The organism is Pseudomonas sp. PDM04 (assembly GCF_014851765.1).
GTDB lineage: Bacteria > Pseudomonadota > Gammaproteobacteria > Pseudomonadales > Pseudomonadaceae > Aquipseudomonas.
Genome location: NZ_JACVAI010000001.1, coordinates 805925 through 921267 on the forward strand (window position 1 = coordinate 805925; position 115343 = coordinate 921267).

The 115343-nt window shown below is 61.8% G+C and carries 96 protein-coding genes and 1 pseudogene (2 of these 97 running past the window's edge); 45 read left to right on the plus strand and 52 right to left on the minus strand.

The genetic code is table 11. The features are described 5' to 3' along the window. From IB249_RS03735 to IB249_RS03795, 13 genes are all read right to left on the minus strand, one after another. On the minus strand, positions 1 to 523 hold the 5' end (the start) of the coding sequence (locus IB249_RS03735; protein WP_192302155.1) for a class I SAM-dependent methyltransferase. It extends 704 nt beyond the left edge of the window; only the first 523 of its 1227 coding nucleotides appear in the window; the start codon lies at positions 521 to 523; the stop codon falls past the left edge of the window. Beyond that, positions 520 to 1080, minus strand: a complete 561-nt coding sequence (locus tag IB249_RS03740; protein WP_192302156.1) for a dTDP-4-dehydrorhamnose 3,5-epimerase family protein — start codon at positions 1078 to 1080, stop codon at positions 520 to 522. Before IB249_RS03740 ends, IB249_RS03735 begins: the two co-directional genes overlap by 4 nt. Then, positions 1077 to 2159 carry a CDP-glucose 4,6-dehydratase gene (rfbG, locus tag IB249_RS03745; protein WP_192302157.1) on the minus strand — a complete coding sequence of 361 codons (1083 nt, stop codon included), beginning with the start codon at positions 2157 to 2159 and terminating at the stop codon, positions 1077 to 1079. Before rfbG ends, IB249_RS03740 begins: the two co-directional genes overlap by 4 nt. After that, positions 2141 to 2914: a glucose-1-phosphate cytidylyltransferase gene (gene rfbF / locus IB249_RS03750; protein WP_192302158.1), complete on the minus strand. Its 774-nt coding sequence runs from the start codon at positions 2912 to 2914 to the stop codon at positions 2141 to 2143. Before rfbF ends, rfbG begins: the two co-directional genes overlap by 19 nt. Positions 2915 to 3219: 305 nt before the next feature. Then, a complete protein-coding gene (locus IB249_RS03755) occupies positions 3220 to 6792 on the minus strand; it encodes a glycosyltransferase (protein WP_192302159.1) in 3573 nt (1190 codons plus the stop codon). 93 nt (positions 6793 to 6885) lie between these two features. After that, positions 6886 to 8433: a flagellar hook-associated protein 3 gene (locus IB249_RS03760; RefSeq protein ID WP_192302160.1), complete on the minus strand. Its 1548-nt coding sequence runs from the start codon at positions 8431 to 8433 to the stop codon at positions 6886 to 6888. Positions 8434 to 8446: 13 nt separating this feature from the next. Next, positions 8447 to 10525 carry a flagellar hook-associated protein FlgK gene (gene flgK, locus IB249_RS03765; RefSeq protein ID WP_192302161.1) on the minus strand — a complete coding sequence of 693 codons (2079 nt, stop codon included), beginning with the start codon at positions 10523 to 10525 and terminating at the stop codon, positions 8447 to 8449. Between the two features lie 25 nt (positions 10526 to 10550). Beyond that, positions 10551 to 11846 carry a flagellar assembly peptidoglycan hydrolase FlgJ gene (gene flgJ, locus IB249_RS03770; RefSeq protein WP_192302162.1) on the minus strand — a complete coding sequence of 432 codons (1296 nt, stop codon included), beginning with the start codon at positions 11844 to 11846 and terminating at the stop codon, positions 10551 to 10553. Between the two features lie 11 nt (positions 11847 to 11857). Further along, the gene (locus IB249_RS03775) at positions 11858 to 12946 is read right to left on the minus strand and encodes a flagellar basal body P-ring protein FlgI (RefSeq protein WP_192302841.1); all 1089 of its coding nucleotides are present in this window, start codon (positions 12944 to 12946) and stop codon (positions 11858 to 11860) included. Between the two features lie 27 nt (positions 12947 to 12973). After that, the gene (flgH, locus tag IB249_RS03780) at positions 12974 to 13669 is read right to left on the minus strand and encodes a flagellar basal body L-ring protein FlgH (protein ID WP_192302163.1); all 696 of its coding nucleotides are present in this window, start codon (positions 13667 to 13669) and stop codon (positions 12974 to 12976) included. A gap of 52 nt (positions 13670 to 13721) precedes the next feature. After that, a complete protein-coding gene (flgG, locus tag IB249_RS03785) occupies positions 13722 to 14507 on the minus strand; it encodes a flagellar basal-body rod protein FlgG (protein WP_192302164.1) in 786 nt (261 codons plus the stop codon). A 45-nt stretch (positions 14508 to 14552) separates the two neighbouring features. After that, positions 14553 to 15293 carry a flagellar basal body rod protein FlgF gene (locus IB249_RS03790; RefSeq protein ID WP_192302165.1) on the minus strand — a complete coding sequence of 247 codons (741 nt, stop codon included), beginning with the start codon at positions 15291 to 15293 and terminating at the stop codon, positions 14553 to 14555. A 316-nt stretch (positions 15294 to 15609) separates the two neighbouring features. Continuing rightward, complete coding sequence (locus tag IB249_RS03795) at positions 15610 to 17169, minus strand: sigma-54-dependent transcriptional regulator (protein ID WP_192302166.1); 1560 nt, start codon at positions 17167 to 17169, stop codon at positions 15610 to 15612. 329 nt (positions 17170 to 17498) lie between these two features. On the opposite strand from IB249_RS03795, the gene phhA reads away from it, so the two are divergent. From phhA to IB249_RS03820, 6 genes are all read left to right on the plus strand, one after another. Further along, positions 17499 to 18284 carry a phenylalanine 4-monooxygenase gene (gene phhA, locus IB249_RS03800; protein WP_192302167.1) on the plus strand — a complete coding sequence of 262 codons (786 nt, stop codon included), beginning with the start codon at positions 17499 to 17501 and terminating at the stop codon, positions 18282 to 18284. A gap of 104 nt (positions 18285 to 18388) precedes the next feature. Continuing rightward, complete coding sequence (locus tag IB249_RS03805; protein ID WP_192302168.1) at positions 18389 to 18745, plus strand: 4a-hydroxytetrahydrobiopterin dehydratase; 357 nt, start codon at positions 18389 to 18391, stop codon at positions 18743 to 18745. Beyond that, a complete protein-coding gene (locus IB249_RS03810) occupies positions 18745 to 19938 on the plus strand; it encodes an amino acid aminotransferase (protein ID WP_192302169.1) in 1194 nt (397 codons plus the stop codon). Before IB249_RS03805 ends, IB249_RS03810 begins: the two co-directional genes overlap by 1 nt. Positions 19939 to 20202: 264 nt before the next feature. Then, complete coding sequence (locus IB249_RS29915; protein WP_263864711.1) at positions 20203 to 20334, plus strand: hypothetical protein; 132 nt, start codon at positions 20203 to 20205, stop codon at positions 20332 to 20334. A gap of 73 nt (positions 20335 to 20407) precedes the next feature. Continuing rightward, positions 20408 to 20590, plus strand: a complete 183-nt coding sequence (locus tag IB249_RS03815) for a hypothetical protein (RefSeq protein WP_192302170.1) — start codon at positions 20408 to 20410, stop codon at positions 20588 to 20590. Positions 20591 to 20693: 103 nt separating this feature from the next. Continuing rightward, positions 20694 to 21908, plus strand: a complete 1215-nt coding sequence (locus tag IB249_RS03820) for an MFS transporter (RefSeq protein ID WP_192302171.1) — start codon at positions 20694 to 20696, stop codon at positions 21906 to 21908. On the opposite strand, the gene arfB is transcribed toward IB249_RS03820, so the two are convergent. The 7 genes from arfB to IB249_RS03855 form a co-directional block, all read right to left on the minus strand. Continuing rightward, complete coding sequence (gene arfB, locus IB249_RS03825; protein ID WP_192302172.1) at positions 21905 to 22318, minus strand: alternative ribosome rescue aminoacyl-tRNA hydrolase ArfB; 414 nt, start codon at positions 22316 to 22318, stop codon at positions 21905 to 21907. The two genes, IB249_RS03820 and arfB, sit on opposite strands and share 4 nt — an antisense overlap. Positions 22319 to 22449: 131 nt before the next feature. After that, positions 22450 to 23865, minus strand: coding sequence for an amino acid permease (locus IB249_RS03830; RefSeq protein ID WP_192302173.1), 1416 nt, complete (start codon positions 23863 to 23865; stop codon positions 22450 to 22452). Positions 23866 to 24220: 355 nt separating this feature from the next. Beyond that, positions 24221 to 25432, minus strand: coding sequence for a 23S rRNA pseudouridine(2605) synthase RluB (gene rluB, locus IB249_RS03835; protein ID WP_192302174.1), 1212 nt, complete (start codon positions 25430 to 25432; stop codon positions 24221 to 24223). A 308-nt stretch (positions 25433 to 25740) separates the two neighbouring features. Beyond that, entirely contained in the window at positions 25741 to 26736 is a 996-nt protein-coding gene (scpB, locus tag IB249_RS03840) for an SMC-Scp complex subunit ScpB (RefSeq protein WP_192302175.1), read from the minus strand. Between the two features lie 11 nt (positions 26737 to 26747). Then, a complete protein-coding gene (locus tag IB249_RS03845; RefSeq protein ID WP_192302176.1) occupies positions 26748 to 27569 on the minus strand; it encodes a segregation and condensation protein A in 822 nt (273 codons plus the stop codon). Then, positions 27570 to 28199 (minus strand): L-threonylcarbamoyladenylate synthase, encoded by a 630-nt coding sequence (locus tag IB249_RS03850; protein WP_192302177.1) that lies wholly within the window; start codon positions 28197 to 28199, stop codon positions 27570 to 27572. Between the two features lie 13 nt (positions 28200 to 28212). Further along, positions 28213 to 29076 (minus strand): PHP domain-containing protein, encoded by an 864-nt coding sequence (locus tag IB249_RS03855; protein ID WP_192302178.1) that lies wholly within the window; start codon positions 29074 to 29076, stop codon positions 28213 to 28215. An 87-nt stretch (positions 29077 to 29163) separates the two neighbouring features. Here IB249_RS03855 and IB249_RS03860 point away from each other — a divergent pair, with 87 nt between their 5' ends. From IB249_RS03860 to IB249_RS03885, 6 genes are all read left to right on the plus strand, one after another. Beyond that, a complete protein-coding gene (locus IB249_RS03860) occupies positions 29164 to 29760 on the plus strand; it encodes a septation protein A (protein WP_192302179.1) in 597 nt (198 codons plus the stop codon). A gap of 1 nt (position 29761) precedes the next feature. After that, entirely contained in the window at positions 29762 to 30061 is a 300-nt protein-coding gene (locus IB249_RS03865) for a YciI family protein (protein WP_192302180.1), read from the plus strand. A gap of 110 nt (positions 30062 to 30171) precedes the next feature. Then, the gene (locus IB249_RS03870) at positions 30172 to 30585 is read left to right on the plus strand and encodes a translation initiation factor 2 (protein ID WP_192302181.1); all 414 of its coding nucleotides are present in this window, start codon (positions 30172 to 30174) and stop codon (positions 30583 to 30585) included. Between the two features lie 7 nt (positions 30586 to 30592). Next, positions 30593 to 31270: a response regulator transcription factor gene (locus tag IB249_RS03875; protein ID WP_192302182.1), complete on the plus strand. Its 678-nt coding sequence runs from the start codon at positions 30593 to 30595 to the stop codon at positions 31268 to 31270. Between the two features lie 189 nt (positions 31271 to 31459). After that, on the plus strand, positions 31460 to 31909 hold the full coding sequence (locus IB249_RS03880; protein ID WP_192302183.1) for a Spy/CpxP family protein refolding chaperone: 450 nt from the start codon (positions 31460 to 31462) through the stop codon (positions 31907 to 31909). A gap of 167 nt (positions 31910 to 32076) precedes the next feature. After that, positions 32077 to 33417 carry an ATP-binding protein gene (locus IB249_RS03885; protein ID WP_192302184.1) on the plus strand — a complete coding sequence of 447 codons (1341 nt, stop codon included), beginning with the start codon at positions 32077 to 32079 and terminating at the stop codon, positions 33415 to 33417. A gap of 48 nt (positions 33418 to 33465) precedes the next feature. Here IB249_RS03885 and IB249_RS03890 read toward each other — a convergent pair whose 3' ends face one another. After that, the gene (locus IB249_RS03890; protein ID WP_192302185.1) at positions 33466 to 34032 is read right to left on the minus strand and encodes an NAD(P)H nitroreductase; all 567 of its coding nucleotides are present in this window, start codon (positions 34030 to 34032) and stop codon (positions 33466 to 33468) included. A gap of 121 nt (positions 34033 to 34153) precedes the next feature. Between IB249_RS03890 and IB249_RS03895 the strand changes: the two genes are divergently transcribed. Then, a complete protein-coding gene (locus tag IB249_RS03895) occupies positions 34154 to 35608 on the plus strand; it encodes a TrkH family potassium uptake protein (protein WP_192302186.1) in 1455 nt (484 codons plus the stop codon). On the opposite strand, the gene IB249_RS03900 is transcribed toward IB249_RS03895, so the two are convergent. Then, positions 35565 to 36626 carry an AraC family transcriptional regulator gene (locus IB249_RS03900; RefSeq protein ID WP_225606808.1) on the minus strand — a complete coding sequence of 354 codons (1062 nt, stop codon included), beginning with the start codon at positions 36624 to 36626 and terminating at the stop codon, positions 35565 to 35567. The genes IB249_RS03895 and IB249_RS03900 overlap by 44 nt on opposite strands. Positions 36627 to 36786: 160 nt before the next feature. On the opposite strand from IB249_RS03900, the gene IB249_RS03905 reads away from it, so the two are divergent. Further along, the gene (locus tag IB249_RS03905; protein ID WP_192302187.1) at positions 36787 to 37098 is read left to right on the plus strand and encodes an Mpo1-like protein; all 312 of its coding nucleotides are present in this window, start codon (positions 36787 to 36789) and stop codon (positions 37096 to 37098) included. Positions 37099 to 37197: 99 nt separating this feature from the next. Next, positions 37198 to 37788 carry an HD domain-containing protein gene (locus IB249_RS03910; RefSeq protein WP_192302188.1) on the plus strand — a complete coding sequence of 197 codons (591 nt, stop codon included), beginning with the start codon at positions 37198 to 37200 and terminating at the stop codon, positions 37786 to 37788. 36 nt (positions 37789 to 37824) lie between these two features. On the opposite strand, the gene IB249_RS03915 is transcribed toward IB249_RS03910, so the two are convergent. Further along, positions 37825 to 38640, minus strand: a complete 816-nt coding sequence (locus IB249_RS03915; RefSeq protein ID WP_192302189.1) for a UDP-2,3-diacylglucosamine diphosphatase — start codon at positions 38638 to 38640, stop codon at positions 37825 to 37827. 135 nt (positions 38641 to 38775) lie between these two features. Between IB249_RS03915 and IB249_RS03920 the strand changes: the two genes are divergently transcribed. Together IB249_RS03920 and IB249_RS03925 are read left to right on the plus strand one after the other, a co-directional pair. Then, positions 38776 to 39534 (plus strand): helix-turn-helix transcriptional regulator, encoded by a 759-nt coding sequence (locus tag IB249_RS03920; RefSeq protein WP_192302190.1) that lies wholly within the window; start codon positions 38776 to 38778, stop codon positions 39532 to 39534. A 91-nt stretch (positions 39535 to 39625) separates the two neighbouring features. Then, complete coding sequence (locus IB249_RS03925; protein ID WP_192302191.1) at positions 39626 to 40519, plus strand: DMT family transporter; 894 nt, start codon at positions 39626 to 39628, stop codon at positions 40517 to 40519. Here the strand turns inward: IB249_RS03925 and IB249_RS03930 are convergent. The 4 genes from IB249_RS03930 to recQ form a co-directional block, all read right to left on the minus strand. After that, positions 40513 to 40800, minus strand: coding sequence for a SelT/SelW/SelH family protein (locus IB249_RS03930; RefSeq protein ID WP_192302192.1), 288 nt, complete (start codon positions 40798 to 40800; stop codon positions 40513 to 40515). The genes IB249_RS03925 and IB249_RS03930 overlap by 7 nt on opposite strands. A 45-nt stretch (positions 40801 to 40845) precedes the next feature. Next, entirely contained in the window at positions 40846 to 42603 is a 1758-nt protein-coding gene (locus IB249_RS03935; RefSeq protein ID WP_192302193.1) for a FimV/HubP family polar landmark protein, read from the minus strand. A 127-nt stretch (positions 42604 to 42730) separates the two neighbouring features. After that, a complete protein-coding gene (locus IB249_RS03940; RefSeq protein ID WP_192302194.1) occupies positions 42731 to 43165 on the minus strand; it encodes a MarR family transcriptional regulator in 435 nt (144 codons plus the stop codon). 129 nt (positions 43166 to 43294) lie between these two features. Next, positions 43295 to 45421 carry a DNA helicase RecQ gene (recQ, locus tag IB249_RS03945; RefSeq protein WP_192302195.1) on the minus strand — a complete coding sequence of 709 codons (2127 nt, stop codon included), beginning with the start codon at positions 45419 to 45421 and terminating at the stop codon, positions 43295 to 43297. 352 nt (positions 45422 to 45773) lie between these two features. Here recQ and IB249_RS03950 point away from each other — a divergent pair, with 352 nt between their 5' ends. The 3 genes from IB249_RS03950 to IB249_RS03960 all read left to right on the plus strand — a co-directional run bounded on the left by IB249_RS03950 (position 45774) and on the right by IB249_RS03960 (position 48118). Further along, on the plus strand, positions 45774 to 46361 hold the full coding sequence (locus tag IB249_RS03950) for a YecA family protein (protein WP_192302196.1): 588 nt from the start codon (positions 45774 to 45776) through the stop codon (positions 46359 to 46361). Between the two features lie 40 nt (positions 46362 to 46401). Continuing rightward, positions 46402 to 46767, plus strand: a complete 366-nt coding sequence (locus IB249_RS03955; protein ID WP_192302845.1) for a YbaN family protein — start codon at positions 46402 to 46404, stop codon at positions 46765 to 46767. Between the two features lie 154 nt (positions 46768 to 46921). Further along, entirely contained in the window at positions 46922 to 48118 is a 1197-nt protein-coding gene (locus IB249_RS03960) for a hypothetical protein (protein WP_192302197.1), read from the plus strand. A gap of 67 nt (positions 48119 to 48185) precedes the next feature. Here IB249_RS03960 and IB249_RS03965 read toward each other — a convergent pair whose 3' ends face one another. The 3 genes from IB249_RS03965 to IB249_RS03975 form a co-directional block, all read right to left on the minus strand. Beyond that, the gene (locus tag IB249_RS03965) at positions 48186 to 50465 is read right to left on the minus strand and encodes an autotransporter outer membrane beta-barrel domain-containing protein (protein ID WP_192302198.1); all 2280 of its coding nucleotides are present in this window, start codon (positions 50463 to 50465) and stop codon (positions 48186 to 48188) included. A 224-nt stretch (positions 50466 to 50689) separates the two neighbouring features. Further along, a complete protein-coding gene (locus IB249_RS03970; protein WP_192302199.1) occupies positions 50690 to 52675 on the minus strand; it encodes a hypothetical protein in 1986 nt (661 codons plus the stop codon). A gap of 236 nt (positions 52676 to 52911) precedes the next feature. After that, a complete protein-coding gene (locus tag IB249_RS03975; protein WP_192302200.1) occupies positions 52912 to 60786 on the minus strand; it encodes a retention module-containing protein in 7875 nt (2624 codons plus the stop codon). Positions 60787 to 61377: 591 nt separating this feature from the next. Here IB249_RS03975 and IB249_RS03980 point away from each other — a divergent pair. Genes IB249_RS03980 through IB249_RS03990 form a run of 3 tightly spaced genes read left to right on the plus strand, consistent with a single transcriptional unit; the run spans position 61378 to position 66279 of the window. Continuing rightward, positions 61378 to 62736, plus strand: coding sequence for a TolC family outer membrane protein (locus IB249_RS03980; RefSeq protein ID WP_192302201.1), 1359 nt, complete (start codon positions 61378 to 61380; stop codon positions 62734 to 62736). Positions 62737 to 62754: 18 nt separating this feature from the next. After that, positions 62755 to 64914: a type I secretion system permease/ATPase gene (locus IB249_RS03985; protein ID WP_192302202.1), complete on the plus strand. Its 2160-nt coding sequence runs from the start codon at positions 62755 to 62757 to the stop codon at positions 64912 to 64914. A 9-nt stretch (positions 64915 to 64923) separates the two neighbouring features. Next, the gene (locus IB249_RS03990; protein WP_192302203.1) at positions 64924 to 66279 is read left to right on the plus strand and encodes an HlyD family type I secretion periplasmic adaptor subunit; all 1356 of its coding nucleotides are present in this window, start codon (positions 64924 to 64926) and stop codon (positions 66277 to 66279) included. Between the two features lie 134 nt (positions 66280 to 66413). Here IB249_RS03990 and IB249_RS03995 read toward each other — a convergent pair whose 3' ends face one another. Both IB249_RS03995 and IB249_RS04000 read right to left on the minus strand, forming a co-directional pair. Continuing rightward, positions 66414 to 67010, minus strand: coding sequence for a tRNA-uridine aminocarboxypropyltransferase (locus tag IB249_RS03995; protein ID WP_192302204.1), 597 nt, complete (start codon positions 67008 to 67010; stop codon positions 66414 to 66416). A 13-nt stretch (positions 67011 to 67023) separates the two neighbouring features. Further along, positions 67024 to 67920 (minus strand): LysR family transcriptional regulator, encoded by an 897-nt coding sequence (locus tag IB249_RS04000; RefSeq protein ID WP_192302205.1) that lies wholly within the window; start codon positions 67918 to 67920, stop codon positions 67024 to 67026. 343 nt (positions 67921 to 68263) lie between these two features. Between IB249_RS04000 and speB the strand changes: the two genes are divergently transcribed. From speB to IB249_RS04030, 6 genes are all read left to right on the plus strand, one after another. Next, the gene (gene speB, locus IB249_RS04005) at positions 68264 to 69214 is read left to right on the plus strand and encodes an agmatinase (protein ID WP_056853080.1); all 951 of its coding nucleotides are present in this window, start codon (positions 68264 to 68266) and stop codon (positions 69212 to 69214) included. A gap of 9 nt (positions 69215 to 69223) precedes the next feature. After that, on the plus strand, positions 69224 to 69646 hold the full coding sequence (locus IB249_RS04010; RefSeq protein WP_192302206.1) for a YybH family protein: 423 nt from the start codon (positions 69224 to 69226) through the stop codon (positions 69644 to 69646). A gap of 54 nt (positions 69647 to 69700) precedes the next feature. Then, positions 69701 to 71212 (plus strand): purine-cytosine permease family protein, encoded by a 1512-nt coding sequence (locus IB249_RS04015; RefSeq protein ID WP_192302207.1) that lies wholly within the window; start codon positions 69701 to 69703, stop codon positions 71210 to 71212. A 138-nt stretch (positions 71213 to 71350) separates the two neighbouring features. Beyond that, complete coding sequence (locus IB249_RS04020; protein WP_192302208.1) at positions 71351 to 72730, plus strand: sodium:solute symporter; 1380 nt, start codon at positions 71351 to 71353, stop codon at positions 72728 to 72730. Positions 72731 to 72810: 80 nt separating this feature from the next. Further along, the gene (locus IB249_RS04025) at positions 72811 to 73536 is read left to right on the plus strand and encodes an MBL fold metallo-hydrolase (protein ID WP_192302209.1); all 726 of its coding nucleotides are present in this window, start codon (positions 72811 to 72813) and stop codon (positions 73534 to 73536) included. A gap of 52 nt (positions 73537 to 73588) precedes the next feature. Next, on the plus strand, positions 73589 to 73840 hold the full coding sequence (locus IB249_RS04030) for an acyl carrier protein (RefSeq protein ID WP_192302210.1): 252 nt from the start codon (positions 73589 to 73591) through the stop codon (positions 73838 to 73840). Positions 73841 to 73933: 93 nt separating this feature from the next. On the opposite strand, the gene IB249_RS29920 is transcribed toward IB249_RS04030, so the two are convergent. Together IB249_RS29920 and ptrR are read right to left on the minus strand one after the other, a co-directional pair. Next, entirely contained in the window at positions 73934 to 74062 is a 129-nt protein-coding gene (locus IB249_RS29920) for a PA1414 family protein (RefSeq protein WP_007914492.1), read from the minus strand. 139 nt (positions 74063 to 74201) lie between these two features. Beyond that, positions 74202 to 75095: a putrescine utilization regulator PtrR gene (gene ptrR, locus IB249_RS04035; RefSeq protein WP_192302211.1), complete on the minus strand. Its 894-nt coding sequence runs from the start codon at positions 75093 to 75095 to the stop codon at positions 74202 to 74204. A 103-nt stretch (positions 75096 to 75198) separates the two neighbouring features. Here ptrR and IB249_RS04040 point away from each other — a divergent pair, with 103 nt between their 5' ends. After that, positions 75199 to 76377, plus strand: coding sequence for an MFS transporter (locus IB249_RS04040; protein WP_192302212.1), 1179 nt, complete (start codon positions 75199 to 75201; stop codon positions 76375 to 76377). 45 nt (positions 76378 to 76422) lie between these two features. Here IB249_RS04040 and IB249_RS04045 read toward each other — a convergent pair whose 3' ends face one another. Next, positions 76423 to 77259 carry a S1 RNA-binding domain-containing protein gene (locus IB249_RS04045; protein ID WP_192302213.1) on the minus strand — a complete coding sequence of 279 codons (837 nt, stop codon included), beginning with the start codon at positions 77257 to 77259 and terminating at the stop codon, positions 76423 to 76425. A 356-nt stretch (positions 77260 to 77615) separates the two neighbouring features. Here IB249_RS04045 and IB249_RS04050 point away from each other — a divergent pair, with 356 nt between their 5' ends. The 3 genes from IB249_RS04050 to IB249_RS04060 all read left to right on the plus strand — a co-directional run bounded on the left by IB249_RS04050 (position 77616) and on the right by IB249_RS04060 (position 79640). Then, positions 77616 to 77795 carry a hypothetical protein gene (locus IB249_RS04050; RefSeq protein ID WP_192302214.1) on the plus strand — a complete coding sequence of 60 codons (180 nt, stop codon included), beginning with the start codon at positions 77616 to 77618 and terminating at the stop codon, positions 77793 to 77795. A 196-nt stretch (positions 77796 to 77991) separates the two neighbouring features. Then, positions 77992 to 78708 (plus strand): TorF family putative porin, encoded by a 717-nt coding sequence (locus tag IB249_RS04055; protein WP_192302215.1) that lies wholly within the window; start codon positions 77992 to 77994, stop codon positions 78706 to 78708. Between the two features lie 65 nt (positions 78709 to 78773). Then, positions 78774 to 79640 (plus strand): DUF6279 family lipoprotein, encoded by an 867-nt coding sequence (locus IB249_RS04060; RefSeq protein WP_192302216.1) that lies wholly within the window; start codon positions 78774 to 78776, stop codon positions 79638 to 79640. A gap of 127 nt (positions 79641 to 79767) precedes the next feature. On the opposite strand, the gene IB249_RS04065 is transcribed toward IB249_RS04060, so the two are convergent. Next, the gene (locus tag IB249_RS04065; RefSeq protein ID WP_192302847.1) at positions 79768 to 80157 is read right to left on the minus strand and encodes a transcriptional regulator; all 390 of its coding nucleotides are present in this window, start codon (positions 80155 to 80157) and stop codon (positions 79768 to 79770) included. Between the two features lie 177 nt (positions 80158 to 80334). On the opposite strand from IB249_RS04065, the gene IB249_RS04070 reads away from it, so the two are divergent. Both IB249_RS04070 and IB249_RS04075 read left to right on the plus strand, forming a co-directional pair. Next, positions 80335 to 81069 carry a DUF899 domain-containing protein gene (locus IB249_RS04070; protein WP_192302217.1) on the plus strand — a complete coding sequence of 245 codons (735 nt, stop codon included), beginning with the start codon at positions 80335 to 80337 and terminating at the stop codon, positions 81067 to 81069. Positions 81070 to 81146: 77 nt separating this feature from the next. Beyond that, positions 81147 to 81422: a hypothetical protein gene (locus IB249_RS04075; protein ID WP_192302218.1), complete on the plus strand. Its 276-nt coding sequence runs from the start codon at positions 81147 to 81149 to the stop codon at positions 81420 to 81422. Positions 81423 to 81493: 71 nt separating this feature from the next. Here the strand turns inward: IB249_RS04075 and IB249_RS04080 are convergent, their stop codons facing one another. Beyond that, on the minus strand, positions 81494 to 82840 hold the full coding sequence (locus IB249_RS04080) for a DEAD/DEAH box helicase (protein ID WP_192302219.1): 1347 nt from the start codon (positions 82838 to 82840) through the stop codon (positions 81494 to 81496). Between the two features lie 327 nt (positions 82841 to 83167). On the opposite strand from IB249_RS04080, the gene IB249_RS04085 reads away from it, so the two are divergent. Then, positions 83168 to 84328: an MBL fold metallo-hydrolase gene (locus tag IB249_RS04085; protein ID WP_192302220.1), complete on the plus strand. Its 1161-nt coding sequence runs from the start codon at positions 83168 to 83170 to the stop codon at positions 84326 to 84328. Then, positions 84325 to 85074, plus strand: a complete 750-nt coding sequence (locus IB249_RS04090; protein WP_192302221.1) for a class I SAM-dependent methyltransferase — start codon at positions 84325 to 84327, stop codon at positions 85072 to 85074. Before IB249_RS04085 ends, IB249_RS04090 begins: the two co-directional genes overlap by 4 nt. 96 nt (positions 85075 to 85170) lie before the next feature. Here IB249_RS04090 and IB249_RS04095 read toward each other — a convergent pair whose 3' ends face one another. From IB249_RS04095 to IB249_RS04110, 4 genes are all read right to left on the minus strand, one after another. Further along, positions 85171 to 86469, minus strand: a complete 1299-nt coding sequence (locus tag IB249_RS04095) for a mechanosensitive ion channel family protein (protein WP_192302222.1) — start codon at positions 86467 to 86469, stop codon at positions 85171 to 85173. Between the two features lie 140 nt (positions 86470 to 86609). Beyond that, positions 86610 to 87476, minus strand: a complete 867-nt coding sequence (locus IB249_RS04100; protein WP_192302223.1) for a carboxylate/amino acid/amine transporter — start codon at positions 87474 to 87476, stop codon at positions 86610 to 86612. Between the two features lie 335 nt (positions 87477 to 87811). Then, positions 87812 to 88411: an FMN-dependent NADH-azoreductase gene (locus IB249_RS04105; RefSeq protein WP_192302224.1), complete on the minus strand. Its 600-nt coding sequence runs from the start codon at positions 88409 to 88411 to the stop codon at positions 87812 to 87814. 162 nt (positions 88412 to 88573) lie between these two features. Further along, complete coding sequence (locus IB249_RS04110) at positions 88574 to 88888, minus strand: 3-phosphoglycerate kinase (protein ID WP_192302225.1); 315 nt, start codon at positions 88886 to 88888, stop codon at positions 88574 to 88576. 49 nt (positions 88889 to 88937) lie between these two features. Between IB249_RS04110 and IB249_RS04115 the strand changes: the two genes are divergently transcribed. From IB249_RS04115 to aqpZ, 5 genes and pseudogenes are all read left to right on the plus strand, one after another. Next, entirely contained in the window at positions 88938 to 89861 is a 924-nt protein-coding gene (locus IB249_RS04115) for a LysR family transcriptional regulator (protein WP_192302226.1), read from the plus strand. 14 nt (positions 89862 to 89875) lie between these two features. Then, positions 89876 to 90681, plus strand: a pseudogene (locus tag IB249_RS04120) (alpha/beta fold hydrolase). Positions 90682 to 90684: 3 nt separating this feature from the next. Further along, the gene (locus IB249_RS04125) at positions 90685 to 91242 is read left to right on the plus strand and encodes a peptidylprolyl isomerase (RefSeq protein ID WP_192302228.1); all 558 of its coding nucleotides are present in this window, start codon (positions 90685 to 90687) and stop codon (positions 91240 to 91242) included. Positions 91243 to 91331: 89 nt separating this feature from the next. After that, positions 91332 to 93164 (plus strand): ABC transporter ATP-binding protein, encoded by a 1833-nt coding sequence (locus tag IB249_RS04130; RefSeq protein WP_192302229.1) that lies wholly within the window; start codon positions 91332 to 91334, stop codon positions 93162 to 93164. A 290-nt stretch (positions 93165 to 93454) separates the two neighbouring features. Further along, positions 93455 to 94150 carry an aquaporin Z gene (gene aqpZ / locus IB249_RS04135; RefSeq protein WP_192302230.1) on the plus strand — a complete coding sequence of 232 codons (696 nt, stop codon included), beginning with the start codon at positions 93455 to 93457 and terminating at the stop codon, positions 94148 to 94150. Between the two features lie 23 nt (positions 94151 to 94173). Here aqpZ and IB249_RS04140 read toward each other — a convergent pair whose 3' ends face one another. Then, a complete protein-coding gene (locus tag IB249_RS04140; protein ID WP_192302231.1) occupies positions 94174 to 95298 on the minus strand; it encodes a GNAT family N-acetyltransferase in 1125 nt (374 codons plus the stop codon). 283 nt (positions 95299 to 95581) lie between these two features. Here IB249_RS04140 and IB249_RS04145 point away from each other — a divergent pair, with 283 nt between their 5' ends. Then, positions 95582 to 96898 (plus strand): putative porin, encoded by a 1317-nt coding sequence (locus tag IB249_RS04145; protein ID WP_192302232.1) that lies wholly within the window; start codon positions 95582 to 95584, stop codon positions 96896 to 96898. A 155-nt stretch (positions 96899 to 97053) separates the two neighbouring features. Here IB249_RS04145 and IB249_RS04150 read toward each other — a convergent pair whose 3' ends face one another. From IB249_RS04150 to aceK, 3 genes are all read right to left on the minus strand, one after another. Beyond that, positions 97054 to 98175, minus strand: a complete 1122-nt coding sequence (locus IB249_RS04150) for a beta-ketoacyl-ACP synthase III (RefSeq protein WP_192302233.1) — start codon at positions 98173 to 98175, stop codon at positions 97054 to 97056. A gap of 232 nt (positions 98176 to 98407) precedes the next feature. Next, positions 98408 to 102319, minus strand: coding sequence for an ATP-dependent RNA helicase HrpA (gene hrpA, locus IB249_RS04155; protein WP_192302234.1), 3912 nt, complete (start codon positions 102317 to 102319; stop codon positions 98408 to 98410). 177 nt (positions 102320 to 102496) lie between these two features. Next, a complete protein-coding gene (gene aceK, locus IB249_RS04160; protein ID WP_192302235.1) occupies positions 102497 to 104215 on the minus strand; it encodes a bifunctional isocitrate dehydrogenase kinase/phosphatase in 1719 nt (572 codons plus the stop codon). Between the two features lie 402 nt (positions 104216 to 104617). Between aceK and IB249_RS04165 the strand changes: the two genes are divergently transcribed. Together IB249_RS04165 and IB249_RS04170 are read left to right on the plus strand one after the other, a co-directional pair. Then, positions 104618 to 106243, plus strand: a complete 1626-nt coding sequence (locus tag IB249_RS04165; RefSeq protein WP_192302236.1) for a methyl-accepting chemotaxis protein — start codon at positions 104618 to 104620, stop codon at positions 106241 to 106243. A 72-nt stretch (positions 106244 to 106315) separates the two neighbouring features. Continuing rightward, entirely contained in the window at positions 106316 to 107209 is an 894-nt protein-coding gene (locus IB249_RS04170; protein ID WP_192302237.1) for a DMT family transporter, read from the plus strand. A 104-nt stretch (positions 107210 to 107313) separates the two neighbouring features. On the opposite strand, the gene IB249_RS04175 is transcribed toward IB249_RS04170, so the two are convergent. From IB249_RS04175 to IB249_RS04205, 7 genes are all read right to left on the minus strand, one after another. Next, complete coding sequence (locus IB249_RS04175) at positions 107314 to 108894, minus strand: aldehyde dehydrogenase (NADP(+)) (protein WP_192302238.1); 1581 nt, start codon at positions 108892 to 108894, stop codon at positions 107314 to 107316. 32 nt (positions 108895 to 108926) lie between these two features. After that, a complete protein-coding gene (gene araD1, locus IB249_RS04180; protein WP_192302239.1) occupies positions 108927 to 109922 on the minus strand; it encodes an AraD1 family protein in 996 nt (331 codons plus the stop codon). A gap of 50 nt (positions 109923 to 109972) precedes the next feature. Further along, on the minus strand, positions 109973 to 111148 hold the full coding sequence (locus IB249_RS04185) for an L-rhamnonate dehydratase (protein ID WP_192302240.1): 1176 nt from the start codon (positions 111146 to 111148) through the stop codon (positions 109973 to 109975). A gap of 33 nt (positions 111149 to 111181) precedes the next feature. Further along, entirely contained in the window at positions 111182 to 112507 is a 1326-nt protein-coding gene (locus tag IB249_RS04190) for an MFS transporter (protein ID WP_192302241.1), read from the minus strand. A 408-nt stretch (positions 112508 to 112915) separates the two neighbouring features. Next, complete coding sequence (locus tag IB249_RS04195; RefSeq protein ID WP_192302242.1) at positions 112916 to 113920, minus strand: 4-hydroxythreonine-4-phosphate dehydrogenase PdxA; 1005 nt, start codon at positions 113918 to 113920, stop codon at positions 112916 to 112918. Next, positions 113917 to 114873 carry an amidohydrolase family protein gene (locus IB249_RS04200; protein ID WP_192302243.1) on the minus strand — a complete coding sequence of 319 codons (957 nt, stop codon included), beginning with the start codon at positions 114871 to 114873 and terminating at the stop codon, positions 113917 to 113919. Before IB249_RS04200 ends, IB249_RS04195 begins: the two co-directional genes overlap by 4 nt. Continuing rightward, on the minus strand, positions 114866 to 115343 hold the 3' portion of the coding sequence (locus IB249_RS04205) for an MFS transporter (protein ID WP_192302244.1). The gene runs 863 nt beyond the window's last position; the window shows 478 of its 1341 coding nt (coding positions 864-1341); its start codon lies off the right edge, out of view — the gene reads right to left on this strand; the stop codon is at positions 114866 to 114868. Before IB249_RS04205 ends, IB249_RS04200 begins: the two co-directional genes overlap by 8 nt.

The window sequence follows — 115343 nt, forward strand, 5'->3', positions numbered from 1 at the left end:
GGACATGGGCCAGCACATTGTTGGCGGCCATCAGGTCGGCGGACCAGCCATCGTTGACCAACTGCGCAGCGGTCTCGCGGCCGAAGAACAGTTCACGGATCGCCAGGCCTTTTTTCCGCGCCGCCTGCGCGGTGCTGCGGGTGGGTTCGACCCCCAGGCAGGGGATCCCGTGCTCCGCCACGTATTGCAGCAGATAGCCGTCGTTGGCGGCGATTTCTACCACGCGGCTGCCGGCGTTCAGGTCGAAGCGCTCGACCATGTGCGCCACATAGCGCTCGGCATGGGCCAGCCAGGTACTGGAGAACGAACTGAAATAAGCGTACTCGGCGTCGAACAGGCTGTCAGCGCTGGTGTAATCCTCGGTCTGTACCAGCCAGCACTGCTGACACACCGCCACCTTCAGCGGCACCCATTGCTCGGACTGATCCATCTGATCGGCGCGCACATAGGCATTGGACGGTGGCGAGGTGCCCAGATCGATCAGCGGCAGGGCCAGCGGAGTCCCGCAACCACGGCAGTTCATAGACGCACTCCAGCAAAGTGTTGATCCAGCAAGGGATGGCTGGAGTCCCTTGCCGACAGATTATTGACAGGCAACGGCCAGGCGATGGCCAGTCGTGGATCGTTCACGCTCAAGCCGGCTTCATGCGCAGGGGTGTAATCGGCGCTGTGCAGGTAAAGCAGCTCGGCGTCATCGGTCAGGGTCTGGAAGCCGTGGGCGAACCCGGCCGGAATCAGCAGGCTGCGACCGTCACCGGCACGCAGGTGTTCGGCATGCCAGTGCAGGAAGGTGTCGGAGTCGGGACGCAAATCAACCGCCACGTCCCACACTTCGCCGCGCAGACACGTGATCAGCTTGGCTTCCGGTGCGTTGCCGTTCTGATAATGCAGACCGCGCACGCTGCCCCGCTCACGGGTTCGGGAGTGATTGATCTGGCGAATGTGGAAGGGCTGGCCGAAAGCGCCCAGGCTGCCTTCGCAGAACACCCGGGCGAAGTGTCCACGCTCATCCTCGAAACGTTTGTGCTGCACACTGAACAGTCCATCCAGGGGCAAGGCACTCAACAGGAATTCGCTCACAACACGCCTCGGTACAGGTTCAACTGACCCAGGGTCACGGCACGCATGTCGTCACCGTTTTGCCAGGCCATGTGCCAATCGAGGGTCTGGGTCAGGCACTGTTGCAACGACCAGCGCGGCTGCCAGGCCAGCAGTTGGCGGGCACGACTGCTGTCCAGGCGCAGCAGGCCGGCTTCGTGCAGATCACTGGGCTCGATGCGCAACCCGGGTGCTTGCGGCCAGCGGCTGGCGAGCAACTCCACCACTTCGCCCACGCTGCACATGTCGGCTTCGCTCGGGCCAAAGTTCCAGGCCCCGGCGTGCTGCGGGCCTTGCTCGAAGAGTCCCGCGGCCAGTTGCAGGTAACCGGCCAACGGCTCAAGCGCATGCTGCCAGGGGCGCACGGCGTGCGGGTAACGCAAGGTCACCGGTTGATCCGCCGACCAGGCCTTGAGCACATCGGGGATCAAGCGCTCCGGGGCGAAATCGCCGCCACCCAGCACATTGCCGGCACGCGCCGTCGCCAGTGCCAGGCCGTGCTCGGGGTATTTTTCGGCCGGGAAGAACGACGCCGCGTAGGACTGCGCCAGCAACTCGCAGCACGCCTTGCTGCTGCTGTAGGGATCGTGACCACCCAGGGCCTCGTTTTCACGGTAGGGCCACAGCCACTCCTGGTTGGCGTACACCTTGTCGGTGGTCACCAGCACGCAGGCACGCACGCCGCCGACCTGGCGGATCGCTTCAAGCAGGTTCAGGGTGCCCATGACATTGCTGGAGTACGTTCCCAGCGGATCACGATAGCCTTCGCGCACCAGAGGCTGGGCCGCCAGGTGCAGGACGATTTCCGGGCGAGCTTCGGCGATCAGCTCCAGCAAGGCACCGAGGTCTCGCAGGTCGCCGCGCTGATCGTTGATCCCTTCGTGAACCCGCGCCAGCTCGAATAGGTTCGGTTCGGTCGACGGATCGAGCGAGAAGCCGCTGACCTGCGCCCCCAGGCTTTGCAGCCACAGGGTCAGCCAGCTGCCTTTGAAACCGGTATGGCCGGTCAGCAGGACACGTTTGCCGCGCCAGAACTCCGGGCTCAATCCCACTGCTTCCACGGGGCCTCCCCGCTCTGCCACAACGCTTCGAGGTGATTCTTGTCACGCAGGGTGTCCATGGGCTGCCAGAAACCGTCGTGATGGAACGCCATCAAATCACCGCGTTCGGCGAGCTTGTCCAGCGGACCGGACTCCCATGAGGTTTCATCCCCCGAAATCAACGGCAGCACCTCGGGTGACAGGACAAAGAACCCACCATTGATCCAGCCACCATCGCCACGGGGTTTTTCGGTGAAGCCGAGCACCTGGTCGCCCTCGCAGTTCAATGCGCCGTAACGACCCGGCGGCTGCACCGCCGTGACGGTGGCCAGCTTGCCGTGCTGAAGGTGGAAATCCACCAGTGCGCCGATGTTCAGGTCCGAGACACCGTCACCGTAGGTAAAGCAGAAGGCCTGCTCGTCTTCGATGTATTGGCGAGCCCGGCGCAAACGGCCGCCGGTCATGGTTTCCTCACCGGTATCGACCAGCGTGACGCGCCACGGCTCACTGTAATTCTGGTGCACGTCCATGCGGTTGTTGCGCATGTCGAACGTCACGTCGGAGGTATGCAGGAAGTAGTTGGCGAAGAAGTCCTTGATGGCATAGCCCTTGTAGCCAAGGCAGATCACGAAGTCATGAATGCCGTGGGCGGAGTACTGTTTCATGATGTGCCAAAGAATTGGCTTGCCGCCGATCTCGATCATTGGCTTGGGCTTGAGGTGCGACTCTTCGCTGATCCGCGTACCGAGACCACCTGCCAGAATTACTGCCTTCATCGCTGTCCTCTTGCGCTTCGCACGGTAGAGCCACCCTCGCCAGGGCGCCATGCCGTCAGATACCCATCATTTGTCCGTAACCACGGGGTCCTTCACGCCTGGGGGTGAAGGATTTATGGCGATATACAGGTGACTTGCAGGAAGTGAGCCAATTGCCGGAAGCACAGCTGCGCAGCGAGGTCGCAGGACCGTGCGCGGATGGACGAGCGAGATCTGCAATCTGTGCAGAGGGAGGAGAATGCGGCCGTCGAGCGGGCCTGTGAGCGCGCTCGGACGGTTCGAAGGATGGCCTATGGAGACTGGCGTCAGTCCGGTAACCAGCCCCACATCCAGTGCTGGAGGTTATCGCCGCGCAGCATGAAATCGCGATGCACCGCTTCGCGCAATTCATCGCCCATGCGATAGCTGGCGTCAGGGTCGGCCAGGTGCATGCGGATCGCCTGCAACCATTCCTCGGTGCTGTTGCTGCGAACTTTGGTGCACGGCAGGAAACCCTCATAGGCACGGGTGTCGGTACAGATCACCGGATAACCGCAGGCCCCGTATTCCAGGAGTCGCAAGTTGCTCTTGCAGTCGTTGAAGATATGGAATTCCAGCGGCGCCAGTGCCAGGTCGAGGTTCAGGCTCGCCAGCTTGTAGGGATAACTGCGCAAGCCCGTGGTCCCATGGAACTCGTGGATATAAGGGCGCAAGGCTTCCGGACACATGCCGAAGAATACCCACTCCACCTCGTTGGCCAGCTCGCGAACCACGTCGGCAATGATTTCCAGGTCACCGGTATGACTGGTGCCGCCGCCCCAGCCGACCCGTGGTTTTGTGGACGTACGACGCTGACTGGTCAAGCCCGACCACGGGTCGGGTGGCAGCATGTTAGGCACGACGCGAATCTCGCGGTGCATAGGCGAAAGAACATCCGCCATCGCCTGGGTGGTCACCACCACGCGATCACACAAGGCAATGCCGTCACGCAGCATCTGCTCGGTGTTGACCGGCTTGTTGCGGGCGTGGCTGTTCTTTTTCGGCGTGCTGACAACGTAGTCATCCAGCTCGAAAATCCTCAGTGCATTCGAGTACTTCTTGATGCGCTGAATTTCGGCCGCCGAGTTCTCGTTGTAGCGACCCTGAAAAATGATGGTGTCGGGGGACAGCCGCTCGATCTCCACCGTCGACAGCGAGTCATAGGACACGCGCGCAATGACGCGACCTGCCGCTTCAAGCTCCGACAGCGGCGCCGTCACTCGATAGTGCCCGATGGCTGACTCGTTGACCGGCAATCCGAGTATCAAAGGCAGGTCGCGCTGGATGAACGGATTCCAGTTGTTGCGCAGCGAAGGCTCCAGACTGAAGCTGGCCATGCCGAGCGACAGAACGGGACTGTAGGCCGGATCACGCGAGATTTTCGGCAGCCACTTTTTGCAGAAGGTTTCATGCTCCAACTCCTGCGCCTGAACCTCGGCCGGCGACGCAACCGACGGAGGCTCTTCCCCCATCACCACCGTTGCAAACGGCGTCCAGACGACCAGATAACCGTCTTTATCCGCCCGCAGGCACAGATCGACACTGCTGAGCCCCAGGTTGAGCACACTCTCATCCAGCTGGCCCAGGCTGTCGAACACTTCCTTGCGCACCATCAGGCAATCACTGCTGACGGCGCTCCAGTTCTGGCTCACCTGCAGGCGCTGCATATAGCCTCGCGAGCTGGCATGCTCGCCGATAAACGGCGAAGTGGCGGACCCGGCCAACCCCAGAATCAAACCGGCAGAGACAATCGTACCGCCAGGGCTGAGCAATCGCGCACCGACGACACCGACTTCCATGCGTTGAGCGTGATTGAGCATTTCGTCGAGCCAGTCGCCGGAGCAAATCACGCTGCGCGGGCTCAGTGTCAACAGGTACTCGCCACGAGCCTGACTGGCGGCGAAATTGATGATGGCCGTCTCGCTATTCACAGCGCCGCAAGACAGCACCCGCAGCATGCTCACACCCATTTGCTTCATCGCGTCGAGCCAGTCGGCCATGGCCGGACCGCCTCGGCCTTCATCGACAATCAGGATTTCATATTCGGTATAAACCGTGTGTTCGATGAGACTTTCGGTGCAGCGCTGCAAAGCGGCCAGCGAGGTGCCCGCCGCAATGATGATCGAGACCAGAGGCCGCTGGCCGTGCAGGTAATCGATACGGTTGAGCAGCGGTAACGCTTCATGGCGAATGCGATGCTCCAGACCGATCCGTGTCAGGTGTGCACTGGTCAACGCTTCGCTGCCTTCGATCACCTCGGGCAACGACATCCAGTCGGCGAACGATTGGATCGATTCGACCTGAACCTCGGCAATGTGCTCGATGGTGTGCAACCCGGCTTCTTCCACCAGTCGCCAGAGCAGGTCGTGGGGGGCCAATTCACCGTGGGCCGGATCAAAACCACCCGCCGTCAAAAAGTGCTGACGCTGGAATGACAGGGTGCGCCCCACGTACGGATAAGAACGCATGAGATCCAGGTTGAAACCTGGCTTGAATACCGGGTCAATGGACTCACCCTTGACCAGCGCGCCCTCATCGCTATAGGCGCACAACATGCCAGGGGTACTGGCAATTCGCTCGGCCAGCACCAGCAGCGCCGACTCGCGCAGCGTGTCACCCGCGCGCAGCAGATAGAACCAGTCCGAGCCTTCCAGTTGCGGGACCACGGCATTGAGCTGCTGCGACCAGCTCGCCTCGAGCGGAAGTTGCAGAACGTTGTCGCGGGCATCGCATTCGGCGTTCGTCAGCACGACCACCGCTTGCGGTGCATACAGTTGCGCTTCGAGGCTGGCCAGGGTTTCCTTGAGCCCGTCGCTGTCCGATTCGGTGTCAATGATGATCGGCACCAGGTTGGGACGCGTGGCCCAGCGATTGATACGCTCGGGCAGGTGGCGCGTTTCCGCCGGATTGAATGCGCGTACCGACAACCACTCACGGTAGAACTCGGCATAGCTGTCGCTGGTGCCGCCCACCCGGCCATTGACCACCGTATTACGGCTGCCCAGCACGCGTACCACGCACAACTCCTCCCATTTGCGCGGCACTTCAGACGCCTTACCGAGGTCCACGAAGCGCACCCAACCCGATGCCGGCGCGGACTCGCCACCACGGGAGGTGAGCATTTGCGCCAGCCACTCCCACTCCTGCACAGCGGCCTGGACCATTGTCGAGGTTCTGCTGAGGCGCTCAGGGTACTGACGCTCGGTACTCAACAGAATGTTGAGCGACGCCAGGTTGCCCCGACGCAACAGGCACACGAACAAGGCGAAATCGAGCATCGCCACGAAGCCGCCACCATCCTGGATCAAGGCGGGCAACAGCTCGAGGACATCGGCGCGACGCATCAGCGTGGAGCTGAAGTTGCCGATGAAATTCTTCGGCGTGCTCTCGAAAATGGCCAGCATGTCATCGCCTTTGATCAGCGAATTGGCTGGCGCGAAAAGACAGTTATCAACGCGGGGCGGCAAGATGTAGTTGTTGGCATCGCTCAGCATCCGCAAGGCACACACCAGTGACACCTCGGGCTGATCGATCAGCACCTTGGCCTGCAACTCGATGCTGGGCACGAACAGGCGGTCATCGTCGCACAGGACCTTCAGCAACTCGCCTCGGGCCTCTTCGACACAGCGCATCAGGTTCTTTTGCAGGCCCAGGCGCTTGGGATTTCGCAGGTAACGAATGGGGCGCGCAGGGTCGGTGAACGATTCGACGATGTCGCGAATCTCATCGGAAGACGAATCGTCACAGATGACGATTTCGATGTTTTCATACGATTGAACGAGCGCGCTTTCCAGCGTCTGACTGAAGAAGCGCGGGTTGAAGGCGGGGATGACGATACTGACTAGAGGATGTTGATTCACGACGAAACTCTCGAGCGGCGAACCTCTGCCCTTTCAGGCAGAGGCTGCGAAACCGCTTAGGAAAAGACGGCTGGCGGCTCGACAGACACAGGCTCAGACTTTGTTGAACAAGCCCAGTTGAGCAATTTTGCTGAACGCCAGTTGCGAAGCTTGCAACATGGTTTGTTGCAGCGTCAGGCGGGTCATCACTTCGGCCGGGTCCGAATCACGGATCACCGATTGGGTCTGGGCGTTCGCCAGCACCAGCGCCTGGTTGGTGTCGCTCTGGGTATCCAGTGCCGAACCGCGACCACCGATCGAACTCAAACCGGCAGACACCTGGTCAAGACCGCTGGCAAGGTTGCCCAAGCCCGCCGTCATTGCAGCCTGTTGCTTCTGCACAGCCACCTCGTTACCGGTGACAGGCGTGTTCAGAGCGGTCTTCAACTGGCTCACGGTGTCCAGAATGTTCTGGGTCTCGTGGGTGTTGACCGACACATTGAACTGGTCGCCGTTTTGCAAAGGATTGGCCCCGGTGTCGTTCAGCGTGAACTCGACACCGGAGGCGGTCGCGGTATTGCCCACCATCGTACCGCTGGAGACCGGCCGGCTGTCGGCGGTGATCGGTGCGGCGTACAAGTCGAAGGTGGTGGCGCTGGTGAACTTCAGTACCGCCGAGCCACTCGGGAAGCTGGCATGGTAGGCGACCGGATCGGTAATCCGCGTGCCGGTCGTCTGCACCGTGCTCGGGTTGCCGGGACTACGGGAAACGTTGAACGAGTCCGGCTTGCCTTGCAGCGTGAAGGTACGGCCTGCCAACGGGGCAGCCGGATCGTTGAAGTTCAGGGCCAGGTCAACACCACGGAAGCTGATGCCCTGATTCTTGCCATTGGTGATAACGCCGCCCTGGGAGGCTTCACTGGTCACGTCGTTACCCAGGTTGTCGGTGATCAGCAATTGAGTTCCACTGACGAATGACACCTGATACGGCTCGCCGGAGCGGAACTTGCCGTTGTAAGTCACATTCGAGTTCACTTGCCCGTCGGACAGGGTCACCAGACCGTCATTCATCGAACCGGTAACCTGGGTGCGGGCGGTATTGATCGCCTGCTGGAACAGCTCCCAACCGGTGCTGTTGGTGGCCATCGACATGTTGTCGCCGACCGGCAGGTTCAGCGTCGACTGGTCGCCGTTGTAGGAGTAGGTGCCGTCAGAGTTGCGGCTGAACGGAGCGACATCACCCTTGGAGCCGGCAAAGATGTACTTGCCGTTTTCGTCCTTGGTGTTCATCAGGCTCAACAGCTGCTCTTCGATCTGGCCCAGTTCCGAGGCGTTGGCCTGACGGTCGGCGTCGGTGTAGCCCGCGTTGTTGGCACCAATGGCCAGTTCCTTGGCGCGTTGCAGCACGTTGGTGATGCTGTCCAGTACCGACTCGGCCTGACCCAGGGTCGCCTTGATGGTGTTGGTATTGGCCGCATACTGATCGAGCATGGAAGCCTGCTGACCCAATTGCAGCAGGCGCGAAGCACCGACCGGATCATCGGCGGCGGTGTTCACGCGCACGAGGCTGCTGGCCTCTTCGCTGCTCTTGACCACATTGGAAAAGTTCTTCTGATAGTTGGCAGCCGTGGTCTCGTAAAACTGGGCGGTAGAAATGCGCATGGACTACGACTCCTTAAAGGCTGTTGATCAGTGTGCTGAAGATTTCCTGCGCAGCCTTGATGATCTGCGAGGACGCGGTGTAGTACTGCTGATACTTGACCAGGTTGCCGGTCTCTTCATCGAGGTCGACACCCGACAGCGAGTCGCGTGCGCCCTTGGCGTTGGCCAGGATGGCTTCGGTGGCGGCGCTGTCGAGCTTGCCCTGGGCGGCCTTGGAACCTACACCTTCGACCAGCTTGCCATAGGCGTCGGTCAGGGAAATGCCCTTGCTGGCAGAACCGGTGTCCACGGTCTGCGCGGTTTGCAGGCCAGCCAGCGCCGTGCCATTGCGGTTGTCCAGCGTCCCCGGCTGACTGAGCGAAACGTTGATCGAAGCGCCCGACGTCGGCGAGCCGGCGACGGTCATTTCGAAGGTCGCGGTGTACTGGGTCGCTGGCGGCGGCGGGATCGGCGCGCCCGTGGCATCCTTGAGCGGGATGGTCAGGTTGAGCGTGTTGTTCTCGTTCGGCTTGATGGTGCCGCTGCTGATGACACCGCCATTGGCGTCCAGGAACTGGTAAGTCTGGCTGGTGCCGTCGGCAGACACGTCGCCAAACACCACTTTGGTCGGCGTGGAATACTTCAGGCCGTTCTGCATCGCTGTCGCGGTGGCCGTGTCGTAGATGTCGAACTTTGTGGTCAGGGTCGGCTGGCCGCTGGCCGGAATCGTCAGCGTGCCACTGTTGCCGGCGCCAATGGCCGCGCCCAGCGGTGCCGCGATGGCCAGGCGCTTGGAGTCGGTCATCTCGGTCTTGATGTTCGTCGCCGCGTTGCGGGTCGGGGTGATCTTGAAGGTGTCGCCGGCGGTCGCGGTGTTACCTGGAGCCGGCGTGCCACCCTTCAGGTTCAAGGAGAAACCGTCGATGACCGGAGGTGGCGTCGTCGTGGTGCTGAAGCTGCCCATCGGCGTGTTGTCCGGCAGACGCTGGACGGTGTAGTCGGTGGCGCTGGTGAAGGTCACCTTGTAATCGTTGATGGTCAGCTTGCCGGAGTCTTCGATGGTCACATCGAAATTGCCAGTGCCGGCATTGTTGCCGATGGTCGCGATGCTGCGCTGGGACACCTGTGCAGCACTGTTGATGCTGTTGAACAGGGTCGAACCGAAGTCACCGTTCTTGTCGATGCCCTGGGCCTGCAGGCTGTTCATCTGATCGGCGACGACCAGGGCCACGCGACCCAGTTCGTTCATGGCCGGGTCCAGCACGGTGCTGCGATAGCGCAGCAGACCACCGATCTCGCCACCGGTCATGATCGAGGTGATGTCGATGGTGCTCGAACCCCGATTGAGCTGAATCCCCAGACGACCCGGATCGTCCTTGCTCGGCACCATTTCCAGTTTGCTGGCGGTGTTGCCCATGACCAGCGGCTGGCCGCTGCCCAGGTAAATATCGAGGCTGCCTTCGCGCTCCACCACTTGCGCACCGGTAAAGGTCGACAGCTGGCGGACGGTTTCGTTACGGGCGTCGAGCAGCTCGTTCGGCATGCCGCCGGCACTGGAAATTTCCGAGATGCGCTGGTTCAACTGGGCCACGGTCGCGGCCAGCTTGTTGACCTGGTCGGCCATGTTCGTCAGGTTGCCGTTGATCGTGGCATTCTGCTGATTCAACTGCGTGGACATCGAGTTGAAGCGGTTGCTCAAGGCCTGGGCATCGCTGAGCAGCAACTGCCGGGACGCATCGTCGCCGGGCTTGGCATTGACGTTCTGCACCGAGGCAAAGAACTTGGTCAGGGCGCCGTTCAGGCCGGTGCCGCTGTCCGACAGCAGCTTGTCCAGCGGCGTCACCTGCCCCAGGTAGGCAGCCGAATCACTGTTGAGCGAGGTCGTGGTCTGCAACTGTGCATCGAGGTAGCTGTTGTATACCCGACGTACATCGGCCAGCGTGGTGCCGGTGCCGATCCATACGTTGCCGAACTGCTGCGAGGCCTTGGTGCCTTGCACAGTTTGCTGGCGTGAGTACCCGGCGGTGTCGACGTTGGCAATGTTATTGCCGGTTGTCATCAATGAGGATTGGCCAGCGGCCAGTCCCGACATCCCGATATTGAGCAAACTCATGGTTCAGACCTTAATCCTTGTGCCCTTATAAAGGCGTGGTGGAAACGCCCGCCGCAGCGTAGTTCTGGTAACTCGTCATCTGCTTGGCTATCTGCGAAATCTTGCTTGCGTAGTCGGGGTCGGTTGCGTAACCGGCCTTTTGCAACTCGCGTACAAACTGTTCTGGGTTATCGGCTGACTTCACGACTTCTTGATAGCGATTGTTGGTTTGCAGCAAAGTCACAAGGTCATGGAAACTGTCCTTGTAGGAGTCGTAGGAACGGAACTCGGCCGTCTCCTTGACCATCGCGCCGTTCCTGAATTCGCTGGTGATCGCCCGCGCCGAATTGCCCGTCCAGTTACTGCTGGCCTTGATGCCGAACAGGTTGTGGCTGCTGCTGCCATCCTGGGCGCGCATGACCGATTTGCCCCAGCCGGTTTCCAGCGCGGCCTGGGCCACGAGGTAACGCGGGTCGACCCCGATGCGAGCGGCTGCTTCCTTGGCCATCGGCAGCATGGTGTTGACGAATTCGTCGGCGGAACCGAAGGCTTTCTTTGCCGGTGCCAGCGGAATCTGCGCCATGGCACGACCGTGGATCTGCAGGCCACCGTTGGCGGCGGCTTGCGCATTCGCCAGCCAGTCGCCATTGAACAGCGGACCTGAACCGGTGAGCGTGGCGCGATCCGGCAGTTGCGTGTTTCCGGTCGCCGCCACCGATGCCGCGGCCGCTGTCGTCGCCGAAGGGACCAGGCCCGCCAGCAAACGATCGGCCAGCTTCGGTGGCAACGCCAGACGCCGCTGATTGATCAGCGCCATGTCATTGCGATGAGCGCCCTCGCCCGCCTGCGGCGCACGGACCGAACGCGAAGCCCACAACGGACGCTCGCCGTTGACCCGCGACAACGGCCCGTTGATCGCCAGCGTACCGGCGGCCACCGGTGTCTCCACCGCCGCTTTCGCTGCGGCCTGCTTGGCGGCCGACGCCGCTTCCGCTTCGCCCGGCGCCAATGGCTTGTTCTTCTGCATCTGGCGCATCAGTACGTCCGCCAGGCCGATACCGCCGCCTTCACGAGACATGGAAACAGCCAGTTGCTGGTCGTACATTTCCTGATATTGCTTGGCCGCTGGCGTGTTGAGCGGATTGCCCTCACCCAGCGTGTCGGTCGCCTTGCGCATGGACTTGAGCATTTCGCCCAGGAACAGCGACTCGAATTCCTGCGCCACCTTGCGCAGGTTGGCGTCACTGTTCTTGTCGCCGACCTTGAGCTGGTTCAGGCGATTGAGGTCGGAGTAGGAACCCGAATCGCTGCTGCTGACCAGACCACTCTTGTACATATCCATGGTCGCTGTCCTCAGATCACGATCAGGTCGGCTTGCAATGCGCCAGCCTGCTTCAGTGCTTCGAGGATGGCCATCAAGTCACCCGGCGCCGCGCCGACCTGGTTCACTGCACGCACGATCTCGTCGAGCGTGGTGCCCGGGCCAAACTTGAACATCGGCTTGGCTTCCTGCTGGGCGTTGACCCGCGAGCGCGGCACGACTGCGGTCTGGCCATTGGACAGCGGACCAGGCTGGCTGACGATCGGGTCTTCGGTGATGGTCACGGTCAGGCTGCCGTGGGTCACGGCGGCCGGGGAAACCTTGACGTTCTGGCCGATCACGATGGTGCCGGTGCGCGAGTTGATGATGACTTTCGCCACCGCCTGGCCCGGATCGATTTCGAGGTTTTCCAGAATCGACAGGTAGTCGACACGCTGGCTCGGATCCAGCGGCGCACTGACACGAATCGAACCGCCGTCGATGGCCTGGGCAACGCCCGGGCCGAGCATGTCGTTGATCTTGTCGACAATGCGCTTGGCCGTGGTGAAGTCCGAACGGTTGAGGTTCAGGGTCAGGCTGTTGCCCTGGTTGAAACCGCTCGGCACCGAGCGCTCAACCGATGCACCGCCAGGGATGCGACCGGCCGACGGAACGTTGACGGTGATCTTCGAGCCGTCGCGACCTTCGGCATCAAAACCGCCGACCACCAGGTTGCCCTGAGCGACCGCGTAGACGTTGCCGTCGATACCCTTGAGCGGCGTCAGCAACAAGGTGCCGCCACGCAGGCTCTTGGAGTTGCCGATCGAGGAAACCGTGATGTCCACCTGCTGACCGGGCTTGGCGAAGGCCGGCAGATCGGCGCTGACCGACACCGCCGCGACGTTCTTCAATTGCACGTTGCCCGACCCCGCCGGCACCTTGATGCCGAACTGCGAGAGCATGTTGTTGAAGGTTTGCAGGGTGAACGGCGTCTGGGTCGTCTGGTCGCCCGTACCGTTGAGCCCGACCACCAGGCCGTAGCCGATCAACTGGTTGGAACGCACGCCGGAGATGCTGGCGATATCCTTCAGGCGCTCGGCTTGAGCGCTGAAAGCGGAAGACAGCAACAGGGCGGCCACCATCAGGTGTTTAAGATTCAACGTAGCCACCTAGAAAGGGAACAGCGGGCTGAGGAAGAAACGGTCGAACCAGCCTGGCTGACTCGCATCGGCAAAGGCACCGGTCCCCGAATAGGTGATGCGCGCATCGGCCACGCGGGTCGACGACACCGTGTTGTCGGTGGCGATGTCATCGGCGCGAACCAGGCCGGCGATCCGCACCAGCTCATCGCCGGTATTGAGCGTCAGCCACTTCTCGCCACGCACGGCGATGATGCCATTGGGCAACACGTCCGCGACGGTGACGGTAATCGAGCCGGTCAGGCTGTTGCTCTGCCCGGATTTGCTGTCACCCTTGGTGGCGCGGTCGGCGCTGTAGCCGGCATTCAAACTCAGGTCGTTGCTGCCGATCGGGTTATTGGTGGTCAGGCTGGAGCCGAACAACGAGGTCAACCCCACGCTGGTATCACTGTTTTTGCCGATCTGCGAGTTGGCGTTCTTGCTGGCCTGGGTGCGCTCGTTCAGGGTGATGGTGATGATGTCACCGACCCGGAACGCCTTGCGGTCGCTGTACAGGTTCTGCTCGAAACCGGCCTGGTAGATCGAGCCATTATTCGCGGCGGCCGGCAACGGCGTACGCGGCAACACCGGGGCGTAGTAAGGATCATTGGGCTTGGGCGTTGGAGCGACGCACCCCGCCAACGCGGTGACCCCACTCAGTGCCAGGACAGATACAAAGCGATTCATGACCCTACCTCACGGTGTTGCAGGCGACCTCATGGCCGCCTCATAGACTTGATTACAGATTCTGCGTTACGAACGAGAGCATCTGGTCGGCAGTGGAAATCACCTTGGAGTTCATCTCGTAGGCACGCTGAGTGGTGATCATGTTGACCATCTCTTCAACGGTGCTGACGTTGGAGGTTTCCAGGGTGTTCTGCAGCGTGGTGCCGAAACCGGCCAGGCCAGGCGTGCCGACTTGTGGCGCGCCGCTGGCGGCGGTTTCCAGGAACAGGTTGTTCCCCACGGCTTGCAGGCCGGCCGGGTTGATGAAGTCGGCGGTCTGCAGGTTGCCGATCACCTGGGCGGCAGGGTTGCCGGCGACGGTGATGGACACGGTGCCGTCGCGACCGACGGTGAAGGTCTGGGCGTCGTTCGGGATCACGATGGCCGGCTCCAGGGCGAAGCCACTGGCGTTGACGATCTGGCCGTTGGAATCGAGGTGGAACGTGCCGTCACGGGTGTAGGACGTGGTGCCGTCCGGCTGCAGGATCTGGAAGAAACCGCGACCGTCGATGGCCATGTCCAGCGGCTGCTCGGTGGTTTGCAGGCTGCCGGCGTTGAAATTTTTCTGGGTGCCGACGATCCGCACACCGGTACCCAGTTGCAGACCCGACGGCAGTTCGCTGTCCTGGGTCGACTGGGCGCCTGGCTGGCGCTTGATCTGATACAGCAAGTCCTGGAACTCGGCGCGGTCACGTTTGAAACCCGTAGTCGAGACGTTCGCCAGGTTGTTGGAAATGGTGGTCAGGTTGGTGTCCTGGGCGGACAGACCTGTTTTGGCAACCCATAGAGCCGGAAGCATTCGATTCTCCTCGTGCGCCTGTTTTACGGCGCGACGTTCTGATAATTAGCTGATCTGCAAGACCCGAGCCATGGCCTGGTCGTCTTCTTTGGCGGTGTTCATCATCTTGACGTGCAGCTCGAACTGCTTGGCCAGCGCCAGCACCGAGGTCATTTCTTCCACGGCGTTGACGTTGCTCGACTCAAGGAACCCGGACACCAGCTTGACGTTGGCATCGGCTTGCGCCGGCTGCCCGTCCTTGGTGTGAATGGAGCCGTCCAGGCCCTTGGTCATGTTCTTGAAGTCCGGGTTGACCAGCTTGATGCGGTCGACCTCGGCCATCACCCGGGGGCCTTCGCCCATCGCACGAATGCTGACGGTGCCGTCCTCGCCGATCTCGACCTGCTGCTCCGGCGGCACGGAGATCGGCCCGCCGTTGCCCAGCACCGGCATGCCATTGCCGGCACGCAACACGCCCAGAGCATCGATGTTCAGGCTGCCGGTGCGCACGTAACTTTCACCGCCATCGGGGGTCTGCACGGCGAGCCAGCCATTGCCCTGCACCGCGACGTCGAGGTCGCGACCGGTCTGCACCAGCGAGCCTGGGGAGAAGTCGGTAGCCGGACGCTCGGACATGGCAAACGCACGCGCCGGAAAGCTGTCACCGAACACCGGCATCGAACGCGCCTGCTCCAGATCTCTCTGGAAACCATTGGTGGAGATGTTCGCCAGGTTGTTCGCATGAGCCTTCTGCGCCAGTGCATTCTGGCTGGCGCCGGTCATTGCCACATAAAGGTACTTGTCCACACTCTTTCCTCTGCATGCCGGACGTTTGCCGCCCACCGCTGTACTGCTGAGCCACAAGCAATTAGCAGACCAACTTTTTTCTGACGGCGCGAGGGCCGGCAAACAAAGGGGTTGAGGGGACTGGCGGGTTGAAAGCGGTTCGCGCTGGAGACGAAAAACCGGCGGTGTCATGCCGTTGGGTGGCAAGGCCTGGCCTCTTCGCGGACAAGCCCGCTCCCGCAGGCACTTGCGGTGGACACAGCGCCTGTCAACGGCGGTGGACCGGCGGGAACGCGCCTGCTCGCGATGAGGCCCGTACACCTGCCGCTGAGCTCCGCTAGGGCTCGACCTTCCCCACCCCATACTCGCGCAACTTGTTGGCAATGGTGGTGTGCGAAACCCCCAGCCGCCTGCCCAACTGCCGACTGCTCGGGTGTTCGGCATACAAGCGCTCCAGCACCGCTTTTTCGAAGCGCCCGACGATGGCGTCCAACCCGCCCTCGAGGGAGAAGTCGCCAAGGGGCTGACGCGCCCCGTAGTCCGGCAGGCGGATGTGCTCGACCTTGACCGTCCCGCCCTCGCACAACGAAACCGCCTGGAACAGCACGTTTTCCAGTTGCCGGACATTGCCCGGCCAGTGGTAATGACTGAGCCGTTCCATGGCCGCCGGCGCCAGTTTCGGCAGCGGACACCCGATCTGCCGACTGGCCTGGTCGAGGAAATGCTCGACCAGTGGCGGCAACCCGTCGAGGCACTCGCGCAGGGGCGGGATGTGCAACGACAGCACGTTCAAGCGGTGATACAGGTCCTGGCGAAATTCGCCACGGGCACACAGTTCCGACAGGTCGACCTGTGTCGCGCAGATCACCCGCACATCCAGGTAAACCTCTTCATCACTGCCGACACGACGGAAGCAGCCATCCTGCAGGAACCGCAGCAGTTTCACCTGCAGACGCGGGCTCATTTCCGCGACCCCATCGAGAAACAACGTACCGCCCGCCGTCAATTCCAGCAGACCGAGCTTGCCTTCCGCCCGCGCCCCTTCAAACGCGCCCGGCCCGTAGCCGAACAACTCGGTTTCGGCCATCGATTCCGGCAACCCTGCGCAATTGAGCGCCATCAACGGCGATTGTCCACGCGGACTGGCCAGGTGGCAGGCGCGCGCCAGCAACTCCTTACCGGTGCCGGTTTCACCCTCGATCAAAAGCGGCGCATCCAGCGGTGCCATGCGCCGAGCTTCACGCACCACCGCCGCCATCACCTTCGAACTCTGGAAGATGCTGTCGAACCCCCGCAACTCCTGCTTGCGCACGTTGTAGATGCGCTCGCCCACCCGATCAGCGCGGTGCAGCGTCAACACGGCACCGGCCATGGCTTCGCTGTCGTCATGCTCCGATTGCAGGGGCGCGATATCCGCCAGGAACACATCGCCCCTGACCTTGACCCGCAGCCCGTTGATCCGCGATTTGTTGGCGCGCACCAGCTCCGGCAAGTCGAAATCCTCGGCATAGCGCGACAACGGAATCCCCGGCACCTCGTCCACGCGCACCCCGAGCAATTGCGCCGCTGCGCGGTTGGCCGCGACGATCGAGCCGCCCATGTCGATCGACAGCACCGGGAACTCCAGCGCCCCCAGCAAGGCATTGAGTTCCATGTGCCGACGCTCGCTGGGCATCAGCCCGACACGCTTGACGCCGAACACACCGGCAATCGCTTCGAACTTCGCACGCAGCGCCTGAAACTGAAGATTCACCAGGTTCGGGCAGTGCAGGTAGATCGCGTTGCCGTGCTCGCCACCGACTTCACCGCGTGCGACGTTGATGCCGTACTCCACCAGCAGATTGAGGATGTCGCGCAGGATCCCGATGCGGTTCTGGCAGTGGACTTTGATACGCATATGGATGGCCTGCGGAGGATGGATGAAATGCCCAATCGGTGAGAGCGGGCTTGCGCGCTCCCACGAGGGACGCGCACGACGCGGACGCTCACAATTTTCTGCCAGTGCATGCAGATAACCGTAAAGATTATGTGACACCTGAACGACTTTTCAAACCGGCAGATCCTTACCTGACCATCACGTACGCTCAAACGTAACGAAAACTTTACGAAAACCGCAGAGTTTTCCTGCCGAAGAGGACACTCACCTGCTGCAATGGCGCAACGCTTGCGCTATTCCTGAGTCAATAGCCGCATAGAACAAGAACGAATCCCCAGCAGGAGAGCAGCATGAAGCAGACGCAATACGTGGCTCGCGAGCCCGATGCGCAAGGTTTTATCGACTACCCCGCCGAAGAACACGCGGTGTGGAATACGCTGATCACCCGCCAACTGAAAGTGATCGAGGGCCGTGCGTGCCAGGAATACCTGGATGGCATCGAAAAACTCGGTCTGCCCCACGATCGCATTCCGCAACTCGGTGAAATCAACAAGGTCCTCGGTGAAACCACCGGCTGGCAAGTGGCCCGCGTCCCTGCGCTGATTCCCTTCCAGACCTTTTTCGAATTGCTGGCCAGCAAGCAGTTCCCGGTGGCCACCTTCATTCGTACCCGTGAAGAACTGGACTACCTGCAAGAGCCGGACATTTTCCATGAGATCTTTGGCCACTGCCCGTTGCTGACCAACCCATGGTTTGCCGAATTCACCCACACCTACGGCAAACTTGGCCTGCAGGCGACCAAGGAAGAACGCGTGTACCTGGCGCGCCTGTACTGGATGACCATCGAGTTCGGCCTGATGGACACACCCCAAGGCCTGCGCATCTACGGCGGCGGCATCCTCTCCTCGCCCAGGGAAACCGTTTACTGCCTGTCGGACGAGCCCGAACACCAGGTCTTCGATCCGCTGGAATGCATGCGCACGCCTTACCGCATCGACATCCTGCAACCGCTTTACTTTGTCCTGCCCAACCTCAAGCGCCTGTTCGACCTCGCCCACGAAGACATCATGGGCATGGTCAGGCAGGGCATGCAGTTGGGCCTGCACGCGCCGAAATTTCCGCCGAAAGCTGCGTGATACGCCACTTTCAGTCACACGTGAACCTGTCCGGAACTGTCGCCATGGTTTAGCGTGGCGTCACTGACGGCAGATTTTCAATCATTCGAATTCAGGAACACATCATGTCCACTTTGAACCAAGCCCACTGCGAAGCCTGCCGCGCCGACGCTCCACAGGTCAGCGACGAAGAACTGCCGGCACTGATCAAGCAGATCCCCGACTGGAACATCGAAGTTCGCGACGGCATCATGCAGCTGGAAAAGGTCTACCTGTTCAAGAACTTCAAACACGCCCTGGTGTTCACCAACGCCGTCGGAGAAATTTCCGAGGCCGAAGGTCATCACCCGGGCCTGCTGACCGAATGGGGCAAGGTCACCGTGACCTGGTGGAGCCACTCCATCAAGGGCCTGCACCGCAACGATTTCATCATGGCGGCGCGCACCGACGACGTGGCCAAGGATGCCGAGGGACGTAAATAATGCATTTCGACGCCATTGGTCGAGTACCCGGCGACCCGATCCTGGGGCTGATGGAGGCCTACGCGCAGGACCCGAACCCGCGCAAGTTCGACCTTGGCGTCGGCGTCTACAAAGACGCCCATGGGCTGACGCCGATCCTGGCGTCGGTGAAACTCGCCGAGCAGCGCCTGGTGGATCGCCAGAACACCAAGACCTACATCGGCGGCCATGGCGAACCGGCATTCGGCAGGGCGATCAACGAACTGGTGCTGGGCGCCGACTCGTCGCTGATCGCCGAACAACGGGTCGGCGCCACCCAGACACCGGGCGGCACCGGCGCGTTGCGCCTCAGCGCGGACTTCATCGCCCAGTGCCTGCCCGGTCGCGGCGTGTGGCTGAGCAACCCGACCTGGCCGATTCACGAGACCATCTTCGCCACGGCCGGGGTCACGGTGAATCACTACCCCTATGTCGGCAGCGATAACCGTCTCGACGTGGAGGCGATGCTGGCGGTATTGAAGACAGCGCCCATCGGCGATGTGGTGTTGCTGCATGCCTGCTGCCATAACCCGACCGGCTTCGACCTCACCCACGAGGACTGGCGCCGTGTGCTGGAGGTGGTGCGCAGCCGCCAACTGGTGCCGCTGATCGACTTCGCCTATCAAGGCTTTGGCGATGGCCTGGAACAGGACGCCTGGTCGACCCGGCTGTTTGCCGCGCAGTTGCCGGAAGTGCTGATCACCAGTTCCTGCTCGAAGAACTTCGGACTGTACCGCGACCGCACCGGTGCATTGATCGTCTGCGCCAGTAACCCTGAAAAGCTGCTGGATATCCGCAGCCAACTGGCCAACATCGCCCGCAACCTGTGGTCGACGCCGCCGGACCATGGCGCAGCCGTGGTGGCGACGATCCTCGGCGACCCGGAACTCAAAAGCCTCTGGAGCGACGAAGTGGAGGCCATGCGCTTGCGCATCGCGCAATTGCGCAGCGGGCTGCTCGAAGCCCTTGAGCCGCACGGATTGCGAGACCGCTTTGCCCACATCGGCGTGCAACGCGGGATGTTTTCCTACACTGGATTGACGCCGGAGCAGGTCCGACAGCTGCGCGACCGTCACAGCGTGTACATGGTCGGCACTGGCCGGGCGAACGTGGCGGGGATCGACGCGACTCGCCTGGACTTGCTGGCCGAGGCGATTGCCGAAGTCTGCAAATAACCTTTGATCCTTCGTGGGAGCGAGCCTGCTCGCGAAAACGGAGTGTCAGTCGCAATGATTGCAACTGATACGCCGCTTTCGCGAGCAGGCTCGCTCCCACATAAACAGACTTTTCACAGACACAAACCTGTCTAGACAAGCCCATCCGTCGAAACAAACGGATATAAAAGTCTATTTGTCATTTCTCCTGCTGTATCCTGCCCAGGCTTTTTCAAAAGCGCGGATCTACCAGATCTATCAACAGACTTAGCGAGGAGCGCGACTATGCACGAGATTCCCAATCTCCCCTTCCCAAGCCTGCACGAACCTGAGCAGACGACCCCGCAACAAGCCGGCGCCCAACAGCCCGAGCCGAAAGAAGCCACTGACAGCCGAACAGCTGACAGCGAAGACTGAAACACCCGCCGTACAGACCGTGTGGAAAGCGCTAACATGCGCTTTCCACACTGCCTGAACCCTGAGCCCTCCCATGACCGATGAATTCGACGAACAGCAAGCGAGCGTTCTGATCGGCACCGCCGAAAAAATGATCGAGATCTGGAACCGCCTCTCCCCGGAAAAACAGGCTGCGTTGCTCGCCCGTTTCGGCAGCGAAGAAAATGCCCTGGCCGCACTGGTCACCACGCAACTGGTGGCACCCGCCAAGTCCTGACGCGTCCGTCCGGCAAATAGTTTTACTTTTCCACGCCTGATCGCCGCCCGCGCCGCTATCATAAGCAGCCTATCTATCCTGCTTTCCCGTGGACCTTTACCCCATGTCTGAAAACCAGCGCCCCCTGGCGGTCACGCTGCAAGTCGTCTCCATCGTCCTCTTCACCTTTATCGGCTACCTCAATATCGGCATCCCCCTGGCCGTGCTGCCGGGTTATGTCCACAGCGAACTGGGTTTCAGCGCGGTGATCGCGGGGCTGGTGATCAGTGTGCAATACCTCGCCACCCTGCTCAGCCGCCCCTATGCCGGGAAAATCATCGACAGCCAGGGCAGCAAGCTCGCGGTGATGTATGGCCTGGCCGGTTGCGGTTTGAGCGGTGTGTTCATGCTGATATCGGCCTGGACCCAGAGCCTGCCGATGCTCAGCCTGATCAGCCTGTTGATCGGCCGCCTGGTGCTCGGCAGCGCAGAAAGCCTGGTCGGTTCCGGTTCGATCGGCTGGGGCATCGGCCGGGTGGGCGCGGCCAACACGGCCAAGGTCATCTCCTGGAACGGCATCGCCAGTTACGGCGCCCTGGCCGTCGGTGCGCCGCTGGGGGTGTTTCTGGTCAGCCGGATGGGGTTGTGGAGCATGGGCGTGAGCATTGTGCTGCTGGCCATCCTCGGGCTGGCCCTGGCCTGGCCGAAAACCGCTGCGCCCATCGTGGCCGGCGAACGCTTGCCGTTCATGCATGTGCTGGGACGCGTGCTGCCCCACGGTTGCGGCCTGGCGTTGGGCTCGATCGGTTTCGGCACCATCGCCACCTTCATCACCCTGTATTACGCCACGCAACATTGGGATAACGCGGTGCTGTGCCTGAGCCTGTTCGGTGCCAGTTTCATCGGTGCGCGCCTGCTGTTCGGCAACCTGATCAACCGTCTTGGCGGTTTTCGCGTGGCGATTGCCTGCCTGTCGGTGGAAACCCTGGGTCTGTTGCTGTTGTGGCTGGCGCCGGATGCCCATTGGGCCCTGGCGGGGGCAGCGTTGAGCGGCTTCGGTTTTTCGCTGGTGTTCCCGGCGCTGGGCGTGGAGGCCGTCAACCTGGTGCCCGCTTCAAGTCGTGGTGCTGCGGTGGGTGCCTATTCGCTGTTCATCGATCTGTCGCTGGGCATCACTGGCCCGCTGGCCGGTGCGATTGCCGCCGGGTTCGGCTTCGCCTCGATCTTCCTGTTCGCCGCGCTCGCCGCGTTGAGCGGATTGATCCTCAGCGTCTACCTGTACCGGCAGGTTCCGAGGCAACTGGATGAAAAGTACCGCGAAGAACGATCGGCCCGCTAGAAGTCCACTTTGCCACGACCGGCCTTGATGCTGCCGCGCTTGCTCTTGGTTTCGAGCCGGCGCTTTTTCGAGCCGAGGGTCGGCTTGGTCGGGCGGCGTTTCTTTTCGACCTTGGTGGCACTGAGGATCAATTCGGCCAGCCGCTCCAGCGCATCGGCGCGGTTGGCTTCCTGCGTGCGGTATTGCTGGGCCTTGATGATCAACACGCCGTCACTGGTGATGCGACTGTCGCGCAAGGCCAGCAATCGCTCCTTGTAGAACTCGGGCAGGGACGAGGCCGGAATGTCGAAGCGCAGGTGCACGGCGCTGGAAACCTTGTTGACGTTCTGCCCACCCGCCCCCTGGGCGCGAATGGCCGTCAACTCGATCTCGCTATCCGGCAGGTGCACGTTGTTGGAAATCACCAGCATGGAAAAGCGTCCGTATTCAGAGCGGGCAGGATACCGCGAATGGATTGAAGCCCGCTCCCCCAAAGGTTTTGCATACGCTTGAAAATGACAAACCCGGCACGAAGCCGGGTTTGTTGTGACCGCGACGTTGATTACTTCGCTTCAGCCACACCCACGCGCTGCTGCGCACTGCGCTTGTTCTTGATCCAGTAGCACACCCACATGAAGACCACCCACACCGGGATCGCATACACGGAGATCCGGATGCCCGGGATCAGCAGCATCACGCCCAGGATGAACAGCACGAACGCCAGGCAGATGTAGTTGCCGTAGGGATACCACAGCGCCTTGAACAGCGGCGTCTGCCCGGTCTTGTCCATGTGCTGACGGAACTTGAAGTGCGAGAAGCTGATCATCGCCCAGTTGATCACCAGGGTCGCCACCACCAGCGACATCAGCAACTCCAGGGCGTTTTGCGGAATCAGGTAGTTCAGCAACACCGCGATCAGCGTCACCGCGGCCGACGCCAGGATCGAACGCACCGGCACACCGCGCTTGTCGATCTTCGCCAGGGCCTTGGGCGCATCACCCTGCTCGGCCATGCCCAGGAGCATACGGCTGTTGCAGTACGTGCCGCTGTTGTACACCGACAACGCTGCGGTGAGGACCACGAAATTGAGGATGTGCGCGGCGGTGTTGCTGCCGAGCATCGAGAACACCTGCACGAACGGGCTGCCGCTGTAGGAGTCGCCGGAAGCGTTGAGCGTGGTCAGCAAGGTGTCCCAGGGCGTCAGCGACAGCAGGATGACCAAGGCGCCGATGTAGAAAATCAGGATCCGGTAGATCACCTGGTTGATGGCCTTGGGGATCACGGTTCTCGGCTTGTCCGCCTCGGCTGCGGTGAAACCGAGCATTTCCAGGCCACCGAAGGAGAACATGATGATCGCCATGGCCATCACCAGGCCGCCAACGCCGTTGGGGAAAAATCCGCCGTGGGCCCACAGGTTGCTCACCGACGCTTGCGGACCGCCGTTACCGCTGACCAGCAGATAGCTGCCCAGGGCAATCATGCCGATGATCGCCACGACCTTGATGATGGCGAACCAGAACTCGGCTTCGCCGAAGATTTTGACGTTGGCCAGGTTGATCAGGTTGATCAGCACGAAAAATCCGGCCGCCGTGACCCAGGTCGGGATGTCCGGCGCCCAGTAATGAATGTATTTGCCGACAGCGGTCAGCTCCGACATGCCCACCAGGATGTACAGGATCCAGCAGTTCCAGCCCGACAGAAACCCGGCGAACCCACCCCAGTACTGGTGGGCAAAGTGGCTGAAGGAGCCGGCCACCGGTTCTTCGACGATCATTTCACCGAGCTGGCGCATGATCATGAACGCAATGAAACCACAGATGGCATAGCCGAGAATCATCGACGGGCCAGCGGATTTCAGTACGCCGGCCGAGCCGAGAAACAGGCCGGTACCGATCGCGCCACCGAGGGCGATCAGTTGAATATGACGATTTTTCAGGCCGCGTTTCAGCTCGCCTGAATGCGAGTTTTGTCCGCTCATGAAAAGGGTCCCACGTTCAGCGTATTTACAACGGTCATGCGTCACCTGTTTGTTTTTATCTGCGACGAAATCGAACCCGACACGCTTGTGACGTGGCGGAGTGAACAAAGCGGGTAGCCTTGAGGGTTGCGCAGCTGCGCAGGAGGTCACAGGTAAAACGGGGCGCATTGTACACGCCTGCCCCCTTGCCGCCAGACACCGTCTGATCAACGCAGTGTTGCGGGGATTGTCCGGGCCTGATTCCGAGTCAGCGATTGTTGGGGCCGCTATGCCCGCGCAAGGGGGCCCCGAGAACAAAAAACCCGCAAAAAAAACGCCAACCCGAAGGTTGGCGTTTTTCATGTGGCGCTGGCGATCACTCCGGCTTGCGACGGCCAAAGCCCGGACGCTGGCCCGAACCGGCCGGTCCGCCACGACGCTTGCCGGACGGCGCATCGCCGTCCACCAGCTTGATCCCCGGACGCTTAGGCGCCGGCTTGGCCGGGCGCCTGGTCTCGACCGGACGGTCGGCGACCGGCGTACCGCGAGCTTCGCCACGCTCGGTACGGCCATTGGCCGGACGTGGCGTACGAGGGCCACGTTCGCCTTCCTGACGCGCGACCGGCTTGCGACCCGCACGTTCGCCTTCCAGCTGTGGCTCGCGGCCGGCGCGCGGGGCGGCAGGCCCGTCCGCCGCCGGACGCAGGGTGCGCACGCGCTCGGTCCTGGCCATCGGCCGCGACGATTTACGCTGCATCCGCTCCAGCTTGTCCTTGCTCTTGGCGTTCAGTTGCGGCATCGCCACCGGCGTCAGGCCCACTTCGGCACTGAGGATGTCGACTTCGTACTGGCTCATTTCGCGCCAGCGGCCCATCGGCAGGTCGGAATTGAGGAACACCGGGCCGAAACGCACGCGCTTCAGGCGGCTGACCACCAGGCCCTGGGATTCCCACAGGCGACGCACTTCGCGGTTGCGACCTTCCATCACCACGCAGTGGTACCAGTGGTTGAACCCTTCGCCACCGGGTGCCTGCTGAATGTCGGTGAAACGCGCCGGACCGTCTTCGAGGACGACACCCGCCTTCAGGCGCTCGATCATTTCGTCATCGACTTCACCGCGCACACGCACGGCGTACTCACGGTCCATCTCGAAAGACGGGTGCATCAGGCGGTTGGCCAGTTCACCGTCGGTGGTGAACATCAGCAGGCCGGTGGTGTTGATGTCCAGGCGGCCGATGTTGATCCAGCGCCCTTCTTTCGGACGCGGCAGCTTGTCGAACACGGTCGGACGACCTTCCGGATCGACGCGGGTGCAGATCTCGCCATCGGGCTTGTTGTACATGATCACGCGGCGGACCGATTCGGCAGCCTCTTCGCGCTTGATCACCTTGCCATCGATGGTGATGGCGTCGTGCATATCGACACGTTGACCCAAGGTGGCATCTTTGCCATTGACCTTGATCCGGCCGTGGCTGATCCACGCCTCCACGTCACGGCGCGAGCCGACGCCGATACGGGCGAGGACTTTCTGCAGTTTTTCGCCTGCTGGGCCGATTGGCTGGTCGTCGTTCTGGTCGTTGATACTCATCTGGGCACCTCCCGGTGTGGTCTGTTCAGGCTGGGCCTGAAGTGTTGTAAACCTGTGGCCTGGGCGAAGGGATCGCCGAAGGGTCGCGAATCATACGCTCATGCAAGCGTTTGCGCATCAGAGAGTAGTTGATCCAGGCACGATCAATGGCTTTTCCGCTGGCCGGCAGCACTGAATCTGGATGATCCACTGCGGGAGCGAGCCTGCTCGCGATGACGGATGCTGATTCAACATTCCGGTGACTGCCTCACCGCTATCGCGAGCAGGCTCGCTCTCACACCGACTGTCGGTGATCCCGGAGCTTGTCGTCAGTCCTCGAACTCGCGGCGTTCGGCTTCGATGGCTTCGGCCAGCGCCAGTGCTTCGGCTTCCTCATCGCTGAGTTCAGGCTTGGGCTGCTCCAGGGCCGCGACGGCCGCCAGGAGTTTTTCCCGGGCCTCGGCAACGCCGAGAATATCGTCGTCCTGCTCCGGCTCGGGTTCGGATTCGGATTCGAGTTCGGATTCGGGCTCGACTTCAGCCTCAGGCTCGATCTGCACGCCGTCGGCTTGCGGCTGAACATCAGGCGAATCAGCTCCAGGCACCTCGCCATCGCGCAACACGTCGTCAAAATCGGTCTTGAGCCCCTCTTCCATGCTGTCCAGTTCCAGCAACAGCGTGTGGAAACTGGTTTCCTCCCGTGGCTCCTCCTGTTCGGCGCTGGCATCCGCCAGCGCCTGCAAGCCGGCGGGCACCGGTGCGTCATCGAAGTCGAGCACCGGGTCGGGTTCCAGCTCACGCAGGTCCGCGAGCGGCGGCAAGTCGTCGAGGTTTTTCAGGTTGAAGTGGTCGAGAAACGCCTTGGTCGTGGCAAACATCGCCGGTTTACCGGGCACGTCGCGGTAGCCGACGATGCGAATCCACTCACGCTCCAGCAGCGTCTTGACGATGTGGCTGTTGACCGCCACGCCCCGCACGTCTTCGATCTCGCCACGGGTGATGGGTTGGCGATAGGCGATCAAGGCCATGGTTTCGAGCATGGCGCGGGAGTAGCGCTGCGGCCGCTCTTCCCACAAGCGGCCCACCCAGGGCGAGAATTTTTCGCGAATCTGCAGGCGATAACCGGACGCCACTTCCTTCAATTCAAAGGCACGGCCGTCACAGGACTTGGCGAGCAGGGTCAGTGCCTTCTTGAACACGGGGGGCTCGGGCCGCTCGCCTTCTTCGAACAGTTCGAACAGGCGTTCAAGCGATTGCGGTTTTCCCGAGGCCAACAGAAAGGCTTCAAGCAGTGGCGCCAGCTCGCGGGGTTCAGTCAGGTTCATGATTCAACTCGTTATTCGGCTCGGGCTCGCACGTGGATCGCCGCGAACGGCTCATTCTGCACCAGCTCGACCAAAGATTCCTTGACCAGTTCAAGGATGGCCATAAAGGTCACCACCACCCCCAAACGTCCTTCTTCGGCGGTAAAAAGCTCGATAAAAGGCACGAAACCACCGCCCTTGAGGCGCTCCAGCACATCGCTCATGCGTTCGCGGGTGGACAGTGCCTCGCGGCTGACCTGATGGCTTTCGAACATATCGCCACGGCGCAGGACCTCGGCCATGGACATCAGCAATTCCTCCAGGCTGACGTCGGGCAGCAACTTGCGCGCCCGGGCCTCCGGAGCGTCGAGCTTGGGCACGACCACATCGCGGCCGACGCGACTCAGGCCGTCGATGCCTTCGGCGGCGTTCTTGAAGCGTTCGTATTCCTGCAGGCGGCGGATCAATTCGGCGCGCGGGTCGTCTTCTTCCTCTTCGACGGTTTCGGCCCGGGGCAACAGCATCCGCGATTTGATTTCGGCCAGCATCGCGGCCATGACCAGGTACTCGGCGGCCAGCTCCAGGCGCACCGACTGCATCAGCTCGACATACCCCATGTACTGGCGGGTGATTTCCGCCACCGGGATGTCGAGGATGTTGATGTTCTGCTTGCGGATCAGGTACAGCAGCAGGTCGAGCGGGCCTTCGAAGGCTTCGAGAAACACCTCGAGCGCATCCGGCGGGATGTACAGGTCCAGCGGCATTTCCAGGACCGCCTGGCCATAGACCATGGCGAAGGGCAGCTCCTGCTGGGCGCCGGCCTGACTGTCGACAACGGGTTCCACGGCGGACATCTAGGCCTCGGCCATGAACGGCGAGGGGTCGCCGCAACCGACGCGAATCACTTCCGGCTCGCCGTCCGCGAGGTTGATCACGGTGGAGGCCTTGATCCCGCCGAAACCGCCGTCGATGATCAGGTCCACCTGGTGCTCCAGCAACTGGCGCATTTCGTAGGGGTCGCTCAGCGGATCGGTGTCGCCGGGCATGATCAGCGTAACGCTCATCAGCGGCTCGCCGAGCTCTTCCAGTAACGCCAGGGCGATCGGATGGCTGGGTACCCGCAGGCCGATGGTGCGCTTTTTCGGGTGCAGCAACAGGCGCGGGACTTCGCGGGTGGCGTTGAGAATAAAGGTGTAGGGCCCCGGCAAATGCGCCTTGAGCAGGCGGAAGGTGCCGGTATCGATCTTGGCGAACAGCCCGAGTTGCGAAAGATCGCTGCAGATCAGCGCAAAATTGTGCTTGTCGTCGAGGCCTCTCAACCGACGCACACGCTCCACGGCAACCTTGTCGCCGATCTGGCAACCAATGGCGTAGGACGAGTCAGTGGGATAAATCACCACCCCGCCCTTGCGGATGATCTCGACAGCCTGTTTGATCAGACGCGCCTGCGGGTTTTCCGGATGAATCTGGAAAAATTGACTCACATTCTCTACCTGTTCAGACGGCGGCAATAATTGGGTCATGTTTGAACCGACACCACAGTGGCGGCAGATCCTCCGGGAGCGGACGGTATTCACCGATCTCGGACCAGCCTCCAGGACCATGAAAATCACTGCCGGCACTGACCAGCAGGCCAAATTCGCGGGCCAGAATGGCCAGGCTGCCCACTTGCTCGGCGGGCTGATAGCCATTGACCACTTCGATCGCCTGGCCTCCCGCTTGAATATAGTCAGAAATCAGCCGACGACGCTTGCTGCGGGTGAAATCGTAATGCCAGGGATGCGCCAGGCTGACCCAGGCATCCGATGCCCGCAGGGTCTCGACGGTCTCTTCCAGGCTCGGCCAGTGTTGCTTGACGTCTCCCAGCTTGCCGGCCCCGAGCCATTTGCGGAACGCCTCGGCACGGTCCCTGACGAACCCTTCACGCACCATCCAGTCCGCGAAGTGCGGCCGGGCCGGCGCGTTGCCGCTGTCACCCAGAGCCTGCTGAATGGCGCGTGCGCCTTCCAGCGCACCCGGCATGCCCTTGAGCGCCAGCTTGCGGCTTATTTCTTCAGACCGCAGCCAGCGACCATCGTGCAATCGGGCGATGGCCTCGACCAGCGGTGGCGCCGTCACATCAAATCCGTAGCCCAGCACATGAATGGTCGCGCCACCCCAGGTGCAGGACAATTCGACGCCGTTGACCAGTTGCATCCCCAGCGCCGTTGCTGCGCTGCGGGCCTCTTCAAGGCCTTCGACGGTGTCGTGATCGGTCAGCGCCAGCACTTGCACGCCTTTCTCATGCGCGCGCGCCACCAGGGCAGCGGGCGCGAGCGCACCATCGGAGGCGGTGCTATGGCAGTGCAAATCGACGTTCACGGGGATACTTGACCTCAAATCAGCTGGCGCTATCGCGCGCCCATATGTTTGTTATTATGCCGCCACATCCTGCTTCTGGCTGCCACTGTGAAACAATTCATCGATTTCATCCCGCTCCTGCTGTTTTTCATCGTGTTCAAGATAGACCCCCGGGTCGTCGACATCGCCGGCCATCAGGTGACGGTAGGCGGTATCTACAGTGCCACCGCGATGCTGATCATCAGCTCTCTGGTGGTCTACGGCACGCTCTTCATCAAGCAGCGCAAGCTGGAGAAGAGCCAGTGGCTGACCCTCATCGCCTGCCTGGTCTTCGGCAGCCTGACCCTGGCGTTCCACAGCGAGACCTTCCTGAAATGGAAAGCCCCGGTGGTCAACTGGCTGTTTGCCCTGGCGTTCATCGGCAGCCACTTCATCGGCGACCAGTTGCTGATCAAGCGCATCATGGGCCACGCACTGACCCTGCCCGACCTGATCTGGACACGCCTGAACATCGCCTGGATCGCGTTTTTCCTGTTCTGCGGCGCGGCCAACCTGTTCGTCGCGTTCACGTTCCAGGACTACTGGGTCGACTTCAAGGTCTTCGGCAGCCTGGGCATGACGGTGCTGTTCCTGGTCGCCCAGGGCATTTATCTGTCGCGCCATCTGCACGACGCCGAGACCACCACGCCAAAAACCGAGGACTGACATGCTTTACGCAATCATTGCCACAGACGTCGCCAACTCCCTGGAAGCCCGCCTGGCCGCACGGCCTGCACACCTCGAGCGCCTGCAGGCGCTCAAGGGCGAAGGCCGCATCGTGTTGGCCGGTCCGCATCCGGCCGTCGACAGCAACGATCCAGGCGCGGCGGGTTTCACCGGCAGCCTGATCGTCGCGCAATTCGATTCCCTGAGCGCCGCGCAGGCCTGGGCCGACGCCGACCCGTACGTCGCCGCGGGCGTCTACGCCAACGTGACCGTCAAGCCGTTCAAGCAAGTCCTGCCTTAACATCTCCCGCCGCGATGAACCTTCTCGGTTCATCGCGCTCTCAATCGCTCATTATTCTCGTTTGCCTGCCGACAACCTGCCCAATACTCGATTGGAATTCAGGAGTTGCCATGCGCAAAGGTCCGTTGTGTCTGATGTTGGTCACGTTGTCGATGGTGGCACCCGTCCATGGTGAAGAAAGCACCGAGGGCAGCCACTCGACGCCTCTGTCCTTGAGCGCCGGCGCCCAGATCACCGAGTTGCAGCAACGCTTGAAGGCAAGCGAACAGCAACGGGAAGAGTTGAGCAAACAACTGCAGAATGCCGATGCCGAACGTGAAAGCGCCCAGCTGGGCCGCTTGCGCCAAGAGAACCAGCGATTGAAGCTGCAACTCAAGGAAGCCCAGGCCGGCAGCCCGCTTCAGCATTTTCTCACCGACCAGCAGCAATGGTTCGTGATCGGTGCGGGAGTTGCGCTATTGGCCCTGCTCTGCGGTATCTTCGCCAGTGGTGCAAGTCGCAAACGTCGACAATGGCTAAATTGAGTGAGTCATGAGCGAGCTGTTATTAATTGATGACGATCAGGAGCTGTGTGAGCTGCTGGTCAGTTGGCTGAGCCAGGAAGGCTTCCTGGTGCGTGCCTGCCACGATGGCCAGAGCGCCCGCCGGGCACTGGCCGAAACGTCCCCCGCCGCCGTGGTGCTGGACGTGATGCTGCCCGACGGCAGCGGCCTTGAACTGCTCAAGCAATTGCGCAGCGACCACCCGGACTTGCCGGTGCTGATGCTTTCTGCCCGCGGCGAACCGCTGGACCGCATCCTGGGTCTGGAACTGGGCGCCGACGATTACCTGGCCAAACCCTGCGATCCACGGGAACTGACCGCCCGTCTGCGCGCGGTGTTGCGCCGCAGCCATCCGGCGGCGGTGTCCAGTCAGCTCGAACTGGGAGACTTGTGTTTCAGCCCGGTGCGCGGCGTGGTCAGCATCGATGAACAGGAATTCACCCTCACCGTGTCCGAAAGCCGTTTGCTCGAAGCCTTGCTCAAGCAGCCCGGCGAGCCACTGGACAAGCAGGAACTGGCGCAGATCGCCCTCGGCCGCAAGCTGACCCTGTACGACCGCAGCCTGGACATGCACGTCAGCAACCTGCGCAAGAAAATCGGCCCCCACCCCGACGGTCGCCCCCGCATCGTCGCCCTGCGCAGCCGGGGTTATTACTACAGTCTCTGAGCGGTCATCGGCGAAACGCTTGCAAGCGCGAGCGTGCTCGCGATGGACGTCAACGAGGGGCCGGCGTTTGTAAGAACGGCTCAAAACAGTCTTTACCCAAGCTTTACGCTCCGCTGACCGCCGCTGACCTTGAACTCCGTAATCTGAACTCATCCGGAACGTACCGGGAACGAGACAAGGAGATTCACCATGCGCAAGACTCTTATCGCCCTGATGTTCGCTGCGGCCCTGCCCACCGTTGCCATGGCCATGCCTGAAGGCACCGGCCCGATGGGTGGCCCGCTGGACGGCCCACGCCACGGTGGCCAGATGCACGAGATGCGCGGCAAAGGCCCGTACAGCCAACTGGACCTGAGCCGCGAGCAACGCGAGCAGATCCGCAAGATCATGGGCGAACAGATGCACGAGCGTAAGCAGGTCGTCGACAAGTACCTGGAGAAACTCTCGCCAGCAGACCAGAAGGCCATGAAGGACGAGATGGCGGCCAACCACAAGAAAGCCGAAGCGGATGTACGGGCGCTGCTGAAACCGGATCAACAGAAGAAATTCGACGAGATCCAGAAGAAACAGGCGGAACGCCGTGCCGAATGGGCTGAATTCAAGGCCTGGAAAGCGCAACAACCGCAAAAAGCGCAATAATGCGCTAATCCGAACCCGGCGGCTGAACCCGTCGGGTTCGTTGACATTAAAAATGTGGGAGCGAGCCTGCTCGCGATGATGGAGTGTCAGTCGACAACGTTTTACTGACCCACCGCCATCGCGAGCAGGCTCGCTCCACATGGACTGTGTAAGTTCGAGGGCTTTCTGTGCGTTCACTGTTCTGGCGAATCCTGGCCAGCTTCTGGCTGGCCATCACCCTGGTTGCAGGGCTGTCCATCCTGCTCGGGCACATGCTCAATCAGGATGCCTGGATTCTCAGCCGGCATCCGGGTCTCAACACCCTGGCCGAAGAGTGGACGCAAACCTACGAAGCCCAGGGCGAGGAAGCGGCCCAGGACATCCTCGAACAGCGCAAACGCCAGTACCACATTGACGTCCAGGTGCTCAACGAAAGCGGCGACCCGGTCGTTCGCGGCACCTTTCCGCGCCGCGCCGCAGCCTTTGAAGCGCGCCAGAACAACGATGACCGGCGCCTGCCCTGGCGCCGTCTGACCGATGAATACACCAGCGCCAAGACCGGCGACACCTACCTGCTGATCTACCGCATCCCCCACCCGGAACTGGACGCGTGGCACCGCGAAAGCCTGCTCTGGCCACTCAGCGCACTGGGCATCGCCCTGGTGGTGCTGACGCTGTTCAGCCTGTTGGTGACCTTGTCCATCACCCGTCCACTGAGCCGCCTGCGCGGCGCGGTGCATGACCTGGGGCAAACCACCTACCAACAGAACAGCCTGGTGAAACTGGCCAACCGTCGCGATGAATTCGGCGTGCTGGCCAACGACTTCAACCGCATGGGCGCGCGCCTGCAAAGCCTGATCGGCAGTCAGCGACAACTGTTGCGTGACGTTTCCCACGAATTGCGCTCGCCCCTTGCCCGGCTGCGCATTGCGCTGGCACTGGCCGAGCGGGCCAGCCCCGAGGAACGGGAAAGACTCTGGCCACGCCTGACCCGCGAATGTGACCGGCTCGAGGCATTGATCAGCGAAATCCTGGTGCTGGCACGGGTGGACGCCGACAATGCCAGCGCTGAAGAGGTCGATCTGAATGCGCTGCTCAATACCCTGCAAAAGGACGCACAACTGGGGTCGCCGGAACAGTCTGTCGAGCTGGACGCCGAAGCGAACCTCAACCTCAGAGGCTGGCCGACGATGATCGAGCGCGCCGTGGACAACCTGCTGCGCAACGCCCAGCGGTTCAATCCGGTCGGGCAATCGATCGAATTACAGGCACTGCGTCAGGGCGAGCGGATTGTGGTTCGGGTGCGCGACCATGGCCCCGGCGTGGACGCCGAACACCTGAACCAGTTGGGCGAGCCGTTTTACCGGGCTCCCGGGCAAACCGCGCCAGGGCACGGCCTGGGGTTGGCCATCGCCCGCCGCGCGGCGGAGCGGCATGGGGGTAGCCTGGTGCTGGCCAATCATCCCGACGGCGGGTTCATTGCCAGCCTGGAGTTGCCGTTGGTGCCGGGGGCCGTCGTCCAGTCCTGACCACTTGTGGGAGCGAGCCTGCTCGCTCCCACATTCGTACAGCGGGGGTCAGGCCTTGCCCGGCCAGGCGCTGACAAACTCCGCCAGATCCACCTTCTCCGCCACCCGCGGTTCCTTCTGCGGTGTACCGAGGTACAGGAAGGCAATCACCTCCTCCCCTTCCGCCAGGCCCAGGCCCTTGGCCACATGGGGCGAGTAGGCCAGCTCACCGGTGCGCCAGACTGCGCCGATTCCCTGGGCGTACGCCGCCAGCAAAATCCCGTGCGCCGCACACCCCGCCGCCAGCAGTTGCTCGGACTTCGGATACTTGACGTGATCCTGCACCCGCGCGATGACCACCACCACCAGCGGTGCCCGCAGCGGCCCGTTACGCGCCTTGTCCAGCGCCGCTTCCGATACCTCGCTGTCGTGCAATTTCGCCGCTTCGGCCAGCAATTCGCCCATCTGTTCCCGTGCTGCGCCCTCGACGGTGAGGAAGCGCCACGGCTGCAAGTGGCCGTGGTCCGGCGCACGCATTGCCGCGTTGAACAGCACTTCACGCTGTTCGGCGGTCGGGGCCGGATCAAGCAATCGTGGGACGGAAACACGGTTGAGCAACGCGTCGAGAGCCTGCATCGGCCACCTCCTGAAAAAATTGTCCGGCTATTCTAGCGGTAAGCGTCCGGCGGTGCCGGTTTACATGCCCTGCCCCATGGGTAGAATGGCGCCCTCCCCACTTTCAGCCCGAGCGGACTTCATGGCGTTGCCGACTTTACGAACCATTGGTTTCATCATCGGCCTCTTCCTGATCACGCTGGCGATCGCCATGGTCGTGCCCATGGCCACCCTGGTGATTTTCGAACGCACCAGCGACATGCCATCGTTCCTCTGGTCCAGCATGATCACGTTCCTGGCGGGGCTCGCCCTGGTCATCCCCGGTCGTCCCGAGCATGTGCACCTGCGCCCGCGGGACATGTACCTGCTGACGGTCAGCAGCTGGCTGGTGGTGTGCATCTTTGCTGCGCTGCCATTCCTGCTGACCCAGCACATCAGCTACACCGACTCGTTCTTCGAGAGCATGTCGGGGATCACGGCCACCGGCTCAACGGTGCTCAACCATCTGGACGACATGTCGCCCGGCATCCTGATGTGGCGCTCGCTGCTGCACTGGATCGGCGGCATCGGCTTTATCGGCATGGCGGTCGCGATCCTGCCGTTGCTGCGCATCGGTGGCATGCGCCTGTTCCAGACCGAGTCCTCGGACCGTTCGGAAAAAGTCATGCCCCGCTCGCACATGGTGGCGCGGTTGATCGTGGCGGCCTATGTCGGCATCACCATTCTCGGCAGCCTGGCGTTCTGGTGGGCAGGCATGAGCCCGTTCGATGCGATCAACCATGCGATGTCGGCCATTTCCACCGGAGGGTTCTCCACCTCCGACCTGTCACTGGCCAAGTGGACGCAACCGGCGGTGCACTGGGTGGCCATCGTCATCATGATTCTCGGCAGCCTGCCGTTCACCCTGTACGTGGCGACCCTGCGCGGCAATCGCAAGGCCCTGATCAAGGATCAACAGGTCCAGGGGCTGCTCGGCATGCTGCTGGTCACTTGGCTGGTGCTCGGCACCTGGTACTGGTGGACGACCCAGCTGCACTGGCTGGAGGCGTTGCGGCACGTGGCGCTGAACGTGACCTCGGTGGTCACCACCACCGGTTTTGCGCTGGGGGACTACAGCCTCTGGGGCAACTTCTCGTTGATGCTGTTCTTTTACCTGGGTTTTGTCGGCGGCTGTTCGGGCTCGACCGCGGGCGGGATCAAGATTTTCCGCTTCCAGGTGGCCTACATCCTGCTCAAGGCCAACCTTAACCAGCTGATTCACCCGCGCGCGGTGATCAAGCAGAAGTACAACGGCCACCGTCTCGACGAAGAGATCGTGCGCTCGATCCTGACCTTCTCGTTCTTCTTCGCCATCACCATCTGCGTGATTGCGCTGCTGCTGTCGCTGCTCGGCGTCGACTGGATGACGGCCCTGACCGGCGCGGCCAGCACCGTGTCCGGCGTCGGCCCGGGGCTGGGCGAAACCATCGGCCCGGCGGGCAACTTCGCCAGCCTGCCGGATGCGGCCAAGTGGATTCTCTCGTTCGGCATGCTGCTCGGCCGACTGGAGATCATTACGGTGTTCGTTCTGTGTATTCCGGCGTTCTGGCGTCACTGACCCGGTTCGGCGCCTCCATCAGCCGCACCCGGTACTCGCCGGGTGTGGCATCGAACCAGCGGCGAAAGGCGCGGAAGAAATTGCTCGGGTCGGCAAAACCCAGCAGGTAGGCGATTTCAAGCAAGGTCATGGTCGGCTGCGCGAGGTACTGCTCGGCCAGTTCGCGCCGAGTGTCGTCGAGCAATGTCTGAAAACTGGTGCCCTCTTCCTGCAGGCGTCGCTGCAATGTCCGTTGTGACAGGTGCAGCGTTTGCGCCACGGCGTCGCGCTTGGGCTCACCCTGGGGCAGCAGTCGGCACAGCACCTGGCGGGCCTTGTGGGTCACGCGACTCTCGGAAAACCGCGCCAGGTATTCCCCGGCGAAGCGATCATGCAGCAGCGCCATGGCCTCGTTGGCGGTGGGCAGCGGCGCTTCCATGTCGGCGCGCTCGAAGATCAGCGCGTCATACGGCGCGTTGAACATCAACGGTGCGTGGAACGCCTGTTTATAAGGTTCGAGATCGGCGGGTTCTTCGCCCTGCACCAGCACCTTGCGCGGTTGCAGCGTCCGCCCGGTCAACCAGCCGCACAAGGCCAGCGCGCATGCCAGCGACGCCTCGGCACTCTGCCGGGTCGGCGGCAGGTGGTCGCCGTGGACCGTCAGAATCAGCGCATAACCTTCGTCCAGCAGGCGGAAACTCAGGTCGGCGCTTTCGGCGATGATGCGTTGATAACGCACCAGCCGCTTGAAGCCTTCGGCCAGGGTCTGGCTGGACATCAGGGCGTAGCCGGCCACATGGAAGGATGCCGGTCGCACCACCTTGCCCATGTTCAGGCCGATCGCCGGGTTGCCGGACAGCTCGACGGCGCGCTGCCACAGTCGAGTCATGGAGTCTTGCGGGAAGCGCGCATCCGGATCATCCAGCAACGCGTAGTCGAGCCCCAGCTGCTTGAACAGAACCCGGCAGTCCAGGCCGTCCATTTCCAGTGCCTTGACAATCCCCATCGCCCAGCTTGAAGAAGTCGTTCGTTCACTCATGGCGTTTACTTACATGGTGAGCCGCATGCCACGGCCAATTTCCGAAGGATACTAAAGTGGCGCCTATTGTCACTGGCTGATGCCAATGATCACTCTAGACTCAAATAGGCTCCCCGCAGAACAACTTGCAGTCATAACAATAACCACAGAGAGCGCAGTCGTGGAAAACATCAGGCGTTTCAATAGCTTCGCTGAGTTTTACCCCTATTACCTCAGTGAACACAGCAACCGTACATGCCGACGATTGCACTTTATCGGCACGACGCTGGTTTTTCTGATCATCGCCCTGAGCATCGGCAACGGGGCCTGGTCATGGCTGCTGGCCCTGCCGGTGGCCGGCTACAGCTTCGCCTGGGTCGGGCATTTCTTCTTCGAAAAGAACCGGCCGGCGACCTTCCAGCATCCGTTCTACAGCCTGCTCGGCGATTTCGTCATGTACCGCGACATGCTGCTGGGCCGCGTGCCGTTCTAGGCCCGCTGGGCCAGCGAAGCGTCCTGCCCGGCCAGTGCGCAGGCGATGGCAGGTTCTAGACTGAAAAAATCCCTGTCGACAAGAACAAGAGGATGACCGATGAATGCCAATGCCCGTTTCACCCACATGCAGGACGGCACGCAGGAAGACTGGGCGATCATCGCTGCGGACTTCAGTGCCTACGCCAGGCAGCTGCCGACGCGGATCCTGGCGCACCTGAAGCTGCTGGAGGGTGATTTCGGCGGGTTCCCGGTGGATCGCCTGACCCACTCCCTGCAAACCGCCAGCCGGGCCTGGCGCGACGGTCGCGATGAAGAATACGTGGTCTGCGCCCTGCTCCACGACATCGGCGACACCCTGGGCTCCTACAACCATCCGGACATCGCGGCGGCGATCCTCAAGCCGTTCGTCAGTGCCGACAATTTGTGGATGGTGGAGAAGCACGGGATTTTCCAGGGCTATTATTTCTTCCATCACCTGGGCATGGATCGGCATCTGCGCGAGCAATTCCGCGATCATCCGCAGTACCAGGCGACCATCGAATTCTGCGCCCGCTACGACGCCGCCGCGTTTGACCCGGCCTACGACACGCTGCCGCTGAGTTTCTTCGAGCCGATGATGGAGCGTGTGTTTGCGCAGCCGAAAAACTCGATCTACAAGGCGGCGATGCAGGCGTATGCACCGGCCTGAAAGATCTCGCGACGGGGCCCGCCCAGACAACTCGTTCTAGGCCGGCTCCGCGACCTTCAGCCCCTTCGACTCCGCCTCCCGCGCCTGGGCATCCGCCAGCCGGTACAGCTCGATCGACCCATCCCAGTGCTCGATCAGGGCCGTACAGGACTCCACCCAGTCGCCACAATTGAGGTAGTCCACCTCACCGACCTTGCGAATCTCGGCGTGGTGAATGTGCCCGCACACCACACCGTGCAACTCACGCTTGACGCATTCGTGGGCGATGGCTTCCTCGAAATCGCTGATGAAATTGACCGCGGTCTTGACCTTGTGCTTGAGGTACGCCGACAGTGACCAATAGCCGTAGCCATAACGCGCGCGCCAGTGATTGAGCCAACGATTGAGGGTCAGGGTGAACTCATAGGCCGAGTCGCCGAGAAACGCCAGCCAGCGGTGGTAGCGGGTGATCACATCGAACTGATCGCCGTGAATCACCAGCAGATGGCGGCCATCGGCGGTCACGTGCACCGCTTCGTCCACCAGTTGGATGTTGCCCAGGATCAGCTTCGAATAACGGCGCAGGAATTCGTCGTGGTTGCCGGTGACGTAGATCACTTCGGTGCCGCGCTTGCTCATGGTCAACAGGCGCCGGATCACGTTGGTGTGTGCCTGGGGCCAGTACATGCCGCCGCGCAGTTTCCAGCCGTCAATGATGTCGCCGACCAGGTAGATCCGGTCCGCGTGATAGCGTTTGAGAAACTGTGACAGGTGTTCGGCCTGGCAATCCCGAGTGCCCAGGTGCACATCGGAAATCCACAAGGTTCGCACACGTTGCTTGCGACTGGGTTTGGCGAGCTCGGCGCTGGTCATGGGCAACCCTCTGCGATTGTTTTTGCAAGCTTGCGCCGGTCGGGTTAATGGCCCATGACAACCGCGAGTCAGTCCCGTGACAGCACGCCGGCACGACCCGGGTGTAGACTGTCGGCCTTGTTCGGGAGACCCGCGATGAGACCGATCCTCACGCTGCGCCACTACACACATGACCTGATCGTCCACAGCCACGACCACGCGCAACTGGTGTTCGGGCTGTCGGGCGCGCTGGATTTCGAAGTCGACGGGCGTGGCAGCCAGGTGGTTCAGCAGAGTTTCGTGGTGGTTCCTTCCGGTTTCCACCATGCCTGCGGCAGCCGCGACGGCAGCCGCTGCCTGGTGCTGGATGTACCCGGCGATGAGTGGGTGACGCAGTGCCTGGGCGATCATGCCGATGCCAGCCGTCGCCTGCTTGACCACAGCGGGCGCCTGCCGCTGGATGCCGGGCAGAATCAGCTGGTCAACTGGCTGGCGAGCAGCCCCGTCAGCGATCCGCTGATTGCCCAGCAGGGCGCGGTGCTGTTGCTGGCCAGCCTCAACAGGAGCGAACCCGAGGTCAGCGGCGGACGGCGCCTGCCCTACGCCGCGCTCAATGCCCATATCGACGAGCACGCCGCCTATCCACTGCAAGTGGCTGACCTTGCGCGCATCACCGGCCTGTCCAGCGCCCGGCTGCATGCGCGATTCGTCGCCGAGTGCGGGCAGACCCCCATGGACTACATCCGTAGCCGCCGCCTGCACATGGCCGTGAACCTGTTGCGCACCTCGGCCCTGCCCATTGGCGAGATTGCCAACCGGGTTGGCTACGCTTCGCAAAGCGCCTTTTCAGCGGCGGTGCTGCGTGAGTTCGGTGCTTCGCCGGGCACCCTGCGACGCGAGTCTGGCAACAAATGACAGTAGTTTGGCGACAGACATGGCGGGCCGGACCGGGGTTAAATATCGCCACTGTGGTTTTGGCCACGCTCTACGTTTATCAAGGATCGCAATGACTCCCCGTACCGCCCTTGGCGCCTTGCACATCGGCGCCCTGATGTTTGGCCTGACCGGCGTGTTCGGCAAACTCGCCGCCGCTTCACCGGCCGTCATCGTCTTCGGTCGCGCCGCCTTCGCCGTGCTCGCGCTGTTCGTTTTCTCGCGTTTTGCCAGCCAGACGCGCTGGCAAAAACTGCGCGCCGTGGACGGGCGACGCCTGCTGCTCGGTGGCGTGCTGCTGGCCGGGCACTGGGTCAGTTTTTTCATCGCGGTAAAAGTGGCCGGTGTCGCCATTGCCACCCTGGGCTTCGCCAGTTTCCCCGCGTTCACCGTGATCCTGGAGGGGCTGATTTTCCGCGAGCGCATTCGCGCCAACGAGATCGTTCTGGTGGTGCTGGTGAGTATCGGGCTGGTGCTGGTCACGCCGGATTTCGACCTCGCCAGTGGCGCCACCACCGGGCTGCTGTGGGCAGTGGCTTCCGGCCTGTTGTTTTCGCTGCTGTCACTGACCAACCGCGCCGGCTCCGCCGCCGTTCCGCCGGTACAGGCGGCGCTGTGCCAGAACGTGGTGGTCGCGCTGTGCATGCTGCCGGTGGCCGCCCCTCAACTGGGTGACGTGCGCGCCATCGACTGGCTATGGATCAGTTTGCTTGGGCTATTCTGCACCGGCCTCGCGCACAGCCTGTTCGTTGCCAGCCTCGCGGTGATCAAGGCCCGCACCGCCGCCGTGGTGTTCGCCATGGAGCCGGTGTACGGCATCACCGTGGCCTGGCTGCTGTTCAACGAAAACCCGACGCTGCGCATGCTGGTCGGCGGCGCCTTGATCATCGTCGCGATTGTGGTGTCCAGCCGACTTTCAGGCGGCTCGAGCAGCAAAGCCGTGGCGGCCGAAGTCACGTCTCACTGAGTGCGGTCGTTGTGTCCGAGGTCGCGGTCCGGGTCAATCTGGTCACGGACCCGCTGCTTGAGCACCTTGGCTTCCGGGAAACCGCCGTCAGCCTTGCGCTCCCAGATCTGCACGTCGTTGCAAGCGATGTGAAACACCCCGCCCGTGCCCGGCACCAGCGACACCTTGCCCAGGTCGTCGCCAAAGGTGCTGAGCAGTTCCTGCGCCAACCAGGCGGCACGCAACAGCCATTGGCATTGCGTGCAATAGGTGATGACGATTTCCGGTTTTTGCATGTTCATGACGGGGCAGACTCCTGAGCCAGGGGGCGCCGCCATGATAGAGGCTCAGCGAATACCGGCCAACAGCGTCCGTGCGGTTTGCCTGAGGGGTTCGTCAGCCTCCCGGAGCAACTCGTTGAGCAGCTCGACGGCACTCTCCAGATCGCCATCATCGATGCAGGTCTGGGCCTGCTCCAGTTTGTCGGCATTGCTCGCCTCCGCCGGCCCGAGGTCCAGGGGTTCAAGTTCGAGCGAGGGGCCTTCATCACTGAAGCCATCGAGAAAATCGTCGTCCAGCGCCTGGGCATCGGGGTCGGCGATCCACTCCAGCTCGGGCTCTCCCAGGGTCGGCTCTTCCGGGCGTTCGAGCGGCAGCATGTGCAGGTTGGAAGCGAGTGCGGGGCCCGGCGTTTTTTCCGGGGGCGTGTCGCTCTCGAACGGGCTGACCAGATCCCAACTCGAATCCATCGACAGCGCCTCCAGGTTCAACTGGAACTCATCGCTGGCCGGCTGTTCGGCCGCTGGAGGTGTGACGGCAAGCGCTGCCGCCGGCGCCACTGGCGCCGCCGATTGGCTCAGTTTCGGGAAACGGGCACGCAGGTCCTGAAGCTGCTGAGCATCGAACCCGGCCTCGCGCAACTTGTTTTCCTGGGCATCGTAGGCGGCTTCGTCGCCCTGCTTGCCCAGCACTTCGAGCAATTGCACGGCAAGGTCCGTCCGTTGCGGCTCCTTGGCCAGGGCATCGCGCAACAGTCCCGCGGCCTCGGAAAACCGCCCGTAGGTCAGGTACAAGCTCACGCCTTCCAGCACATCGCCGGTCGGTGCGTCGTCATGATGCTCCTGAGCGGGCTTGAACAACGCGGTCTGCTGCACCGGTTGGAAAATCGCTTCAGGCACCCCGTCATCAAGCGTCGGCGGAACAGGCCCTTGTTCGGGCAATGCCTGGCCTAACTGACGCCTGCGACGCACGAACCACACCATCACCAACAGGCCGAGCAACACCAGCAAACCGGCGATCAGCAGCCAATTGACGCCCTCGGGCTCCTGAACCGCGACAGGCGCCGGCGCCACCGTTTCCGGTACGGCCACTGGCGTCGGCGCCGGCTTGACTTCCGCCAACCGGGTCTGCAGTTCGGTGATCTGTTTTTTCTGCTCGGCGATCTGTTGGTCCTGGCCCTGCAGTTTCGCGCTCAGCTCATCGACGGTTGTTTGCAGTTGCTGGTTTTGCAGCACGCTGGCGGCCAATTGCTCGGCCGCAGGCTCGGTGGCCGGGACGGCGGGCGGTGGGGTCGGGGTTGGGACAGGTTTTTTCGCGGCGGGCCGCGCAGTGGTGGCCGGGGTGACGCTCGGGAATGGCGAATTCGTGGAGCCGGTGGCCGGTTCCTCGGCCACCGGCACGATGCCCGGTGTACCCGGAGGGTCGATCAGCACCGTGTATTCGCGCACCACACGCCCGTTGGGCTGATTGAGTTGCACGAGAAATTCCAGGAAGGGTTCGTTGACCACCTTGCTGGAACTGACCCGGACCAGGCTGCGGTTACCGCGCAGGATCGGGGTGAACTTCAGGTCATTGAGAAAGAACACCCGTTCGACACCGGCGCGGCTGAATTCGTCGGCCGTCGCCAGGCTGACGGACAGGTCGCCCTCCTCCAGGCCCGCCGCATCTTCCAGGGCGATATCGGCACGAAACGGCTGATTCAACGCCGAATGCACGGTGATTTCCCCCAGCCCCAGCGCGGACGCCAATGACGAGTAAGCCACCACTCCACCGGCCAGCAGCAACCTGGCGCACCCTCGCAGTACTACGTGCCAACTCTCGAGCATGAGCATCCCTTAGATAACCAGAACCAACTGCGCGTGATCGCGTATCCGGTACGAACACGATATTGCCTACTAGTTCTTTATAGTCTGCTGGGCGGGGTATCTCAAAAAGATGACACCCGGTTTTGCCTCAGGATTTTTCCAGGTTGGCCAGGATGTGCCCGTGAACCCGCATGCACACCTTCAGGTCGGCTTCGTCGACCCCCTGAAACAGTTCGTGACGCAACTGGGTGGCGATGGTTTCGATCTGTTCGATCAGGGGACGGGCCGGGGCGCAGAGGACAATTTTTTTCGCCCGGCGGTCTTCCACCACAGACTGGCGTTGAACGAGCCCCTGGCTTTCCAGGCTGTCGAGCAGTCGGGCCAGGGTCGGCCCTTCGACGCCGACGCTTTGCGCCAGCTCCCGTTGGGTCGGCGCGGCGTCGAAACGGGCCAGGTGCAGCAGCACCAGCCAGCGCGCCTGGGACAAACCCAGGCCGGCCAGACGGCGGTCCAGTTCGGCCCGCCAGCCGCGGGACATCTGGGCCAGTTGCATGCCAAAGCGGTGTTGATCGGTTAACGGCATAAAACACTCATGATTAAACTGAAATAGATAAAACTAATTATTAGTCAGCTAAGCATGGCCTTTGGCTGGAGGCAAGGTTTGCTCTGTACTGAATCGTTACATCAGCACACCGTGATCGGGAATTGCGTATCAGATCTCGAATTCCGATTGCAGCGCCGCCCTGACGCAATACAACACACCCTCAGGCACGCGCCCGGCGAACAGCGCGGCAATCTCTGCCACCGGTGGTAATTCGCCCTCGCCGTCGAGAAACGCATCCTGCACCTCCCCCATCAGGTCCTCGGGGAGGTCCAGGGCCTGCTCCAGCGACAACTGCTGCTTGCCAATGGCTTCGGCGAGCAGGGTGTAGACGTTTTTTTCCGAACACTGAAGCTGGCCGGCAATCTGCAACGGTGTCATGCCGGCCCGGGCGAGCGTGATCAGTTCGTGACGCACATCGGCCACCACTTTCGGCGCCTCGACCTGACCGCCGAGCACTTCGAGGAAGGCTTCGCCGTAGCGCTCCAGCTTGCGCGCGCCGACGCCGCTGACCCGAGCCATTTCCGCCAGCGAAGTGGGCTGGCTGCGCAGCATTTCCAACAGCGTCGAATCGGGGAAAATGACGTAGGGCGGCACACCGTGCTCTTCGGCGAGCTTGCGGCGCAGGGCGCGCAGGGCTTCCCATTGCTCGCGCTCTTCGCCGCGCACCAGCTGGCTCGCCTGGCTCTTGCTGCTTTTCGCCGTGGTTTGCGGCTTGAGGTCACGGCGCAGTTCCAGGGTCACTTCACCCTTGAGCAGCGGTCGGCAACTGTCACTCAGGCGCAGGCCGCCGTAACCCTCAAGATCGATGTCGGCCAGGCCTCGCGCCACCAGTTGCCGGAACAGGGAACGCCACTCGCTTTCGCCCAGCGCCTTGCCGACACCGAACACCGACAGATGCTGATGACCGAAGCTACGGATCTTTTCGTTGTCCTTGCCCAGCAACACGTCCACCAGATGACCGACGCCGTAGCGCTGACCGGTGCGATAGATCGCCGACAGGGCCTGACGCGCCGGCTCGGTGGCGTCCCAGGTCTGCACGCCATCGACGCAGTTGTCACAGTGGCCGCACGGCTGGGGCATGTCTTCGTCGAAGTAGGCCAGCAACGTCTGACGGCGGCAGCGGGTCTCCTCGCAAAGCGAGAGCATCGCGTCGAGCTTGTGCTGCTCCAGACGCTTGTGACGCTCGTCGCCTTCGGAGTTCTGCAGCATCTGCTTGAGCATCACCACGTCTTGCAGGCCGTAGGCCATCCAGGCGTCCGCCGGCAAACCGTCACGGCCGCCGCGCCCGGTTTCCTGGTAGTAGGCTTCAAGGGATTTGGGCAGGTCCAGGTGCGCGACGAAACGCACGTTGGGCTTGTCGATGCCCATGCCGAACGCCACCGTGGCGACCATGATCAGGCCTTCCTCGTTGAGGAAACGCCTCTGGTGTTCGGACCGGGTTTCGTTGGCCAGGCCCGCGTGATACGGCAACGCTGGAAAGCCCTGCTCGCTGAGGAACACCGCCACTTCGTCGACTTTCTTGCGCGACAGGCAATAGACAATGCCGGCGTCACTGCGGCGCTCGGCGAGGAACGCCAGCAACTGCTTGCGCGGCTGCTCCTTGGGCACGATGCGGTAGAAAATGTTCGGCCGGTCGAAGCTGGAGAGAAAACGTTCGGCGTTCTGCAGGTGCAGGCGCTCGACGATTTCCTCGCGGGTGCGCTTGTCGGCCGTGGCCGTCAGGGCAATCCGCGGGACATGGGGAAACAACTCCGCCAGTTGCCCCAATTGCAGGTATTCGCGGCGGAAATCGTGGCCCCATTGCGACACGCAGTGCGCCTCGTCGATGGCAAACAGGGCGATTTCCAGGCTTTGCAGGAAGGCCAGCATGCGCGGCTGGACCAGGCGTTCGGGGGCGAGGTAGAGCATCTTCACCTCACCTCGCTTGATCCGCGCGGCGAGGTCGCGTTGCTGCTCGGCGCTCAGGGTGGAGTTCAACGAGGCGGCTGCCACCCCCAGTTCTTCGAGGGTCGCCACCTGATCGTCCATCAGCGCGATCAGCGGCGACACCACCACCGCCAGGCCTTCGCGCAACAGCGCCGGGACCTGGAAGCACAGGGACTTGCCGCCACCGGTAGGCATCAGCACCAGGGCGTCGCCGCCGCTGGCTACGCGCTCAATGATTGCACCCTGACGGCCACGGAAACTGTCGTAGCCGAAGATGTCCTTGAGGACGCGTTGAGCCTGTTCGAGCATAAAAACTCCAAAAATCACCAAAACATCCCTGCAAGGCTGGTGCAGAACCGCCACGGCGCACAGACAAATGGTCAGTGCGCATTGCATGACGCTTCACATTCCAGCCGCTCTGCCTGCAGGGGCATCACAAAACGCGGGAGTATACCCGAGGCCTTCCCTGCAAGGGGCGCCGCTGAGAAGAGCGACACCATTCAATACCTGGGTTGGATGGCGACGGGTCTGCCACGACCGCAAGCAGGCTCGCTCCCACGACGATTGCGGTGTTGTGGGGCAAATATGCCGCGCGGCTGGCCTGTGTGCTCAAGAAGGCCTAGAATTCCCGCATCTGTTTAATTCCCAAGGTAGTCCTTTAATGTCCTTCGCTGAGCAACTAACCCGCCTGCAAGTCTTCCTCGACGCCGATGAACTGCATGACGAGGCGCTGGACTACGTGGCCGCACATGGCTACCTCACGGCCCTGTCGATCTGTTCCGAACAGGTTCCCGACCGTGAATGGATCGATGCCCTGTTCGCCGAAGAGCCGCATTACGCCGACGACACCGAGCGTGAAGCGATCGAATCCACCCTGCTGGCCCTCAAGGCGCACATTGCCCGTCAACTGGCGTCCGACGAAGAATTCGAACTGCCCTGCGAGCTGGACCTGGGCGACGACCCGGACGACTCGGACCTGCGCGGCTGGTGCATCGGCTTCATGGAAGGCGTGTTCCTGCGCGAGGCGGCCTGGTTCGAAACCGCCGAAGAGGAAGTCAGCGAAATGCTCCTGCCAATCATGGTCGGTTCCGGCCTGTTCGACGAGCAGCCCGAGTTTTCCGACATCGCCGCCGATGCCAACCTGATGGACGACATGATCGTGCAGATCCCCGAAGCCCTGACCGCGCTGTACCTGCTGTGCAACGCGCCAGACGAAAAACCGGCGATCCTCAAGCCCCGTCACCACTAAGGTTCTGCCTGTGGACAACCCCATAGGCAACCGGCCCCTGATGTTGCGCTACGTGCTGCTGGCCGTCGGCTGGCTCAGCGTAGCGCTGGGGGTGATCGGGATCTTCCTGCCGGTGTTGCCCACCACGCCGTTCCTGCTGCTGGCGGCCGCCTGCTTCGCCCGCAGCTCGCCCCGCTTCTACAACTGGCTGGTGGAGCATCCACGGCTGGGTCCGTGGATTCGCGACTACCTCGACGGTAACGGCATTCCACTCAAGGGCAAGGTCTACGCCATCGGCCTGATGTGGATCAGCATCCTGTTTTCCTGCTACCTGGTGCCAATGCCCTGGGCCCGGGGTTTCATGCTGACGAGTGCGGTCCTGGTGACGGTGTACATCCTGCGGCAGAAGACCCTGCACAAGCCCTGAAATCCCCTCTATTCATGAAACGTTGGGAATCCGTCGTCCCACGGCGTATCCACTCATCGGAAACTCCTGAAAACCTGTTACTTCTGACAGTAGGCAACCCGGCGTTCCGAGGCCTTAAATCACTCCGTATCCCCACTTGAACGGAGTCATTGCCATGACCGCTTCCTCCTCGAGCAATCCTTCGCAGTCCCCCGACGATACCGAAGCCAGCATTCTACTGACGATCCTGCGAATCAATGATCCCGACGGCATCAACATCATTGGCCGCACGTTCTACAAAGCCTCGTACAAGATCATCGGCAATGGCGCAGAACCGAACCAGGACATCTTCGTGTACAACGTCAATGAGAAACTGGGCGAAGCCACCAGCGATAGTGTCGGCGCATGGGAAACGCCGATGCTCGATGTGAAGACGCTCGACTGCTACAACATCCGGGCCGTCGGTCAGTGGGGAACCGGACCGGTCGCCGCGCCGAAGAAATTTACCGCTGCCACCCTGACCCCGACCATCAACGAAGTACTCAGCGACGGCAAGCCGATTGCCGACAATGATTCAATTCGCGAAACCTCCGTGACCCTCAATGGCAACGCCGTGCCGAATCAGGATGTCGAGGCGTTCAATGGTGAGACCTCACTTGAAACGCAGCCCGCCAATGAATGCGGGAAATACTCGATAGAGCTGACGGGTCTGACGCCCGCCACCTACCGCATCAAGGTCAAGGGCAGCAACGACAACGAATCGACCGTTTTCAATTTCACCGTATTGGCTGCCATCGAGCTGGTCACCCTCGACCGAGTCACCGATGTTGACGGCAACGAGATTCCCAAAGGCAGCGCGACCACCAAGACCTCGCTGCGGGTCGAAGGCGCCGGTGAAAAGGGCGAAAAGATCGAAGTGTTCGACGGCAGCGACTCGCTGGGCGAGGCCACCGTGGACCCCGCGACCGGTCGTTATCAGCATCCGATCGGCCCGCTGACGCCCAAGGGCTACTCCCTCACCAGTGTTGCCCTTTACACCGACGGCGGCACTTCCGACCCGTACCCGTTGACCGTGGAAGTGAACAATGCGCCCTACGAGACCCGCGTCCATGATGCCAACGCAGAAATCGTCGATAACGGCAGCACCTCGTCAAGCTGGGTGAAAGTCAGCGGCAAGACCGAGCCGCTGGGTGCGGTCAAAATCAAGGTCAACGACACGGTCGGCAGCAAAACCGAAGAGGCCAACGATCAAGGGGCATGGGCCACGCTCATCACCTCCCTGCAAGTCGGCACCACCTATGTCGTCAGTGCGGTGGCCGCCGATGACGAAGACGCCGAGTCGAACAGCATCACCTTTACCCGCACGGCATGACGCGATCGATCAGATGCAGGCCCAACGAAAAAAATCGCTGATTCAGCGATTTTTTTCGTCCCGGGATTTACCACTGGTAGCTCACGCCAAACGTCGCCGCCACCGGTTGCTCGATGTCCTTGCCCTTGGCGTAATCCACGCCGACATCGAAGCGCAGTTTTTCCGACATCGAAATCGTGATCCCGGTGCCGACCTCGACACCGCTGCCGGACAGGTCGTTGTTGATCTGGTTGCCGTTGACCTGCACGTTGTCGTTGGAGGCAAATTCGTGAATCAGCGCCACACGCCCGTAGGGCCGCACGTGGGAGTCGCCCCACTGCAGGCTGCGTCCGGCGGTGACGCCCAGTTTGGTGCGCAGCGAATGGGTGCGGTCGCCTTGCGCTTCCATGCCGTTGTCCAGGCGATAGTCCTTGCCCTGGATCACCGCAGCGGACAACTGGGCAGAGGGTTTGGCGAACCAGTCATTGCCCAGGTCGATATGGCGACCGGCTTCGACCATCGCACTCACGGCGGAGTTGTCGTAGTCACCCTTGGCGCGCTTGCCATCGCTCATGGTGACCTTGGCTTCGTTGCGAAACCGGTTGAACTTCAGGGCGCCGTCGACGTAGTAGCCGGACTGCGGATCCATCCAGCCGAAATAAGGCCCGAAGTAGTAGCTGTCCACCGTGGCCGAGGTCCCGCGATCAAGGTCGAGGTCGGACTTGCTGTAGCCCGCCAGGACACCGACGCGCCAGAAGCTGTCGTCCAGCCGGGCGTCGGCCCCCATGGAAAACCCTTGCTGTTGCTGGGTATACCCGACCCCGGAAGAGCCCTGGTCAACGTTCCATTTGTTGGCGTAAGGGCGTACCCAGAGGCCGTAAAGGTGTTCGTTCGCCTGCAGTTCGCCCATGCGGTTTTCCAGCGCTTTCAACTCGCCATAGGACACGGTCATGGCCGTTTGATACAGCGCCGCCACCGACTTCGCACCGGCGCTGAGCTTGGTGGTCGGGCTGAGGAAATACTCGGTGCCGCCCGTGGCGCTGGCGCGTTCGACAAGGTCGTACTCGAAGGTGCCGACATCGACCCGACCGCCGAGCAGCGAGAACGCCGCCTGGTTGTTGTCGACCTGCACCAGCGTCAGTTCATGGGGCGAAGTGGCATCCTTGCCCGACGCCTCCACCGACAATTCATAGCTGCCGGTGGCGGTCCCGGCCTTGAGCAGGTCGCTTTCACCGGTGGCGAAGTTGCCCTTCATCTCGATGATGCCGCTGCCGTCCAGGTTCGTCACGTCCAGTTGACGAAACGCACGGGCCGCGCCGGCAGCGCCGAAGCTGACCTTGCCGTCGTTCAGCGACAAGGTGTCGATGCTGTCGTCGCCGACCATGGTCAGGCTCGAGCCACTGTTGAGGCTGAGGTTGCTGTTGTTCAGGCGGCCGGTGAAGGACGAGCCGTTGTTCAGCGTGACATTGGCGGTCGAGCCGTCCTCGCGCAGAATGTCGCCAACCATCGACCCGGCGTTGAACGAGAGGTCGACGTTGCTGTTTTCCAGCACTTGCACGTTGCCTTCCAGGGCACTGTTGACCACATTCATGCTGGCGGAGGAAGCGCCCTGGACCTTGAGCAGATTGCCGTCGCCGGCACGCAGCACCGAGTTGTTCTGCACCTGGATGGTGGCGCCCTGCACGCCGTCCTTGACCAGGATCGCCGGGCCGTTGCGCCCTTCGACGGTGGAGCCGTCCAGCAGCAAGGTGTTGACCCCGGGGCCACTGGCGTCGTTGGTCATTTGCACGCCGACGATGTCACCGCTGATCAACGAACCGGCCAGTGCGCTGACGTAACCGCCGCGGCTGTCCAGCCCGAGGCTGCCGCTATCGGTGCCGATCAGCTGGCTGTTGATCAGGGTCAAGGTGCTCAACCCGGTGACCAGGCCGCCGGTTTCACCGCCACGGAACTGGCTGTCGGTGGCCGTGACCGTCGAGCCCTGGGTCGCCGACGGATCGCGAGCGACCCACAACGCCTGGGCGTCGGCGGTCACGATGGCATTGCGGATATTGCCCTGGCCTTCCACGAACAGAATCCCGTGGCCGTCGGCATTGCCGTTGATGATGCCACCGTCAATGTTCAGGATCGATCCGCGATTGATGGTCAAACTCTGGGTGGTGGCGCCCAGCACATTGAGCACACCACCGTTGTTGACCACATAGTCGCTGAGCGGCTCGCCAGGACCGATCGTGACATCCTCGCCAGCGCCGATGATCACGGCAGCCAGGGCCGAAGGGCTGATCAGAAAAAACGCCGGCAACAAGGCCAGCGCTTTGAACGTGAAGGTACTCGCAGGTTTGTTTGACACCGGGATTTCGAAATTCATGGGTCTGTCCTTTTTCGTCTACTCGTCTCCTGCGAAGAAAGCGGAGAACGTTGAGGGATGCGGACGATACCTAGACGACCTACACACGGATGTAGGACTAATCTGAAGGCATAAGAAAAATCAGACGTAGGAAATCCACCAGATACAGGAATACCTATCCGGTGTATCCACACCGGATAGGCGTTTTGAACCTGGCGAACAGACATGCGCCGGTCAGGCTCAAGTTAGACAGGAATGGGATTGCTGATATCGCAGGTGCCCCCGCCAAAACTCATGTTGAGCCGCACGACAGCGCCCTTGGTAGGGACGAATTCGTCCTTGATCGTGACGTAATAGTCGACGCGGGCATACGCGTTGAGGGTCCTGAGCAAGAAAGCATAAGGGACGTAAAGATCGAAGCCGCTCGCCGCTTCGACTGCATCAGGTGTGTATTTTTTCTCGAAAAACGTTCCGTGAATGAGGTCCGTATCGATACCGGCAGGCGTGGGGTAACCGCCGTACTGCAGCGAGACTTCGTTATCTTGCAGCCGAGTGTCGCCAGGAATATGAACCACCCCGACCACATCGCCATTGGGCAGGCTGCGCAACGACTTGCAGATAAAGCCCACGAGAGGATTGGGGTCCATGTGCAGTAACCCCGCCTGCCCCAGCGTGATCGGAGTGATGTTGATGTCCGCGTTATCGTGGACTGACATGGCCTCGTTGGCGTTCAGGTCATGGGTGACCAGTACCGTCAACTGTGCAGAGGGATCGTTACCCACGGTATCCATCAGCCAGATCCAGTCGAACTTGAAGGAGATGGGGACTGCCGGGTCCGGAGCAGGGCCAGTCAATGGATACACCCAAACCCCATTTGGCCGCGGCGCTGGATGAGAATTGATTAAAAATTGTGCCGTATCGCCTGCTTTGAAACGCGGGTGATAGGGCAGAAATCCGTCGACCGGTCGATTACTTTGCTTGTCGGCAGCCGTCAGTACATTTCTATCCGTGCTGACCGGCCCCTGGATCCATGGTCGCTGCAGCGTCACATCCGGCGGGTCGGGATTGTTCGGATCGAAAGGTGCTGCGGGCTTGCGCACATCCAGCCAGACTTGTCTGGTAATCGGGGTTTTCGGGAAGTAATAGTCGCCGCGCTTGATCCGGTAACCCAGCTCGACCTGCCTCCTGCCTTCGCCCTGGAGCAGCAGGGATGTATTAAGCAGCTTGTGCTGGAACGGGAAGCCGGCGATGGGTTCCTCTTTTTGATCGACACCATCGATCGAGATCACCATTCGGTCCAACGCAGTGTTGAAGTTCGGAATCAGGTTTTTCAGGCCGGCCGTTACACCATCAACCAACTGGTTGACTTCGAGCGTGTCGGTGTTCTCATCCTGAATCTGCGGAACATCCAGTGGCTCAGCCACAACGGGTCTGAGGTCTCTGGATATAAAGACGGGCGTCTCGTCCGAGGAATCGGCCGCGACCCCCGGATAACTGACCGCCTCACAGAAGAAAATATAATTCCCGTTACGATTGCCGACGTGAGCAGCAGTGAGCTCGAAGGTGATCGGGCTCCCTATATTGCCTTCATCAAAGGTTATCGACCCCACTTCAGCCTTGACAATTTTGTCCTGGCCGATGAAACACTTGAGGGTGTCACCCAACCGTTTGTTCGAGTAATCGGGATAGGTCAAGGTGATGGTTTTTCCGTTTTCGAAATCCTCCGGGCCGATGCCCGCATCGATAACCGATTGCGGTACAACGATCTTGGTGTCGAGCACCGGCTTCGCGAAATCGACCATGTACTCGAATGTACCGACCGTAGGCGCCGCATTACCGCCAAAAATCCAGGTGTAGCTGATTTTGCGCAACCCTGGATTGTCCTTGGTTGCCAGGTGCAAGGTCATCGGGATCGGCGGTGGCGGGTTGAGGGGGGTTACCTGGCTGAACTCATAAGTGATGGCGTCTGGGGTCCCGTCGACTGTCATGCGGGCTTCACACAGGGTCGCGATGGGATGATCCCATTCAGGAAAGGTTGGAATCTTCCAATCCTGGGGTTTGCCCGCATAGGCAAAAGGCAGGTAATGCGGACCGTCCTGAACCAAAGGGTCCAAAAGTTTATTGGTATCCGCAGGGGTAGGCATTTCCTTATCCGCCAGGAGAATGCTGGTGCGATAGTCCATGTAGCGCGTGCGTTTGTCGGCACTGGGAAGGCGTTCTTCTTTTGACATTTTCCATACTCCGTGAAGTCGAGCGTTATCGCTCCGACGCGTGGTCGTCCAATGCCGGACGGAACACCGGCACTCATCACTCAGGCACCTTGATTTAACGGCAGCCCTGCACCGGTGCCTACTGTCATAAATCACAGGTTTTGCTACCGCCGGTCGGACACCCGGGAAAATCACAGACACAAAAAAACCCGCCCTCCCCTCGACAGGGATGGCGGGTTTTTTCAGTGGGCTTCAGGTCACACGGTATCGACCTTCAACGAATGGTCATTGAGCATGCCGTTGATGATGGTGGCGGTGTCCGCCCCGGCGATCAGCCCGCCCGCCCCCGGTGTCACCCCGTAGTGGCTGGCCAGGTCGACCCCGGCCAGGTCGATGGTCTGGTTCGGCGCGGCGCCGGCCATGGCGCTGACGTCGATGGTGGTGACCAGTGAATCGCCGCTGCCGGTGACCTTGAAGTGCAGGTAGTCATCCAGCGACGCCGCCGTGCCATTCTCGCCCTGCAGCAGTTGTGACAGGTCGAGCTTGTCGGTGCCCGGGGTGAAGTCGGTGACCACGTCGTGGCCGCTGTTGCCCTGGAGCCACTGGAAGGTGTCCGAACCCGCACCTCCGGTCAGGGTGTTGTTGCCCAGTCCGCCGATCAGCAAATCATCGCCAGCGCCACCGTTGAGCACGTCGTTGCCGAGGCCGCCGACGAGGGTGTTGTTGTGGCTGTCGCCGATGAGCGTGTCGTTGTAGTCGGAACCGATCAGGTTCTCGATGCCGGTCAGGGTGTCGGTGCCCGCCCCCAGGGTGTTCTGCGGCCCCAGCAGGCTCAGGTCGACCTTGACCCCGGCCGTGGCGTGGGCATAGCTCGCGGTGTCGATGCCCGTGCCGCCGTCCAGCAGGTCGTTGCCCGCCCCGCTGTAGAGCAAGTCGTTGCCGGCCTCGCCGTGCAGTTCGTTATTGCCGTCACCGGCGGTCAGCACATCGTTGCCGTCACCGGCGTGGATCACGTTGGCGCCGGTGCCCGCCAGGAGTACGTCATCGCCCGTGGTGCCCGTCAGGGTGTGGCCGTCCTGATAGGTGATGCTCACGTCGGCATTGCCGCTGCCACCATGGCCATCGTTGGCGGTGTAGGTGCCGTGGTAGTCCGGCGTGATGTCGTGGGCGCCGGAATAATCGACCGTCAGGGTCAGCTTGTAGTTTTCCGCTCCCTTGCCGCTGTCGTTCTTGCCACCCTCGTCAAGGTTGGTGATATGGATCTGGTAGGTGCCATCCACGTTGGCGGTGATGGTCTGGCCATCGCCGATCGAGATGAACGGGCCACCATTGACCGAATACTCCAGAGAGACGTGGCCGGCCGCCAGGTTGTGATCCAGGTTGAGGGTTTCACCCTGTTTGAGGGTGACGTTGATGCGATCCTCGTCATTGCTGTTTTTGGTGGTGACCGCACCCAGTGCGCCGCTGACCACCAGCATCGCCGTCATGGCCATTGTGTTGGCGACGAAGGCACTGCGGGCGATGGTCACGCTCTGGGCATTGCTGCCGGTGAAGCCGAAGTTCGGGTTGCTGCCGGTGAAGTCTGCGCCCTTGGCCACCCACCCGGTGTTGAAGGTGATCGGGGAGGCGGTCAGCGGGTTGCCGTTGGGGTCGGTGTCGTTGGCCAGCAACGCATCGGCCGGCAGCGTGATATTGCCCGACAGCACGTTGGTGATGACATGGTCGGCGACCGCCACCGGTGGCGCGTTCGGTACGACCTTGACCACCAGGGTCGAACTGGCCAGGTCGCCGTCGTTGTCGCTGAGGGTGTAGCCGATGTTCTCGGTGATCGTCGTGGTCGTGGCTTTCTGCGAGGTGTAGGTGTACTCGCCCGTGTCGAGGTTCACCACCAGGGTGCCCTTGCCGTTGGTGGCAATGCTCAGGGTGTTGTCGGTGGTGTTGAAGGTGCCGTGGTTGGCGCCGCCGCTGAAACCCACGGCGCCCTTGTTGTTGTCGCCCTTGGGGTCGAAGGTGTAGGTGGTGCCATCGACGGTGATGGTTTTGACGAACCCGCCGTCGGCGCCAAACGAACCGCCGTCGCCCACCAGCGAACCGGTGATCGGCGCACCGACCACCGTGCCCGACAACACCGAGTTGAGCTGGTTGAGGTCCGTCACCACCGTGGCGTTGGTGTTGGTGCCGTGACCGGTTCCGGCGCTGCCGTCATACGCCAGCGGATCCAGGTTGGCATTGCTGACCCCGTTGCCCAGACCGATCGCGTAGTTCTTGATGTGGTTCTCTTCCAGGAACGACTTCCAGTTCGCCTCGTCGGTCTTGCCGATGTCGCCTTCGTTGGGTTTGCCGTCGGAGAAGAAGTAGCCGACATTCTGTGCGCCGACGATTTTGCCGCTGGTGTCGAACGCATCTTTCGCCACGGCCACGGCGGCGTCGTAGTTGGTATTACCGTCGGCCTTCAGGCCGGCGATGATCGACTTGGCCGAGGCCACGTCGGTCCAGACTTCGGTTTTATCCGACGCACCGCTGCTGAAGGTGACGATCTGCACTTTCACGTCGCCCAGGTCGTCGTACTTGTCGAGCAAGGCGCTGATCGCTTGCTTGGCCAGTTCCAGCCGCGACAGGCCGGTCACGCCGGAGGGGTCCTTCATGCTGCCGGACACATCGATCACCAGCAGCAGGTTGGTGTCGACCTCCGCTGCCGCCACGGAACGCTCGACAGGAACAGCCTTGGGCACGTCGTCGACGATGTTGACCTTGATCGTGCTGAAGCTGGTGTTGCCCAGGTTATCGGTGGCCTTGTAGGTGAAGCTTTCGCTCAGCGTGTTCGCGCCGTTGTTGGCCGACGGCGTGGTGCTGGCCGGCGAGGTCAGGGTGTAGGTGTAGGTGCCGTTCGGGTTGAGCTGGATCTGGCCATAGGTGCCGTGATCGCTGCCGACCAGGGTGTACGTAACCGAACCCGAATTGCCGGTGACCGACCCCACCAGCGTGCCCGAGCCGGTTTCGCCGGTGTGATGGGGATCGCTGCCGGTGACCGTGCCAGGGGCGAGGTCCTGGCCGTCCTGGTTCAGGTCGAGGGCTTTCTCGTACACGGTCACGTCGTTATCGGCGGACGCAGTGAGGCAACTGTTGTTGACGTCGACCGTAATCGTGGTGGTGCTGACGTCGCCGTCGGCATCGCGGATGGAGTAGGTGAACGTGTCGCTGGCACCCGGGCCATTCACGGCGTTCGGGTTGCTGTGGTACTCGGCATTGCCCTGGGCATCGAGGATCAGGTAACCGTAGGTGCCGTTGATCTGGGTGTTGAGGCCGCCGTTGACCGGGGTCGAGGTGTCGGAGCCCGCGCGCACGCCGACCACGCCGCCACCCGCTGCAAGTCCGTCGGCACCCGCCACGTCATTGGCCAGCACGTTGCCCTGGATGATGCCGCCCTCGCCCACCGACGCGTTGTCGGCGTGAGCTTTGGGCACGTCGTCGACGATGTTGACGACGATGGTGCTGGTCACCTTGTTGCCGATCCAGTCGGTGGCCTGATAAGTGAAGGTTTCTGTAACGGTGTTGGTCCCGTTGTCCGCTTGCGGCGTGGTGCCGGCCGGCGAGGTCAGGGTGTAGGTGTAGGTGCCGTCCGGGTTGAGCAGGATCTGGCCGTAATTGCCGTGGTCGCTGCCCACCAGGGTGTAGGTCAGGGTGCCGGAGCCGCCCGTGACCGAACCCACCAGGGTGCCGGAAGCCGTTTCGCCGGTGTGGGTTGGATCGCTGCCGACGACGGTGCCAGGCGCGAGGTCCTTGCCGTCCTGATTCAGGTCCAGGGCTTTTTCGTAGACGGTGAGTTCGTTATCGACCGCGGCCGTGAGGCAGCTGTTGATCACGTCGACCGTGACCGTGGTGGTGCTGACGTCGCCGTCGGCATCGCGGATGGAGTAGGTGAAGGTGTCGCTGGCACCCGGGCCATTCACGGCGTTCGGGTTGCTGTGGTACTCGGCATTGCCCTGGGCGTCGAGGATCAGGTAGCCGTAGGTGCCGTTGATCTGGGTGTTGAGGCCGCCGCTGACCGGGGTCGAGGTGTCGGAGCCCGCGCGCACGCCGACCACGCCGCCGCCTGCCGCGAGTCCATCGGCGCCGGCGATGTCGTTCGCCAGCACATTGCCTTCGATGATGCCGCCCTCGCCCACCGACGCGTTGTCGGCGTGAGCTTTGGGCACGTCGTCGACGATGTTGACGACGATGGTGCTGGTCACCTTGTTGCCGATCCAGTCGGTGGCCTGATAGGTGAAGGTTTCTGTAACGGTGTTGGTCCCGTTGTCCGCTTGCGGCGTGGTACCGGCCGGCGAGGTCAGGGTGTAGGTGTAGGTGCCGTCCGGGTTGAGCAGGATCTGGCCGTAATTGCCATGGTCGCTGCCCACCAGAGTGTAGGTGAGGGTGCCGGAGCCGCCCGTGACCGAACCCACCAGGGTGCCGGAGGCGGTTTCGCCGGTGTGGGTTGGATCGCTGCCGACGACGGTGCCAGGCGCGAGGTCCTTGCCGTCCTGATTCAGGTCCAGGGCTTTTTCGTAGACGGTCAATTCGTTATCGACAGCCGCCGTGAGGCAGCTGTTGATCACGTCGACCGTGACAGTGGTGGTGCTGACGTCGCCGTCGGCATCGCGGATGGAGTAGGTGAACGTGTCGCTGGCACCGGGGCCGCTGACCGCGTTCGGGTTGCTGTGGTACTCGGCATTGCCCTGGGCGTCGAGGATCAGGTAACCGTATGTGCCGTTGATCTGGGTGTTGAGGCCACCCGTGACCGGGGTCGACGTATCGGAACCGAAACGCACGCCGACCACGCCGCCACCCGCCGCGAGGCCATCGGCGCCGGCGATGTCGTTCGCCAGCACATTGCCTTCGATGATGCCGCCCTCGCCCACCGACGCGTTGTCGGCATGGGCAGTCGGCAGGTCATCGACGATGTTGACGTCGATCTGCCCGGTGGCGGTGCTGCCATCGGTGTCCGTGGCCACTACGGTGAAATGCTCGGAGACGCTGTTGGTGCCGTCGGCATTCGGATGGGTGTCGGCGTTGTTCAGGGTGTAGCTGTAGGTGACCACGCCGGTCGCCGGGTTGTAGCCGGTGATGGTGAAGTTCGCCCCGCTGTCGGTGAGGATCGTTTGCGGGAAGCCTGCCGTCACACCGCCGCTGATGACCGGAATGCCGCCGACGGTGAGGGTCTGCAAGCCATCAGGCGCGGTCACGGTGAAGGTGCCGGTCTGGGTCAGCGCCGGGGCATCCGGATCGGTGCCGTAGGTGAGGTTTTTCTCGTAGACGGTGAGCTCGCCGCCATTGGCATCAAGGCCACCCAGGGTAACGCCGCTGTTATGGACGTTCAGCACCAGGTTGGCGGTGCTGGTGTCACCATCAGCGTCGGTCAGGGTGTAGGTGAACGTCTCGGTGCCGGCGCCGCCTTCGTGCAGCGCCTGGAAACCTGCGCCGCTAGTGTTCAGCGTGTAGGTGTAGGTGCCGTTGGCGTTCAGCACCAACGTACCGTAGGTGCCGGTGAAGGTGCCGGCGGTGATCGGCCCGGCACTCGGCCCGGTCGCCACATGGTCGGCGCCCTGCACGTCATTGCTCAGCACATTGCCATCGAGCGTCAGTTGGCTGGACGTGGCGGTGCCGCTGTTGCTGTCGTCCACGGCCTTGGGCACGTCGTCGACGATGTTGACCACGATGGTGCTGGTGACCTTGTTGCCGATCCAGTCCGTGGCCTGGTAGGTGAAGGTTTCGGTCAGCGTATTGGCCCCGTTGTCCGCATGCGGCGTGGTGCTGGCCGGCGACGTCAGGGTGTAGGTGTAGGTGCCGTCCGCATTGAGCTGAATCTGGCCGTAATTGCCCTGATTGCTGCCCACCAGAGTGTAAGTGATGGTCCCGGAGCCGCCGGTGACCGAACCCACCAGCGTGCCGGAAGCCGTTTCACCGGTATGGGTCGGATCGCTGCCGGTCACCGTGCCGGGGGCCAGATCCTTGCCATCCTGGTTCAGGTCCAGGGCTTTTTCGTAGACCGTCACCTCGTTATCGACCGCCGCAGTGAGGCAACTGTTGATCACGTCGACCGTGACGGTGGTGGTGCTCAGGTCGCCATCGGCATCGCGGATGGTGTAGGTGAAGGTGTCGCTGGCACCCGGGCCATTCACCGCGTTCGGGTAGCTGTGGTACTCGGCGTTGCCCTGGGCATCGAGGATCAGGTAGCCGTAGGTGCCATTGATCTGGGTGTTGAGGCCGCCGCTGACCGGGGTCGAGGTATCGGAACCTGCGCGCACGCCGACCACGCCGCCGCCCGCCGCGAGGCCATCGGCACCCGCCACGTCATTGGCCAGCACGTTGCCTTCGATGATGCCGCCTTCGCCCACCGACGCCTTGTCGGGATTGGCGGTCGGCAGGTCGTCGACGATGTTGACGTCGATCTGCCCGGTGGCGGTGCTGCCATCGGTGTCGGTCGCAACCACGGTGAAATGCTCGGAGACGCTGTTGGTGCCGTCGGCATTCGGATGGGTATCGGCGTTGTTCAGGGTGTAGCTGTAGGTGACCACGCCGGTCGCCGGGTTGTAGCCGGTGATGGTGAAGTTCGCCCCGCTGTCGGTGAGGATCGTTTGCGGGAAGCCCGCCGTCACGCCGCCGCTGATCACCGGTATGCCGCCGACGGTCAGGGTCTGCAAGCCATCGGGCGCGGTCACGGTGAAGGTGCCGGTCTGGGTCAACGCCGGGGCATCCGGGTCGGTGCCGTAGGTAAGGTTTTTTTCGTAGACGGTGAGTTCGCCGCCCGTCACGTCGAGGCCACCCAGACTGACCCCATTGTTCTGGATGTTCAGCACCAGATTGGCGGTGCTGGTGTCGCCATCGGCATCGGTCAGGGTGTAGGTGAAGGTCTCGGTGCCACTGCCCCCTTCGTGCAGCGCCTGGAACCCTGGGGTGCCGGTGTTCAGCGTGTAGGTGTAGGTGCCATTGGCGTTGAGCACCAGGGTGCCGTAGGTGCCGGTGAAGGTCCCGGCGGTGATCGGTCCGCTGTCCGGACCGGTCGGCACGCGGTCGGCGCCTTGCACGTCATTGGTCAGCACGTTGCCGTCGAGGGTCAGATGGGTCGAGGTGGCGGTGCCGGCGTTGCTGTCGTCCACGGCTTTGGGCACGTCGTCGGTGATGTTGACGTCCAGCGAACCCGTGGCGGTATCACCATCGCTGTCCGTGGCGACCACGGTGAAGTGTTCACTGAGGTTGTTCTGTCCGTCACCCGTCGCATGCGCTTCGTTGCCGTTGAGGGTGTAGCTGTAGCTCACCACGCCGGTGGCCGGGTTGTAACCGGTCACGGTCAGGGTGTTGCCCAACGGCGTGGTGATCGCTTGTGGGAAACCGGCGATCACGCCGTTGCTGACCACATTGATCCCGCCAACGCTCAGGTTGCTCAAGCCGTCGGGAGCAGACACCGAGAACGTGCCGTTCTGGGTCAGCGCCGCCGGGTTGTCGAGTGAACCGTTACTCAGGTTCGCTTCGTTGACCGTCAGCTCACCGCCTTCCACCGACAGACCGTCAAGGGTGACGGGGTTGTCCGGGGTGTCCGGCACGATCGAGGGAATGGCTGCATCCGGCCCGCCATTGTCAGGGTCACCGGCCAGGCGCTCCAGGGGAAACTCGGGAATGCCGTTGAAACCGGCCGTCGGGAAACCGATGGTCGGATCGACCCGACCCGCCACTTCCTCGAGCATCACGAAACTGTGGCCGCCCCCCAGGGCACCGCCACCGGGAGCGCCTGGCGCGCCCGGACCGGCTGCCGTCGCCTCGGCGGTTTGCGTCGGGTCGTCGCCCGCAGCGATGGCTTTTTGCAGCTGCTCGACGTCAGTCAGTTGGGCCTGGGTCGGCGTGGCCGCCTCGGCCGTTTCCACGTGAGGCACTCGATCGGCCAGCAACTGCGCGTTCATGTTCAGGCTGCTGCCACGCCCAAGGGTCAGCTCCTGGCCGTTTTGCAGGTGCACCGCCACGGCGCCATCGGCTCCGGTCACCAGTTGATCGCCGGCAAACAGGCGGTCCCCCTCGATCAGAGCGCGGCGAGTGCCGTCGCCGGATTCGGCGAACACCTGACCAATGACCTTACTGACGATACCGATGAGCGTAGCCATGTGCATTTCCTCCGCTGCCAACGTCTGTTGGCATCCTGTTGTTGGCGAAGAAATGCGATGGCACAAACGGGTGAACGGCGGATCGTCGACCGGGCAGCGGCTTTGCCCATCAAGCCGCTGCCCCGGCGACGTTCTCGCCAAGCGATTCGCTCGCGGCCAGGTGCTCCGTTTCAACATAAAACCCAATGCAATCAATCACATCAGGTTGCTGTTGCGAATTCACCCTCCTGCGAGCGATGCGTAACGGTTTTGAAGCAGTGAGTGACAAAAAACCGTCACTCAAAAACCGTTCCGCGTCCCTCCCCTCCAACACTTCTTCGCCCCATGTCGATAAGTCGATGGAACTTTCCGTAACCCCTCGATAAGCTCCCTAAGGCTCATGAAACAAGGGGTTCACGGATTGAACAATGTGCTGGATTTTTCGGAGTGCATAAGTTTTTTTTGGAATAACTATTATGAGAAAAACTTCTAAGTTTCTTTCAAGAATGTTCTTAGCTCTGATGTTACAAGTATGAAACGGTTTTACCCATAAATGTCGTCAAATATTTGGCGACTGATAAAGCACTATTAGGATTTCAGGGAGATGTACCCATGCGCCGACTGACCCCCCTTTGCAGCTCGATTCTATTGGCCATGGCCTGCATCTCCCAGGCTCAGGCCATGACCATGACCGAGGCGATCCAGAGCACCATCGCCACTCACCCGGAACTGGCATCGCGGGTGGACAGCCGTCTGTCGGCGGATGAAGACGTGAAAGTCGCCAAGGGCGGGTTTTACCCTTCCGTCGACCTGAACGCCTCGTACGGGCGCGGGTACAGCGACAACACCAACACCCGGGCCTTCGGTAATCACCACACCGAAATCCTCAATTACACCCAGTCGGAGCTGCGTTTGCGGCAGATGCTGTTCGACGGTTTCAACACCTCCAACGAAGTCGAGCGCACCAAGGGCGTGGTCAACTCCCGGGCCTATTACGCCCAGGGCACCGCCCAGGACCTGGCCCTGCGCACCATCGAGGTCTATCTCGAAGTGCTCAAGCGGCGCGAACTGGTGACCCTGGCCAAGAACAACCTGCAGGCGCACCTGCGGGTCAACGACCAGATCGGCCTGCGCACCCAGCGCGGCATCGGCAGCAATGCCGACGCCGATCAATCCGTGGCCCGTCGCGCACTGGCCGAGAACAACCTCGACACTGCCGAGGTCGACCTGGCCGACGCCGAAGCGAACTTCTTCGCCGTGGTCGGGCGCCTGCCCGACGAACTGGAAACCGCGCCGTCGATTCGCGGCGAAATGCCCGCCTCGATCCAGGACGCCCAGCAGAGCATGGTCGATAACAACCCGTACCTGAAATCGGCCCAGGCCGACGTGCAATCCGCCGAGAGCCAGTACGAAGTGGCCAAATCGCCGTTCTACCCGCGCTTCGACGCGGAAGCGGCGGTGGGTGCGAACAACAACATCGCGGGTGAGGAAGGCCACGACAACGAGTGGCGCGTCGGCATCGTGATGAACTACAACCTGTTCCGTGGCGGCAGCGACAAGGCGCGGCTGGCCTCTGATGCACACAAGATCAATCAGGCCCTGGACATCCGCAACAACGCCCTGCGCCAGCTCAACGAAAACATCCGCCTGGCCTGGAACGCCATGCTCAACGCCCGCAAACAAACGCCGACCGCCCGCGAATACGCCGAAACCACCACCCGTGTGCGCGCGGCCTACCAGGATCAGTTCGGCCTCGGCCAACGCACCCTGCTCGACGTGCTCGACAGTGAAAACGAACTCTACAACGCCAACCGCCGCTATACCGAGGTACGCTACACCGAGGAGTTCTCGATGTACCGTGTCCTGGCGAACATGGGCGAGTTGTTGAGCAAGCAGCGCGTGGTGCTGCCCGCCGATGCGGTCGCCAGGACCGAAGTGAAAAGTGAAGCTCGCCTGCCTGAGTTGAGATAACGCAATGGAGCGATCCCTGTGACCAGCATGGAACCGGGCAACACCGGTGTCGATCCACGGCTGAGCTTCGACGACCCGCTTCTGGACGGGCTGCTGATTCTCTGCAAACTCCATGGCGCGACGGTCAGTCGCGCCAGCCTCAGTGCCGGGCTGCCAATGGCACACCAACGCATGAGCCCGGACCTGCTGCCCCGCGCGGCGGCCCGGGCCAGTTTGCAGGCACGCCTGCTGCGCCGTGACCTGCAGGACATTTCCCCGCTCAACCTGCCCGTCATGCTGATCCTCAACAACGGTCGCACGGCGGTCCTGCGTCGCTTCGGCGAAGACGGCCGCCTGCTGATCCTGCCAAGCGAGGCAGACGGCGGCGAGCAATGGGTCAGCCGCGAGGAACTCACTGAAAACTACAGCGGCCAGGCCTTGTTCGCCCGTCCACGGCATGAGCTCGAAGACCTGCGCTCGCCCCTGGTGCCCCGGGTCGAAGCGTGGTTTCGCGACACGTTGAAGCTGTCGAAATGGCTGTACAGCGACGCCATCCTCGCCAGTTTCCTGATCAACCTGCTGGGGTTGATGGTGCCGCTGTTCGTGATGCAGACCTACGACCGGGTGGTGCCGAACCAGGCCACTTCGACCCTGTGGGTGCTGTCCATCGGCTTGCTGATCGGCACCGGCTTCGAACTGGCGCTGCGGGTCGTGCGCGCGCACCTGCTGGACACCGCCGGCAAGAAAACCGACGTGATCCTGTCGGCAACGCTGTTCGAGCGCATCACCGGCATGTCCATGAAGGCACGCCCGGCGACCATCGGCGGATTTGCCCAGAGCATCCATGACTTCCAGGGACTGCGTGAATTCCTCACCGCCGTCACCCTGACCAGCCTGATCGACCTGCCCTTCGTCGTACTGATGCTGGTGGTGATCGGCCTGCTCGGTGGCTGGCTGGTGGTGATTCCGTTGCTCGCCTTCCCGATCACCATCGTGTTTGCCATGGTGATCCAGGCGCGCCTGCGTGACACCGTGCAAAAAAGCCTGACCCTCGGCGCCGAGCGCCAGGCGCTGTTGATCGAAACCCTCGGCGGCCTGGAAACCCTCAAGGCCTGCAGCGCCGAAAGCGAACGCCAGCACAAATGGGAAAGCACCCACGGCGCCCTCACCCGCCTCGACAGCCATGCGCGCAACCTCTCGGCGCTGGCCACCAACGGTACGTTGTTCATCCAGCAGTTCTCCGGCATGGCGACCATCGTCGCCGGCGTGTACAGCATCATCGCCGGCAACCTCAGCGTGGGGGCGCTGGTGGCGTCGTACATGCTCGGCAGCCGGGTACTGGCCCCGCTGGGACAGATCGCCGGCCTGATCACCCGCTATCAGCAAGCGCAACTGACCATGAAGAGCACCGACGCGCTGATGAGCCTGCCACAGGAACGCGACGCCCGGCAGCGCCCGCTGGAACGCACTCAGCTGCAAGGCGCGCTGGACGTCAGCGGTGTGACCTTCCACTACAACGGCCAGAATGCGCCGGCACTGAACAACATCAGTTTCAGCCTCAAGCCCGGTGAACGGGTGGGCATCATCGGTCGCAGCGGTTCGGGCAAAAGTACCCTGGGGCGGTTGTTGATGGGGTTCTTCGAACCCGGTGAAGGGCAGTTGCTGCTCGATGGCCTGGACCTGCGACAACTGGACGTCGCCGACCTGCGCCAACAGATCGGTTACGTGGCCCATGACCTGCCGTTGCTCGCCGGCAGCCTGCGCGACAACCTGACCCTGGGTGCGCGCTACATCAGCGATTCGCGGATGCTGGAAGTGGCCGAGTTGACCGGTGTCACCGAACTGGCGCGTCAGCATCCACACGGCTTCGACCGCCCGGTCGGCGAGCGTGGCCAGTTGCTCTCCGGTGGTCAACGCCAGGCCGTGCTGCTGGCTCGAGCTCTGTTGCTCGACCCGCCGATCATGTTGCTCGACGAACCCACCAGCGCCATGGACAACAGCAGCGAGGACATCCTGCGGCAGAAACTTCACGGCCTGGTCCAGGGCAAGACCCTGCTGCTGGTCACGCACCGCACCTCGATGCTCAGTCTGGTGGATCGGCTGGTGGTGCTGGACAACGGGAGGATCGTCGCCGACGGTCCGAAAGAAGCGGTCATCGATGCACTGCGCAAGGGCCGTGTCGGCTCTGCGGCCGTCTAGGAGGCCGCCATGGCATCTTCACAAAGTTCACGCGGTTACTTCGACAGCTTCAGCAAAAGCGCCGAGAGCGAATACATGCCGGAAACCGCCGGCGCCTCGTTGCAGGATTCGCCGCGCTGGTCGCGGATCACCGTCTGGCTCGCCGCGGCGTTGATCATCAGCGCCGTGGTCTGGGCCAAATTCGCGGTGCTGGACGAAGTCACCATGGGCGAAGGCAAGGCGATCCCCTCGAGCAAGGTTCAGGTGATCCAGAACCTGGAGGGCGGCATCGTCACCGAGATCTTCGTTCGCGAAGGGCAAATGGTGAACAAGGGCGACACCCTGCTGCGCCTGGATGACACGCGCTTTCTGTCGAACAAGGGTGAAAGCGAGGCCGACCGCTATGCCTTGACCGCACAGGTCGAGCGCCTGTCGGCGGAGGCCGAGGGCCGGCCGTTCAAGCTGACCCAGGAAGTGATCGACAAGGCACCGCAGGTGGCCGAGGACGAACGCGCGCTGTACGAGCAGCGCCAGCGTCGCCTGGCCAGTGAACAGCGCACGCTGAGCGAACAACTGCGGCAGAAAACCCAGGAACTGGCGGAGTTTCGCTCCAAGCAGAGTCAATTCAGCTCCAGCCTGGCCCTGCTGCAACAGGAAATGAACATGTCCGCGCCCCTGGTGGGCACCGGCGCGGTGTCGCCGGTGGAAATCCTGCGGCTCAAGCGTAGCGCGGTGGAGATTCGCGGCTCGCTGAATGCCACGACGCTGGCGATTCCCCGTGCCGAAGCGGCCATCGCCGAGATCAAGAGCAAGATCGACGAATCGGAACAGACCTTCCGCTCGGAAGCGGCCAAAGAGCTCAACGAGAAACGCACCGACCTGTCGAAAATCACAGCATCGAGCATTGCCATCGATGACCGGGTGAGCCGCACCACCGTGGTGTCGCCGGTGCACGGGATCATCAAGGTGCTGAAGGTCAACACCATCGGCGGCGTGGTCCAGCCGGGCAGCGACATGGTGGAAATCGTCCCCATCGAGGACAACCTGCTGATCGAAGCCAAGGTGCGCCCCCAGGACGTGGCCTTCCTGCACCCGGGGCAGAAAGCCATGGTCAAGTTCACGGCCTATGACTACACGATTTACGGCGGCCTGAGCGCCAGACTGGAATTGATCGGTGCCGACACGATCACCGATGACAAGGGCAACAGCTTTTACCTGATCCAGGTGCGCACCGACAAGAATCACCTGGGCGGTGACGTGAAGCCGCTGCTGATCATTCCAGGCATGGTGGCGACGGTGGATATCATCACCGGGGAGAAAAGCGTACTGGATTATCTGTTGAAACCGGTGCTGAAGGCACGGACCGAGGCGATGCGGGAGCGGTAAGCTCGGCTGTTCATGCGAGGCTCATCGCGAGCAGGCTCGCTCCCACAGGGATCTCGGTTGTCCACAGGTCGTGTAAACACTACAAAACACTGTGGGAGCGAGCCTGCTCGCGATGAGGCCAGTACAGTCAACACTTATCTGTCCGCATGATTACGCTGAAAAACCTCCTCCCCCATCGCCGCGATCTGCCCCTCGATCAGCGCCTCGAACGGTTTCAGCAACGGCTCGAAACGGGCGGGCGCTTCCAGCACCTGCAACGCCTGCACAATCGCCTCCACCGTCGACAATGCCCCCGGTCCCGGCGCCTTGCGCAGTCGATAGCGCGACACGCCGCCGTCGGCAAGGGTCACCCGAGGGAGCGCCGCCAACAGCGGATTGAGGTGCAGCATCTTGCGCGCCTTGCGCCACGTGCCATCGGGCACCACCAGCAGCAACGGCTGATCGGTCGAGCGGTAGGCCTGCATTGGCTGCGCCTCGTCGCCGGGAAACAACAATCGCGCCTGATACCCCGGCGGGTTCAACCGATGCGGCAGGTCCTCGAACACCTCGCCGACGATCAATTCGGCGTTCTTCAATCCCAGCGCAGCCAGCCGCGCGGTGTTCAGTGCATGGTTCACTTCGCTGGGGTGCTGCAACAGTAATACCCGGGTACGGCTGTCGAGGCTCGGAATCAATGCACACAGGCAATGACTTTGCGGGCGCAGGCAACGCGGGCAGTGAATTCTGGACATCGTTTGCTTTTCCTCAGGCCGCCTGGTTGAGTTGCGCCTTGAGCAGGTCGCGGAACGTCTGGATCAGCGGTTCGCGGCTGCGGCCACGGCGCACGATCATCGAGAACGGCGCCTGGTAACCGAAGGTCGCCGGCAGCAGCACGCGCAAGTCGCCCTTGTCCGCCCAGGCCTGGGCATAGTGCTCCGGCAGGTAGCCGATGTAGGCGCCGGACAGCACCAGAATCAGCTGCGCCTCCATGCTCTCCACCGTCGCCGCGCTGTGCTTGAAACCGTGGCGCGCCAGTTCGGCCTGGCTCCAGTAGCCCCGGCCGACCATGCGTTGCTGGGTAATGACCTGCTCCGGGATACGGCGCTCGGCGAACAGCGGATGGCGGTTGCTGCAATACAGCCAGTGCTGCTCGCGATACAGCGGCATGTACACCAGCCCACTCATGCGCGTGGAGAACGCACCGATGGCCAGGTCGAGGCGGTTGTCCTGCACGCCGAGTTGCAGTTCATACGGGCTCATGACCGAAAGGTGCAGGTGCACCGCCGGGTGTTCCTGACTGTAGGCACCGATGGCTTCGGCGAACGGCAAGGCCTTGTCGCTGACGGTGGAATCGATCACCCCCAGGTTCAACGTGCCGCGCAACTCGCCCTTCAACGCCGCTGCGTATTGCTCGAAACCCTCGAGTTCGGCGAGCAGGCGCAGGGTTTCCTGATGGAACAGTTCGCCTTTGCTGGTCAGGCTGAAACCGCCCCGTCCGCGATGGCACAGCACCAGGCCAAGGGCGGCTTCGAGCTGACTCATGTAGGTACTGATCGCCGACGTCGAGAGATTGAGCTCCTGCTGGGCGTTGGCGAACCCCTGATGGCGGACCACGCTGACGAAGATGCGCAACAGTTTCAGGTCGGGTAAAGCGTTGGCCATGTCAAAAGCTCCAATGACGAGACGCGCGAAGCTCAAGCCAAGGCAGCCCCCGTGGGAGCGAGCCTGCTCGCGATAGAGGATGTCCAGCCAACATCCATGTTGAATGACCCACCGCTATCGCGAGCAGGCTCGCTCCCACAAGGTTTGCTCTGGTATCGGGTTTTGCGTATGGCGTGAAGTCTATCCATCTCAGGGTCATTAGTTTAGAAAAATCTGAACTAAGTATTTGCCCGTAGCGATTCTTCCGCTCCCCTGCATTTCGCAGAATCGGCCCACAACGGTGCCCGTGCCTGCGCTGCCGGCGTATCCGCATAAATAAAACAACGACGATGAGGCCCTACCCGTGGACAAGATTCTTCACCAACCACTGGGCGGCAACGAAATGCCGCGCTTCGGCGGCATCGCCACCATGCTCCGACTCCCCCATGTACCGACCGCTGCCGGCCTGGACGCTGCCTTCGTTGGCGTGCCGCTGGACATCGGCACTTCGCTGCGCCCCGGCACCCGTTTTGGGCCACGGGACATCCGCGCCGAATCGGTGATGATCCGCCCGTACAACATGGCCACCGGTGCCGCGCCGTTCGACTCGCTGTCGGTGGCCGACATCGGCGACGTGGCGATCAATACCTTCAATCTGCTGGATGCCGTGCGGATCATCGAAGAATCCTACGACAACATCCTCGAACACGACGTGATCCCGCTGACCCTGGGCGGCGACCACACCATCACCCTGCCGATCCTGCGTGCCATCCACAAGAAGCACGGCAAGGTCGGCCTGGTGCACATCGATGCCCACGCCGACGTCAACGATCACATGTTCGGCGAGAAAATCGCTCACGGCACCACCTTCCGCCGCGCCGTCGAGGAAGGCCTGATCGACCCGGACCGCGTGGTTCAGATCGGCCTGCGTGCCCAGGGCTACACCGCTGACGACTTCAACTGGAGCCGCAACCAGGGCTTCCGCGTGGTCCAGGCCGAAGAGTGCTGGCACAAGTCCCTGGCGCCGCTGATGGCCGAAGTTCGCGAGAAGGTCGGTGGCGGCCCGGTGTACCTGAGTTTCGACATCGACGGCATCGACCCGGCCTGGGCACCTGGCACCGGCACTCCGGAAATCGGCGGCCTGACGACCATTCAGGCCATCGAGATCGTTCGTGGCTGCCAGGGTCTCGACCTGATCGGCTGCGATCTGGTAGAAGTCTCGCCCGCCTACGACACCACCGGCAACACCTCGCTGCTGGCCGCCAATCTGCTGTACGAAATGCTCTGCGTACTGCCCGGCGTCGTCCACCGCTGAGGATCGGCCATGACTGAACGTGATCAGGTTTTGCAAGCGGCCGCCGATCTGGTGGCCGCCTTTGCCCGCAATGATCGCGAGGCCTATTTCGGCGCCTTCAGCGCCGATGCCAGCTTCGTGTTCTACACCCTCGAACAGCCCCTGCTGTCGCGCGATGCCTACCAGGTGTTGTGGGACAGCTGGCGCGCCGAGGATGGCTTCGAAGTGCTGTCGTGCACGTCGAGCAACGCTTTCGTCAGCCTGCAGGGTGACGTGGCGATTTTCATCCATGACGTCGCCACCGAGCTGCGCATGCAAGGGGAGCAACACTTCAGCCAGGAGCGCGAGACGATTGTTTTCAGAAAACAGGCGTCTGGCCAAGAACAACAAGGCCTGTGGCTGGCCTGTCACGAACATTTATCCGCAATGCCGGAAGGGCTGCCAACACCTTAGCCAAACAGGTAACGCTCACACACGATGAGCGCGCCTTTATGATCGGAGCAGATCATGAATAAGAACAACAACGACCAAAGCCTTACGCAGATTGAAACCCACGGGGTCGAACAGATCCCGGACCACGAGCGCACCGCAGGCCCGACGGACTTGTTCCGGATGATCTTCGGCGGCTCGAACACCTTCGCCACCGCCGTGCTCGGCAGTTTCCCGGTGCTGTTCGGCCTGTCTTTTCAGGCCGGCGTGGCGGCCATCGTGCTGGGCGTGCTGCTCGGTTCGCTGATCCTCGCACCGATGGGCCTGTTCGGCCCGCTCAACGGCACCAACAATGCCGTGTCTTCCGGTGCGCACTTCGGCGTGCACGGGCGGATCGTCGGTTCGTTCCTGTCGCTGCTGACCGCGATCGCGTTCTTTTCGCTGTCGGTGTGGAGCTCGGGTGACGCGCTGATCGGTGGTGCCAAACGGCTGATCGGCCTGCCGGAAACCGACCTGACCCTGGGCCTGGCCTACGGACTGTTCGCGATCCTGGTATTGACCGTGTGCATCTACGGCTTCCGCTTCCTGCTGTGGGTCAACAAGATCGCGGTGTGGAGCGCCAGCCTGCTGTTCCTGCTGGGCGTCTTCGCCTTCGCCGGGCCTTTCGATGTGAACTACGTCGGCACAGTGAGCCTTGGCCAGCCAGGCTTCTGGGCCGCCTTCATCGGTGCGGCACTGGTGGCGATGAGCAACCCGATTTCCTTCGGCGCGTTCCTCGGCGACTGGTCACGCTACATCCCCCGCGACACCTCCAAGCGCCAGATCATGGCGGCAGTGGTGATCTCGCAGATCGCCACGTTCATCCCGTTCCTGTTCGGCCTCGCGACCGCCACCATCGTTGCGATCAAGGCGCCGGACTACATCGCCGCCAACAACTACGTCGGTGGCCTGCTGGCCGTTTCGCCAAACTGGTTCTTCCTGCCGGTGTGCCTGATTGCGGTGATCGGCGGCATGTCCACCGGCACCACGTCGCTGTATGGCACCGGGCTGGACATGTCCAGCGTGTTCCCACGGGTGCTGTCGCGGGTCAAGGCCACGTTGCTGATCGGGGTGATGTCGATCGCTTTCATCTTCATCGGGCGCTTCGCGGCGAACCTGGTGCAGAGCGTATCGACCTTCGCCGTGCTGATCATCACCTGCACTACCCCATGGATGGTGATCATGATCATCGGCCTGCTGGTGCGTCGCGGCTTCTACTGCCCAGATGACCTGCAGGTGTTCACCCGCGGCGAGAAAGGCGGTCGCTACTGGTTCGCCCACGGCTGGAACTGGCGCGGGCTGGGGGCCTGGATCCCGAGTGCGCTGGTGGGCCTGTGTTTCGTCAACCTGCCGGGGCAATTCGTCGGTGTGCTCGGCAACCTGGCGGACGGCATCGACATCAGCCTGCCGGTCACCCTGGGCCTGGCTTCGGTGGTGTACCTGGTGCTGTTGAGCCTGTTCCCGGAACCGGCGGCGGTGTTCGGCCCGGATGACGCCCGGAGCAAGGGTGCCCATTCACTCGCCACCCCCGGTCTCAATACGACAGCTTGATCTGAGGGAGCGAGCCTGTTCGCGATGACGTCGGCACATCCAACCCCGATGTGACAGACAGATCGCTATCGCGAGCAGGCGCCCCCACACGGAATCTCTCTGTTTCAATACAAAAAAGACAATCGGAGACACGCCATCATGGCATTGGATTTATTCGTCGTTCTCATTTATGCCGCTGCGATGCTGGTCCTCGGCTACTTCGGCATGCGCAAGGCCAAGACCAACGAAGAGTTTCTGGTCGCCGGCCGTAACCTCGGTCCGACCCTGTACATGGGCACCATGGCGGCCACCGTTCTGGGCGGCGCCTCCACGGTCGGCACCGTACGCCTGGGCTATGTGCATGGCATCTCCGGTTTCTGGCTGTGCGCCGCACTGGGTTGCGGGATCGTGGCGCTGAACCTGTTTCTTGCCAAGCCGCTGTTGAAACTGAAGATCTACACCGTGACCCAGGTCCTGGAAAAACGCTACAACCCGATGGCCCGCTCCGCCAGCGCAGTGATCATGCTGGCCTACGCACTGATGATCGGGGTGACCTCGATCCTGGCCATCGGCACCGTGTTGCAAGTGCTGTTCGGCCTGCCGTTCTGGGTGTCGGTGCTGCTCGGGGGTGGCGTGGTGGTGGTCTACTCGGCCATCGGCGGCATGTGGTCGCTGACCCTGACCGACATCGTCCAGTTCATCATCAAGACCGTCGGCCTGATGTTCATCCTCCTGCCAATCTGCCTGTACCGCGTCGGCGGCTGGGATGAACTGGTGACAAAACTGCCGGCGGCGAGCTTCAGCTTCACCACCATCGGTTGGGACACCATCATCACCTACTTCATGATCTACTTCTTCGGCATCCTGATCGGCCAGGACATCTGGCAACGGGTATTCACGGTCAAGACCGCCAAGGTCGCGCAGTACGCCGGCACCGCCGCCGGTATCTACTGCATCATCTACGGCCTGGCCTGCGCCCTGATCGGCATGGCCGCCCACGTGCTGATCCCGGACCTGGACAACGTCAACAACGCGTTTGCCGCCATCGTCAAACTGTCCCTGCCGGATGGCATCCGTGGCCTGGTGATCGCCGCGGCACTGGCCGCCATGATGTCCACTGCCAGCGCCGGCCTGCTCGCCGCCGCCACCACCCTGAGCGAAGACCTGCTGCCGAAACTGCGTGGCGGCAAACAGTCGAGCCTGGGACTCAACCGCCTGGTGACCTTGCTGACCGGTGTGGTCGTGCTGGGCATTGCCCTGGTGGTGAACGATGTGATCAGCGCCCTGACCCTGGCCTACAACCTGCTGGTGGGGGGCATGTTGATCCCGTTGATGGGTGCTATCTTCTGGAAACGCGCGACCACCGCCGGTGCCATCGCCAGCATGGGCCTGGGCTTTGCCACGGCCCTGCTGTTCATGGTCACGGACGGTCTGGACGCCAACACCCCGATCTACTACAGCCTGGCTGTTGGCCTGGTGAGTTTTGTGCTAGTGAGCCTGATGTCCCGTCGCCCGGCGGTGGTGGCCAGCGCCATCTGAGCCGACCTTGACGAAGCTTTCTTCGACGGGTGTGGCGTCGGTTGCCACACCCGTTTTTTTTCGTCTGGAGAAACCCCTTGATGAAAATCGTTTCCCGCGACCAATGGTTCGAGGTCAAGCCCCTCGCCGACGGCATCCGCCTGATTCACGAGCCGTACATCCGCCCCTTCTACCGCTGCAACCTCTGGCACATCCAGGGCCGCGACAAGGACCTGCTGCTCGACAGCGGTTCCGGGCTGGTCAGCCTGCGCGAACAACTGCCCTGGCTCACCGAACGGCCGCTGGTAGCGGTGGCCAGCCATTGTCATTTCGATCACATTGCCGGCCACCACGAATTCGCGGAGCGCCTGGTGCACCCCGCCGAAGCCGAGATCCTCGCGGCACCGGACGGCGAAAATGACTTGAGTCGCGCCTTCGTCGGCGATGACATGTTCGAGGCCCATCCCGATTGCCCGCTGTGCTACGCCGAATACCGGGTCAAGGCCGCCCCGGCCACGGGGACGATCGAGGAAGGCGACGTGCTGGACCTGGGCAATCGCGCACTTCAGGTGCTGCACACACCCGGCCACTCGCCGGGCGGCATCAGCCTCTATGAAGCGCAGACCGAAACCCTGTTCAGCGGCGATATCATCTACGACGGGCCGCTGATCGAAGACGCCTACCACTCCGATCTCGGCGACTACGCCCGCAGCCTGCAACGCTTGCGTGCGCTGCCGATCCGCACGGTGCACGGCGGGCATTTCGGCAGTTTTTCCGGGGAACATCTGCGCAACATGATTGACCAGTGGCAGCGCTCGCATGACTGAAGCCTGCTGTACTCAAAGCGGGCCACACCTGTTACGCCCTTGAAGAACTCTCATGAAAAGAGCTGCCGTGCGTGCCGCCGTGCATCGCTTCATCAGCCGTCTGCTGGAAGACCAGGAGGACTTCGACGATGACGCCAGTCTGGTGGAGTTGGGTCTGGAAAAAGCGGATATAGAAGACCTGATCTTCCATCTGGAAGATGAACTGGGGCTGACGGCGTTTACCGCCGAAGAAGACCAGATGCTCAGGAACGCCAGGACGGCGAATGATTTGAGCCGGTTTTTGCTTGCCATTGCGCGGCACTGAACCTGCCAAGGCCGGGAGCAACCGCGAGTCGGGCACCCGGATGGACAGCCATGCGGTGGCCGCAGCGGCTAGCGCATGGCGGCCTGAACGCGATTACCGGCGGCGTTGCTGGCGTCGACGCTGCTCGTCGTCCGTACGGATAGGCACAGGTTGCAAAGGCGGTTCGATCAGACCCAGCGCAACACCGAGGTCGTGCAGCCAGTTTTGAATTTTCTCTTTCATGGTGCCCCCTTCAGGGTAATGCTCGGTGGCTGAAATTCTGTAGCCCCTTCGCACTGATAATAGTCCGAAGTCCTACGCAATGCTCAGCAAAATCCGCAAGGATCTGTTACTGAATTGATCCAAATACCTGACCGTTAGTTCAAGCCGTTGCCTGCGCAGGCATCGCGGTCGACGGAAAATCCATCTGCTGCTGCTCGATCCAGGCATTCAGGTTCGCCCCGACCATGCCCTTGCGCCACATCAGCCAGGTGGTGGCACTGGCGAACGGCTCGGCCAGCGGGTGCACCGCGACGCTTTCGCGCCCCGGCAGGCTGGCGAGCATCGATTCCGCCATCAACGCCACCCCGGAACCGGCAATCACGCAGGCAAGCATCCCCTGGTAGGACTCGATCTCCATCGCCCGCCCCATGGTTGCATGGTCATGCGCAAACCAGGCTTCCAGGCGCATCCGGTAGGAGCAGCCCTGGCGAAAGGTGAACACCGCGCGCCCCTGCACATCCAGCGCACTGCGCACCGGCGGGTGGTCGGCTTCGCTGATCAGCACTAGGCGTTCATCGCACAAAGGCACACCGTCGAGCCCTGCCAGCTCCAGCGGACCGTCCACCAGTGCCGCATCCAGGCGGCCGGTGAGCAGCCCCTCCAGCAGTTCACCGCTGGGGGCGGCCTGCACTTGCAGGTTCACGGCCGGGTAGGTGCGGTGATAGCGCGCCAACAACCTCGGCAGGTGGATAGCGGCGGTGCTGTACATCGTCCCCAGTACGAAATCCCCCGCCGGCTGCCCGCCCTGCACCGCCGCTTGCGCCTGGTCGCGCAGGCTGAACAGTTTGGCGGTGTAGTCCAGCAGGACTTTGCCCGCAGGTGACAGCTGCAAGCGCTGACGCTCGCGAACGAAGAGTTCCACGCCCAACTGCTCTTCGAGCTGTTTAAGCCGGGTCGACAGGTTCGACGGCACCCGGTGCAGACGCTCGGCGGCACGGGTCACCGACCCCTCCTCGGCCACTGCCTGGAAAATCCGCAACTGGCTGAATTCCACGTTATTCTCCAAATCAGAACAAGTTACTCACTATTATTCATTTTTAAAGAAAGTCAATCAGTCTTAGCCTGACGGTCATCGATCCCCTGCCGGAAGCCAGACCATGTCGCCTCTGATTCGCTTACTCGCCAGCTTCATCGCCCTCATGATGGCCATGGGTATCGGGCGATTCGCCCTCACCCCGCAAATGCCGCACCTGCTCAGCGAAGGTCAGATCGACCTGACCGCCGCCGGCCTGATTGCCGCCGCCAACTACCTGGGCTATTTCGTAGGGGCCGTGGACGCGATGTTCTCCCGCCGCCCCGAACAAGTACGGCAGCGGTTGCTCGTCGGGTTGTGGCTGTGTGTGGTACTGACCCTCGCGTCGTTCTGGGCCAACGGTTTCTGGTCGCACTTGTTGCTGCGCTTCGGCACAGGTGTGGCGAGCGCCTGGGTGCTGGTGATGATCACCGCACTGAGCCAGCCACTCGCCGCTGCAGCCGGCCGGCCACGACTGGGCGCGCTGGTGTTCGCCGGACCGGGCCTGGGGATTTTCCTCACGGGATTGCTGGCGCTGGGCTCGCACCTGCTGGGGCAGACGTCCGCCACTCTCTGGCTGGTGTATGCGGTGGTCGCCCTGGTGATGTTGCTGATGGTCCTGCCGTTCCTGCCACAACCAACTCCCGCTGTTGCGGCTGCGTCCATCGCCACGCATTCGGGCAATCGGGGCATCGCTCGCCTGGGCGTGATCTACGGCTTGTACGGCCTGGGCTACATCATCCCGGCCACGTTCCTTTCGCAAATGGCCAACGCGCAATTCCACGGGCAATGGCAAGCCGATCTGTTCTGGCCATGCTTTGGCCTGGCGTCCGCGCTCGGCGTGGTGCTGGTGAGTCTTCGTAGACATAACCCGAATGCCACGCGTCATTGGTTGACGGCGACGTTGTGGTTGCAGGCGGCCGGTGTGTTTGCCTGCCTGTTGGGCAGCGGCGTCGGCCTGGCGCTGGGAGTGCTGCTGTGTGGTACGCCGTTCCTGGCCTGCATGCAGCTGGTGATGCAACGCTCTCGGGAGCAGGCGCCCCACGCCACTCAGCGCAATGCCGGTCTGCTGACCGCCTGTTTTGCCGTTGGCCAGCTCGCCGGCCCGCTGCTCGCCGCTTCGAGCAGCCATTTCAGCGGTGGATTGCAACCCGCCTTGATCGTGGCGGGCAGCGGTCTGCTCGTTGCGGGTGGCTTGTCGTTCAGTCCGGCCAGGACCGGGCGCGGCCTTTGTGCCGACAACGCTCCCACGCCTCAACGCTGAGTGCCAGGCAAGGACACGGTGCGGCCCGCAGGGGCCGCCTCGAAGTCAGCTCAGCTCGATGCGATCCGCGTGAATGACGATCTGGCCATTCTTGTACAACGCACCGATGGCCTTCTTGAAGTTACCCTTGCTGACGCCGAACAGGCTGCTGATCAACGCGGGATCGCTCTTGTCACTGACCGCCAGGGTGCCGTTGTTTTCACGCAACTTGGCGAGGATCTTCGAGTTGAGGCTGGTGGCCGCTTCCTGGCCGACCGGTTGCAGGCTCAGGCTGATCTTGCCGTCGGCACGGACCTCCTTGATAAAGCCCTTCTCCTGTTTGCCGGCGCGCATGAACTTGAAGATTTCGTTCTTGTGGATCAGGCCCCAGTGCTTGTTGTTGATGATTGCCTTGAACCCCATGTCGGTGGCTTCGGCAACCAGCAGATCAACTTCCTGGCCAGGCGCGTAGTTGGCCGGCGTCTTGTCCAGGTAGCGGTCCAGGCGAGCCGTGGCGGTAATGCGGCGGGTGTGTTTGTCGAGGTAGACATGCACCACCACATACTCGCCAGCGGTCATCTGGCGCTTTTCTTCGGAATACGGCAGCAACAGATCCTTGGGCAATCCCCAATCCAGGAAAATACCGATGCTGTTGACTTCAACAACTTTCAAACTGGCAAATTCACCCACTTGAACTTTCGGCTTTTCGGTCGTTGCGATAAGTTTGTCATCGCTGTCCAGATAAACGAAAACATTGAGCCAGTCTTCATCTTCGCTGGGAATATCTTTTGGAATATAACGATTGGGCAAAAGAATCTCGCCATCCGCGCCACCGTCCAGATATAAACCGAAGTTAGTGTGTTTAACCACTTGCAAACTGTTGTAACGCCCGACTAAAGCCATTTCCAATACCCTCATTGCGTGGCGGCATTCTACCTGTTTTTGCTGGCTGCGCCCGGTGCCCGCCCCCGCGGAACGAGAAAAGGTACGGAAAACCCTGATTTTCCTGTATTTCTCAGCCACATCTGGCCATTCGTCAGGCCGCCGTGACAACCGGCGCCCCCAGAGACCGGCGAAAAAATCATTTAACCCTGCTGATGTTCGTATTTAAAACAGCAGCTTACGGAGCTGTTTCGGCGATAACTTGCGATTGATTCGCGGACGCCCCTGTCCGTATCAGGGGATATTTACCAAGCAATTACCCGCTCGTTCCTGTACGATGACTGGCCAAATTGATTTTCTACAGGTAATTGGCCGCCATGCGCGTAAAAGCATCCAACAGCAAAGCAAAGCCAGCTCCAGCCGTTGAAACCAGCGAATCGATCAACGACCAGATTGCTGCTTTCCTCAAGTCCGGTGGCCAGATCCAGCAAATTGCCAAAGGCGTGAGCGGCCAGACCTTCGGCCCGTCCAAGCAGATCACCCTGGGCAAGAAATAATCCCCGCATCACCCGGTCCCTGAGCGCTTTGAGATTCGAAGCGCTTGGACTGACCTCCTCCTGCCGTACCCTTCAAAATTGCAGAAAATCGACGAACGGCCCTCGACGCCGAACATTCGTCGGTATGCTTGCACGCGTCTAGATCAAGCCTTTCGTTGATTTTTCGTTTCTGCTCCTCGCGGTCATGGAGTGACGCATGCTCAAGCCCTCTCTTTTACTGTTCACGAGCCTGTTGTGGTGTTCGGTGGCCAGTGCGCAGATTTTCCAGCGTGAACTGGGGGACTTCGACCTCAAGCTCGGCACCACGCCCAGCCGCAGCATGGCCCAGGGTCTGGTCAAACCTTCGGCCACCGGCTCCTTTCACGGCGGCCTCGACCTCAGCCACGACAGCGGTTTCTACGTCGGCCAGTGGTCACCGAGCATGGGCTTGAGTCCGGGAAAAACCCTTGAAGTCGATTCCTACATGGGTTTTAAACAACCCTTCGATCAAACCCTGGGGTATGAAGTCGGGATGATTCATTACAGCTACCCGAGGGTGCAAACCCCCGATTCCCATGAACTCTTTGGCGGCCTGACATTGTTGGGCAGCCGATTCGGCGCCGCCTTCAGCAACGACCCGGACAAACAGAACAGCACCCTGTTCGCCGACCTGGGTGGCAATCAGCCGTTCGGCATCGGGATCAGCATGAAATACACCACCCACCAACTCAACACCCCCGTCTCGGTGGACGGAGGCTACGTGGGCAGTTTCACCGATTGGTCGCTGAAATTATCCCGACCGTTCATGGGCATCGACCTGGACCTGATCTACAGCGACTCCAGCCTCAGTGGCAGCGATTGCTCGGCCTATTCGGGGCGTAACGGTCAGTGCGACGGGCTGGTCACCCTCAAGGCCGAACGCGCGTTCTATTGATCGGCTGAACTGGCAGGCCCATCCTGCGTTCACATGAGAACCCAGGCTTTCGCAAGGACTCGCCCATGTCGCGCTGGTTGAAGTGTCTCGCCGTTGTCATCACCCTCAGTCTCGCCCTCGGTGCCTGCAGCCGGGTAGGCCTGGCCTATCGCAACCTCGACGTGATCATTCCCTGGACGCTCAGCGATTACCTGGACATGAACGGCGAACAGAAAGGCTGGTTCAACGAGCGCCTCAAGGAACACCTCACCTGGCACTGCACCACGCAACTGCCAGGCTACCTCGACTGGCTGGACCGCCTGCAGGGAATGGTCGCGAGCAACCAGGTCACGGACGCCGCCCTGCAAGCCCGCACTCAGGAAGCCAAGCAGGCGATAGCCCAGACCGCACGCGAGATCACGCCGTCGGCCATCGAGCTGTTGCAGGGGCTGAACGACCGGCAAGTCGCGGAGATGAACGAGGCCTTTGCCAAGGACCTGCGCAAGCGCCAGCAGGAATACCTCGAGCCCTCGCTCGACCAGCAGATCAAGGAACGCAGCGAACGCATGGAAAAACGCCTGAATGACTGGCTCGGGACTATCAGCCCGGTCCAGCAGCAGCGCGTGGTCAGTTGGTCGACCGCCCTGGGCGACCAGAACACCCAATGGATCGCCAACCGTGCCCATTGGCAGAAGCAGTTCAGCGCAGCCGTTGCACAACGCCAGAGTCCCGAATTCCCACAGAGAATCGAGACGCTTCTGGTGAATCGCGAGAGTTTATGGACACAGGACTATCGCAAGGCTTACGCCAACACCGAAGCCCAGGCGCGCAGCCTGATTGTGGACCTGATGGCGCAAAGTACGCCGACCCAGCGCCAGCGTTTGCAGAAGAAAATCGATGGGGTGCGCAAGGACTTCAATGATCTGAAGTGCCTGAAATCGGCCCAAGGCTGAGCACAACGACCCTCTGCGGGAACCAAGCCACTCGCGATAGCGCGGGCGCAGCCAACACTGATGTCGGCCGGATGCCCTCATCGCGAGCGGGCTCGCCCCCACAATGGATTCAACGACCCCAGGTGCATCAGGCAATCTGCGCCTTCGACGCCAGCTCATCAAACGTCACCTCATCCAGCGCATCGTCCTGCTCATCCAGCACCTGCCGCGGATGGTCATTGCCAGGGATACTGCTGTCGATCAGGCTCAACAACCTTGAACCGCGCATCGTCAGAATGTAGTTCGACCCCGTGCCGCCTTCTTCTTCGGGCCGAGGTTCGATGTAGCCGCGCTCGAGCAACAACTTTTCGTATTCACCCGCCACCGCTTTCAGATGATCCAGGTTTTCAGTCTGCTCACCCTCCGACGCTTTCTCCGCCGCGTACTGTTCCGCGTAGGGCCGTGGCGTGAAGCTTGCTGCGCCGTTCTGCACTTCGTGCAGCAGACGCTCAATCAAATCCCAGTTATAAGTCGTCATCCTGTTCAACCTCCAAAGCCCGTGAGTGTGATGGCCTTCATTGGTTGTGACCGGCTGCCGGGCCAGCCGTTCAGCCAGGTTTTTTGCCACGACCGACCGGCGGTATGTCGATCCCGGTGCGGTCCGAACGACTAGGCTGTGTCAGTCACCTCCCAGCGTTGCGCAGGAGTCAACCCGATGAACATTCAAAACCACCCGGTCGTGTCGCGAGAAGCATGGCTCGCGGCCCGCAAACAGCACCTGGCCCACGAAAAGGCCTTCACCCGGGAACGCGATAAACTCAGCGCCGAGCGGCGCGCCCTGCCCTGGGTGAAGATCGACAAGGACTATCGCTTTCAGGGCCCCCATGGCGAGCTGAAACTGGCCGACCTGTTCGGCGGTCGCAGTCAATTGGTCATCTACCACTTCATGTTTGCCGACGGCTGGGAGGAAGGCTGCCCAGGCTGCTCATTCCTGTCCGACCACATCGACGGTGCCAACCAGCACCTGGCCCATCATGAGGTCGCTGTCGTGGCGGTTTCCCACGCACCATTGGCTGAATTCCAGGGGTTCAGACAGCGCATGGGCTGGAAATTCGATTGGGTGTCGTCAGCAGGCTGTGATTTCAACTACGACTTTGGCGTCTCGGCCCGCGCGGAAGATGTCGCCGCTGGCAAAGCCACGTACAACTACGAAAAGACCGACGGTGCCGAAGAGGAGCTCCCCGGTCTGAGCGTGTTTTATCGCAATGAAGCAGGCGAGATCTTCCACACCTACTCCACTTACGCTCGCGGCCTCGACCTGCTGGTCGGCGCCTACAACTTCCTCGACCTGACGCCCAAAGGTCGCAATGAAGAACAAATCATGGAATGGGTACGGCATCACGATCGCTATGAAGACAAGACCGCCTCGAGCTGTTGTCACAGCGGGTAATCCAGGCAAACGGCGGAACTTTCATGGCCCGGGCGCCCTCAACCGATTGACCGCCCAAACGGAACCGAGGCCACGCCATGAAAAGCCTGCTGAACATCACCCTCGCCACCGCAGTCGCCTGCGCCCTGCCCGCCTGGGCCTGCACGCCCGAGGAAGCCACTGCCAAGCGCGAACAGCTCGCCCGTGAAGTCACCAAGCTCACCGAGCAGAATCCGGCCAAGGCCAAGGAGATCAACGACGAGCTGCAGAAGATGGACCTGGGCACGGCCAGTGCGGACCTGCCGGACAAATGCCAATTGATCGACCAGCGCCTGAAAGAATTGGGGTCGGCGGAAAAGAAAGCCGAGGGTTGATCGCTTCAAGCGAATTGCACGCCTAAAAAAACCGGACGTCTGTCCGGTTTTTTTAGGCGCGGGTGCGGGGCTTACTCAGCCGCCGGAGCCTGCGGTTTGCGACGCTTGAGCGGTGCCATGCCATCCTTGCTGACCAGCGACGGCACTTCGGCCTTCGGACGGTTGGCGCTCTTGCGCTTGGTCGGGGTCTTGGCGGCCACTTTTTTCTTGTCGCCCTTGGCGTCGGTCTTTTTCTTCTTAACCCCAACGGCTTTGCCCGAGGCCTTGACCTTTTTCGGCCCGCCGTAGGTGCCTTTGACTTCCTTGATGGTGCGACGCTCGAAGCTCTGCTTGAGGTAGCGCTCGATGCTCGACATCAGGTTCCAGTCGCCATGGCAGATCAGCGAGATCGCCAGGCCATCGTTGCCGGCGCGACCGGTGCGACCGATGCGGTGAACGTATTCGTCGCCGCTGCGCGGCATGTCGAAGTTGATCACCAGGTCCAGGCCGTCCACATCCAGGCCGCGGGCGGCAACGTCGGTGGCGACGAGGATTTTCACGCCGCCCTGCTTCAGGCGATCGATGGCCAGCTTGCGGTCCTTCTGGTCTTTTTCACCGTGCAGGACGAACGCCTTGTACTCCTGCGCCACCAGGCGACCGTAGATGCGGTCGGCCATGGCCCGGGTATTGGTGAAGATAATGGCCTTCTGGTAGGTCTCGTTGGCCAGCAACCAGTTCACGATCTGCTCTTTGTGCTGATTGTGGTCAGCGGTGATGATCTGCTGGCGGGTGGTTTCGTTCAGTTGGCTGACCGCGTTGAGCTGCAGGTGCTCAGGGTTGTTCAGGACCTTGGCGACCATCTCGCGCAAGCCCGAACCCCCGGTGGTGGCGGAGAACAGCATGGTTTGCTGGCGGTTGGCGCATTCGTCCACCAGACGCTGCACGTCATCGGCAAAGCCCATGTCGAGCATGCGGTCGGCTTCGTCGAGGACCAGCACTTCGACTTCTTTCAAGTCGAGGTTGCCGGCGTTCAACTGCTCGATCATCCGCCCCGGCGTCCCGATCAGGATGTCCGGCACCTTGCGCAACATCGCGGCCTGGACCTTGAAATCTTCACCGCCGGTGATCAGGCCGGACTTGATGAACGTGAACTGGGAAAAGCGTTCGACTTCCTTCAAGGTCTGCTGGGCCAGTTCACGGGTCGGCAGCAGGATCAGGGTCTTGATGCTGACACGGACTTTCGCCGGGCCGATCAGACGGTTGAGGATGGGCAAGACGAAAGCTGCGGTCTTGCCGCTGCCGGTTTGCGCCGTCACCCGCAGGTCACGCCCCTGGAGCGCGAGCGGAATAGCCGCTGCTTGCACAGGCGTAGGCTCGACAAATTTAAGCTCGGCCACAGCTTTGAGCAGGCGTTCGTGCAGGGCGAATTCGGAAAACACGGGTGCTACCTCGAAGAAATGCAAAAAATCAGCGGTATAGGTTACCGGTTTCGGGCCCGAAGTAGTAGGTCATCCGACTCATCATCCCCCTGGTCGAATCAACGCATCGAACCAACTCATATATCGGGCGCACGCTCGCAAACTATTTTAAATAAATTTCTAACAGCACCAACAACAGGCACATTGATTGATATTTACTCTAGCGAACTTTCATTTGATTTTATTTCTTATTGGCAATTGCCCGGAAAATAAAAATCAGATATCATGCGGCAAAAAATATTCTGCCTTGCTTACTATATAAAACAACGGATGCAAAGGGTATCGCCGGTGGAAATCGAATTTGTTAACCACGCTTCATTATTACTGGAAGAGAATGGTTGTTTTTTCCTGACTGACCCCTGGTATGTTTCCCCGGCGTTCGGCGGCTGGATTCAAAACCCGTCTCCCCGCACAACAACCATTAACAAGTTACTCTCAATCCCCACAAACAAACTCAATATCATCATCTCACATGGTCACGACGACCATCTCGATGATTTTTTTGTCCAGAAACATCTGGCTAATGCCACCTTCTACGTTCCAAAATTCAAGACCAATGGGCTGTCCAAGCGAATCGAGCGCCTCACAGGCCGTTACCCGATTGAGCTGACAGAGGAGCCCCATTATGTTGAAGGCGTGGAACTAAGGTGCTTCATTAACCCGGAGTTCACCGAGTACGACTCGGTTGTCAGCATCATATCCGAAAAGGACGCCGTTATTCATGCCAATGATAACTGGCACGAATATCCGCCCGCATTGATCAATGCACTCAACAACTGTCTTAAATCGACCCCTGTTGACAACCGTTATTTCTTCATCCAGTTTGGTATCGCCGACTGTTTCCCTCTGAACTATCCATCCTTTGATAAACACAGTGCGATGGATATTATTGAAACCCGCTTCAAGTCCTATCAAAAAGCAACTACCGCAAACCTCGAGCATCTAGGGCTTGCAAAAGGCTACTACTACGCAAACCAGTCGCTGTATCCCTATCCTGCATCGTGGGATGAAAAGTCCCTTTATGATCTGGCGCAGGATTTCTTGCGCAGCCACCCCGGACCATTCATTCAGTGCACCGCCGGGCTTAATATAAAAACAGGTCAGGTCGACGATATCAGCAGCGACAGCGAAGCTTTCTTCGACTACCTGCTGGGAAGGCTTGAGCAGTTCATCAACAATGCCGTGGGTGGTTCCATACCCGTCAAGCTGATGACTTCTTCAGCGAGTTATGAAGAAGGCACCGTCGGCTACGAAGCTTCACGACAGGTCTGGTCGAGAATATTGAATGCGGAACTGACGCTGGAAGCGATCATTATCGGTGGCATGGGACTCATCCACAGGCCTGATCAGAATATATCGAGCCTTCACGGCAAGGTTTCCAAGCTGGCCTACCTGATTCAAGGCAAACTCATTTCACGCGGCTTAAATTTTTTAATGGAAAGCAAATGAAAACCACCGACGGTCAACTGTTTTTCACTCCTACCGATCAGCACGATGCGTACGAAGAGCTGCGTGATGTTCACGGTCAGATTCAAACGCTCGCAGGCAAATTCTGGAACTGGCCTTCGGTCGCCACGCTGTCGAGACCGTCCCTGGCGCGCATCCTGAATCTCAATTTCCTCTACGATGAAATGCTCCCTGTCGCAGGGTCGATCTGCGAGTTTGGCGTCCACTATGGCAGCAGCCTGGCGACCCTGTTGAACCTCAGAGCCATCAAGGAACCCTACAATTACTCCAGGCATATTTTCGGTTTTGACACCTTCAGCGGGTTCGCTGGGGTTGACGCTAAAGATGGCGCACTCGTGAGTTCCGGAGACTTTCATGTCGAGCATGGATACGAAAACCTGTTGGAACGACTTCTTCAAGCCCAGGAGTCGCTGAGCCCCAACAATCACCTGAAGAAATTTTCCCTGATCAAGGGCGATGCTTCAGTGACCTCGAAGCAATGGCTCGAGGACAATCCTCACTCGCTCATTTCAATGGCCATTTTCGACATGGATATCTACAAACCTACCAGGGATGTACTCGAAGCCATCAAGCCAAGGCTCACAAAAGGGTCAATTGTGGTGTTCGACGAATTGAACTGCCCTCACTTCCCTGGCGAAACACAAGCCTTGCTTGAAGTGTTCGACATGAACACCATTCAGGTCTTGCGCTCGCCATTCCTGCCCTATACCTCGTACTTCCGCCTGTAACTTACAGCGCCTGAGCGCTCGCGATGGTGGTGTGCCGATCAGTCTCGGACACGACGCATCGCGAGCTGGCTCGCTCCCACAAGAAAGCGGCGTCAACTACATGATGTGTTTCTCGGCCTCCTGGCTATGGCTGGCACCCAGCACCGCGGGCAGTAACCCGGCCCGCAAGTCCCCCCCGCTCGGCTGCTGGTAAAGACTCAAGCCAAACTCCGGCAGCACCGCCAGCAAGTAATCGAAAATATCCCCCTGGATCCGCTCGTAATCGGCCCACACCGTGGTCCGGGTGAAGCAGTAAATCTCAAGGGGAATGCCCTGGGCGGTGGTCTGCATCTGCCGCACCATGCAGGTCATGTTCGGCTGGACCTCCGGATGGCTTTTCAGATAAGCCAGCGCATAGGCGCGAAAGGTGCCGATGTTGGTCATCCGTCGACGGTTGGCCGACATCGCCGCCACATTGCCCTGGGCTTCGTTCCAGGCCTTGAGTTCGGCCTGTTTGCGACTGATGTAGTCGGTCAGCAGGTGCACCTGGGACAGCCTCTGCTCTTCGTCATCGCGGATAAAGCGCACACCGCTGGCATCGATGAACAGGCTTCGTTTGATCCGGCGACCACCGGACTGCTGCATGCCGCGCCAGTTCCTGAACGACTCGGACATCAGGCGCCAGGTGGGGATGGAGACGATGGTCTTGTCGAAGTTCTGCACCTTGACGGTGTGCAACGTGATGTCCACCACGTCGCCGTCGGCACCCACCTGAGGCATCTCGATCCAGTCGCCGACCCGCAACATATCGTTGCTGGTCAGTTGCACGCTGGCGACGAACGACAGCAGCGTGTCCTTGTAGACCAACAGGATCACCGCCGACATGGCACCCAGACCCGACAACAGCAACAGAGGCGAACGATCGATCAGGGTGGCGACGATGATGATCGCACCGAAGACGTAAAGGACCATTTTCGTCAGTTGCACGTAGCCTTTGATCGAGCGGGTCCGGGCGTGTTCGGTGCGGGCGTAGATGTCCAGCAGCGCATTGAGCAGGGCGCTGACGGCCAGCAGCATGAACAGGATGGTGAACGCCAGCGCGACGTTGCCGAGGAACAGCAGGCTGGTCTTGCCCAGTTCCGGCACCAGATGCAGGCCGAACTGGATCAACAGCGGCGGGGTCATCTGTGCCAGGCGATGAAACACCTTGTTCTGCCGGAAGTCGTTGATCCAGTGCAGTGCCGGTTGACGGCCGAGCATTTTGGTCGCGTGCAGGATCAGGTAGCGCGCCACTCGTCCGAGGGCCAGCGCCACCACCAGCAATGTCAGCAGGCCGAGGCCCGAGCGCAGGAGCGGGTGCTGATCGAGCGCTCCCCAAAGGTCTTGGAGGTTGATCCAGAACTGTTGAATATCCATGGTAAACCGGTTCTTCCGTAGGGCGCGTCGAGCGATTAAAGCATTTAAGACGCCTTGGATGACATTTCAGACAATGGCCGACACACAACAGCCAGTGTCTTCACATCACCGGCACGTCGTAGCGCCGCTCCCACAGTGACTCAGTGTGCAGCGACCGGCTGGCGTACACCCAGCCGACTGATCCACACCGCCGCCAGAATCACCGACCCGCCCAACAGCAATCGCCCCAGTTCCTCATGTTGATTCCAGATCAGCAAATTGAGCAGCAGCCCCACGGGCACGTGCAGGTTGTTCATCACCGCCAGCGTGCCGCCATTGACCAGGCACGCGCCCTTGTTCCACCAGTACAACCCCAGTGCGGTCGAAACCAGGCCAAGGAATACCAGCACGCCCCATTGCAGCGGCGCTTCGGGCAGGAAGTTCTGTTTGCCGAACAGCAGAAACGCCGGCAAGGCCACCGCCAGTGCCCCCAGGTAGAAGTAACCGAAGCGCCGGTAATGCGGCAGGTCGCTCGGATGCCGCGCCACCAGATGCTTGTAGAGCACTTGCCCGGCGGCGTAGGTGAAATTGGCCAGTTGCAGCAGCAGGAACCCCATGAAGAAATCCGGGTTGATGCGGTCATAGCGAATCACCGCCGCCCCCATCACTGCCACCAGTGCGGCGACCAGGGCCCAGGGATTGAAACGCCGGTTCAGTGCGTCTTCGATCAAGGTCACATGCAGCGGCGTAAGAATGGTGAACAGCAGCACTTCGGGCACGGTCAGCACCCGGAAGCTGAGGTACAGGCAGACGTAGGTCACGCCAAACTGCAACGCGCCGATCAGCAGCATGCCGCGCATGAACGCCGGCTCCACCGAGCGCCAGCGTGTCAGGGGAATGAACACCAGCCCCGCCAGCAAAACCCGCACCAGCACCGCAAAGTAACTGTCGACATGACCGGCCAGGTATTCGCCGATCAGACTGAAGGAAAACGCCTGGATCAGCGTGACAAAAAGTAGATAGCCCATGTTCGCCTCGTTTGGAATGGCGGCGACGATAGCGGTTTTTATCAAGGATCGCGAGAACACCTGGAACACTGTGGGAGCGAGCCTGCTCGCGATAGCGTTATGTCAGAAAATGAAGGGCGACTGACACAGGGCAATCGCGAACAGGCTCGCTCCCACAGGAGGCATCGGTAAATCGGCAAATCCCAGGCAAAAAAAAAGCCCGATCTCGCTGATGCGTACAATCGGGCGGCAGCACTCAGGAGCAACCAGTGCAAAGGGAGGTTCGATGCGCGTGAAACCTTGAAGGGGATTCGCCAGACCATTTGACCCTCAAGGGATTATCTGGCGATTAAAGCTCAAGCCACCTGGGCGAGTTTGGCGTTGGCCTGGTTCAGGCCCTTCTCCTGGAAGTCGCCACCCAGGTTCATGCCTTCGGCATGGATGAAGGTCACGTCGTGGATGCCGATGAAACCCATGACCTGACGCAGGTACGGTTCCTGATGGTCCGCCGGGCCACCGGCGTAGATCCCGCCGCGAGCCGTCAACACGTAGGCACGCTTGCCGCTGAGCAGGCCTTGCGGGCCGGTGTCAGTGTACTTGAAGGTCACGCCGGCACGCAGCACATGGTCGAGCCAGGCCTTCAGGGTGCTCGGGATGGCGAAGTTGTACATCGGTGCGGCCAGGACCAGTACATCGGCGGCCAACACTTCATCGGTCAGTTGATTGGAACGCTCCAGGGACGCCTGTTCGATCTCGCTGCGCAGCTCGGCGGATTTCATCCAGCCGCCCAGCAGGTTGATGTCCAGGTGCGGCACCGGGTTGACGGCCAGGTCGCGGACGGTGATCGGGTCTTGCGGATGCGCGGCTTTCCACTGGCTGATGAAGGTCTGGGTCAGTTGACGCGAAACCGAGTCTTGCTGACGGGCGCTGCTTTCGATGATCAGAACGCGGGACATGGGATGTAGCCTCCATCTGAGAATGCTGTAAGTCGATGGAGTGAAGGTTAAACAGAGTTATATCGATGAAAAAGCGCAAATAACTGCTACAACCCATCAATAAATTCGTTTATAAGCTGAGCATGCCCTGTGGGAGGCAACCGGCTCCCACAGGACCCGAGGCTATTTCGGGGTACAGGTCAGCTTGATGCGCATCTTGATGATGGAGCGGTTGAACTTGGCAGTCGCGGTCTTGTGCTTGCCGGCAGCCACTTCGATGTTGCGAGTGCGTGGCGCCTCCGGACCATTATTGAAGACGACCTTGCACGATGCATCGGTGGTGCCGTAGTTGTTCACCTGGATAGAGGCGATGTCGGTATCCGTGTCGTTGGCGTTGTAGTCGATGCTCAGGCCGTTCAGCTGTTTTTGCACATCGATCGGGTAGGCAAACGCCGTCAATGGCAACAACGCCAGGACCAGACAACACAATTTTTTCATTCGGCAGTCTCCAATAGGGACCGCCAGCTTAGGACAAGAGGAGCTCAACATGAAAGCGCCCCGCGTGACCCTTGATCAATGGCGAACGCTGCAGGCCGTGGTCGACCACGGCGGCTTCGCCCAGGCCGCTGAAGCGCTGCACCGCTCGCAATCGTCAGTCAGCTACACCGTGGCCCGCATGCAGGACCAGCTCGGCGTGCCGTTGCTGCGGATCGACGGCCGCAAAGCCGTGTTGACCGAAGCCGGCGGCGTGCTGCTGCGCCGTTCCCGGCAACTGGTGAAACAGGCCAGCCAGCTGGAAGACCTCGCGCACCACATGGAGCAAGGCTGGGAGGCGGAAGTGCGGCTGGTGGTGGACGCTGCCTACCCGAGCGCCCGCCTCGTCCGCGCCTTGACCGCGTTCATGCCGCAAAGCCGTGGCTGCCGCGTGCGCCTGCGCGAGGAAGTGTTGTCGGGTGTGGAAGAGGTCCTGCTCGAAGGCGTGGCGGACCTGGCGATCACCGGCTTCAGCATTCCGGGCTATCTGGGCACGGAATTGAGTGACGTCGAGTTCGTCGCCGTCGCCCACCCCGAGCACGCCCTGCACCGTTTGAACCGCGAGCTGAACTTCCAGGACCTGGAAAGCCAGATGCAAGTGGTGATCCGCGACTCCGGCCGCCAGCAGCCTCGGGATGTCGGCTGGCTCGGCGCCGAGCAGCGCTGGACGGTCGGCAGCCTGGCCACGGCGGCGACGTTCGTCAGCAGCGGACTGGGTTTTGCCTGGCTGCCCCGGCACATGATCGAGCGGGAACTCAGGGAAGGTTCGCTCAAGCTGCTACCGTTGGATAAGGGCGGCAGCCGCAATCCGAGCTTCTACCTGTATTCGAACAAGGACAAACCGCTGGGGCCGGCGACGCAAATCCTCATCGACCTGCTGCGCAACTTCGACACCGCGCCGCTGGACGCACCGTTCGCCGCCCCCGAACAAGCCTGACACGGAGTGAACCGATGGCCTATTTCGAACATGAAGGTTGCCACCTGCACTACGAGGAATATGGCCACGGCCAACCGCTGCTGCTGGTCCATGGCCTGGGTTCCAGCACCCTGGACTGGGAAATGCAGATCCCGGCACTGTCCGCCCGCTATCGGGTGATCGTGCCCGATGTGCGCGGCCACGGACGCTCGGACAAACCCCGCGAACGCTACAGCATCGCCGGATTCAGTGCCGACCTGATCGCCCTGATCGAGCATTTGAATCTGGGCCCGGTGCATTATGTGGGCCTGTCCATGGGCGGCATGATCGGTTTTCAACTGGCGGTGGACCAACCGCAATTGCTCAAGAGCCTGTGCATCGTCAACAGCGCGCCACAGGTCAAGCTGCGCAGCCGCGACGACTACTGGCAGTGGTTCAAGCGCTGGAGCCTGATGCGGGTGCTGAGCCTGGGCACCATCGGCCGGGCCTTGGGGGCCAAGCTGTTCCCGAAACCGGAGCAGGCCCGGTTACGTGAAAAGATGGCCGAACGCTGGGCAAAAAACGACAAACGTGCTTATCTCGCCAGCTTCGACGCCATCGTTGGCTGGGGTGTTCAGGAACGACTGTCCAGGGTGTCCTGTCCAACCCTCATCGTCAGCGCCGACCGTGACTACACACCGGTCTCGCTGAAGGAGACGTACGTCAAACTGCTACCCGATGCGCGGCTGGTGGTGATCGCCGATTCACGCCACGCCACCCCGCTGGATCAACCGCAACGTTTCAATCAAACCCTGCTCGAGTTTCTCACCGCAGTCGACACCACTTCAATCAGGATCACTGACCCATGCTGAAAAAAATCGCCCTCGTCGCCGGCTCCGTTCTGTTTGCCGCCAACCTGATGGCCGCCACGCCTGCCAAGGCGCCACACGTGCTGCTGGACACCACCAATGGCCAGATCGAAATCGAACTGGACCCGGTCAAGGCACCGATCAGTACCAAGAACTTCCTTGAATACGTCGACAGCGGCTTCTACAACAGCACGATTTTCCACCGCGTGATTCCGGGCTTCATGGTCCAGGGCGGCGGTTTCACCCAGCAGATGCAGCAAAAAGACACCAAGGCGCCGATCCAGAACGAGTCGAAAAACGGCCTGCACAACGTGCGTGGCACACTGTCCATGGCCCGCACCTCGAACCCGAACTCGGCCACCAGCCAGTTCTTCATCAACGTCAAGGACAACGATTTCCTCGACCAGGGTGATGGCTACGCGGTGTTCGGCAAAGTCGTGAAGGGCATGGACGTCGTCGACATCATCGTCAACTCGCCAACCACCGTCCGTGGTGGCATGAAGGATGTGCCTGCCGACCCTGTGTTCATCAAGTCGGCCAAGCGCATCGACTGAGAACCACGCGCACAGGGATGTGGAGCGGGCGCCGGTCACGGCGCCGCTCTCAGCGTTTGAAGAAGAGCCCGTTCGCGGGCGGAGAAGCAATGCTTTATCGCCGTTTTGAACAACTGATCGATGTCTTCCGTGACGCTCCGACGGCGGCGCCGCCGGACCGTGTTTTCCCCTTCTACACCTATTACCTGAAGCAGGTCTGGCCGAGCTTTGCCGCCCTGCTGACCGTTGGCCTGTTCGGTGCGCTGATCGAAGTGGCGCTGTTCAGCTACCTGAGCCGTATCATCGACCTGGCCCAGGGCACGCCCAACGTCAACTTCTTCAAGGACCACGGCCTCGAGCTGGCCTGGATGGCCGTGGTGGCGCTGGTCCTGCGCCCGGTGTTCGTGGGCCTGCATGACCTGCTGGTGCACCAGACGCTGAGCCCGAGCATGACCAGCCTGATCCGCTGGCAGAACCACAGCTACGTGCTCAAACAGAGCCTGAACTTCTTCCAGAACGACTTCGCCGGGCGCATCGCCCAACGCATCATGCAGACCGGCAACTCCCTGCGCGATTCCGCCGTGCAGGCGGTGGACGCCCTCTGGCACGTGTTGATCTACGCGATCAGTTCGCTGGTGCTGTTCGCCGAAGCCGACTGGCGCCTGATGATTCCGTTGTTGAGCTGGATCGCCGCCTACATCGGCGCGCTCTACTACTTCGTGCCCCGGGTCAAGGAGCGCTCGGTGGTGTCCTCGGATGCGCGCTCCAAGCTGATGGGCCGCATCGTCGACGGCTACACCAATATCACCACGCTGAAGCTGTTTGCCCACACCAACTCCGAGCAGCAGTACGCCCGGGAAGCGATCGAGGAACAGACCGTCAAAGCCCAGTTGGCCGGCCGCGTGGTCACCAGCATGGACGTGGTCATCACCAGCATGAACGGCCTGCTGATCGTCACCACCACCGGCCTGGCGCTGTGGCTGTGGACGCAGTCGCTGATCACCGTGGGCGCCATCGCCCTGGCCACCGGCCTGGTGATTCGTATCGTCAACATGTCCGGGTGGATCATGTGGGTGGTCACCGGCATCTTCGAAAACATCGGCATGGTCCAGGACGGTTTGCAGACCATCTCGCAACCGGTCAGCGTCACCGACCGCGAAGAAGCCAAGCCGTTGGCCGTGGCCCGTGGCGAAGTGCGCTTCGAGCACGTGGATTTTCACTACGGCAAGAAAAGCGGGATCATCGGCGACCTCAACCTGACGATCAGACCCGGTGAGAAAATCGGCCTGATCGGCCCGTCCGGCGCCGGTAAATCGACTCTGGTCAACCTGCTGCTGCGCCTCTACGACGTGCAGGGTGGGCAGATCCTCATCGACGGCCAGAACATCGCCGAGGTCGGCCAGGAGAGCCTGCGTGCGCGCATCGGCATGATCACCCAGGACACCTCGCTGCTGCACCGTTCGATCCGCGACAACCTGCTCTATGGCAAACCCGATGCCACCGACGCCGAACTCTGGGAGGCGGTGCACAAGGCCCGCGCCGACGAGTTCATCCCGTTGCTGTCGGACGCCGAAGGGCGTATCGGCTTCGATGCCCATGTCGGTGAACGCGGGGTCAAGCTTTCCGGTGGCCAACGGCAACGGATCGCCATCGCCCGGGTGCTGCTCAAGGACGCGCCGATCCTGATCATGGACGAAGCCACCTCGGCGCTGGATTCGGAAGTCGAAGCCGCGATCCAGGAGAGCCTGGAAACCCTGATGCAAGGCAAGACCGTGATCGCCATCGCCCACCGCCTCTCGACCATTGCCCGCATGGACCGGCTGGTGGTCCTGGAAAAAGGCCGGATCGCGGAAATGGGCACCCACGCCGAACTGCTGGCCCACGGCGGGCTGTATGCACGGTTATGGCAGCACCAGACGGGTGGGTTCGTCGGGATCGATTGATGGGTGGGAGCGAGCCTGCTCGCGATGAGGGCGTGCCAGTCAATGGCCATGCTGCCTGGCACAGCGCTATCGTCGGAACGCCGCCCGGAGCCGGCTCGCCCGCACAGGATTTGAACCATGAAAAACCGCCACAGCCCTTTGATACAGGGCCCTGGCGGTTTTTTTTGGGCACTGGAAATCTGCACGAATCGTGCTGTACTCAGCGCAGGTTCTGGAGATGAACCTGTCGTAATTCTGCAGGATGCACAACTCGATACAGTCTCGATAGCAAGCCTATCAAGGACACTCTCATGTCTCTGTTCAAACGTTCAGTCACTGAGTTGTTAGGTACGTTCTGGCTGGTGTTGGGGGGTTGCGGCAGTGCGGTCCTGGCCGCGTCGTCTCCGCTGGGAATCGGGGTGCTGGGCGTAGCCCTGGCGTTTGGCCTGACAGTCCTGACCATGGCCTTCGCCATTGGCCACATCTCCGGCTGCCACCTGAACCCCGCCGTCTCGGTGGGCCTGTCCGTGGGGGGGCGTTTTCCCGCGCGGGAACTGCCTGCCTACATCGTCGCCCAGGTGATCGGCGCGATCATTGCCGCCGCGCTGATCTACTACATCGCCAGCGGCAAGGAAGGGTTCGACCTCTCTGCCGGCCTTGCCTCCAACGGCTATGGCGAACACTCCCCCGGTAAATACTCGATGGCCGCCGGCTTCGTCTGCGAGCTGGTGATGACGGCGATGTTCGTGCTGATCATCCTCGGCGCCACCGACAAGCGCGCACCGGCGGGGCTGGCACCGATCGCCATCGGACTGGCCCTGACCCTGATTCACCTGATCTCGATTCCCGTCACCAACACCTCGGTCAACCCGGCCCGCAGCACCGGCCCTGCCCTGATCGTCGGTGGCTGGGCCGTCGCGCAATTGTGGATGTTCTGGGTCGCGCCGCTGCTCGGTGCGGTGATCGGTGGCGTGACCTATCGATGGCTGGGCAAGGAAGGCACTTAAGCCTGCGGACTCCGGGGCGAGGATCAGCCTTGGCGATAAGGCAAGGCGATCCGCGCTTCCTCGGCGTAGGCCAGGACGCCCAGGCGCTCCTGTTGCAGGAAGTCCTTGACCGCCGCCTTCAGGCCCGGGTGGCGCAGGTAGTGCCACGAATGGGTGATCACCGGCTCGAAGCCGCGAATCAGCTTGTGCTCGCCCTGCGCGCCGGCATCGAAACGCTGGAAGCCGTTGGCGATCGCGTAGTCCATGCCCTGATAGAAACAGGTCTCGAAATGCAGGCGGTCGAATTCCGCCAGGCAACCCCAGTAGCGACCGTAGAAACTGTCGCCACCGACCAGGCTGAAAGCCATCGCCACCGGCCGTGAGCCTTGCCTGGCCAGCACCACGCGAATGGCCTCGGGCATGCGCTCGGCCAACAGGCTGAAGAACGCCCGGGTCAGGTAAGGCCGTTGCCGGCGCACCGCGTAGGTATTGGCGTAGCAGGCATAAACGAAATCCCACTGCGCCTCGTCCAGTTGCCGGCCTTCCAGCCATTCGAAGTCAAAGCCCTGCCCCGCCACCTGCTCACGCTCCTTGCGCATCTGTTTGCGCTTGCGTGAACTGAGGGCATCGAGGAAGTCCTGGAAATCCCCATAACCGCGATTCTGCCAATGGTACTGACAGCCAATGCGCTGCAACCAGCCGGGCTGTTCGGCCAGCGCGGCGTCGGTGAACGGGTCGGTGAAATTGATGTGCGCACTGGAGAGCGCTTCGATCTCCAGGTAGCCGGGCACACTCTTGAGCAACTCGAAACCGTCCTCGAGCGTGGCCGCCAGCAAACGTGGCCCGCTGACCGGGCTGAACGGCACGGCAGTCAACAGCTTCGGGTAGTAGTCGATGCCGGCGCGTTCACAGGCGTCCGCCCAGGCGTGATCGAACACGTACTCGCCGTAGGAATGCCATTTGCGGTAACTGGGCAACGCCGCGACCAGGCGGTCGCCATCCATGTGCAGCAAATGCTCGGGCTGCCAGCCGGAGTGCGCACCGACACTGCCACTGTCTTCCAGCGCACTGAGAAAGGCGTGGCGCAGGAACGGCTGGGTCTGCGGCACCAGGTCATCCCAGGCATGCGGGGCTATTTCCGACAGCTTGTGCAGACGTTGCAACGGCATTGAATCCTCTCCACTACGCGGTTTAGAGCGCTGCAAGTATCGCTTATCGCCGTGAATTCCACACCTCGGGAATGGCCGACAAACGTGCGAAAAAAAAGTTCAAGGCGCCTCCGAATCGTCATCGACACGCCATCACATTGCCACTGCTTTGTCATAAACCATCGCGATACTGGCGCCAGTTTTTAGAGCGCCGGGTTCTAACCCGGTCACTGTTTTCCGTCCTTCCACGGTCGGTTGTGCCCTGGATGACCCCGTCATCCTCTCTCATCCTTCGGAGATTGATATGCGTCTTGCTTCCACGAAAACTGCGGCGGCCCTGTGTGGCGGCCTGCTGCTGGCCATGAGTGTACCGGCCAGCGCCGCAGTCGACGCCAAACTGCTCGACATGCTCAAGGCTAACGGCTCGATTACCAACGCGCAGTACAGCGAACTGCAAGCCGAACTGGCCCGGGATCAGAAAGAACAGCAAATCGCTCGCCAGGCTCAACAAGAGACCAATGAGCAGATCGCAGCGACCGCCAAGAAAACCAACGAGCTGAGTTCCTTCGACCAGAAACTGGCGTGGGCTGCCAAGACCCAGTTCAAGGGTGACGTGCGTTTCCGTCAGGAAACCGTGAAGAACGACGGTGTTTCGAACAACCGCGACCAGGATCGTCAGCGCGTTCGTGCCCGCCTGGGGGCCTACACCGAGATCAACCCGCAAGTCGACACCGGTATCCGTATTGCCACCGGTAACAACGACGACGCGCGTTCCACCAACCAGAGTCTGGATAACTACTTCGACAAGAAGTCGATCTGGCTGGACCAGGGTTACGTCGACTACCACCCTGACTTCGCCAAGAACCTGCACATCGTTGGCGGCAAGATGCCACAGCAATGGGTGAGCATGGGCGACATCATCTGGGATAGCGACATCAGCCCGGAAGGTCTGTCCCTGTCCTATAAATACCCCCTGGGCTCCACCGCCGAACTGTTCGGTAGCGCCGGCCACTACACCCTCAAGGACAACGTCGATGGCGACGGCGTGCAGTTCAAACACGACCTGCGCCTGTACGCCGGCCAGTTGGGCGCGCGCTTTGCGATTACCGACAACCTGAAACTGACCCTGGGTGGCAGCGTCTACGGCTACGACAACGACGACGACATCACCGCCGGCGGCACCAGCATCCCATCGGTCCTGGCCACCAACGGCAACACCCCGAACGAACAGTTCAAATTGTACGAAGGCTTTGGTCAGCTCGACATCGGCGGCCTGCCCATGCCGCTGTCGCTGTACGGTCAGATCGTCAACAACAAGGACGCCAGCAACGACCAGGACACAGGCTGGCTGGCCGGCGTGAAGACCAAGTTCTACGGCTTCGGCGTGGACTACAACTATCGCGACGTGCAGCGTAACGCCGTGGTCGGTGCCTTCACCGACTCCGACTTCGCCAACGGTTTCACCGGTTCGCGTGGCAGCAAGCTGAAAGTGAACTACGAGCTGGACAAGAACTTCGCCCTTGGCGCGACGTACTTCATGGCGAAGTCCGACTACACCAACGCCACCCTGCGGGACTCGAAGATCAACACCCTGCAACTGGATGCTGAAGCCAAGTTCTGATCCCCGCTACACGACTCGGGCAGGGAAGCCTGAGCTGACTTCATAAACTCGCGTTGCCGTATCGGTCCCCATCATCCGTCCGATACCCGCAGCGCGAGTTTTTTTGTTGCTGCGAAACCTGCAGGCGCGAGCTGGCTCGCGCCTGCAGATGTTTTTCAGCGTTTACGCAGGATCACGCTGCCAATCGAATAACCGGCACCGAACGAACTGAGCACCGCCAGCGAACCGGGCGCCAGGTCGTCCTGGTTCTTGTGGAACGAAATCACCGAACCGGCGGAGCTGGTGTTGGCGTAGGTGTCGAGAATCACCGGGGCTTCCTGTTCGGTTGCATCGCGGCCCAGCAGCTTCTTGACGATCAGGTGGTTCATGCTGAGGTTGGCCTGGTGCAGCCAGAAGCGCTTCACGTCGGCGACGTTGAGCTGGTTCTCTTCGAGATGCTGGCCAATCAGTTCGGCGACCATCGGGCAGACTTCCTTGAATACCTTGCGACCTTCCTGGACAAACAGCTTGTCCCTGGCGCCGATGCCCTCTTCTGCCGCGCGGTTGAGGAAACCGAAGTTGTTGCGGATGTTGTTGGAGAACTTGGTCAGCAGCTTGGTGCTGACGATGTCGAATTGGTACTGCGACGTGGCCTGGTCGGCGCGCTCGATGATCACGGCGGTGGCCGCGTCGCCGAAGATGAAATGGCTGTCGCGGTCACGGAAATTCAGGTGACCGGTGCAGACTTCCGGGTTGACCATCAGGATCGCCCGGGCCTGGCCCAGTTGAATGCTGTTGGCGGCGGCCTGAATGCCGAAAGTGGCCGAGGAGCAGGCCACGTTCATGTCGTAACCGAAACCCTGGATGCCCAGCGCTTCCTGGACTTCGATGGCGATGGCCGGGTAGGCGCGTTGCAGGTTGGAACACGCAACGATCACACCGTCGATGTCCGCAGCGGTCTTGCCGGCGCGCTGCAAGGCTTGCTCGGCGGCGCCGATGGCCATCTGGCAGAGAACCGACCACTCGTCGTTCGAGCGCTCCGGCAGGCGTGGCGTCATGCGCTGCGGGTCGAGGATGCCTTCCTTGTCCATGACAAAGCGGCTTTTTATGCCCGAGGCTTTTTCGATGAACGCGGCGCTGGACTCGGTCAGGGCTTCGACTTCGCCTCGGGCGATGGCCTCGGCGTTGTCGGCGTTGAACTGCGCGACGTAGGTGTTGAAAGACTGCACCAGCTCTTCGTTGGAGATGCTGTTGGCCGGGGTGTACAGGCCGGTGCCGCTGATGACGACGTTATGCATGGTCGTTTCTCTAATCTGTTCAGGCAGAAAGCATTGGCACCGACGTACCAATACACAAAGGGTCTGTTCCCATCCCGGGGACGCAAACCTGGCGTCGCTTTATTCCGAGATCCGCCCCTAGCGAAGGCTCTGGGTCGCGAAACCGGCATTTATGGTCGCGAAGTTTGCCATAAACGCCGGGTTTTGGCGCCTTTTGCAAGAACAACGACATCCGGCTCCCACAGGGATCGAGTCATGCCTCCACCAGGCTCCACTGCTTGCTCAGGCGCTTGTCCGAGATCGGCACCCGGGTGCCCAACTGCTGGGCGAACAGCGAAACCCGGTATTCCTCCAGCCACCAGCGATACAGCTCGAGCTGCGGATCGCGTTTCCCTTCCTGCGCGTGCTTGGCGGCGCGGGTCTGGTACTGGGTCCACAGCGCAGACAGCTCGCCGCTCCAGACCCGGTCCTTCTGCACCTGGGCACCGAGCTTTTCGAAACGCTGTTCGATGGCCTTGAGGTAACGCGGCAACTCCTTGAGCCATTGCATCGGCGTTTCGCGGACAAACCCCGGATACACCAGTTGGCTGAGTTGCTGCTTGATGTCGTTCAAGGCCACGGCCTGGGCCAGGTCGATCTTGCCCTTGAAGCGTTTTTGCAGGCCGTGCCAGAGCTTGAGAATCTCCAGGGTCAGCTTCGCCAGACGCTCGGCATGTTCGGTCCAGCCGCCACGCTTGCGCTCGGCCAGCGCCGCCAATGCAGCGCCATCGCGAGGCAACGGGTCTTCGCCGTCGAGAATGCAACTGTCGAGGCTGGCCAGCAGAATGTCTTCCACCAGCGCATCGACGCGCCCCATGTCGCGGTACAGCAGGCCGAGCTCGGTCAGCCCCGGCAACTTGCCGCGCAGGAACTTCGCCGGTTCCGCCAGTTGCTGCATCAGCAAGCGTTGCAGGGCACGGCGGTGCTGGAATTCGGCTTCGGCCGGCGTCGAGAAGCGCCCTTCCTTGACCGTACCGCCCTCTTCCACCAGCGCCGGATACACCGTCATCGACAGCCCGGCGATCTTCTGTTGAGTCTTTTGCGCCACGGCGGCAAACACCTTCGCCTCCACCGGCTGTTGGCTCTTCGCCGTCTGCGGCACCGCAAGCGCCGCCTGGCTCGCCTCGGCAAAGCGCGCAGTCAGTTGCGCCAGATCACGCCCTTCGCCGAGGAACTTGCCCTGGCCGTCGACGATTTCCAGGTTCATGCGCAGATGGCTTTCGACCTGTTGCGCGGCTTCAGCCCAGGCCTCGTCGCTGACCCGCGCACCGGTCATGCGCAGCAGTTCGCGACCCAGCGCCTGGGGCAACGAGCCCTCGGCGAAGGTCATGCGCTGCAACGCAGCCTTGACGAAGTCCGGCACCGGTACGAAATTCTTGCGCAGCGCCTTGGGCAGGTTGCGCACCAGGGCGATGCACTTGGCCTCGATCACCCCCGGCACCAGCCATTCCAGGCGCTCCGGCGGCAGCATCGGCAACAGCGGCGCCGGCACGCGCAAGGTCACGCCATCGCGTGGATGGTTGGGCTCGAAGTGATAACTGAGCGCCAGCTCCAGGTCGCCGATGTGCGAAGTATCCGGGTATTGCATCGCGGTGACTTCACTGGCCTCACGGGCCAGCACGTCTTCCTCGCGCATGATCAACAGCTGTGGATCTTTCTGGCTGTTGACCCGATACCAGCTGTCGAAGGTCGCGGTCTGATGAATGTCCGCCGGCAGCCGCGCATCGTAGAACGCATACAGGGTTTCTTCGTCGGCGAGAATGTCGCGCCGACGGGCCTTGGCTTCCAGTTCGTCGAGTTGCTCCAGCAACTGCGCATTGGCCGACAGGCACTTGGCCTTCGACTGGATTTCACCGCGCACCAGGCCTTCGCGGATAAACAGTTCGCGGGACACCACCGGGTCGACCGGACCGAAATGCACCGGTCGGCGACCGACCACGATCAGTCCGAACAAGGTGATCTGCTCGTAGGCCACGACCTGCCCGCGCTTCTTCTCCCAATGGGGTTCGAAGTGGTTCTTCTTGATCAGATGCCCGGCCAGTGGCTCGATCCAGTCGGCGTCGATCTTGGCGACCATGCGCGCATAGAGCTTGGTGGTCTCCACCAGTTCGGCGGTCATCAGCCATTGCGGGCGCTTCTTGCCGATGCCCGAAGACGGGTGAATCCAGAACCGCCGCTGACGGGCGCCGAGGTAATCGCCGTCTTCGGTTTTCTGTCCGATCTGGCTGAGCAGCCCCACCAGCACCGCCTTGTGCAGTTTCGGGTAATCCGCCGGCTCCTTGTTGAGGCTTAACTGCAGGTCGCGGCAAATAAGGCTCAACTGTCGATGGGAGTCGCGCCATTCGCGCAGGCGCAGGTAATTGAGGAAGTTCTTGCGGCACCAGTTGCGCAGCGGGCTGGCGCTCAGCGCCTGGCGCTGCTCTTCAAAACCGCGCCACAGATTGACCAGCGCGGCAAAATCCGAATCGGGATCTTTCCACTGCGCATGCGCCTGGTCCGCCGCCTGCTGACGCTCCGGTGGACGCTCGCGCGGGTCCTGGATCGACATGGCGCTGGCGACGATCAGCACTTCCTGCAAACTGCCCAGCTTCGCCGCCTCCAGCAGCATGCGGCCCATGCGCGGGTCCACCGGCAAGCGCGCCAACTGCCGACCGAGCGGCGTCAACTGGCTGTTGCGGTCCACCGCCGAGAGTTCCTGCAACAGGTTGAAACCGTCGCTGATGGCCTTGCCATCCGGCGGCTCGATGAAGGGGAAATCGGTGATTTCGCCGAGGCGCAGGTGCAGCATCTGCAGGATGACGGCGGCCAGGTTGGTGCGCAGGATTTCCGGATCGGTAAATTCCGGGCGACCGAGGAAATCCTCTTCGCTGTACAAGCGTACGCAGATACCCGGCTCGACCCGTCCGCAACGGCCTTTACGCTGGTTGGCGCTGGCCTGGGAAATCGCTTCGATGGGCAGGCGCTGGACCTTGGCCCGATAGCTGTAGCGGCTGATGCGCGCGGTGCCGCTGTCGATCACGTAACGAATGCCGGGCACCGTCAGCGAGGTTTCCGCGACGTTGGTCGCCAGCACCACGCGACGCCCCGGGTGGGACTGGAAAATCCGCTGTTGCTCGGCCGGCGAGAGCCGCGCGTACAACGGCAGGATTTCGGTGTGCTTGAGCTGGGCCTTGCGCAGCATGTCGGCGGCGTCGCGGATCTCTCGTTCACCGGGCAGGAACACCAGCACGTCGCCCGGACTGCGCCGCTCGCTGCGTTCATAAGCGGCGATTTCGTCGAGGGTGGCGAGAATCGCCTGGTCCACGGTCAGGTCATCCTCGACCCGGTTGCCCTCTTCGTCCTGCTCCAGGGTCAGCGGGCGATACCAGGTGTCCACCGGGAAGGTACGACCGGACACCTCGACGATCGGCGCGTCGTCGAAATGCCTGGAGAAGCGCTCCAGGTCGATGGTCGCCGAGGTGATGATGACTTTCAGGTCCGGACGGCGCGGCAGCAGGGTTTTCAGGTAACCCAGCAGGAAATCGATGTTGAGGCTGCGTTCGTGGGCCTCGTCGACGATGATCGTGTCGTAGCGTTCCAGGTAACGGTCGTTCTGGGTTTCCGCGAGCAGGATGCCGTCGGTCATCAGTTTGATCAGGGTGTTGGCATCGCTCTGATCCTCGAAACGCACCTGGTAACCGACCAGCGCGCCCAAGGGGGTGCCCAGTTCCTCGGCGACCCGGCTGGCGACACTGCGCGCGGCGATGCGGCGCGGCTGGGTGTGGCCGATCAGGCCGTGCTGGCCACGACCGATTTCCAGGCAGATCTTCGGCAACTGGGTGGTTTTACCCGAGCCGGTCTCGCCGGCGATGATCAACACCTGGTGCTTTTCCAGCGCCTGCTTGATTTCGTCGCGCTTGGCGGCAATCGGCAGGCTGTCGTCGTAACGAATCACCGGCAGGCTGGCCTTGCGCGCCAGCACCTGATCGCAGGACGCCTGCATGCGCGCCACCCATTGGACCAACTTGGCCTCGTCGGGTTTCTTGCGCAGCTCAAGCAACTGCCGCCGCAGCCGGTGACGGTCGGCGAGCATGGCGTGATCGAGGTTTTTCAGCAGTTTGTCGATGGAAGGCGATTCGTCAGTCATCAGGTACGCAATAAGTCGTCTAGTGGCGCAGGGGGGCGATTGTCGCAGATTTCACGGCCGCTGCGCGGCCGATTCGCGAGCCGGCTCACTCCCACCGTTGACGGTGGTGCTGCCGATTGCAGGGTCGGCACAGACCCAGTGTGGGAGCGAGCCGGCTCGCGAAGCGGACACACAGAGCTACTCGTTATCGAGGCCCTTGCGCCGATACGGGAACACATCGATCACTTTCCCGGCCCGAATCGCCTCCTGCAAACCCTTCCAGTAATCGGCGTTGTACAACTCGCCATGCAACTGGTCGAACAACTTGCGCTGCCCCGCATCGGCAAACAGGAACGGCGGAAACTCTTCCGGGAACACGTCCAGCGGCCCGATCGAATACCACGGCTCCGAGGCCATTTCGTCCTCGGGTGTGCGCGGCGCCGGGATGTGGCGGAAGTTGGCTTCGGTCAGGAAACAGATTTCGTCGTAGTCATAGAACACCACGCGACCATGACGGGTCACGCCGAAATTCTTCAGCAGCATGTCGCCGGGAAAGATGTTGGCCGCCGCCAGTTGCTTGATCGCCAGCCCGTAGTCGTCCAGCGCCTCGCGCACTTGCGCTTCGTTGGCGTTGTCCAGGTACAGGTTCAGCGGCGTCATCCGCCGTTCCGTCCAGCAGTGGCGGATCAGCACCGTGTCACCTTCGACCGACACGGTGGACGGCGCCACTTCCAGCAATTCCTCAAGGCATGCCGGTTCGAATTTACCCAGTGGAAAACGGAAGTCGGCGAACTCCTGGGTATCGGCCATGCGCCCGACGCGGTCGACGCTTTTCACCAGCCGGTACTTCTCGATCACCGTGGCGCGGTCGACGTTTTTCGACGGAGAAAACCGGTCCTTGATGATTTTGAACACGGTGTTGAAACCCGGCAGGGTGAACACGCTCATCACCATGCCACGCACGCCGGGGGCCATGATGAACTGGTCGTCGGTGTTGGCCAGGTGATTGATCAGCGCCCGGTAGAACTCCGATTTGCCGTGCTTGTAGAAACCGATCGAGGTGTACAGCTCGGCGATGTGCTTGCCCGGCAGGATGCGTTTGAGGAAGCCGATGAACTCCGCCGGCACCGGCACATCCACCATGAAATACGAACGGGTGAAGGAAAAGATGATCGACACGTCGGCTTCGTCGGTGATCAGCGCATCGATCTGGATGCCGCGACCTTCCAGGTGCAGCAGCGGGATCGCCAGCGGCCATTGCTCATCGGCGGTGAAGATGCGCCCCACCAGGTACGCGCCCTTGTTGCGGTACAGCACCGAGGAGAACAACTCGACGCTCAGATCCGGGTCCTTGCACACCCAGTCCGGCAGGTTCTCGCGCAATTGCGCCTCGAGGCGTCGCAGGTCGCCCGGCAGGTCGGCGTAATCCTCGCGGAAACGGTAGTCGGCAAATATGCTCGCGAGCATCTCCGCCAGGTGCCCCTGGGGTTTGTAGGTGCGGGTTTGCGCGGCGCGCGCCCGGCGCAGGCTGGGCCGGGTGGTGTGGATGAACATGCAGCCATCGCTGATCAGGTCATGGCTGAACAAGCCGCAGAAGATCGAGTTGTACCAGGTCTCGGACAACTCATCGTCGAAGCGCAGGTCAATCAGGCTGATGTAGGCGCTCTTGACCAGCGGCCAGCAACTGACATCCAGGGTGTCGGAATCGAAGGCAACACGCAGCCGCTCGACCGTTTCACTGACTTTTTCTTCGTAGAGGTTGATCCGTGCCGCCGACGCCACCTGCGTCGCCTGCCACTGGGCCTGCTCGAAACGCGCCCGGGCGCCGTCGGTGATCTGGCGAAAATGCTCACGGTAATCGTCAAAGCCATCGAGGACCATTCGGGCGATGTCGGCGGCGGGCCATTGCTGCGGCATGGTGAAACCTCTGCGGTTATCTGGAAGACCTGAGCTTAGCCAGTCAACCCGGTGCAGGAGAAGGGTATTTTCGGCCGTTGTTGCGGATGATTCATTTGGATACAGATATTTTTTCGGTTTTTTTAAGTCGACCGTTTAGTCAATAAACGACCTTCCATCAGCGCATCTCAGTGATGAATCGATTCATCCACAGACCTCGAATTCCGTGGCTTTCGGATCCAATCCTGGAGGCGCACGCCGTTTTGCGCCGCCCACTTCAAACCTTCGTGGCCTCCTGAACGCCTCCCAAGGTGGCCTTACCAAAGTAGTGGCACTTTGATATACACGCCGCCGTTACCCGCCTAATAACAAGATCTTCGGTCAACGAGGACTACCTCTCTCATATGCCCAAGGAGCATTTTCATGCCGTTAAGGAACCTGCGCATCGGTTTGCGTGCCAGTTTGAGTTTCGCCGTTCTCGCCAGTCTTCTGGTACTGGTCGGACTGTTTGGTCTCGGTCAGATGGCGACCTTGCGCGAAAGCGCCAGAATCATTGAAGAATCATGGATGCCAAGCAGCGAGCGCATTCACGACAGCGCGGCCAACATCGCGACCATCCGCCTGGAGTCGTTGCGCCTCAGGACCAGCAGCCACAGTGAGGTCAGGCAGAAGAGCAAGGGCATCATCAGCGCCCAACGCCAGGAGTTGCTCCAGCGTCTCGAGGATCACGCGGCCCTGCTGTCGAGCGATCAGGAACGGGCCATGCTCGACAGCCTGAAGTCAACCGTCGCCAAGTACCTGTCGCTCGTCGACCAGGTCATTGCCCACATCGACGCCGGCCATGACAGTCAGGCCTACGAGCACCTCAACGTCGAATCCAACGTGCAGGGCACCCAGCTGGACAAAATCCTGGAGTCGATGATCAGCTTCAACCAGCAAGGTGCCGACGCCGCCGCCGACGCCGCCACGGCGTTGTACCAGCGCGCGCAATGGATCGTCGGCTCGATCATCGTCGTTGCCTTGCTGGCCACCCTGCTCCTGGCCTGGGCGCTGACCCGCAGCATCACCACGCCCATCAATCAGGCCCTGGACGTCGCCCGCCGGATTGCCTCGGGTGACCTCAGCGGCAAAGTCGTCAGCGATGGCAAGGACGAAGCTGCGCAGTTGCTCGATGCCCTGGCCGACATGCAGGGCAACCTGCGTTCGACCATCCACGGCATCAGTGAGTCGGCCCGACAACTGGCCTCCGCCGCCGAAGAGATGAGTTCGGTGATGGAGGAAAGCACCCGCAGCCTGCAACAACAGAACGACCAGATCGAAATGGCCGCCACCGCCGTCACCGAAATGAGCACGGCGGTGGATGAAGTGGCCAGCAATGCCGTGTCCAGCGCCGAAGCGTCCCAGGCATCGAACGAGGACAGCAAGCACGGGCACCTTCAGGTCAGCGAAACCATCACCTCGATCCAGGGCCTGGTCAGTGAAGTGCTGGGCGCCTCGGAACAGGCCCAGGGCCTGGCCGTCCAGGCGCAGGACATCAGCAAGGTGCTGGAAGTGATCCGCGGCATCGCCGGCCAGACCAACCTGCTGGCACTCAATGCCGCCATTGAAGCGGCGCGCGCCGGTGAAGCCGGACGCGGGTTCGCCGTGGTGGCCGATGAAGTGCGCTCGCTGGCGCAACGCACGCAGAACTCCACCGAAGAAATCGAGCTGATGATCACCAACATCCAGCAAGGCACCGGGGCCACGGTCGGCGCTTTGCAAAGCAGCGCCGAGCATGCCAACCAGACCTTGCACCGGGCCAACAGTGCGGGCAATGCGCTGGAGAAAATCACCGCGTCGATCTCGCAGATCAACGAACGCAACCTGGTGATCGCCAGCGCCGCCGAACAGCAGGCACTGGTGGCCCGGGAAGTCGATCAGAACCTGGTGAACATCCGCGATCTTTCGACCCAGACGGCCGCAGGCGCCACTCAGACCTCGGCCGCCAGCCATGAACTGTCTCGGCTGGCGGTTGACCTCAACGGCCTGGTGACGCGCTTTGTAATTTGATGCCGGTTTTTCGGTTGCCATCGACCGGGCGCTCGGCAACACTCTCGCCCCCATCAAAGGAAGGAGTGCACCGTGAGCCCTGTCGATTCTGTGCGTCTGCTGTCGCTGGCGGCCATCTGGGGTGCGAGCTTTCTGTTCATGCGCATCATTGCCCCGGTGATCGGCCCCATTCCCACCGCGTTTTTCCGTGTCTCGATAGCCGCCGTCGGGTTGCTGGCGATTCTCGGGCTGCTGCGCGTGCGCTGGGATTTCAAAGGCAAGCTGAAAACCGTGATGTTGCTCGGGGTGATCAACTCGGGCATTCCGGCGACGCTCTATTCGGTGGCGGCCCAGGTACTGCCTGCCGGCTACTCGGCGATTTTCAACGCGACGACGCCGTTGATGGGCGTGTTGATCGGCGGGCTGTTTTTCAGTGAACGGCTCACCGCCGCCAAACTCGGCGGGGTGTTTCTCGGCCTGTTCGGCGTGGGTGTGTTGACCCGCGCCGGTCCGGTGGCGTTCGACCTGCAACTGTTGATGGGCGCCCTCGCCTGCCTGCTGGCCACCACTTGCTATGGTTTTGCCGGGTTTCTCGCCCGCCGCTGGCTCGATCAGGCCGGAGGGCTCGACAGTCGCCTGTCGGCGCTGGGCAGCATGCTCGGGGCCACCCTGTTCCTGCTGCCGCTGTTCGGCTACAGCGTGCTCAGCCAGCCACCGGCGAGCTGGGGCGGCTGGAATGTCTGGCTGTCGTTGCTGGGGTTGGGGCTGGTGTGCACGGCGTTCGCCTACATCATCTACTTCCGCCTGCTGAGCTCGATCGGCCCGGTGAAATCGATGACGACGACCTTCCTCATTCCACCGTTTGGCGTGCTGTGGGGCGCGCTGTTGCTGGATGAACCGCTGTCGATTGCACACCTGTATGGCGGGGTGTTGATTGCGGCGGCGTTGTGGTTGGTGTTGAAGCCGGCCCGGCAGGTGGGTCGGTAAAAGCATCGCGAGCAGGCTCGCTCCCACAGGATCTCGGGTAAAACAGGAATCTGTGTACACCCTCATCACTGTGGGAGCGAGCCTGCTCGCGATTCGTTCAGCCACTACAAAGCTGCCTGACTCACCTCCCCATCCACCAACCGCCGAATCCCCAGCGGATTGCTGTCCTGCAACGCCTCGGGCAGCAACGCATCCGGATAATTCTGGAAGCACACCGGGCGTAGGAAGCGGTCGATCGCCAGTGTCCCCACCGACGTCCCCCTGGCATCCGACGTCGCCGGATACGGCCCGCCATGGACCATGGCGTCACAGACTTCGACGCCGGTCGGATAACCGTTGAGCAAGATCCGACCGACTTTTTCCTGCAGCACGTCGGTCAGCCAGCGGTGCTCCAGCAACTCGTCGGCCTCGCCAATCAGTGTCGCGGTCAATTGCCCGCGCAAGCCGTGCAGCGCTGCCGCGAGCTGCGCCCGATCCTCGACTTCGATGACGATGGTGGTCGGTCCGAAGACCTCCTCCTGAAGCAGTTCGTCGCCTTTGAGCAACAGGCTGACATCGGCCTTGAACACCTGCGGTTGCGCCTGCCGGCCCTGCTGCGGTTTGCCCGCCAGGTGCGTCAGCCCGGGATGTTCGTGCAGCTCGACCAGCCCATGGCTGTAGCTGGCCAGCGCACCGGCGTTGAGCATGGTCTGCGCCGGTTGCTCGTTCATGGAGGTGCAGAACGCCTGCAAAAATGCGCTGAATTGCGGCGAGCGCAGGCCGATGACCAGGCCCGGGTTGGTGCAGAACTGGCCACACCCCAACGTCACCGAACCGGCCAGTTGCGCCGCGATCTGCTCACCACGCACCTGGAGCGCTTCGGGCAACAGGAACACCGGGTTGATGCTCGACATTTCGGCGAACACCGGGATCGGCTGCGCTCGGGTCGCGGCCATGTGACTCAAGGCATTGCCGCCCTTGAGCGAACCGGTAAACCCGACCGCCTGGATCGCCGGGTGCTTGACCAGCCACTCGCCCACGCCCGCGCCGTAGATCATGTTGAACACACCCGCCGGCATGCCCGTGCGTTCGGCCGCGCGGAGGATCGCGTCAGCGACCCACTCGGCCGTCGCCATATGCCCGCTGTGCGCCTTGAACACCACCGGGCAGCCGGCGGCCAGGGCCGACGCGGTATCGCCACCGGCCGTGGAAAAGGCCAGTGGGAAGTTGCTCGCACCGAACACCGCCACCGGGCCGATGGCGATGCGGTACTGACGCAGGTCGGGACGCGGCAGCGGCTGCCGGTCCGGCAGTGCCCGGTCAATCCGCGCGCCATAGAAGTCACCGCGTCGCAGGACCTTGGCGAACAGACGCATCTGGCCGCTGGTGCGACCCCGTTCGCCCTGGATACGAGCGGCCGGCAAGGCAGTTTCGCGGCACACGGTGGCGACGAACTCATCGCCCAGCGCATCGATTTCATCGGCGATGGCGTCGAGGAACGTGGCGCGTTTTTCCGCGCTCAGGTTGCGGTAGATCGGACAGGCCGCAGCGGCGGCCTTGGCGGCGGCATCCACCTCGGCTTCGCTGGCCTGGAAAAACCGTACCGGCAAGGGTTCACCGGTGGTGGCATCGAGACTTTGCAGTTGCACGGTGCCGTTGGCACTGCGTCGCCCGCCAATGTAGTTGTGGCCCAGTAACGTGGTCATGAGGTTTCCTTGAGCAGCTGACAAGTGAAGAGTTAAAGCGCACGCACCTGGCCGATGGGCAGTGGCTGCGCGCTTTCGCCGATACCGTTGACCAACGGCGCGCCGAACTCGTCGAGGCTGATCTGGAACCGATCCCCCGGCTGGGTCTTCACCCCGTCGGCGAACGACAGCGTCGCGGTGCCGAAGTAGTGCACGTGAACATCGCCGGGACGCAGGAACTGTGCGTATTTGAAGTGGTGAAATTCCAGGTTGGCGAGGCTGTGGCACATGTTGTCTTCACCGCTGAGGAATTCCTTTTCCCAGAGGGTTTCGCCGTTGCGCACGATGCGGCTGGTGCCGACCAGATGCCGGGGCAATTCGCCGACGCGCAACTCGGGACCGTAGGCGCAACTGCGCAGTTTCGAGTGCGCCAGGTACAGGTAATTGCGCCGCTCCATCACATGGTCGGAGAACTCGTTGCCCAAGGCAAAACCGACGCGATACGGCAGGCCGTCGTCGCCGATCACGTAGAGACCGGTCAGCTCCGGTTCCTCACCGGCATCCTCGGCGAACGGGGGCACCGGGAAATCCGCGCCGGGGCGCACGACGATGCTGCCGTCGCCCTTGTAGAACCACTCGGGTTGCGCACCGACCTGACCGTCCGCCGGTTTGCCGCCATCCAGGCCCCACTTGAACATGCGCATGGTGTCGGTCATGCCGGCTTCGACCGCACCGTCATGCTGGTGCATCTTGTCCCGCGCCGAGGCACTGCCCAGGTGAGTCAGGCCGGTGCCGCTGATCAGGCAGTGCGCCGGGTCGTCGTGGTCCAGCGGCGGCAGGACCTTGCCCTGCTGCAACAGCTGCGCGTAATCCGGGCCCGGCCGGGTGCCGCGCAGGGCCACTTCATCCTGCAGGCTGCGTTGCGCACGGATGGCCGCGAGGGCCAGTTCACGGGTGCTGGCGGTGTTGTTCAACACCTGCACGAGGGAACCCTCGACCACGCCGACCTGGCGTTCTCCAGCGGTATTTTCGAATTGAATCAGGCGCATGTTTTCCTCCACTGAGTCGCGATGGCGCCGTCCGGGACGGCGCCTCAAGGTCACTCGATGATGTTGAAGTCGCTCAGGTATTCATCGGAGATTTCCAGGCCCAGGCCCGGTTTGTTGTCATCGAGCTGGATGTAGCCGTTGACCGGCTGCGGCTCGCCCTTGAACACGTAGTAGAACAGCTCGTTGCCGACCTCGACGTCGAACACCGGGAAGAACTCGGCCATCGGCGAGGCCGTGGTGGACATGGTCAGGTGGTAGTTGTGCATCTGCCCGGCGTGCGGGATGACCGGCACCGACCAGGCCTCGGCCATGGCGTTGATCTTGCGCGCGGCGGTGATGCCGCCGACGCGGTTGGTGTCGTACTGGATCACGTCGACGGCGCGACGTTCCAGCAGGTCCTTGAAACCGTAGGAGGTGAATTCGTGCTCGCCACCGGAGATCGGCATGATCCCCATTTTTTTCAGCTCGATGTAACCCTCGATGTCGTCGGCGATCACCGGCTCTTCCAGCCAGCGCGGTTCGAACTCGGCAAGCTTGGGCAGCATGCGGCGCGCATATTCCAGGGTCCAGCCCATGTAGCACTCGAGCATGATGTCGACGTCAGGGCCGGCCAGCTCGCGCAGGGCACGCACTTGTTCGATGTTGCGACGCATGCCGGCGGGGCCGTCTTTCGGGCCGTAGCCGAAGCGCATCTTCAGCGCGGTGAACCCCTGATTCAGGTAGCCCTGGGCTTCTTCGAGGAACAGGTCGAGGTTGTCGTTGGCGTAGAGCTTGGAGGCGTAGGTACAGATCTTCTCTTTGGTGCGCCCGCCCAGCAGCTTGAACACCGGTTTGTTGACCGCTTTGCCCATGATGTCCCAGATCGCGATATCGATCGCCGAGATCGCCGCCATGCCAATGCCTTTGCGGCCCCAGGCGTGGCTCTGGCGGTACATTTTCTGCCAGATGTATTCGTTGTCGAACGGGTCTTCGCCAATCGCGATCGGTGCCAGGTAAGTGTCGATGATTTCCTTGGCCACACGCGGCGCCAGAGCGCAGTTGCCGATGCCGACGAGACCGGTGTCGGTCTCGACTTCCACCACCAGCCAACCGTGGAACCGGAACGAGCCCATGGCATCGCCGCGCTCGAACAGGATGTCGCTGGCATTGGTGCAGAAGTGCGCCTGCGGTGGGACGACTTTGCCTTTCCACTCGAAAACGCGGGTACGGATTGCTTTGATTTTCATGAATTCAGTTCCTTGCTAACGCTTGGGTAGTGATCAGCCAACCTGAGCCGGTGTGAGCTGCGAGGGGGTTTCGGGGGTGTGGGTGGTGCGAAGTCGGGACAGCAGGACGGCGCCGAGAATGCCCACCAGGGCCAGGGCGAACATGCCGGCACGCGGGTCGGCGAAACTGCTTTCCATCACGGTTTTCAGGTTCGGCGCGACGAAGCCGCCGAGGTTGCCGATGGAGTTGATCAGCGCGATTCCGCCCGCCGCCGCCGCACCGCTGAGGTAGCTGGTGGGAATGGTCCAGAACAGCGGCTGGACCGAGACGAAACCGGCGGCCGCAAAACAGAAGGCGATCACCACCGGCACCATGCTGGTGCCCAGCGCCGAAGCGGCGATACCGAGGGCTGCCATGGTCAGCATGCACACGGCGAGGCGACGGTGCTGGCCAGTGCGGTCGGCATAGCGGGTCACAAGGCGGGTCACCACCAGGGCGCAGACCCACGGGATCGCGGTGATCAGGCCGACGTTGAGGCCGACATGCCCGTCGAGCAGACCGGCAATGCGGGTCGGCAGGTAGAACACCACGCCGTAGACACTCATCTGAATGGTGAAATACGCCAGGCAGAATTGCAGCACCCGCCCGTTGCGCAGGGCACTGAAGAAACCATGGGGGCTGCTGTCCTTTTTCTTCGCGTCTTCTTCGCTGAGCGCGGTTTCCAGCGCCTGCTTTTCTTCAGCGCTGAGCCAGGTGGCCTGGGCCGGACGGTCGACCAGATAGAAGTACGCGGCGATGCCGACCACCGATGCCATCAAGCCTTCCACGACGAACAGCCACTGCCAGTTGGTCAGGCCGAACACGCCGTGGAAATCCAGCAGCCAGCCCGACAGCGGACTACCCAGGACCAGCGCCAGCGGCAAGCCGAAATAGAACAGGCCGAGCGCCTGGCCACGGCTCTGCGCCGGGAACCAGTAAGTGAGGTAGAGAATGATCCCCGGGAAGAAACCGGCTTCGGCCACACCCAGCAGGAAACGCAGGACGTAAAAGGTTTCGGCGTTGTGGGCGAACATCATCGCCGCCGACACCAGCCCCCAGGTCACCATGATCCGGCACAGCCAGACCTTCGCACCGAGGCGGTGCAGCATGTAGTTGCTCGGCACTTCGAAAAACGCATACCCGATGAAGAAGATGCTCGCGCCAAACGCAAACGCCGCATCGCCCAGCCCGGTGTCCGCTTGCAGCGCCGCTTTGGCGAAGCCGACGTTGGAGCGATCGATGAACGCGAGGATGTACATCAGGATCAGAAACGGCAGCAAACGCAGCCGGCTTTTGGAGATGGCACTGGACAGAGCCAGGGCGGAATCTGGACGGGTCATGTGAAGTTTCCTGTACTGCCGGTATGGGCCTTGCGGAAGTGACAAGGCAGGCTTTTTGTAGTTGTCGTCGGATGGACCGAAGCGGCCTGTGTGGCCTGCTGAGCTCATTCGATGGAGCGACTGTAGCCAGCGCAGGGAGGTGCGGATAATCACTTATGCGCATCCATCGATAACCTGGGGTGATAGGTTCGAGCAGTAATTGCACAAATTGGGTTATCAGGCTGCCAAACAGCTTTGCCACTCCCAAAACCACTGTGGGAGCGAGCAGGCTCGCGACAGCGGGCGGACAGTCACCATTGCAGTGCCTGTACAGCCGTCATCGCGAGCAGGCTCGCTCCCACAGGTTGATTTCAGTCGTTCACAGTTTGTGTGGGTGCACACAGCGCCCACAGGGTGACGCGTTGATCATCAGTAGCGGTTGCCACCCATCCGGCAGGCGATTTCGAAGGCCTGGCGGATCGCGCCGGGGTTGGCCTTGCCTTGCCCGGCGATATCGAAGGCGGTGCCGTGGGCCGGGGTGGTGATCGGGATTGGCAGGCCGCCCTGGACGGTCACGCCACGGGAGAAGCCCATCAGCTTGATCGCGATCTGTCCCTGATCGTGATACATGGTCACCACTGCGTCGAAGGCACTGGCGTCGCCCTGTACCTTGAGGAAGATCGTGTCGCCCGGATACGGTCCTTCCGCCGCGATGCCGGCGGCCTGCGCGGTGCGCACCGCCGGGCCGATGATGTCCAGTTCTTCGCGGCCAAACGAGCCGTTATCGCCGTTGTGCGGGTTCAAGCCACAGACACCGATGCGCGGTTTTTCCAGGCCGCTGCGTTTCAGTGCGGTGTCGATCAACTGGATCGCTTCCACCACCCGCTCCTGGCTGAGCATCCCCGGCACCTGTGCCAACGCCACATGGGAAGTCACCCGGGACGTCCAGAGGTTGTCGAGCACATTGAACTCACAGAAGGGGCCGTGGAAATCCAGCAGCTCGGCAAACCAGTGCAGTTCATCGTTGTGCGCCATGCCGGCCATGTGCAGCGAGGTCTTGTTCAACGGCCCGAACAGCACCGCATCGGTGGTGCCGGCCTCGGTCAGGCGCAGGGCTTTTTCCAGGGTGTCGAGGCTGTAGCGCCCACCCATGACACTGGCTTCGCTGCGGGCAAATTCCCCCAGCGTGTCGCCTCGGAAGTCATAGAACAGCGGCGTGTCGTCGGTGAACGACAACTGCTCCAGCGATTCCACGCGACGGTAGGGAAACTCAACCCCGGCGATGCGCATGCCGCGACGCATCTCCGCCTCGTCGGCAATCAGGATCACGTTGGCCTGGCGGCGTACGTCGGGCTCGCCGAGCAACCGTGCGATCAGCTCCGGGCCAATGCCGGCGGGGTCGCCCAGGACCATGGCGATGGTTGTCTTGTTCATGCTTCACTCCTCAGGGATTCAGGCCGTGTCCGGTCAATGGCGCAAGGTTCGCAGCGGTACACCCGCTGCGCGTTGCTGTAGAACAGTCGCTCCTGATCCGCCGGCGGCAGGTCAGCAACGATGGATTTGAAACCGCTGTAAATGTCGTCGAACGAGCCGCACAGGCTGTCCACCGGAAAGTTGCTGGCGAACATCACACGCCCGGCGCCGAACATGGCGATCACTTCGCGCACGATCCACGCGTTGTCCTTGGCGCGCCACGCCCGGCCCTTGAGGCCCAGGCCGGAAATCTTCACCTGGACGTTCGGCCATTCGGCCAGCCGCGCCATCGCCCGGCGCCAGCCGGCAAGGCCTTCGGCGCTGCGGTCACTGGGCAAACCGGCGTGATTGAGGATCAGCGTGGTGCCGGGAAAGTCCCGGGCCAACCGTTCGGCTTCGTGCAGATTCCACCAGGGAGTCTGCAAGTCGAAGTGCAGCCCCAGCCCCTGCAAGGCCGCATAACTGCGGCGCCAGTGCTCGTCGCTCATGAGGCTGCGCACATGGCCAACCTGCGCCGGGGTTGTCGGCCCGCCAGGCTTGTGGCGCACGCTGCGCACACACTCGAACGCCGCTTGCTCGGCGAGCACCGCGAGTGCGTCCGGGTGATCGAGCCAGGCCTGCGCCACCACCGCATTCGGCACCCCGTAGCGCGCGGCCAGTTGCTCGATGAAACGGGTTTCTCCGATCGGGTCCCGTGGGTCCCATTCGGTCTCGATGTACACCGTTTGCACGACGTTGTGCGGGCCGGCATCGGCGAAGTAATCGTCGGGAAAATAGCGCCGCTTGATCGCGCTGTAGTCGCCGTAGCGAAACGGAATGTTGGCCTCGGGCGCGAGCCAGGGATGCGGGTTGAGCGTCGGGTCCCAGAAATGATGATGGGCGTCGATGATCGGTCCGTCGTACAGCTTAGCCATGGCGCACCTCGTCCAGACTGATGAACAGCGTTGCCAGCACAAACACCGCCGAGCACAGCGCAAAGAACCCCAGCACCGGGGCGAACCCACCGGCCATTTGCAGGATCACCCCGACCAGGATCGGCACCGCAATCCCGCCGGTGCTGCCGGCCATGTTCATCACCCCGCCGATCAGGCCGACCCGCGCCGGTGCCGCGAGCAGCGCCGGGAAGCTCCAGTAGAGGCTGCCCCACATCAGGAAAAACGCGGTCATCGCCAACAGCGCCACGGCGGCAAAAGGGTTGGTCAGGGTCGGCAACAACAGGAACGCGCCGAGCGCCACCAGGCCGGAAAACGCCAGCAGGCCCTTGACCGCCACGCCACGGCGCACGCCCTTGCGGATCAGGCCGTCGCAGAGAAAGCCGCCGGTCAACGAGCCCAGCGCGCCGCAGATGAAAATCACGAACGTCGCCGCGCCAATGCCCTTGATA

Excerpts from the sequence above, each read along its gene's own strand:
- rfbF (WP_192302158.1), bottom strand. The coding sequence starts at position 2,914 with ATGAAGGCAGTAATTCTGGCAGGTGGTCTCGGTACGCGGATCAGCGAA.
- IB249_RS03760 (WP_192302160.1), bottom strand. The coding sequence starts at position 8,433 with ATGCGCATTTCTACCGCCCAGTTTTACGAGACCACGGCTGCCAACTAT.
- flgK (WP_192302161.1), bottom strand. The coding sequence starts at position 10,525 with ATGAGTTTGCTCAATATCGGGATGTCGGGACTGGCCGCTGGCCAATCC.
- flgJ (WP_192302162.1), bottom strand. The coding sequence starts at position 11,846 with ATGGATATGTACAAGAGTGGTCTGGTCAGCAGCAGCGATTCGGGTTCC.
- IB249_RS03775 (WP_192302841.1), bottom strand. The coding sequence starts at position 12,946 with ATGGTGGCCGCCCTGTTGCTGTCTTCCGCTTTCAGCGCTCAAGCCGAG.
- flgH (WP_192302163.1), bottom strand. The coding sequence starts at position 13,669 with ATGAATCGCTTTGTATCTGTCCTGGCACTGAGTGGGGTCACCGCGTTG.
- flgG (WP_192302164.1), bottom strand. The coding sequence starts at position 14,507 with ATGCTTCCGGCTCTATGGGTTGCCAAAACAGGTCTGTCCGCCCAGGAC.
- IB249_RS03795 (WP_192302166.1), bottom strand. The coding sequence starts at position 17,169 with ATGCGTATCAAAGTCCACTGCCAGAACCGCATCGGGATCCTGCGCGAC.
- phhA (WP_192302167.1), top strand. The coding sequence starts at position 17,499 with ATGAAGCAGACGCAATACGTGGCTCGCGAGCCCGATGCGCAAGGTTTT.
- IB249_RS03805 (WP_192302168.1), top strand. The coding sequence starts at position 18,389 with ATGTCCACTTTGAACCAAGCCCACTGCGAAGCCTGCCGCGCCGACGCT.
- IB249_RS03810 (WP_192302169.1), top strand. The coding sequence starts at position 18,745 with ATGCATTTCGACGCCATTGGTCGAGTACCCGGCGACCCGATCCTGGGG.
- IB249_RS29915 (WP_263864711.1), top strand. The coding sequence starts at position 20,203 with ATGCACGAGATTCCCAATCTCCCCTTCCCAAGCCTGCACGAACCTGAG.
- IB249_RS03815 (WP_192302170.1), top strand. The coding sequence starts at position 20,408 with ATGACCGATGAATTCGACGAACAGCAAGCGAGCGTTCTGATCGGCACC.
- IB249_RS03820 (WP_192302171.1), top strand. The coding sequence starts at position 20,694 with ATGTCTGAAAACCAGCGCCCCCTGGCGGTCACGCTGCAAGTCGTCTCC.
- arfB (WP_192302172.1), bottom strand. The coding sequence starts at position 22,318 with ATGCTGGTGATTTCCAACAACGTGCACCTGCCGGATAGCGAGATCGAG.
- IB249_RS03830 (WP_192302173.1), bottom strand. The coding sequence starts at position 23,865 with ATGAGCGGACAAAACTCGCATTCAGGCGAGCTGAAACGCGGCCTGAAA.
- rluB (WP_192302174.1), bottom strand. The coding sequence starts at position 25,432 with ATGAGTATCAACGACCAGAACGACGACCAGCCAATCGGCCCAGCAGGC.
- scpB (WP_192302175.1), bottom strand. The coding sequence starts at position 26,736 with ATGAACCTGACTGAACCCCGCGAGCTGGCGCCACTGCTTGAAGCCTTT.
- IB249_RS03845 (WP_192302176.1), bottom strand. The coding sequence starts at position 27,569 with ATGTCCGCCGTGGAACCCGTTGTCGACAGTCAGGCCGGCGCCCAGCAG.
- IB249_RS03865 (WP_192302180.1), top strand. The coding sequence starts at position 29,762 with ATGCTTTACGCAATCATTGCCACAGACGTCGCCAACTCCCTGGAAGCC.
- IB249_RS03870 (WP_192302181.1), top strand. The coding sequence starts at position 30,172 with ATGCGCAAAGGTCCGTTGTGTCTGATGTTGGTCACGTTGTCGATGGTG.
- IB249_RS03875 (WP_192302182.1), top strand. The coding sequence starts at position 30,593 with ATGAGCGAGCTGTTATTAATTGATGACGATCAGGAGCTGTGTGAGCTG.
- IB249_RS03880 (WP_192302183.1), top strand. The coding sequence starts at position 31,460 with ATGCGCAAGACTCTTATCGCCCTGATGTTCGCTGCGGCCCTGCCCACC.
- IB249_RS03890 (WP_192302185.1), bottom strand. The coding sequence starts at position 34,032 with ATGCAGGCTCTCGACGCGTTGCTCAACCGTGTTTCCGTCCCACGATTG.
- IB249_RS03895 (WP_192302186.1), top strand. The coding sequence starts at position 34,154 with ATGGCGTTGCCGACTTTACGAACCATTGGTTTCATCATCGGCCTCTTC.
- IB249_RS03900 (WP_225606808.1), bottom strand. The coding sequence starts at position 36,626 with ATGAGTGAACGAACGACTTCTTCAAGCTGGGCGATGGGGATTGTCAAG.
- IB249_RS03910 (WP_192302188.1), top strand. The coding sequence starts at position 37,198 with ATGAATGCCAATGCCCGTTTCACCCACATGCAGGACGGCACGCAGGAA.
- IB249_RS03915 (WP_192302189.1), bottom strand. The coding sequence starts at position 38,640 with ATGACCAGCGCCGAGCTCGCCAAACCCAGTCGCAAGCAACGTGTGCGA.
- IB249_RS03920 (WP_192302190.1), top strand. The coding sequence starts at position 38,776 with ATGAGACCGATCCTCACGCTGCGCCACTACACACATGACCTGATCGTC.
- IB249_RS03925 (WP_192302191.1), top strand. The coding sequence starts at position 39,626 with ATGACTCCCCGTACCGCCCTTGGCGCCTTGCACATCGGCGCCCTGATG.
- IB249_RS03930 (WP_192302192.1), bottom strand. The coding sequence starts at position 40,800 with ATGAACATGCAAAAACCGGAAATCGTCATCACCTATTGCACGCAATGC.
- IB249_RS03935 (WP_192302193.1), bottom strand. The coding sequence starts at position 42,603 with ATGCTCGAGAGTTGGCACGTAGTACTGCGAGGGTGCGCCAGGTTGCTG.
- IB249_RS03940 (WP_192302194.1), bottom strand. The coding sequence starts at position 43,165 with ATGCCGTTAACCGATCAACACCGCTTTGGCATGCAACTGGCCCAGATG.
- recQ (WP_192302195.1), bottom strand. The coding sequence starts at position 45,421 with ATGCTCGAACAGGCTCAACGCGTCCTCAAGGACATCTTCGGCTACGAC.
- IB249_RS03950 (WP_192302196.1), top strand. The coding sequence starts at position 45,774 with ATGTCCTTCGCTGAGCAACTAACCCGCCTGCAAGTCTTCCTCGACGCC.
- IB249_RS03955 (WP_192302845.1), top strand. The coding sequence starts at position 46,402 with ATGTTGCGCTACGTGCTGCTGGCCGTCGGCTGGCTCAGCGTAGCGCTG.
- IB249_RS03960 (WP_192302197.1), top strand. The coding sequence starts at position 46,922 with ATGACCGCTTCCTCCTCGAGCAATCCTTCGCAGTCCCCCGACGATACC.
- IB249_RS03965 (WP_192302198.1), bottom strand. The coding sequence starts at position 50,465 with ATGAATTTCGAAATCCCGGTGTCAAACAAACCTGCGAGTACCTTCACG.
- IB249_RS03970 (WP_192302199.1), bottom strand. The coding sequence starts at position 52,675 with ATGTCAAAAGAAGAACGCCTTCCCAGTGCCGACAAACGCACGCGCTAC.
- IB249_RS03975 (WP_192302200.1), bottom strand. The coding sequence starts at position 60,786 with ATGGCTACGCTCATCGGTATCGTCAGTAAGGTCATTGGTCAGGTGTTC.
- IB249_RS03980 (WP_192302201.1), top strand. The coding sequence starts at position 61,378 with ATGCGCCGACTGACCCCCCTTTGCAGCTCGATTCTATTGGCCATGGCC.
- IB249_RS03990 (WP_192302203.1), top strand. The coding sequence starts at position 64,924 with ATGGCATCTTCACAAAGTTCACGCGGTTACTTCGACAGCTTCAGCAAA.
- IB249_RS03995 (WP_192302204.1), bottom strand. The coding sequence starts at position 67,010 with ATGTCCAGAATTCACTGCCCGCGTTGCCTGCGCCCGCAAAGTCATTGC.
- IB249_RS04000 (WP_192302205.1), bottom strand. The coding sequence starts at position 67,920 with ATGGCCAACGCTTTACCCGACCTGAAACTGTTGCGCATCTTCGTCAGC.
- IB249_RS04010 (WP_192302206.1), top strand. The coding sequence starts at position 69,224 with ATGACTGAACGTGATCAGGTTTTGCAAGCGGCCGCCGATCTGGTGGCC.
- IB249_RS04015 (WP_192302207.1), top strand. The coding sequence starts at position 69,701 with ATGAATAAGAACAACAACGACCAAAGCCTTACGCAGATTGAAACCCAC.
- IB249_RS04020 (WP_192302208.1), top strand. The coding sequence starts at position 71,351 with ATGGCATTGGATTTATTCGTCGTTCTCATTTATGCCGCTGCGATGCTG.
- IB249_RS04025 (WP_192302209.1), top strand. The coding sequence starts at position 72,811 with ATGAAAATCGTTTCCCGCGACCAATGGTTCGAGGTCAAGCCCCTCGCC.
- IB249_RS04030 (WP_192302210.1), top strand. The coding sequence starts at position 73,589 with ATGAAAAGAGCTGCCGTGCGTGCCGCCGTGCATCGCTTCATCAGCCGT.
- IB249_RS29920 (WP_007914492.1), bottom strand. The coding sequence starts at position 74,062 with ATGAAAGAGAAAATTCAAAACTGGCTGCACGACCTCGGTGTTGCGCTG.
- IB249_RS04040 (WP_192302212.1), top strand. The coding sequence starts at position 75,199 with ATGTCGCCTCTGATTCGCTTACTCGCCAGCTTCATCGCCCTCATGATG.
- IB249_RS04045 (WP_192302213.1), bottom strand. The coding sequence starts at position 77,259 with ATGGCTTTAGTCGGGCGTTACAACAGTTTGCAAGTGGTTAAACACACT.
- IB249_RS04050 (WP_192302214.1), top strand. The coding sequence starts at position 77,616 with ATGCGCGTAAAAGCATCCAACAGCAAAGCAAAGCCAGCTCCAGCCGTT.
- IB249_RS04055 (WP_192302215.1), top strand. The coding sequence starts at position 77,992 with ATGCTCAAGCCCTCTCTTTTACTGTTCACGAGCCTGTTGTGGTGTTCG.
- IB249_RS04060 (WP_192302216.1), top strand. The coding sequence starts at position 78,774 with ATGTCGCGCTGGTTGAAGTGTCTCGCCGTTGTCATCACCCTCAGTCTC.
- IB249_RS04065 (WP_192302847.1), bottom strand. The coding sequence starts at position 80,157 with ATGACGACTTATAACTGGGATTTGATTGAGCGTCTGCTGCACGAAGTG.
- IB249_RS04070 (WP_192302217.1), top strand. The coding sequence starts at position 80,335 with ATGAACATTCAAAACCACCCGGTCGTGTCGCGAGAAGCATGGCTCGCG.
- IB249_RS04075 (WP_192302218.1), top strand. The coding sequence starts at position 81,147 with ATGAAAAGCCTGCTGAACATCACCCTCGCCACCGCAGTCGCCTGCGCC.
- IB249_RS04090 (WP_192302221.1), top strand. The coding sequence starts at position 84,325 with ATGAAAACCACCGACGGTCAACTGTTTTTCACTCCTACCGATCAGCAC.
- IB249_RS04095 (WP_192302222.1), bottom strand. The coding sequence starts at position 86,469 with ATGGATATTCAACAGTTCTGGATCAACCTCCAAGACCTTTGGGGAGCG.
- IB249_RS04100 (WP_192302223.1), bottom strand. The coding sequence starts at position 87,476 with ATGGGCTATCTACTTTTTGTCACGCTGATCCAGGCGTTTTCCTTCAGT.
- IB249_RS04105 (WP_192302224.1), bottom strand. The coding sequence starts at position 88,411 with ATGTCCCGCGTTCTGATCATCGAAAGCAGCGCCCGTCAGCAAGACTCG.
- IB249_RS04110 (WP_192302225.1), bottom strand. The coding sequence starts at position 88,888 with ATGAAAAAATTGTGTTGTCTGGTCCTGGCGTTGTTGCCATTGACGGCG.
- IB249_RS04115 (WP_192302226.1), top strand. The coding sequence starts at position 88,938 with ATGAAAGCGCCCCGCGTGACCCTTGATCAATGGCGAACGCTGCAGGCC.
- IB249_RS04125 (WP_192302228.1), top strand. The coding sequence starts at position 90,685 with ATGCTGAAAAAAATCGCCCTCGTCGCCGGCTCCGTTCTGTTTGCCGCC.
- IB249_RS04130 (WP_192302229.1), top strand. The coding sequence starts at position 91,332 with ATGCTTTATCGCCGTTTTGAACAACTGATCGATGTCTTCCGTGACGCT.
- aqpZ (WP_192302230.1), top strand. The coding sequence starts at position 93,455 with ATGTCTCTGTTCAAACGTTCAGTCACTGAGTTGTTAGGTACGTTCTGG.
- IB249_RS04140 (WP_192302231.1), bottom strand. The coding sequence starts at position 95,298 with ATGCCGTTGCAACGTCTGCACAAGCTGTCGGAAATAGCCCCGCATGCC.
- IB249_RS04145 (WP_192302232.1), top strand. The coding sequence starts at position 95,582 with ATGCGTCTTGCTTCCACGAAAACTGCGGCGGCCCTGTGTGGCGGCCTG.
- IB249_RS04150 (WP_192302233.1), bottom strand. The coding sequence starts at position 98,175 with ATGCATAACGTCGTCATCAGCGGCACCGGCCTGTACACCCCGGCCAAC.
- hrpA (WP_192302234.1), bottom strand. The coding sequence starts at position 102,319 with ATGACTGACGAATCGCCTTCCATCGACAAACTGCTGAAAAACCTCGAT.
- aceK (WP_192302235.1), bottom strand. The coding sequence starts at position 104,215 with ATGCCGCAGCAATGGCCCGCCGCCGACATCGCCCGAATGGTCCTCGAT.
- IB249_RS04165 (WP_192302236.1), top strand. The coding sequence starts at position 104,618 with ATGCCGTTAAGGAACCTGCGCATCGGTTTGCGTGCCAGTTTGAGTTTC.
- IB249_RS04175 (WP_192302238.1), bottom strand. The coding sequence starts at position 108,894 with ATGACCACGTTACTGGGCCACAACTACATTGGCGGGCGACGCAGTGCC.
- araD1 (WP_192302239.1), bottom strand. The coding sequence starts at position 109,922 with ATGCGCCTGATTCAATTCGAAAATACCGCTGGAGAACGCCAGGTCGGC.
- IB249_RS04185 (WP_192302240.1), bottom strand. The coding sequence starts at position 111,148 with ATGAAAATCAAAGCAATCCGTACCCGCGTTTTCGAGTGGAAAGGCAAA.
- IB249_RS04190 (WP_192302241.1), bottom strand. The coding sequence starts at position 112,507 with ATGACCCGTCCAGATTCCGCCCTGGCTCTGTCCAGTGCCATCTCCAAA.
- IB249_RS04195 (WP_192302242.1), bottom strand. The coding sequence starts at position 113,920 with ATGAACAAGACAACCATCGCCATGGTCCTGGGCGACCCCGCCGGCATT.
- IB249_RS04200 (WP_192302243.1), bottom strand. The coding sequence starts at position 114,873 with ATGGCTAAGCTGTACGACGGACCGATCATCGACGCCCATCATCATTTC.